The 98,913-nt window shown below is 66.4% G+C and carries 92 protein-coding genes (1 of these 92 cut by a window edge); 55 read left to right on the top strand and 37 right to left on the bottom strand.

Annotated elements, in window-relative coordinates; genetic code table 11:
• Together D6M19_RS18775 and D6M19_RS18770 are read left to right on the top strand one after the other, a co-directional pair.
• Nucleotides 1-240: DUF7157 domain-containing protein (locus D6M19_RS18775; protein ID WP_456093865.1), on the top strand; the 240-nt coding region annotated here is incomplete at its 5' end.
• A 193-nt stretch (nucleotides 241-433) separates the two neighbouring features.
• Nucleotides 434-1,975, top strand: coding sequence for an alkaline phosphatase D family protein (locus tag D6M19_RS18770; protein ID WP_123026760.1), 1,542 nt, complete (start codon nucleotides 434-436; stop codon nucleotides 1,973-1,975).
• 3 nt (nucleotides 1,976-1,978) lie between these two features.
• On the opposite strand, the gene D6M19_RS18765 is transcribed toward D6M19_RS18770, so the two are convergent.
• Nucleotides 1,979-2,668: a M15 family metallopeptidase gene (locus tag D6M19_RS18765; protein WP_234834930.1), complete on the bottom strand. Its 690-nt coding sequence runs from the start codon at nucleotides 2,666-2,668 to the stop codon at nucleotides 1,979-1,981.
• A gap of 455 nt (nucleotides 2,669-3,123) precedes the next feature.
• On the opposite strand from D6M19_RS18765, the gene D6M19_RS18760 reads away from it, so the two are divergent.
• Nucleotides 3,124-4,362 (top strand): sensor domain-containing diguanylate cyclase, encoded by a 1,239-nt coding sequence (locus D6M19_RS18760; protein WP_164478573.1) that lies wholly within the window; start codon nucleotides 3,124-3,126, stop codon nucleotides 4,360-4,362.
• Nucleotides 4,363-4,377: 15 nt separating this feature from the next.
• Here the strand turns inward: D6M19_RS18760 and D6M19_RS18755 are convergent, their stop codons facing one another.
• On the bottom strand, nucleotides 4,378-4,764 hold the full coding sequence (locus D6M19_RS18755) for a DUF2237 family protein (RefSeq protein WP_123026756.1): 387 nt from the start codon (nucleotides 4,762-4,764) through the stop codon (nucleotides 4,378-4,380).
• A 36-nt stretch (nucleotides 4,765-4,800) separates the two neighbouring features.
• Here D6M19_RS18755 and D6M19_RS18750 point away from each other — a divergent pair, with 36 nt between their 5' ends.
• A complete protein-coding gene (locus tag D6M19_RS18750; RefSeq protein WP_123026755.1) occupies nucleotides 4,801-6,156 on the top strand; it encodes an alpha/beta hydrolase domain-containing protein in 1,356 nt (451 codons plus the stop codon).
• A 27-nt stretch (nucleotides 6,157-6,183) separates the two neighbouring features.
• Here D6M19_RS18750 and D6M19_RS18745 read toward each other — a convergent pair whose 3' ends face one another.
• The gene (locus tag D6M19_RS18745; protein WP_123026753.1) at nucleotides 6,184-6,663 is read right to left on the bottom strand and encodes a hypothetical protein; all 480 of its coding nucleotides are present in this window, start codon (nucleotides 6,661-6,663) and stop codon (nucleotides 6,184-6,186) included.
• A 193-nt stretch (nucleotides 6,664-6,856) separates the two neighbouring features.
• Here D6M19_RS18745 and D6M19_RS18740 point away from each other — a divergent pair, with 193 nt between their 5' ends.
• The 4 genes from D6M19_RS18740 (at nucleotide 6,857) to D6M19_RS18730 (ending at nucleotide 12,264) form a co-directional block, all read left to right on the top strand.
• On the top strand, nucleotides 6,857-8,437 hold the full coding sequence (locus D6M19_RS18740; RefSeq protein WP_123026752.1) for a serine/threonine-protein kinase: 1,581 nt from the start codon (nucleotides 6,857-6,859) through the stop codon (nucleotides 8,435-8,437).
• A gap of 191 nt (nucleotides 8,438-8,628) precedes the next feature.
• The gene (locus D6M19_RS34295) at nucleotides 8,629-8,784 is read left to right on the top strand and encodes a hypothetical protein (RefSeq protein ID WP_164478572.1); all 156 of its coding nucleotides are present in this window, start codon (nucleotides 8,629-8,631) and stop codon (nucleotides 8,782-8,784) included.
• Nucleotides 8,785-8,879: 95 nt separating this feature from the next.
• Nucleotides 8,880-10,694: a serine/threonine protein kinase StpK7 gene (gene stpK7, locus D6M19_RS18735; RefSeq protein WP_123026750.1), complete on the top strand. Its 1,815-nt coding sequence runs from the start codon at nucleotides 8,880-8,882 to the stop codon at nucleotides 10,692-10,694.
• A 241-nt stretch (nucleotides 10,695-10,935) separates the two neighbouring features.
• Nucleotides 10,936-12,264 carry a DEAD/DEAH box helicase gene (locus tag D6M19_RS18730; protein WP_123026749.1) on the top strand — a complete coding sequence of 443 codons (1,329 nt, stop codon included), beginning with the start codon at nucleotides 10,936-10,938 and terminating at the stop codon, nucleotides 12,262-12,264.
• Here D6M19_RS18730 and D6M19_RS18725 read toward each other — a convergent pair.
• Nucleotides 12,256-12,720, bottom strand: a complete 465-nt coding sequence (locus D6M19_RS18725; protein WP_123026747.1) for a DUF5994 family protein — start codon at nucleotides 12,718-12,720, stop codon at nucleotides 12,256-12,258. The genes D6M19_RS18730 and D6M19_RS18725 overlap by 9 nt on opposite strands.
• Nucleotides 12,721-13,098: 378 nt before the next feature.
• Between D6M19_RS18725 and D6M19_RS18720 the strand changes: the two genes are divergently transcribed.
• Complete coding sequence (locus tag D6M19_RS18720) at nucleotides 13,099-14,277, top strand: glycosyltransferase (RefSeq protein ID WP_407665369.1); 1,179 nt, start codon at nucleotides 13,099-13,101, stop codon at nucleotides 14,275-14,277.
• Here D6M19_RS18720 and D6M19_RS18715 read toward each other — a convergent pair.
• Nucleotides 14,249-15,433, bottom strand: a complete 1,185-nt coding sequence (locus tag D6M19_RS18715) for a N(5)-(carboxyethyl)ornithine synthase (RefSeq protein WP_123026745.1) — start codon at nucleotides 15,431-15,433, stop codon at nucleotides 14,249-14,251. The genes D6M19_RS18720 and D6M19_RS18715 overlap by 29 nt on opposite strands.
• Entirely contained in the window at nucleotides 15,417-15,554 is a 138-nt protein-coding gene (locus D6M19_RS34290) for a hypothetical protein (protein ID WP_164478571.1), read from the bottom strand. Before D6M19_RS34290 ends, D6M19_RS18715 begins: the two co-directional genes overlap by 17 nt.
• A 230-nt stretch (nucleotides 15,555-15,784) precedes the next feature.
• On the opposite strand from D6M19_RS34290, the gene D6M19_RS18705 reads away from it, so the two are divergent.
• The gene (locus tag D6M19_RS18705) at nucleotides 15,785-17,008 is read left to right on the top strand and encodes a fatty acid desaturase family protein (RefSeq protein ID WP_123026743.1); all 1,224 of its coding nucleotides are present in this window, start codon (nucleotides 15,785-15,787) and stop codon (nucleotides 17,006-17,008) included.
• 76 nt (nucleotides 17,009-17,084) lie between these two features.
• On the top strand, nucleotides 17,085-17,243 hold the full coding sequence (locus tag D6M19_RS34285) for a DUF6307 family protein (protein ID WP_164478570.1): 159 nt from the start codon (nucleotides 17,085-17,087) through the stop codon (nucleotides 17,241-17,243).
• Between the two features lie 25 nt (nucleotides 17,244-17,268).
• Here the strand turns inward: D6M19_RS34285 and D6M19_RS18700 are convergent, their stop codons facing one another.
• The gene (locus D6M19_RS18700; RefSeq protein ID WP_123026771.1) at nucleotides 17,269-18,075 is read right to left on the bottom strand and encodes an aminoglycoside phosphotransferase family protein; all 807 of its coding nucleotides are present in this window, start codon (nucleotides 18,073-18,075) and stop codon (nucleotides 17,269-17,271) included.
• A gap of 55 nt (nucleotides 18,076-18,130) precedes the next feature.
• Between D6M19_RS18700 and D6M19_RS18695 the strand changes: the two genes are divergently transcribed.
• The 4 genes from D6M19_RS18695 (at nucleotide 18,131) to D6M19_RS18680 (ending at nucleotide 22,692) form a co-directional block, all read left to right on the top strand.
• Nucleotides 18,131-18,781, top strand: coding sequence for a rhomboid-like protein (locus tag D6M19_RS18695; protein WP_123026742.1), 651 nt, complete (start codon nucleotides 18,131-18,133; stop codon nucleotides 18,779-18,781).
• On the top strand, nucleotides 18,778-19,395 hold the full coding sequence (locus tag D6M19_RS18690; RefSeq protein WP_123026741.1) for a cysteine hydrolase family protein: 618 nt from the start codon (nucleotides 18,778-18,780) through the stop codon (nucleotides 19,393-19,395). Before D6M19_RS18695 ends, D6M19_RS18690 begins: the two co-directional genes overlap by 4 nt.
• On the top strand, nucleotides 19,392-20,663 hold the full coding sequence (locus tag D6M19_RS18685; RefSeq protein WP_123026740.1) for a threonine/serine exporter family protein: 1,272 nt from the start codon (nucleotides 19,392-19,394) through the stop codon (nucleotides 20,661-20,663). The genes D6M19_RS18690 and D6M19_RS18685 overlap by 4 nt, the downstream gene beginning before the upstream one ends.
• Nucleotides 20,664-20,766: 103 nt before the next feature.
• A complete protein-coding gene (locus tag D6M19_RS18680; protein ID WP_206428567.1) occupies nucleotides 20,767-22,692 on the top strand; it encodes a universal stress protein in 1,926 nt (641 codons plus the stop codon).
• On the opposite strand, the gene D6M19_RS18675 is transcribed toward D6M19_RS18680, so the two are convergent.
• Nucleotides 22,634-25,381: a molybdopterin-dependent oxidoreductase gene (locus D6M19_RS18675; protein ID WP_123026738.1), complete on the bottom strand. Its 2,748-nt coding sequence runs from the start codon at nucleotides 25,379-25,381 to the stop codon at nucleotides 22,634-22,636. The two genes, D6M19_RS18680 and D6M19_RS18675, sit on opposite strands and share 59 nt — an antisense overlap.
• Complete coding sequence (locus D6M19_RS18670) at nucleotides 25,378-26,211, bottom strand: FAD binding domain-containing protein (RefSeq protein WP_123026737.1); 834 nt, start codon at nucleotides 26,209-26,211, stop codon at nucleotides 25,378-25,380. Before D6M19_RS18670 ends, D6M19_RS18675 begins: the two co-directional genes overlap by 4 nt.
• Nucleotides 26,212-26,293: 82 nt before the next feature.
• On the opposite strand from D6M19_RS18670, the gene D6M19_RS18665 reads away from it, so the two are divergent.
• On the top strand, nucleotides 26,294-27,676 hold the full coding sequence (locus D6M19_RS18665) for a guanine deaminase (protein WP_123026736.1): 1,383 nt from the start codon (nucleotides 26,294-26,296) through the stop codon (nucleotides 27,674-27,676).
• On the opposite strand, the gene pucL is transcribed toward D6M19_RS18665, so the two are convergent.
• The 4 genes from pucL to D6M19_RS18645 form a co-directional block, all read right to left on the bottom strand.
• Nucleotides 27,655-28,554, bottom strand: coding sequence for a factor-independent urate hydroxylase (gene pucL, locus D6M19_RS18660; protein WP_123026735.1), 900 nt, complete (start codon nucleotides 28,552-28,554; stop codon nucleotides 27,655-27,657). The genes D6M19_RS18665 and pucL overlap by 22 nt on opposite strands.
• 2 nt (nucleotides 28,555-28,556) lie before the next feature.
• A complete protein-coding gene (gene uraH / locus D6M19_RS18655) occupies nucleotides 28,557-28,880 on the bottom strand; it encodes a hydroxyisourate hydrolase (protein WP_123026733.1) in 324 nt (107 codons plus the stop codon).
• 88 nt (nucleotides 28,881-28,968) lie between these two features.
• The gene (uraD, locus tag D6M19_RS18650; RefSeq protein WP_123026732.1) at nucleotides 28,969-29,478 is read right to left on the bottom strand and encodes a 2-oxo-4-hydroxy-4-carboxy-5-ureidoimidazoline decarboxylase; all 510 of its coding nucleotides are present in this window, start codon (nucleotides 29,476-29,478) and stop codon (nucleotides 28,969-28,971) included.
• 9 nt (nucleotides 29,479-29,487) lie between these two features.
• Nucleotides 29,488-31,395 (bottom strand): PbuX/PucJ/PucK family nucleobase permease, encoded by a 1,908-nt coding sequence (locus D6M19_RS18645; protein WP_123026730.1) that lies wholly within the window; start codon nucleotides 31,393-31,395, stop codon nucleotides 29,488-29,490.
• Nucleotides 31,396-31,736: 341 nt separating this feature from the next.
• On the opposite strand from D6M19_RS18645, the gene D6M19_RS18640 reads away from it, so the two are divergent.
• The 7 genes from D6M19_RS18640 to fadD1 all read left to right on the top strand — a co-directional run bounded on the left by D6M19_RS18640 (nucleotide 31,737) and on the right by fadD1 (nucleotide 38,082).
• Nucleotides 31,737-32,864 (top strand): acyl-CoA dehydrogenase family protein, encoded by a 1,128-nt coding sequence (locus tag D6M19_RS18640; RefSeq protein ID WP_123026729.1) that lies wholly within the window; start codon nucleotides 31,737-31,739, stop codon nucleotides 32,862-32,864.
• Between the two features lie 4 nt (nucleotides 32,865-32,868).
• Nucleotides 32,869-33,888 (top strand): acyl-CoA dehydrogenase family protein, encoded by a 1,020-nt coding sequence (locus D6M19_RS18635; RefSeq protein WP_123026728.1) that lies wholly within the window; start codon nucleotides 32,869-32,871, stop codon nucleotides 33,886-33,888.
• Nucleotides 33,885-34,388 carry a MaoC family dehydratase gene (locus D6M19_RS18630; protein WP_123026727.1) on the top strand — a complete coding sequence of 168 codons (504 nt, stop codon included), beginning with the start codon at nucleotides 33,885-33,887 and terminating at the stop codon, nucleotides 34,386-34,388. Before D6M19_RS18635 ends, D6M19_RS18630 begins: the two co-directional genes overlap by 4 nt.
• A 101-nt stretch (nucleotides 34,389-34,489) precedes the next feature.
• Complete coding sequence (locus D6M19_RS18625) at nucleotides 34,490-34,906, top strand: hotdog family protein (RefSeq protein WP_234834929.1); 417 nt, start codon at nucleotides 34,490-34,492, stop codon at nucleotides 34,904-34,906.
• Nucleotides 34,903-36,108: a thiolase family protein gene (locus D6M19_RS18620; RefSeq protein ID WP_123026725.1), complete on the top strand. Its 1,206-nt coding sequence runs from the start codon at nucleotides 34,903-34,905 to the stop codon at nucleotides 36,106-36,108. Before D6M19_RS18625 ends, D6M19_RS18620 begins: the two co-directional genes overlap by 4 nt.
• Nucleotides 36,105-36,515: a Zn-ribbon domain-containing OB-fold protein gene (locus D6M19_RS18615; RefSeq protein ID WP_123026724.1), complete on the top strand. Its 411-nt coding sequence runs from the start codon at nucleotides 36,105-36,107 to the stop codon at nucleotides 36,513-36,515. Before D6M19_RS18620 ends, D6M19_RS18615 begins: the two co-directional genes overlap by 4 nt.
• Nucleotides 36,508-38,082 carry a fatty-acid--CoA ligase FadD1 gene (gene fadD1, locus D6M19_RS18610; protein ID WP_123026723.1) on the top strand — a complete coding sequence of 525 codons (1,575 nt, stop codon included), beginning with the start codon at nucleotides 36,508-36,510 and terminating at the stop codon, nucleotides 38,080-38,082. The genes D6M19_RS18615 and fadD1 overlap by 8 nt, the downstream gene beginning before the upstream one ends.
• On the opposite strand, the gene D6M19_RS18605 is transcribed toward fadD1, so the two are convergent.
• Nucleotides 38,067-38,306 (bottom strand): hypothetical protein, encoded by a 240-nt coding sequence (locus tag D6M19_RS18605; protein ID WP_164478569.1) that lies wholly within the window; start codon nucleotides 38,304-38,306, stop codon nucleotides 38,067-38,069. The two genes, fadD1 and D6M19_RS18605, sit on opposite strands and share 16 nt — an antisense overlap.
• A 187-nt stretch (nucleotides 38,307-38,493) precedes the next feature.
• The gene (locus tag D6M19_RS18600; protein ID WP_123026770.1) at nucleotides 38,494-39,750 is read right to left on the bottom strand and encodes a cytochrome P450; all 1,257 of its coding nucleotides are present in this window, start codon (nucleotides 39,748-39,750) and stop codon (nucleotides 38,494-38,496) included.
• A 64-nt stretch (nucleotides 39,751-39,814) separates the two neighbouring features.
• Here D6M19_RS18600 and D6M19_RS18595 point away from each other — a divergent pair, with 64 nt between their 5' ends.
• Together D6M19_RS18595 and D6M19_RS18590 are read left to right on the top strand one after the other, a co-directional pair.
• Nucleotides 39,815-40,756 carry an alpha/beta hydrolase gene (locus D6M19_RS18595; RefSeq protein WP_123026721.1) on the top strand — a complete coding sequence of 314 codons (942 nt, stop codon included), beginning with the start codon at nucleotides 39,815-39,817 and terminating at the stop codon, nucleotides 40,754-40,756.
• Entirely contained in the window at nucleotides 40,705-42,342 is a 1,638-nt protein-coding gene (locus D6M19_RS18590; RefSeq protein WP_123026720.1) for a flavin-containing monooxygenase, read from the top strand. The genes D6M19_RS18595 and D6M19_RS18590 overlap by 52 nt, the downstream gene beginning before the upstream one ends.
• Nucleotides 42,343-42,386: 44 nt before the next feature.
• Here D6M19_RS18590 and D6M19_RS18585 read toward each other — a convergent pair whose 3' ends face one another.
• The 11 genes from D6M19_RS18585 to D6M19_RS18535 all read right to left on the bottom strand — a co-directional run bounded on the left by D6M19_RS18585 (nucleotide 42,387) and on the right by D6M19_RS18535 (nucleotide 55,181).
• A complete protein-coding gene (locus D6M19_RS18585) occupies nucleotides 42,387-43,928 on the bottom strand; it encodes an MFS transporter (protein WP_234834928.1) in 1,542 nt (513 codons plus the stop codon).
• 116 nt (nucleotides 43,929-44,044) lie between these two features.
• Nucleotides 44,045-44,989: an alpha/beta fold hydrolase gene (locus tag D6M19_RS18580; protein WP_234834927.1), complete on the bottom strand. Its 945-nt coding sequence runs from the start codon at nucleotides 44,987-44,989 to the stop codon at nucleotides 44,045-44,047.
• A gap of 233 nt (nucleotides 44,990-45,222) precedes the next feature.
• Nucleotides 45,223-46,332, bottom strand: coding sequence for an ABC transporter ATP-binding protein (locus tag D6M19_RS18575; protein WP_123026718.1), 1,110 nt, complete (start codon nucleotides 46,330-46,332; stop codon nucleotides 45,223-45,225).
• A gap of 2 nt (nucleotides 46,333-46,334) precedes the next feature.
• Nucleotides 46,335-47,243, bottom strand: coding sequence for a carbohydrate ABC transporter permease (locus D6M19_RS18570; protein WP_123026717.1), 909 nt, complete (start codon nucleotides 47,241-47,243; stop codon nucleotides 46,335-46,337).
• Nucleotides 47,240-48,130 (bottom strand): carbohydrate ABC transporter permease, encoded by an 891-nt coding sequence (locus D6M19_RS18565; protein ID WP_123026716.1) that lies wholly within the window; start codon nucleotides 48,128-48,130, stop codon nucleotides 47,240-47,242. The genes D6M19_RS18570 and D6M19_RS18565 overlap by 4 nt, the downstream gene beginning before the upstream one ends.
• A 4-nt stretch (nucleotides 48,131-48,134) precedes the next feature.
• Nucleotides 48,135-49,418: an ABC transporter substrate-binding protein gene (locus D6M19_RS18560; protein ID WP_123026715.1), complete on the bottom strand. Its 1,284-nt coding sequence runs from the start codon at nucleotides 49,416-49,418 to the stop codon at nucleotides 48,135-48,137.
• Between the two features lie 11 nt (nucleotides 49,419-49,429).
• Nucleotides 49,430-50,782 carry an alpha-glucosidase/alpha-galactosidase gene (gene melA / locus D6M19_RS18555; RefSeq protein WP_123026714.1) on the bottom strand — a complete coding sequence of 451 codons (1,353 nt, stop codon included), beginning with the start codon at nucleotides 50,780-50,782 and terminating at the stop codon, nucleotides 49,430-49,432.
• Nucleotides 50,779-51,738, bottom strand: a complete 960-nt coding sequence (locus D6M19_RS18550) for a DMT family transporter (RefSeq protein ID WP_123026713.1) — start codon at nucleotides 51,736-51,738, stop codon at nucleotides 50,779-50,781. The genes melA and D6M19_RS18550 overlap by 4 nt, the downstream gene beginning before the upstream one ends.
• Before the next feature lie 7 nt (nucleotides 51,739-51,745).
• Entirely contained in the window at nucleotides 51,746-52,723 is a 978-nt protein-coding gene (locus D6M19_RS18545) for an N-acetylglucosamine kinase (RefSeq protein ID WP_123026712.1), read from the bottom strand.
• 2 nt (nucleotides 52,724-52,725) lie between these two features.
• Nucleotides 52,726-53,859 (bottom strand): SIS domain-containing protein, encoded by a 1,134-nt coding sequence (locus tag D6M19_RS18540; protein ID WP_123026711.1) that lies wholly within the window; start codon nucleotides 53,857-53,859, stop codon nucleotides 52,726-52,728.
• Nucleotides 53,856-55,181: a D-tagatose-bisphosphate aldolase, class II, non-catalytic subunit gene (locus D6M19_RS18535; protein ID WP_123026710.1), complete on the bottom strand. Its 1,326-nt coding sequence runs from the start codon at nucleotides 55,179-55,181 to the stop codon at nucleotides 53,856-53,858. Before D6M19_RS18535 ends, D6M19_RS18540 begins: the two co-directional genes overlap by 4 nt.
• A 97-nt stretch (nucleotides 55,182-55,278) precedes the next feature.
• Here D6M19_RS18535 and D6M19_RS18530 point away from each other — a divergent pair, with 97 nt between their 5' ends.
• The 15 genes from D6M19_RS18530 (at nucleotide 55,279) to D6M19_RS18460 (ending at nucleotide 70,329) form a co-directional block, all read left to right on the top strand.
• A complete protein-coding gene (locus D6M19_RS18530) occupies nucleotides 55,279-56,064 on the top strand; it encodes a DeoR/GlpR family DNA-binding transcription regulator (RefSeq protein WP_123026709.1) in 786 nt (261 codons plus the stop codon).
• Nucleotides 56,065-56,250: 186 nt separating this feature from the next.
• Nucleotides 56,251-57,393 (top strand): FAD-dependent oxidoreductase, encoded by a 1,143-nt coding sequence (locus D6M19_RS18525; protein WP_123026708.1) that lies wholly within the window; start codon nucleotides 56,251-56,253, stop codon nucleotides 57,391-57,393.
• 27 nt (nucleotides 57,394-57,420) lie between these two features.
• Nucleotides 57,421-58,302, top strand: coding sequence for a fumarylacetoacetate hydrolase family protein (locus D6M19_RS18520; RefSeq protein ID WP_123026707.1), 882 nt, complete (start codon nucleotides 57,421-57,423; stop codon nucleotides 58,300-58,302).
• A complete protein-coding gene (locus tag D6M19_RS18515; RefSeq protein ID WP_123026706.1) occupies nucleotides 58,299-58,982 on the top strand; it encodes a GntR family transcriptional regulator in 684 nt (227 codons plus the stop codon). Before D6M19_RS18520 ends, D6M19_RS18515 begins: the two co-directional genes overlap by 4 nt.
• A 24-nt stretch (nucleotides 58,983-59,006) precedes the next feature.
• Nucleotides 59,007-59,393 carry a RidA family protein gene (locus tag D6M19_RS18510; protein ID WP_123026705.1) on the top strand — a complete coding sequence of 129 codons (387 nt, stop codon included), beginning with the start codon at nucleotides 59,007-59,009 and terminating at the stop codon, nucleotides 59,391-59,393.
• A complete protein-coding gene (locus D6M19_RS18505) occupies nucleotides 59,393-60,274 on the top strand; it encodes an alpha/beta fold hydrolase (RefSeq protein ID WP_123026704.1) in 882 nt (293 codons plus the stop codon). The genes D6M19_RS18510 and D6M19_RS18505 overlap by 1 nt, the downstream gene beginning before the upstream one ends.
• A complete protein-coding gene (locus tag D6M19_RS18500; RefSeq protein WP_123026703.1) occupies nucleotides 60,271-61,707 on the top strand; it encodes a metal-dependent hydrolase family protein in 1,437 nt (478 codons plus the stop codon). Before D6M19_RS18505 ends, D6M19_RS18500 begins: the two co-directional genes overlap by 4 nt.
• The gene (locus D6M19_RS18495; protein WP_123026702.1) at nucleotides 61,707-63,332 is read left to right on the top strand and encodes a sugar ABC transporter ATP-binding protein; all 1,626 of its coding nucleotides are present in this window, start codon (nucleotides 61,707-61,709) and stop codon (nucleotides 63,330-63,332) included. The genes D6M19_RS18500 and D6M19_RS18495 overlap by 1 nt, the downstream gene beginning before the upstream one ends.
• On the top strand, nucleotides 63,329-64,396 hold the full coding sequence (locus D6M19_RS18490; protein WP_164478568.1) for an ABC transporter permease: 1,068 nt from the start codon (nucleotides 63,329-63,331) through the stop codon (nucleotides 64,394-64,396). The genes D6M19_RS18495 and D6M19_RS18490 overlap by 4 nt, the downstream gene beginning before the upstream one ends.
• A complete protein-coding gene (locus tag D6M19_RS18485) occupies nucleotides 64,393-65,400 on the top strand; it encodes a sugar ABC transporter substrate-binding protein (protein ID WP_123026700.1) in 1,008 nt (335 codons plus the stop codon). Before D6M19_RS18490 ends, D6M19_RS18485 begins: the two co-directional genes overlap by 4 nt.
• Before the next feature lie 40 nt (nucleotides 65,401-65,440).
• Entirely contained in the window at nucleotides 65,441-66,745 is a 1,305-nt protein-coding gene (locus D6M19_RS18480; RefSeq protein WP_123026699.1) for an aromatic ring-hydroxylating oxygenase subunit alpha, read from the top strand.
• Complete coding sequence (locus D6M19_RS18475) at nucleotides 66,742-67,278, top strand: aromatic-ring-hydroxylating dioxygenase subunit beta (protein WP_123026698.1); 537 nt, start codon at nucleotides 66,742-66,744, stop codon at nucleotides 67,276-67,278. Before D6M19_RS18480 ends, D6M19_RS18475 begins: the two co-directional genes overlap by 4 nt.
• Nucleotides 67,279-67,398: 120 nt before the next feature.
• Nucleotides 67,399-68,271: a pyridoxamine 5'-phosphate oxidase family protein gene (locus D6M19_RS18470; protein WP_123026697.1), complete on the top strand. Its 873-nt coding sequence runs from the start codon at nucleotides 67,399-67,401 to the stop codon at nucleotides 68,269-68,271.
• A gap of 82 nt (nucleotides 68,272-68,353) precedes the next feature.
• The gene (locus tag D6M19_RS18465; protein WP_123026696.1) at nucleotides 68,354-68,920 is read left to right on the top strand and encodes a dihydrofolate reductase family protein; all 567 of its coding nucleotides are present in this window, start codon (nucleotides 68,354-68,356) and stop codon (nucleotides 68,918-68,920) included.
• A 116-nt stretch (nucleotides 68,921-69,036) separates the two neighbouring features.
• The gene (locus D6M19_RS18460; protein WP_123026695.1) at nucleotides 69,037-70,329 is read left to right on the top strand and encodes a DUF4407 domain-containing protein; all 1,293 of its coding nucleotides are present in this window, start codon (nucleotides 69,037-69,039) and stop codon (nucleotides 70,327-70,329) included.
• A gap of 5 nt (nucleotides 70,330-70,334) precedes the next feature.
• Here the strand turns inward: D6M19_RS18460 and D6M19_RS18455 are convergent, their stop codons facing one another.
• Both D6M19_RS18455 and D6M19_RS18450 read right to left on the bottom strand, forming a co-directional pair.
• The gene (locus tag D6M19_RS18455) at nucleotides 70,335-70,898 is read right to left on the bottom strand and encodes a TenA family protein (RefSeq protein WP_123026694.1); all 564 of its coding nucleotides are present in this window, start codon (nucleotides 70,896-70,898) and stop codon (nucleotides 70,335-70,337) included.
• A gap of 154 nt (nucleotides 70,899-71,052) precedes the next feature.
• Nucleotides 71,053-72,729, bottom strand: coding sequence for a DUF7937 domain-containing protein (locus D6M19_RS18450; RefSeq protein WP_123026693.1), 1,677 nt, complete (start codon nucleotides 72,727-72,729; stop codon nucleotides 71,053-71,055).
• A 180-nt stretch (nucleotides 72,730-72,909) separates the two neighbouring features.
• Between D6M19_RS18450 and D6M19_RS18445 the strand changes: the two genes are divergently transcribed.
• From D6M19_RS18445 to D6M19_RS18420, 6 genes are all read left to right on the top strand, one after another.
• A complete protein-coding gene (locus D6M19_RS18445) occupies nucleotides 72,910-74,679 on the top strand; it encodes a DUF7159 family protein (RefSeq protein ID WP_164478567.1) in 1,770 nt (589 codons plus the stop codon).
• A 3-nt stretch (nucleotides 74,680-74,682) separates the two neighbouring features.
• A complete protein-coding gene (locus D6M19_RS18440) occupies nucleotides 74,683-76,203 on the top strand; it encodes a serine hydrolase domain-containing protein (protein WP_123026692.1) in 1,521 nt (506 codons plus the stop codon).
• 105 nt (nucleotides 76,204-76,308) lie between these two features.
• Nucleotides 76,309-76,767: a cyclic nucleotide-binding domain-containing protein gene (locus D6M19_RS18435; protein ID WP_123026691.1), complete on the top strand. Its 459-nt coding sequence runs from the start codon at nucleotides 76,309-76,311 to the stop codon at nucleotides 76,765-76,767.
• 583 nt (nucleotides 76,768-77,350) lie between these two features.
• Nucleotides 77,351-78,472 (top strand): glycosyltransferase, encoded by a 1,122-nt coding sequence (locus D6M19_RS18430; RefSeq protein ID WP_234834926.1) that lies wholly within the window; start codon nucleotides 77,351-77,353, stop codon nucleotides 78,470-78,472.
• An 11-nt stretch (nucleotides 78,473-78,483) separates the two neighbouring features.
• Nucleotides 78,484-79,506 carry a glycosyltransferase gene (locus D6M19_RS18425; protein ID WP_123026690.1) on the top strand — a complete coding sequence of 341 codons (1,023 nt, stop codon included), beginning with the start codon at nucleotides 78,484-78,486 and terminating at the stop codon, nucleotides 79,504-79,506.
• On the top strand, nucleotides 79,503-80,981 hold the full coding sequence (locus D6M19_RS18420; RefSeq protein WP_123026689.1) for a glycoside hydrolase family 130 protein: 1,479 nt from the start codon (nucleotides 79,503-79,505) through the stop codon (nucleotides 80,979-80,981). Before D6M19_RS18425 ends, D6M19_RS18420 begins: the two co-directional genes overlap by 4 nt.
• Nucleotides 80,982-80,991: 10 nt before the next feature.
• On the opposite strand, the gene D6M19_RS18415 is transcribed toward D6M19_RS18420, so the two are convergent.
• A complete protein-coding gene (locus D6M19_RS18415) occupies nucleotides 80,992-81,651 on the bottom strand; it encodes a GntR family transcriptional regulator (protein ID WP_123026688.1) in 660 nt (219 codons plus the stop codon).
• Between the two features lie 152 nt (nucleotides 81,652-81,803).
• Here D6M19_RS18415 and D6M19_RS18410 point away from each other — a divergent pair, with 152 nt between their 5' ends.
• Genes D6M19_RS18410 through D6M19_RS18400 form a run of 3 tightly spaced genes read left to right on the top strand, consistent with a single transcriptional unit; the run spans nucleotide 81,804 to nucleotide 84,757 of the window.
• The gene (locus D6M19_RS18410) at nucleotides 81,804-82,568 is read left to right on the top strand and encodes an HpcH/HpaI aldolase family protein (RefSeq protein ID WP_234834925.1); all 765 of its coding nucleotides are present in this window, start codon (nucleotides 81,804-81,806) and stop codon (nucleotides 82,566-82,568) included.
• The gene (locus D6M19_RS18405; RefSeq protein WP_123026686.1) at nucleotides 82,565-83,905 is read left to right on the top strand and encodes an MFS transporter; all 1,341 of its coding nucleotides are present in this window, start codon (nucleotides 82,565-82,567) and stop codon (nucleotides 83,903-83,905) included. The genes D6M19_RS18410 and D6M19_RS18405 overlap by 4 nt, the downstream gene beginning before the upstream one ends.
• 15 nt (nucleotides 83,906-83,920) lie before the next feature.
• On the top strand, nucleotides 83,921-84,757 hold the full coding sequence (locus D6M19_RS18400; protein ID WP_123026685.1) for a carbon-nitrogen hydrolase family protein: 837 nt from the start codon (nucleotides 83,921-83,923) through the stop codon (nucleotides 84,755-84,757).
• Nucleotides 84,758-84,817: 60 nt separating this feature from the next.
• Here D6M19_RS18400 and D6M19_RS18395 read toward each other — a convergent pair whose 3' ends face one another.
• Nucleotides 84,818-85,828, bottom strand: a complete 1,011-nt coding sequence (locus D6M19_RS18395) for an AraC family transcriptional regulator (protein WP_123026684.1) — start codon at nucleotides 85,826-85,828, stop codon at nucleotides 84,818-84,820.
• Between the two features lie 83 nt (nucleotides 85,829-85,911).
• On the opposite strand from D6M19_RS18395, the gene D6M19_RS18390 reads away from it, so the two are divergent.
• Genes D6M19_RS18390 through D6M19_RS18380 form a run of 3 tightly spaced genes read left to right on the top strand, consistent with a single transcriptional unit; the run spans nucleotide 85,912 to nucleotide 89,128 of the window.
• The gene (locus D6M19_RS18390) at nucleotides 85,912-87,387 is read left to right on the top strand and encodes a flavin-containing monooxygenase (RefSeq protein ID WP_123026683.1); all 1,476 of its coding nucleotides are present in this window, start codon (nucleotides 85,912-85,914) and stop codon (nucleotides 87,385-87,387) included.
• Nucleotides 87,384-88,295 (top strand): alpha/beta hydrolase, encoded by a 912-nt coding sequence (locus D6M19_RS18385; RefSeq protein ID WP_206428565.1) that lies wholly within the window; start codon nucleotides 87,384-87,386, stop codon nucleotides 88,293-88,295. The genes D6M19_RS18390 and D6M19_RS18385 overlap by 4 nt, the downstream gene beginning before the upstream one ends.
• Nucleotides 88,292-89,128: an SDR family NAD(P)-dependent oxidoreductase gene (locus tag D6M19_RS18380; protein ID WP_123026682.1), complete on the top strand. Its 837-nt coding sequence runs from the start codon at nucleotides 88,292-88,294 to the stop codon at nucleotides 89,126-89,128. Before D6M19_RS18385 ends, D6M19_RS18380 begins: the two co-directional genes overlap by 4 nt.
• A gap of 3 nt (nucleotides 89,129-89,131) precedes the next feature.
• Here the strand turns inward: D6M19_RS18380 and D6M19_RS18375 are convergent, their stop codons facing one another.
• From D6M19_RS18375 to D6M19_RS18365, 3 genes are all read right to left on the bottom strand, one after another.
• Nucleotides 89,132-89,812, bottom strand: coding sequence for an antibiotic biosynthesis monooxygenase (locus D6M19_RS18375; protein ID WP_123026681.1), 681 nt, complete (start codon nucleotides 89,810-89,812; stop codon nucleotides 89,132-89,134).
• A gap of 369 nt (nucleotides 89,813-90,181) precedes the next feature.
• Complete coding sequence (locus tag D6M19_RS18370) at nucleotides 90,182-91,552, bottom strand: alpha/beta hydrolase-fold protein (protein WP_123026680.1); 1,371 nt, start codon at nucleotides 91,550-91,552, stop codon at nucleotides 90,182-90,184.
• A gap of 522 nt (nucleotides 91,553-92,074) precedes the next feature.
• Nucleotides 92,075-92,551, bottom strand: a complete 477-nt coding sequence (locus D6M19_RS18365; protein WP_123026679.1) for a winged helix-turn-helix transcriptional regulator — start codon at nucleotides 92,549-92,551, stop codon at nucleotides 92,075-92,077.
• 103 nt (nucleotides 92,552-92,654) lie between these two features.
• Between D6M19_RS18365 and D6M19_RS18360 the strand changes: the two genes are divergently transcribed.
• Both D6M19_RS18360 and D6M19_RS18355 read left to right on the top strand, forming a co-directional pair.
• Complete coding sequence (locus D6M19_RS18360) at nucleotides 92,655-93,188, top strand: carbonic anhydrase (RefSeq protein ID WP_123026678.1); 534 nt, start codon at nucleotides 92,655-92,657, stop codon at nucleotides 93,186-93,188.
• The gene (locus D6M19_RS18355) at nucleotides 93,185-94,099 is read left to right on the top strand and encodes an NmrA family NAD(P)-binding protein (protein WP_123026677.1); all 915 of its coding nucleotides are present in this window, start codon (nucleotides 93,185-93,187) and stop codon (nucleotides 94,097-94,099) included. The genes D6M19_RS18360 and D6M19_RS18355 overlap by 4 nt, the downstream gene beginning before the upstream one ends.
• Before the next feature lie 41 nt (nucleotides 94,100-94,140).
• On the opposite strand, the gene thiC is transcribed toward D6M19_RS18355, so the two are convergent.
• From thiC to D6M19_RS18335, 4 genes are read right to left on the bottom strand one after another with little or no spacing between them, the layout of a single operon-like run.
• Nucleotides 94,141-95,724 (bottom strand): phosphomethylpyrimidine synthase ThiC, encoded by a 1,584-nt coding sequence (gene thiC, locus D6M19_RS18350; protein WP_123026676.1) that lies wholly within the window; start codon nucleotides 95,722-95,724, stop codon nucleotides 94,141-94,143.
• 43 nt (nucleotides 95,725-95,767) lie between these two features.
• Nucleotides 95,768-97,156 carry an NAD(P)(+) transhydrogenase (Re/Si-specific) subunit beta gene (locus D6M19_RS18345; protein WP_123026675.1) on the bottom strand — a complete coding sequence of 463 codons (1,389 nt, stop codon included), beginning with the start codon at nucleotides 97,154-97,156 and terminating at the stop codon, nucleotides 95,768-95,770.
• Nucleotides 97,149-97,466: an NAD(P) transhydrogenase subunit alpha part 2 gene (locus D6M19_RS18340; protein WP_123026674.1), complete on the bottom strand. Its 318-nt coding sequence runs from the start codon at nucleotides 97,464-97,466 to the stop codon at nucleotides 97,149-97,151. Before D6M19_RS18340 ends, D6M19_RS18345 begins: the two co-directional genes overlap by 8 nt.
• Complete coding sequence (locus D6M19_RS18335; RefSeq protein WP_123026673.1) at nucleotides 97,463-98,557, bottom strand: Re/Si-specific NAD(P)(+) transhydrogenase subunit alpha; 1,095 nt, start codon at nucleotides 98,555-98,557, stop codon at nucleotides 97,463-97,465. Before D6M19_RS18335 ends, D6M19_RS18340 begins: the two co-directional genes overlap by 4 nt.
• A gap of 283 nt (nucleotides 98,558-98,840) precedes the next feature.
• Here D6M19_RS18335 and D6M19_RS18330 point away from each other — a divergent pair, with 283 nt between their 5' ends.
• A protein-coding gene (locus D6M19_RS18330; protein WP_123026672.1) for a 2-dehydropantoate 2-reductase crosses the window boundary here: on the top strand, nucleotides 98,841-98,913 show its 5' end (the start). Its footprint extends 926 nt past the window's final position; the window shows 73 of its 999 coding nt (coding positions 1-73); it begins with the start codon at nucleotides 98,841-98,843; its stop codon lies off the right edge, out of view.

Genomic DNA, 98,913 nt, shown 5'->3' with positions numbered 1-98,913 from the left:
ATGGTGGCCGCCCCGCCGGCGCCGGCAGCGGTTCCGGATGCCGCTCCGCCCGCCGCGCTGCCGCCCGCGCCCGCATATGTGCCGCAGCCCCCTGCCTACACGCCCCCTCCGGCATATGTTCCGCCGCAGCCGCAGGTCCCCGCCGTGCAGCCGGAGCCGCGGCTACGCGACAAGATCATCGAGCGCATCCCGATCATCAACAGGTTCCACGACCCGCAGCCGATGTACCCGACCGGCTAGCACCGCGAGCGACCTGGGAGCACGGCGACACGCAGGGAAACCACGTACAAAGGTGGTCTTTCGCGCTCGAGTCGATCTGTAGATGACGCGGAAAGCCAACGTAGGAAGCCTGTTTGCGTAACGTCATCGAACTGGCGGGGCACCGTACCCCTGGCCGTCACTGTCCCGAAAGGCGACTTGACGACACTCGGCCGTGTCTGTGTCGCCAACCCGCCGCACGGTGCTCAAGGGCGCGATTGCCCTTGCGGTGCTGCCCGTCGCGGGATTCACCACCGAGCGTCGTCGCAGCCCGGTCCTTGCCGACCCGTTCACCCTTGGCGTTGCGTCGGGCGAGCCTACGGCCGACGGCGTGGTGATCTGGACTCGGCTTGCACCATCGCCATTGGCCGACGACGGCCTTGGTGGCATGCCGGCTGGCGCCGTCGACGTGGAATGGGAAGTCGCCACCGACGACCGCTTCATCCGCGTGGCCCAGCGTGGAATTGCCACGGCAGCACCGGAGTTGGCGCACAGCGTGCACGTCGAGCTGACAGGTCTGCGATCCGGCGCGCACTATTTCTATCGGTTTCGCGCCGCAGGCCATGTCTCGCCGACGGGTCGGACACGCACCGCGCAGGCACCGGGGTCGCTGGCGCCGATGACAATATGTTTCGCGTCGTGTTCGAACTATGAACAGGGTTGGTTCACCGCATACCGCCGGCTAGCAGACGACCACCCGGATCTTGTTGTGCACCTTGGCGACTACCAGTACGAGTACGCGGCGGGTGGCGGCGGCGGCCCGCGTCGACATGTCGGGCCGGAAACGGTGACGCTTGCCAACTACCGGCAGCGGTACGCCCAGTACAAGACCGACCCGGATCTGCAGGCGGCGCACGCGGCCGCGCCGTGGCTGGTGGTGTTCGACGACCACGAGGTGGCCGACAACTGGGCGGGCGACGCGCCGTCGGTACCCCAGCCCGGGTTCCTGGATCGACGGGCTGCAGCGTTGCGGGCCTATTACGAGAACATGCCGCTGCGCCGGTCTGCGATGCCCGTCGGCATCGACATGCGGCTCTATCGACGCGTGCACTGGGGCGACCTGGCCACGATCCACATGCTCGACACCCGCCAGTACCGCGACGACCAAGCCTGCGGCGACGAGATCCGGACCGACTGCACCGAGCGACTCGATCCGGCTCGCACACTGACCGGTATCGAGCAGGAACGCTGGCTGCTCAACGGGTTTCAGCAGTCGCGAGCACGGTGGGATGTGCTGGGGCAACAGGTGTTCTTCTCGCAGGTGGACCTGACGCCGGGCCAGGGTCGCGGGGTCAACCCCGACGCATGGGACGGCTACACCGCGAACCGCGACCGGATCGTCGCAGGCATCGTCGACTCACCGGTTCGCAACGCCGTCGTTCTGACCGGCGACGTCCATTCGCACTGGGCGGCCGAGGTGCACGAGAAGGCCGACGACCCGTCGTCACCGGTAGTGGCGACCGAATTGGTGACGACTTCGATCAGCTCGGGTGGCGACGGTTCCGACGGGCGCGACGAGACGTCTGCGGTGCTCGCCGAGAACCCGCACATCCGCTACTTCAACGGCCGCCGCGGTTACGTCCGGATGCGCGTCGCCTCCGACGAGTTGCGAGCCGACTTCAGGGTGGTGCCCTATGTCTCCCGGCCCGGCGCGCCGGTCCGCACAGGGGCGTCGTTCGTCGTCGGCGACGGTGAGCCTGCATTGCATTCGATGTGAGCGCTAGCGGCGCTCGAAATGTTGATAGTCCTTGGGGTTTCGCCAGTTGCCACCCCAGCGCCAGCCGCGGTCGGTGAAGGCTCGCACGGCAGGGTCACCCGCGTGCAGGATTCCCGGGTCGGTGCGACGGCGGTCGAGGTACGGCCCGGCCGTCTTCGGCTGGATGTCGCCTCGGCTGTCGATGAACGGATTGATCAGCGGGTTGATGTCGACCGCCCGGCCGTAGGCATGCAGGGCCCACGCGCGACCGGAGGGCAGCAGCCGGCAGTTGAACGCCGAGGTGTTGTTGTCCTCCATCGACAGCTCGTCCTCGGCGCCGGGGTAGCGGGCGACCGCCTGCATCTTCGCGATCGGATAGCCCATTCGGTGCAGTTGGGAGAAGATCGCGATGATGTCGTCGACCACGTCCTGGTGCACGACGAGCTCGCCGCGGTGCGTCTGCCCGTCAAAGCCGACGTAGTCCACCTCGACCCGACGCAGCAGTTGCGGACCGACAGGGCAGCCGGGCCGCCACGTCGCGCCGAGTTCGGCCGCAGTGACCCGGTGAACGGCCGCAGGCATCGGTGCCGGCGACGTGCTCGTCGGCGGGGGAGGTGGCAAGGTCGGCGACCGTGTCGTCGTGGTGGGCGACGAGGTCGGTTCTGCCTGCTGCGGTGCGGCCGGAGGGTGGCACTGCAACAGGGTGGCACTCATGGTGGTCAGCACCACCATGTTGGCGATTCGCCGATAATCCCTGATGGCCCAACGATAACGGGCGCCAAAACCAGGCGGTTGAGGCACGGTCAGCGGCCGCGAGCGCTGCAGCGAATCTTTGCCACGCCTTCCCACGACTGCAGGACGTGTGCTACCTGCGGCCCAGGTTGGTGGACTCGTCGCGGCAATCAGTAGATCGCGCAAACGTGCGCCGCGTTGCTGAAGTGGTACAGAAAGAACTTGCAGCAGCGTCAATTCTGGCTAGGCCGGCGGTTGCGCTGGATTCCAGCTAATCGCATTGCCGACGTGCGTCACGGATGCGCCGCCGAAAGCCGGGTGCAACACCGTCTTCCGGGCCTATGCTCAACTGCATCCGAGCAAATGTTTCCGCACAGGGTGCGCAAGAACGGCTATCGCAGGGAGGAAGGCTGGAGAGCCAGCAGATCGACCACCGGATGACCGGAGAGTGGTTCCGCCGATTGGTAGAGCATGCCCCAGACGCCATCCTGGTGGTGGCAAACGAGCGCCTCCGCTACCTGAATGCCATTGCGGTGCAATGGATGGGCGCGCAGTTTAGCGACGAGTTGATCGGACGTCACATCACTGGAGTTCTCGCACCGGACGCGATACCGCAGATGCGGTCGGCCAACGCCGTGCTGCGGGAGATCGGTGAGGCGTCCGATCCCTACGAAACGCAGCTGCTGCGTAGCGATGGAGCGATCCTGACCGTCGAGGCGGTGTCGGTGCTGACGCTATGGGGCGGCGAGCCGGCCCACCAGATCGTCCTGCGCGACGGCGGCGCCCTCGTGGCGACGCGACGCTTCGACGCCATCCTGGCGTCGCTCGATGAAGGCGTGATCGTGGTGCGGCTCGACGGCCGAATCAAGCTCATCAATGCGGCGGCGATCCGGATCTACGGCCTCGGGGCAGATGCGACTGTCGGTGACTTCGCAAGGGAGGCCGCGGCGGTGGCCGTCTACGACGCGCGCGGTAACCCGGTAGCGCCCCAACTGCGTCCAGGGGTGCGCTTCGAAGGCAAGGTGGTCGAGTGCTCCGGGCAGGTGTACGGCGTCGACATGCCCACCGGCGAGCGCAAGTGGCTGCGCACCGGCGTGCGGTTACTCGATTCCGGCGACCCCGATTCGGATGTGCTGGTCTCGTTCTCCGACATCACCGCGGAGCGTGAGGATTTCGATCGCCTTGTCTACCAAGCCAATCACGATCCGTTGACGGGACTGCCCAATCGCGCGTTCGTGTTGCGCAAGATCAGTGAGGCGTTGGCGTCCCCCGATTGCGGGCAGTTGCGTGCCGTGTTGTTCATTGACGTCGACGACCTCAAGACCACCAACGACACGCTGGGCCACGACGCAGGCGACGAACTGCTGAATGCAGCGGCGACGCGTTTGCGTCAGGCCGTCGGTTTGACGGATGTCGTGGGGCGGCACGGCGGCGACGAGTTCGTACTCCTCATCTACGGCGATGCCACCCGCGCTGAGCTCGACCATCTGGTGAGCCGGCTACGGGCCCGGCTCGCGGCGCCCGTCGCCATCGTCGATACGTCCGTGTCGATCCGCGCGAGCGTTGGCATCGTCGAGGTGGAGCGCGACGACGGCCGAAGCGCGGAGGCGATTCTGCGCGACGCGGACCGCGCGATGTACGAGGCGAAGCGGGCAGGCCGCGGTCAAGGCCGCTGACGCGCCACCTCGCGCTCAGAGGTCGCTCGGGTCGTCCGGCACGTCCACGGCGTGCTCGGCGAGGGCCTCCAGCGGCACCACGTCGAGGGTGCGCTCGTGTGTGGACGCCATCACCACCGGTGCGGCGCGGCCGTCCTCGTAGGCCCTCAGCCAGTTCGCGGCGGTGACGCACCAGCGGTCGCCGGGCACCAGGCCGGGGAAGCGGTATTCCGGACGCGGCGTCGACAGGTCGTTGCCGATCAGGCCCTGGTGTTCGAGGAACTCGGCGGTCATCACCGCGCAGATGGTGTGCAGGCCGACGTCCTCGGGTCCAGAAGAGCAGCAGCCGTCGCGATAGAAGCCTGTGAGCGGGTCGGTGCCGCACGGCTCCATCGGTGTTCCCAGCACGTTCAGATCCGGCATCGGCTCAGTATCGCCTGATGACTAGTGTCGTGTCTCATGCCAACCGTCACGCCTGTCGCAGGCAAGCCCAATTTGCTCATCGGCGGCTACCACCTCGCTGACCTCGGCTACGCCGCGAGCGAGTTCTTCATCTCCGGGACAGCGTCGCCCTATGCGGGTGAAGGCGCCGCCGGTGAGGCGGAGTACACGACCCGGATCGTTGCGCTGACGCCGATCGACGAATCGGCATTCAACGGCACCGTCCTCGTCGAGTGGCTCAACGTGAGCGGCGGGATCGACACGCCCGCCGTCTGGATGATGGCGCACCGCGAGATTGCCCGCGCGAGTTATGCGTACGTGGTGGTCTCGGCGCAGAAGGTCGGCGTCGACGGAGGGGTAACCATCACCGGCATGGACATGTCGCTGAAAAAGCAAGATCCGCAACGGTATTCGAGTCTCAACCATCCCGGTGACGCATACGCCTACGACATCTTCAGCCAGGCGGGCAAACTGGTGCGGGATGCGAAGGCCGATATCCTCGGTCGGCTCGAGCCCGAACGCTTTGTCGCGGTGGGGGAATCGCAGTCGGCGATGTTCCTGACGACGTACATCAATACGGTGGACCGGATCGCGGGCGAGTACGACGGCTTCCTGGTCCACTCCCGCTTCGGCGTCGCGGCACCGCTGGACGGTGTGTCCGCGTTGGAGTCTCTGCAAGAGGGCACGTCGGATCCCGCGCCGTTCCGGTCTGATCTGCGTGTTCCGGTGATGAACGTCATCACCGAGACCGACCTCGTCGGTGCAGTGCTGGCGGGCTACTACCGGTCCAGGCAGCCCGACAACGAGCGGCTGCGGACGTGGGAGATCCCGGGCACCGCGCACGCCGACGCCTACACCATCGCGGTCGGCTTCATCGACAACGGTTCTGCGCCCATCGACCAACTCGCCGCGGCGTATGCCCCGACCCAGATGCTGATGGGTCAGGACATGGGCTACTACATCAACTTCGCCCCTGCGCATCATTACGTCCTGCAGGCGGCGATTGCCGGCCTCGACAACTGGGTCCGCACCGGCACCGCGCCGCCGAGCGCGCCCCGCATCGAGATCGGCGAAGGGGATCCACCGCCGCTGCTCCTGGACGCGAACGGGATCGCCAAGGGCGGCGTTCGCACGCCGTGGGTCGACGTGCCGATCGCCCGGACTTCGGGGGTCGCCGAGAGCGACAACGTCCTGGCGCACCTGTTCGGTTCGGGGGAGCCGTTCGACGAAGCGACGCGCGACCGGCTGTATCCCGGCGGCAAGGGCGAATACCTCGAACGCTTCACGGAGTCCCTCGACGCGACGATCCGCGCGGGGTACCTGGTGCGGGCGGACCGGTCGGAGATCCTCGAGCTCGCCGCCGCGACGTATTAGCTCGCCGCCGCGACGTATTGGGACGTACTAGACGGTGAACTTGACGGCGCGCATGCCGTCACGCCGCGCCGCCTCGGTGAACTCCTCGAGGCTCGGCATCCTGTTGTCGCGGAACTGCAGCCCCATCATGCGCTGCGCCTTCTTCGCTCCGTAGGACTCTGCGACACGGTGGGCCAGGTCGGCGACGGTCGCGGGGTCGCGGATGAGTTCGCCGCGCATGGTGGTCTTCTTCCCGTCCCAGAGCACCTCGGCGTTGGCGCCGTCGCGGAAATTGGCCGTCCAGCCTGCGCTGGCCAGCGCGTAGAGGGTGCCGTCGACCTGGTGTGCACTGACCGGAACCGAATACTTGCGCCCGCTCTTGCGGCCTGTGAAATTGAGCACCATCATCTGCCGCCGAAGGCTGCCGCCCAACGGCGTACCCAGCAGGAACTTCACGGCGGGGTTGACGGCTCTCAGGAGCCCCTCAGGCGGGTGCGAGATGCTGACCGCAGGCGACTGATCTGTCATGGCGCTACGGTATGACCTCACGGGCGCGTGGTGTGCCGAACCGCCGAACACGCTGCACCACAGCTAACTTCGATGACGAAGTAATTTGTCATGGCGGGTAGAACGTTAAGCGGGCGTGCGAAACGGGAACATATCCATAGCCGCACATCGAACCGTGGCGCCATCGCATGTCGGGAAACGGGAAGGATTGTGAATGACCTCCGCGCAGGGCGGCTCGCGGCTGGGCACGCGATTCGGACCGTATGAGCTGCAGGCGCTGATCGGTGTCGGCGGCATGGGCGAGGTGTACCGCGCGTACGACACCGTCAAGGAACGCATGGTCGCGGTGAAGCTGCTGCGCGCGGAGATGGCTGCGGACAAGAGCTACCAGGCGCGATTCCGGCGCGAATCGCGGATGGCCGCGCGGTTGCAGGAACCGCACGTCATCCCGGTGCACGACTTCGGCGACATCGACGGCACGCTGTACATCGACATGCGGCTGGTCGAGGGCGCGAGCCTGAAGGACGAGCTGCAGGCGAACGGCCCGCTGGAGCCGCGGCGAGCGGTGTCGATCATCGCGCAGGTGGCAGCGGCGCTGGACGCCGCGCACGCCGACGGGCTGGTGCACCGCGACATCAAGCCGGAGAACGTGCTGCTGACGCCGGACGACTTCGCATATCTCGTCGACTTCGGGATCGCGCACGGTGAAGGCGATGCGAGCGTCACGTCGACAGGCTTGATCATCGGGTCGTGTGCGTACATGGCCGCGGAGCGGTTTGCGGGCGGCCGCGTCGGCCCGGCGGCCGACATCTATTCGTTGACGTGTCTGCTGTATGAATGCCTCACCGGCAGGGCGCCTTTCGACACCGGCGGCGATTTGCGACAGCTGATGAGCGCGCACATGTTCTCGCCGCCACCACGACCGAGCATCATGCGACGCGGTATCTCGCGGTCATTCGACGACGTCATCGCCCGAGGTCTGGCGAAGAAGCCATCGGACAGGTACGCGACGGCCGGGGCGCTGGCCAAGGCGGCCAACGCGGCCGTGGGTGCGGTGGAGGTACCGCGGCCGCCGCTTCCTGTGCCGAACCCGCCGACGAACACGAGGCAGTTCTCGGCGATCTACGAGAATCCGTCGGGCACCGGGTTCACGCCCTATCCGGCGCAGCTGCCGCCTTCTGCGCCGCCGAGGCCGCCCGCCCCCCGGCGGAGGCGTTTCGGCAGGACACAGGTGGCGCTGGCGGCCGCGGTGATCGTGCTGTTCGGGGTGGCCGCTGTGCTGGCGTCGCTGTTGATCTCCAGCGGCGACGACAGCGGCGCGACCCAGCCGACCACGCTGGCGGTGCCGCCGTCGGCGACCACGACGACCGAGACGGTCACCACGACGTCCGGGTCGCCGACCCCCACGTCGAGCACGACGCCGACCCCCACGTCGAGCACGACGCCGACGACGAGCGCGGCGGCCCTGGCCGGGATGACGGGGACAGACGGCCAGGGCTTCGTCGGCCACACGACCCGCTGCGACCCGGGCAGTTCGCTTGTCACGGCGATCCAGACGGCACAGTCCATGGCGGTGGTGTGCGAGACGTCCTCGGGGACGTATCAGTACCGGGGTGAGCGGTTGCGCGACGGGGCGAACATTCAGCTCGACAACGCCACGCCCGCCGGCGGCGGGTTCAACGTCACCAATCCGGCCGATGGCGCCCGTTACGAGGTGCGGCCCGACCGCCTCCGGATCCTCAGCAATGGCGGGGTCGATTCCGACGAGCCGGCGCTGCAGTACGGGTCGCGGTGAGCCGCCGCGAACTTGCGGTCGTCAGGTGCCCGCCTCACGGCGACAAAGTCGCCCGCGGTTAGCCCGTCTCAATTCGACCGACTTTGTCGCCAAGAGCCGGGCACTCATCTGCTCAACTCCGTGGGATAGGACGGGTAACCGCGCCGAGATCGGACTGTTTAGCTCCGCCGAGATCGGGCGACCCTCGCGCCATGGGACAACCCAACGATCCACCGGCCACGCCGAAGGACGCGTCCAAGGCGACCGAGGAGCAGCGGGAGCTGCAGGAGGACCTCGACCACCAGAACGACGATCCGGACGCTCCGGGCGGCCATCAGACCCGAGAACAGGTCGCCGACGAGACCTGATCGGTGCCTTGACACACGCGCAGACAATCTCGGCAAACGTGGTGTAGCTTCAAGCAACACATCAGCGCGGGTTCGCGTGCCGAGGAGTAAACGCGGTGGATGCGACACCATTCGGGCAATATCAGCTCCAGGAGCTGATCGGCCGGGGCGGAATGGGCGAGGTCTACAGGGCCTTCGACACCAGGACCGACCGGATCGTCGCGCTCAAAGTACTGCCGTCACACCTGGCCCGCGACGCTGTCTTCCAGCAGCGATTCCGGCGTGAATCGCAGGCCGCAGCGGGTATCAACGAACCGCATGTGGTGCCGATCCACGGCTTCGGCGAGATCGACGAGAAGCTCTACTTGGATATGCGGCTGATCGACGGCCGCAACCTCGGGGCCATGTTGGGCGAGGACGACGACAAAAAGCCGCTCAAACCCGCGCTGGCGGTGTCGATCATCGACCAGGTCGCTGCGGCTCTCGACGCCGCGCACGAACTCGGCCTCATCCACCGCGACGTCAAGCCTTCCAACATCCTGGTCACCAAGAACGACTTCGCCTACCTGATCGACTTCGGCCTGGCGCGCACCGCGGGCCAGCAAGGCTTGACCACCGCGGGCAGCACGCTTGGCACGATGGCCTACATGTCGCCCGAGCGGTTCGAGGGCGGCGAGGTCGATCCTCGCTCGGACGTCTACGCGCTGACCTGCGTCCTCTACGAGTGCCTGACCGGCCAGCGGCCGTACCCCGTGGACAGCCTCGAGCAGCAGATCGCCAAGCACATCAGCGCGCCGGTGCCGAAACCCTCTGCCATCAACGCCAGGTTGGCGGCATTCGACGAGGTCATCGCCAAGGGCATGTCGAAGAAGCCGGGTCGGCGCTATCAGACCGCGGGTGAGATGGCCGCCGCAGCGCGCAAGGCGCTGAGCGTGCCGGTGCGAACAACCGGCTCCGGCAGGCATTCGGCGAGCCGGGTCAACCAGAAGCCGCCTCGCAGTGGAGTGTCCGCGAAGACCCTCGCCATCTTGGGTGCCGCGGTCCTGCTGGGTGTGGCGCTGGTGTTCGGGGCGTGGCAGCTGTGGGGCGGCCGTGACGGCGGTGGCCGATCCGCGGAGCCGCCGTCGACGTCGGCGACGCCGCAGCCATCCGACGACGGGCTGGTGCCTGCGATCGCGGCGACACTCCCTGCCGAAATCAGGGACTCGGGCCGGCTGACGATCGGCGTCAACGTCCCCTATGCGCCAAACGAATTCAAGAACTCGGCAGGCGACATCGTCGGTTTCGACGTCGACCTGATCAACGCGGTGGCCAAGACGCTTGGACTCCTTCCCGAGTATCGGGAGTTCCTGTTCGAGGACATCATTCCGACGGTGCAGCGCGGGGAGATCAATGTCGGGATGTCGTCGTTCACCGACACGCTCGAGCGTCAGGAGCAGGTCGACTTCGTCACCTATTTCGAAGCGGGGACGTTGTGGGCGCAGCGCACCGGGTCGGGCGTCGACCCGAACGCGGCGTGCGGGCTGCGGGTCGGCATGACGCCCGGCTCGACCCATGAAACCGTCGAGATTCCCGCCAAGAGCGATCAGTGTGTCGCGGCCGGGTTGCCGCCGGTGCAGGCCGTCACCTACGCCAGGCAGGACGAACTGACCTCGGCTCTGATCAACGGCGAGATCGACGCGATGTCGGCGGACTCCCCGGTTACCGGGTTCGCCATCAAGGGCAGCGGTGGCGCGCTGGAACCCGCTGGCGAGCAGTTCGACACCGCGCCCTACGGCTGGCCGGTGCAAAAGGATTCGGGGCTGGCCGAATCGCTGAGGCAGGCACTCGAGCACGTCATGTCGACCGGCGAGTACAAGGCGATCGCCACCAAATGGGGTGTGGACAAAGGCATGATCGCCAAACCGGTCATCAACGGCGCGATCAGCTAGACGCGACGTACGACGGCGCCTGATTTCGCCGACTGGTTGCCACCCTGTACTCTTAGAGGCAACGTTGGCGCTCAACGAAGCTTGCCAACAGCGTCGTGGATCACTTCCCAATCGTGCACACAGCACAAGGTTTTCTCACGGCGATCGATATTGCCCACCGGCAATCTCGCCAGACTTGTGCTCGCTCGTGCCGATCAATCGCGCAAGCGAAGTGCAACCCAATGCCTGAAAGGCACTCGCAATTACTACTCAACAATCCTTTGCTGATCTCTGCGTCGACGACAAGCTGATCCAGTCGCTGGCCGCGCGCGGAATCCTCACCCCTTTCCCGATTCAGGAGAAGACGCTTCCCGATACGCTCGCCGGTCGAGATGTGCTGGGCCGCGGCAAGACCGGCAGCGGCAAGACGCTTGCATTCTCCATCCCGCTGGTCACTCGGCTTGCAGCCATGCAGCGGCGTGGTCGGCCAACCGCGCTGGTGCTCGCGCCCACTCGTGAGTTGGCGACCCAGATCGCCGCGACCCTTCAACCGCTGGCATCCGCCCATCAGCTCAAGGTCACCACCATCTTCGGCGGCGTTCCGCAGAACCGTCAGGTGTCGGCACTGCGTTCCGGCGTCGACATCGTCGTGGCCTGCCCGGGCCGGCTCGAAGACCTGATGCGGCAGCGCGTCATCAACCTCGACTCCATACAGGTCACCGTTGTCGACGAGGCCGATCACATGGCTGACCTCGGCTTCTTGCCCGGCGTGACCCGGATCCTTGCGGCCACACCCGCGGGCGGGCAGCGCATGATGTTCTCCGCGACGCTGGACAACGGCGTCGACAAGCTCGTCAAGCGGTTCCTGCACAACCCGGTGACGCACTCCATCGACGAGGCGCACTCTCCGGTGCCGGAAATGACTCACCACGTGTTCCACGTGACGGGCGTTGCGGCCAAGAAGGAACTGGTGCAGCAGCTCGCCTCCGGTACCGGACGGCGGATCCTGTTCATGCGCACCAAACATCAGGCCCGCAAGCTGGCCAAGCAGCTCACCGAATCCGGGGTGCCATCAGTTGACTTGCACGGCAACCTTTCTCAGAACGCACGCGATCGCAACCTGGCCGCGTTCAGCACTGGCGAAGCGCGTGTGCTTGTGGCCACCGACATCGCCGCGCGCGGTGTGCATGTCGACGACGTCGAACTCGTCGTGCACGTTGACCCTCCGGTCGAGCACAAGGCCTATCTGCACCGGTCCGGCCGGACGGCACGGGCCGGAAATTCGGGCGATGTGGTCACCGTCGTGCTGCCTGAGCAGCGCAGGGACCTGAACGCACTGATGCGCAAGGCGGGGATCAACGTCCGCCCGCAAGAGGTCGTCGCGAATTCGGCCCCGGTGACCGCGCTGGTCGGCGAGGTCGCTCCGTTCAAGGCTCCTCCGCGTCGTCCGAACCCGCCCGCGAACGCTACTGCCGCGAATACATCCGGCGGCCCGCGTCGCAGGCGCGCTTCAGGTAATGCGGGTAATGGCGGCGCTGCGCGCGGTCAGCATCGCAACTCCGCAGGCCGTCGGCGCAGCGTTTCACGCTGAGCCGGACGCCGACCTCGCAAACATCGGGTGCTCGGCGCGGGCGGCGAGGACGATGTCCTCTGCCGTCCTGAACGCGTCGGTGTCCCGGTGGACCGAGAAGACTGCCAGCCCGGCGGCGCGTCGCAGCAACATGACGGCGAGCGCTGTGCTGGTCTGGCACGGCACCACCAGGAGTCGCGCGCAGGCACGAATGCCGGTCACGGTCATCACGCGTTGCGGGCGGGTGTTGCGGCTGCGAACGGCGGCATTACCGCGGTAGTTGAGCGAGTCGAGATCGGGCACACCCTCCAAGGGTGACCAGTTGACGCCGATATCGATGACTTGGCCCAGTCGACTTTCCAGCGCCTCGATCAGCTCGGGAAGTTCCTTGGCGACCGACGATGTGTACGGCCACCAGCCACCGTCCAGCGCGCCGCCCAGTTCGGATACCAGCGTGAGCCGCGTGCGGCCGGACATTTGCCGCCGATTGTGTTCGTGCGCAGAGGTTTTCGTACTCGAGCCAGCGCGATCCATGGGCGATTCCCTCACTTCGAGCTGGGCCCGACGCGCGAATGCGTGCGGTTGGTGCACTATCGACGGTACACCTGCGGGTATACCGAGCGCGCGCCGTCTGACCCGTCACGGCGGGGGGCGTGCTCACTTCGACGGTGAAATATGCGCTGGCGCAAGCAAAAACGCGACACGAGGACCCGCAGGCGGCGTTCCGATGCCCCGGGTGTACCGTTGAATAGGTTGGAAACCCAGCCAGTCCGGAATGCATCAGCTGGCATCCGCTGATTTGCCGAGCAACCGCTCATGTCGGACACGCCGGTAACAACCGTCATCGGAGTTACCTTGAGCGCTCCGCGCCTGCTTCCATCGCTGGTTCCCCCTGTTCGAGTGCAGTACGCGTCTCGCCGCGCAGATATAGGCATCCTCACTCCGTATCCGCCCACCCTTGGCGGGCTGGCGACGTCCAGCGCTGCCCTTTCCGAAGCGTTGAGAGCGCACGACACCGACGTCCACGTGATCCGCGTGGCCGACGGGTTGCCGTCGTCTCAGGCTGACGTGGTCGCAGAGCTGGTCAACGACTCGGCGACGTCGGTCGCGGGGTGTATCGACCTGCTGAACCGGGGCAACGTCGCGATCATCCAGTATGACTACGGCGTGTACGGAGGTATCGACGGGAACGACGTGGTGGACGTCATCCGCGGGCTGCGCGTTCCGTCGATCGTGGTCGTGCATACCGTACTGAAAACACCGACGCCACATCAACATTCGGTCCTTGCCTGGATCGCGGGCGCGGCCGATCAAGTGGTCGTCATGTCCGAGGTTGCCAAGCAGCGGCTGTGTGAAATCTATGGCGTCGATCGGCGCAAGGTCACGACGATCACGCACGGGGCGGTCGTCCCGAACGAACCCGCGGTGAAGCGCCCGAGCAGACCAACTATCTTGACGTGGGGACTACTGCGGCCGGGGAAGGGCATCGAGCGCGTGATAGAGGCGATGAGTTCGCTTCATCACCTGCCGGGCCGGCCCCGATACATGGTCGTCGGCCCGACGCACCCGGATGTGCTCGCCGAAGAAGGCGAGGCGTACCGCGACGCCCTGGTGGAGCAAGTTCGTCGGGCCGGAACGGCGCATTCGGTGGTCTTCGACGCTCGCTATTTCAACGGGGCGATGCTGACTGCGCTCATCCAGTCTGCGGCTGTCGTCGCTCTGCCCTACGACTCCGCCGACCAGGTCAGCTCTAGCGCGCTGGCGGACGCCATCGCGGCGGGCAGGCCCACCGTGGCCACCGCTTTCCCGCACGCCGTCGAAGTCCTCCGTAACGGCGCAGGCACGTTCGTCGACCACAGCGATCCCGACGCATTGGTGACGGCGCTGCGGGACATACTGACGCAGCCACGCCTCGCCGGCTCGATGGCCGCCGAGGCCCGCGGGTTGGCGCCAGACATGGCTTGGCCGGTGGTGGCGGGTGAGTATCTACGTGTGGCGCAACGGCTTATCGCCGAGCGGCCGGCTGCGACATGACCTCGTGCGGATAGGCATCGTCGCGGTGTTGAAACGACAGGATGCTCGGATTGAGCACGACGCCATCGCGGATCTCGATTGCCCTGGCGATAGTCGGGGTCGCGTTCCACGCCGAGGGCCCGGCGAGGATGGTGTCGATGTGCGGTAGCAACGCCTCGCTGATCTCCCACGTCGCCGAGTTCCACAGATACGACGGGCTGTGGTCCACCGCGTAATAGTGGATACCGCCCGCCATCTCGACCATCGGCTCTGTGAACGAGGTCGGTCGCGCCCAGTCGAATCCCATACCGGTGTCACATGAGACGTCGATGATCAGGCTTCCAGGGGTGAAGGACGCCAGGTCGTCCTCGGTGACGAAGATCAGTGGTGCGTCGGGGTCCTGAAGTACACAGTTGACGACGATGTCGTTGTCGGCGAGGAAACGGGCCACCGGGATGACACCGTCGTCCGGGGTGTCCGCCCAGGTCCGCTCCGGCGTTTCGTCGTCGCGCCCCATCTGAACGATCTGGGTCGAATGGATCGGCGAACCTACGGCGGCCACCTCCCGATTGGTCAGCACGCGCACGTCGTCGACGCCGTGCGCGTTCAGCGCGGTGACCGCACCGCGAGCGGTGGCGCCGAAACCGATGACGGCCGCGCGCAGCCGTCGGCCGTAGCTTCCGGTGATCCCGATCAGTTGCATGGCGTGCAGCACGGAGCAGTAGCCCGCGAGCTCGTTGTTCTTGTGGAAGACGTGCAGGCCGAAACCACCGTCGCCCTGCCAGTGATTCATCGCCTCGAAGGCGATCAACGTGAGCCGTCGATCTATGGCGATCTGCGTGAGCGCCGAATCCTGGACGCAATGTGGCCAGCCGAGGACGATCTGTCCCGTTTTGAATTCCGCCAGGTCCTCGGCCTGCACCTTGGGTAACAGAACGACGTCGCATTCGGCGATTAGTTGTTCTCTGGTGCCGATTCCACCGACGAGTCGAGCCAGTTCGCCATCCGTCGCGCCGAAATCCGAGCCGTACCCGTGCTCGAGGAATACCCGCGCCAGGATCCGGGGATCGATCCTGCTGAGATGCGCAGGGTGAATGGGCAGCCTGCGCTCGTTCGGCTTACGCGAACGAGCGAGGACCCCAAGCGAAAGCTGTTGCTCGTCAGCGCTTCTTGTCATGAAACAGAGCCTGGGCGGCAGAATCCTTGGCCGCTGACTTCTCGTTCTTGGCGGCGCGCTTCTCTTTCAGTGATTTTCCGGACTTCTTGGACATGGCTTGTCGAGGAGACTTATCAGACATCGCTCGCCCCTTGATCGTGGGGGCCTGGGTGGTCCCGATTCGTTTGACCTTACCCCTTCGGTTTGCCCGGCAGCCGCCGGCGAACACCACGTTGCCGCCGAGCGTGATGGCCCGTAAGCTGGGGATACGCCGACGCGCTGCCGTCCTCTTTCGATTTCGGCCGGTGATCCGCAATAACTTGGGTTGTCACAACAGCCCCTCCCCAGCCGGACCGGATCGACAGGACATCCATGGCCATCGCCGACATCGCTGCCTACGCGCATCTGACTGAATCCGACATCGAGGCCCTCGGGAACGAACTCGACGCCATTCGGTGCGACATCGAGGAGTCGCTCGGTGAGCGGGACGCCGCCTACATCCGGCGCACCATCAGGTTCCAAAGGACGCTCGAGGTCGCGTCGCGACTGCTCATCGGCTGCAGCCGGTCACGAGTCGGCTGGGCCTTGGGAACCATGTCGCTGGCCTTTGCCAAATGCGTCGAGAACATGGAAATCGGCCACAACGTCAGCCACGGCCAATGGGATTGGATGAACGATCCCGAAATTCACTCCGCCACGTGGGAGTGGGACATGGTGGCCGTTTCGTCGCAGTGGCGGTATTCCCACAATTACCGCCACCACGTGTTCAGCAACGTGGTCGGCGTGGACGACGATCTCGGATTTGGCGTGATACGGGTGACCCGCGACGAGCCGTGGCGGCTCGAGCATCTGTTCCAGCCTATTCGGAACCTGTTGCTGGCGAGTATTTTCGAGTGGGGGATTGCACTTCACGGCATTCATTCCGAGCGGGACCGGCTGAGCCCCGATGCAGCCAAGGTCGGTCAAGCGAGGCTGAAACTGACCAAGAAGATTGCCCGCCAGACCGTCAAGGACTACGTGGTCTTCCCGGCGCTGAGCTTGTCCCGGTGGCGCAGAACGCTTGGGGCCAACGCGGTGGCCAACCTTGTGCGTAACCTCTGGACATACGTGGTCATCTTCTGTGGGCACTTTCCCGACGGCGCGGAGAAATTCAGCGCAGACGTGCTCGACAATGAAACCCGAGGCGACTGGTATCTGCGGCAGATGCTTGGCGCCGCGAACTTCAAAGCCGGTCCGCTGCTGGCATTTTCAACCGGCAACTTGTGCTATCAGATCGAGCACCACCTGTTCCCCGACCTGCCGAGTAACCGCTACGCGCAGATCGCGGTGCGGGTTCGGGCGTTGTGCGACAAGTACGACCTGCCCTATACGACCGGTCCTCTTGTGCGCCAGTATTTCCTGACCCTGCGCACCATCCACAAGCTGGCACTTCCCGACCGCTTCCTGACGGCCACCGCCGACGACGCGCCAGAGACCGCGTCTGAGCGGATGTTCGTCGCCAAACCCACGTCAGCAGCAGGTGACCCGATGACCGGGCTCGGCACGGCGTTGCGGGCTCGGGCCCGCCGCGGCAAGCGGGCGCGCGAATCCCGATGACGCGCAACGGCGTATTGTCAAAGGTATCGGGCAGCTCGGTTGCGAGCGGACATGTCTGACTAAGAAGGAAAACGTGATGGCTTCGCCAACAACCCTCCGCACCCCCTATGACGTTCGCGTCGACATAGTCAAAGACGCCATCAAGGCACATTCCAAGCTCGATGGCGACGCCGCGAACGAGTTGGCAGTGCACGTGCTGCAGGCGCTGAATTCGATTCCCGAAAAGGTGCGCTGAGCCCGACGGCCACCGCCCACGTCACTCATTGCTGGACGGCCTTGGCAACGGCGACGTAGGTCGTGAGGTTCGCCGGGTCCCGCGTTGCCTGCAGGACGACTCGGACCACAGCCCACGCGCGCGCACGGTCCTCGTCGAACCCTGAGGCGTCGACAAGACGGTGAAAGCGCCTTCGCACGGCGTCTCTGACGTCACCGGCCACATCGTCCCAGCGGTGCCACAGCATCGGGGCGAGTTCGTAGTGCGGGTCACCGTTGACCGGCGCGGGTGCGATCGCCAGCCAGGGCTCGCGGTCGGCCGCGAGTGCGGTTGCGTAGTGGAGATTGCCGTGCAGCACGACCGTGGCCGGTTCGGTGCTCAGGTCCCTTCCGAGCGCGATCGCCTGCTCGACCAGACGGTGCGGGATCGGCGCGCTGCGGGGAAGCGATTGCAATCGGCGCGTCCAGCCGTCGAGTTCGCTCACCAGCGAGCGTAATTGGGGCATCGCGGGTACGTGCAGGCGTCCGTAGAGCCCGGCGACGACGTCGCATGCGTCGACGTCGCGTACGCTGCGCAGGGTCGCGGAATGCAGCCGTTCGAGAAGAAGGGCGCGGTGTGGTGGATCGGCGCTCAGCAGCCGGACGGCACCTTCGCCGCCCCACCGCCGGAGCACGAGGTGCTCGTGTTCGGATTCCGCGTCGGAACCGCCGATCTTGAGGATGGCAGGCGCTCCGTCGGGGGTGCGCACCGGCTGGATGATCGAGCCGTGCCCTTCGATGACATCGCCGTCGAGCCGAAGGTCCCACTGGTCGAGCTGCCGCTGGAGCGCGCCGTCGATCGGTCTTGCGGTCACGGCGCCCACGTTATGACGGACACGGTCACGACAACCGGGCGCTAGGTTTGACGGGGTGGACGACGCGAAGCTGGACGGCACGGTTCGGGCGGTAGCCAGCGCCCCGCTCACCTTCGGCTGGCTGCTGGTCCTGTTCGTCACGACGCGGGTTCAGCGGTCGGCCGGACGGCGGGGGGCGAAGCGAATCCAGCGCAGGCATTCGACCAACCTGCGCAGGCTGAGCAGCGAACCGTCGCGGGTGCTTGCGGCCAGCCTGTTCTGGCTCGACGGCCGCATGTGGTGGCCGTACGTGCCGATGTTCGTCGGGGTCGTCGCCCCTGCCGAGCGTCGGTTGCGTTGGTGGCGTTGGCTTCTCGTCGGATCGGCGGCGCATGCCGTCGGCACCTTCGCGGGCCAGGGCTTTCTGAGGTGGTCGTTGAAGAAGGGCGAGGCGCCGAGGCGACTGACCAACGCACGCGACGTCGGGGTGAGCTACTTCGTCCTCGGGGTGGCGGGCGCGTTGTCGGGATATGTCCGGCCGCGGTGGCGCGCCGGAAGTCAGGCGACGGCCGTCGCCGCGTTGACCGCCAATGCGGCCCTGCGGCCGACCTTCACCGAGGTGGGCCACCTGACGTCGCTCCTGGTCGGGCTGGCAGCGGTCCCGCTGGCGCCCGACCGTGACCGATTGCCCTACCCGGACGTCGCGCCCGGCAAGATGGGCCCATGACGTTCGCGCCGGGCATCACGGGACTGCTGGTGATCGACCCCTACAACGACTTCATCTCCGAGGGCGGCAAGGTGTGGGACCGGCTGAAGGGGGTCGCCGAGGCCAACGGTTGCATACCCCACATGGAGCAGGTGCTCGATGCCGCGCGGGTGGCCGATATCCGGGTGTTCTATGCGCTGCACCGCCGCTACCGGCCCGGCGACTACGAGACGTGGAAGTACGTCGCGCCGATTCAGAAGGCCGCGTGGGATCGCAGGACGTTCGAGTTCGGCACCTGGGGCGGCGAGCTGCGCGACGAGTTCAAGCCGCAACCGGGCGACATTGTTTCCCAAGAGCATTGGTGTTCAAGCGGATTCGCGAACACCGATCTGGATCTGCTGCTGAAGAAGCACGGGATCGGAGAGCTCATCGTCATCGGCCTGATCGCGCACACCTGTGTCGAGGCGACGGTCCGGTACGGTGCCGAGCTCGGCTACCAGGTCACGGTCGTGAAGGACGCGACGACGAGCTACTCCGACGACCACATGCACGCCGCGCTGGAGGTCAACCTGCCGAACTATGCTGCCGTCGTGTCCACGGACGAGGTCGTTGAAGCGATCCGCGCGGGGCGATGAAAAGCCGGGCGCAGCGGTTCCTGCAGTCGATTCGCAAGGAGATCCCCGAAGCGGTTCAGGCGCGCGACCACGACGATGTCGAGGTCGCCGCGATGCTGCGCGAGCTGGGGATCGCGCTGATCGAGTGCGAGCAGCCAGTGCAGCTCGTCCGGGCGCGGCTGCTGGCGATCGCCAAGCAGTACACGCACGAGACCGTCCGCGTGGTGGTGCTGCCGACCGCGCTGGTGGTGCAGGTCGGCAACATCGCCTATGAGGTCGAGACGGTCGTCAGCCCGACGACGCAGCTGAACCTAGCGGGCCGCATCGACGCGATCGCCGAGCTGGCCGAGGTCGGTGCCATCACCCCGGCCGACGCGGCGCGCGAGGCCGCCGTCGCGCGCACCATGAAGCCGCGATTCGGGCCCGTCACGACGGTGATCGGCTACGTCATCACCACACTCGGCTTCGGCATGGTCATCAACCCGACGTGGGCGTCGCTGTGGGGTTACGCGTTTCTCGGCGCGGTGGTCGGCGCCATCGTCATCCTCGGTCGGCCGTTTCCCACGCTCAACGCGGTGCTTCCGACGCTGGCGGCGATGGTGGTCACCATGCTGGCGACGTGGTTTGTCGCCGACGCCGCCAACGACGGGTTGCTGCGGGTGATCAGCCCGCCGCTGGTGGCCATCCTGCCCGGCCTCGCGTTGACGATCGCCTCGATGGAGCTGGCCAGCGCACAGATCATCAGCGGGGCCAGCCGGCTGATTTACGGTGTGACACAACTGATGTTGCTCGTGTTCGGGGTCGGGCTGGGCATCCATGTCGCGGGCCGGGTCGCGCCGCAGGCGCCGTCGCCGCAGATGGGCGGATGGTCGCTGTACGTCGCCGTCGTGGTGATCGCGATCGGGCTGTACATCTATCTGTCGGCGCCGACGAGGTCGCTGCTGTGGCTGATGCTGGCGGTCGGTGTTGCACTGGTGGGGCAGAAGGTGGGCGGCCTTTTCATGTCGCCGACGCACTCCGGTGCCGTCGGCGCGTTCCTGGTGGTGCCGTTCGCGACGCTCGGGGCGCAGATCAAGACGTCACCGCCTGCGATCGTGATGATGCTTGCGGCGTTCTGGGCGCTGGTCCCCGGCTCGCTGAGCTTCCAGTCGCTCGGCGAAGCCGTCCAAAGTGGGGGCGACGATGTCGCCACGCTCGGCACCAGCGTCGCCGCGATCTTCTCCATCGCCCTCGGCACGCTTGTCGGCTGGAGCGTCGTCGAGACGATCAGGACCCGCCTGCGGCGCTGACTTCCTGAGCGTTTGCTGTACGGGAATAAATTCAATCTGGGCTCAGTTTCAGCGACGCGTGCGCCAAGGACCCCTCGCCGGACGCTATCCGGCGGTTGCTGCCATGGTCACACTCGCCCTGATTCCCTATCTCGCGCTGTCGGCGGCGATCGACCCGCTGGCCCCGATCATCACCGCAGACCTGCACATGAGCGCCCAGGCGATGACGCTGGCGTCGGGTCTTGGCAACGCGGCCTACGCCGTCGGCACGGTCCTTGCCGTCCAGTTCGCCCAGCACCTCCCGCAGCGCAGGATGCTGCTCGGGTATGCGGTGCTCCTCGTGGCGGGTTCGGTGCTCGCCGCCGCCGCGCTGAACGCGGGCATGTACATCGGCGGGCACGTGCTGCAGGGGCTGTCGACGAGCATGCTGTTGATCGCCGCGGCGCCGCCGCTGACGATCGGGTTCCCGAGGGACAAACTGCGCAATACCGCGGTGATCATGAACATGTGCGTCTTCGGTGCGGTGGCGCTCGGCCCGTTCATCGGGGGCGCGCAGGCCGAGGCGCATGAGTGGCGACCGCTGTTCTGGATCATCGCCGCGATTGCGATGCTGGCTCTTGTCATGGCGGCGTTGACATTTGACGACGCGCCACCCGCTGATCCCGACGCCCCGCGCGACCTGTTGGCCATCGCATTGGCGACGGTCGGGTGCACGGCCGCGTTCGTCGGCGCGGCGCAACTCACCACGCACGCGTTGCGCGACCCGGCGGCCAGCGTGCCGATGTTCGGCGGCCTGGCGCTGATCGTGGTGTTGATCGTCTACCAGTTCAGGGCCAAGCGGCCCCTGCTGACGGTCCGCACGATGTTGACGAGCGCGATCCCGGTCGCCGGGGTCGGCGTCGCGCTGTTCGCCGCCGCGGCGTCGGTCGCGGCGACGGCGCTGACCGCCAACGTGTTGTTGGAGAGCTTCAGCCCTGTCCAGGTCGGGCTGATCTATCTGCCCGAGCTCGGCGGGGCCGTCGTGATGGCGGTCGTGTTCGGGTTCGTCATCTCCCGCAAGGCGATGCATTACCTGCCGCTGGTCGGCATGGCGCTGCTGGCTGCGGGAATCCTGGTGTTCTCCTACGCGCTTCCGGCGAACCAGTCGCTGGCAATGGTCGGCTCGGCGTTGACGGGGCTGGCGTTGGGCGCGGCGGTGGCGCCCGCGTTGTTCGTCGCGGGCTTCTCATTGCAGTCGGCCAGCCTGCAGCGGGTGTTCGCGATCATCGAGCTGTTGCGGGCGGTGGCGGCGTTCATGGTGGCACCCATCCTTGCGCATGTCGCCGATGCACTGCCCGGCGATCTGGCGGCAGGCACGGGCACCACGTTGTGGATCGGTTTCGGGCTGGCGATCGGCGGTGCCGTCTTCGGGGTGGCGATCTACGTGCTGAGCGGGGCGCGACCGCAGAAGCCGGACCTGGACGAGTTTCTCGACGGCGAATCGCCCGCGTGGTATTCGCCGCCGTTGTTGGCCCGCATCCGGTCCGGCCTGCCGTCACCGGTTCCCGGGATCGATCATCGTGAACGTGTGACGGCTGCGGTTCCTCGGCGCCTGCCGACGTCGGTCGGTCCTGTGCTGTTCGCCTACGACGGGTCCGAACTGGCTGCGTGCGCGATCGAACAGGCCGCCTCCCAGCTGCCGCCGGGACGGTGTGCGTTGGTGGTGTGCGTGTGGCAGCCGGCCCACGTCGGGTTCACCCCGGTGGAGAAGAGGCACTTCGACGCCGACCAGGCCACCGAGGTGCGGCGGGCCGCCGAGAGCACAGCGGCACACGGCGCTTCGCTCGCCGCGAGAGCCGGGTTCGACGCGGACGCCGTGGCCGTGGAGGCGGCGCCGACGTGGAAAGGCATCCTGGCGGCCGCCGAAGAGAGCAACGCGAGCCTGATCGTGCTTGGGCCGCACCGCCGCAGCGGGCTGGTCGGGCACCTGCAGGGCAGCGTCGCGGCGGCCGTCATGGCGCACTCGACGATCCCGGTGATGGCCATTCCCGAGCAGCCATGCCGTCGGTGATCTCCCGCCACACTCGCGCGGGCGTCATCGGTAGCCGCCGGATGCGCGCGCCGCACGCGCGGGCGATCGCGTTGGCCAGCGCGGGCGCCACCGGGTTGTACGGGGACTCGCTCATCGACTTGGCGCCAAGGGGGCCCAATTCGTCGTACGTGTCGGCGAAATAGACGTCGGTCACCGGGAGATCCGCGAGCTGGGGGATGTGATACTCGCGCAACGTGCGGGTCAGCACTGCGCCGTCGGCGCCGATTGCCATCTCCTCGAACAGTGCCGAGCCGATCGCCTGTGCCACTCCACCCTCGACCTGTCCCCGGCACTGCTGGGGGTTCATCACCACGCCCGCGTCGGCGGCGTGTGCCGACTGCAGGATGACCACCTCACCGGTCTCGGTGTTCACCGCGACCCGGAAGGCCTGCACGTTGAAGGCCACCGACCGGGGCGTGCCGTCGTGCCTTCCGTGACCGACCAACGGCGTTGGCAGATAGCCGAATTCGATCAACTCGTCGCCGCACTGCACGCCGTGTGGCCCCAATGCGCATTCGGCCGGTGAGCAACCCGACAGGTCCGACGCCGCCTGTATCAGCGCACCGCGCAGATCGCGGCACGCCAGCTGCACGGCCCGGCCGGCCACCACCGTGCCCGCCGAGCCGAACGCACCGGTGTCGTGCTCGGCGGCATCGGTGTCGGACTGGCGGATGACCACGCGGTCGACGTCGGTGTTCAACTCGGTCGAGACGATCTGGCTGTGCACGGTCGTTGTTCCGTTGCCGAACTCGGCGGTTCCGATCGACAGCGCGTATATCCCTTCCCTGTCGACGGATATCGCCGCGTCGGCGAAGTGACCACGCGGCGGAATGGTGGCGATCATCGCGATCGCCATCCCCTCACCGACCCGCCACTCGTCGCCTGCAGGCGGATCGGAGCCGTTGCCACGGGCAAGCGCGGTCTCGGCGAGATCGAGGCATTGGTCGAGCCCGTAGCTGCCGAACTCCAGGTCATCCTCGGCCACATGGGAATCCACGAACGGGTCGCCCGGTACGACGACGTTGCGGCGGCGCAGTTCGAACGGGTCGATGTCCAACCGCTGCGCGAGGTCGTCCAGCGCCGACTCGACCGCGAAGATGACCTGGCCGAGCCCGTACCCGCGAAATGCGCCGGACGGCAGGTTGTTCGTGTAAGCCGCCCGCGCGTCGACGCGCTTGTTCGGGCATCGGTAGACCGAAACGGACTCGCCGCAGCCGTGGAACATCACGCCGGGACTGTGGTTTCCGTACGCGCCTGCATCCATCAGCACGTCGACGCCCAGCGCCGTCAGCACACCGTCGGGTCCCGCGGCGACGGTCACGTCGACCCGGAACGGGTGGCGGCACGGGGCGACGGTGAACTCGTCGCTGCGGCTGAACTCGAAGCGCACCGGCATGCCGAGCCGCAACACCGCCAACGCGACAAGATCCTCGACGAGCATCTCCTGCTTGGCGCCGAATCCGCCGCCCACCCGTCCGGTGAACACGTGGACTTCGTCGCGGGCGAGCCCGAACACGTGACACAGCTCCTTGCGGACCAGAAACGGCACCTGGGAGCTGGTCCGAATCACCAACCGCCCGTGATCGTCTCGCCAACCCGTGCATCCATGGGTCTCCAGGTGCGCGTGCTGGACGCGTTGGGTGTGGAACCGGCCGGTGACGACCTCGCCACCGGCCGCGCGTGCTGCGGCGAGGCCCTCGGCGATGTCGCCGACCCCGCCGTGGAGTTCAGCGACGATGTTGCGTGCCGGATCGCCGATGCGCGCCTGGGTGCCCTTGTCGCGGTGCAGAAGCGGCGCGCCAGGGGCCGTCGCCGCTTCGGGATCGAACACGGCGGGTAGCTCCTCATAGGTGACCACGATTGCCCGGCAGGCCTTTTCGGCAGTTGCCAGGCTGTCGGCGACGACGGCGGCGACGCGTTGACCGACGAACCGCACGGTGTCGTCAAGGACGACGGTGTCGTCGGGGTCGTCGTTGCGGTCCTCGTGGCGCGCGGTCGAGAAAGCCACCTGCGGACTGTCGCGGTGGGTGAGCACCAGGTGCACGCCGGGAATCGCCTCGGCCGCATATGTATCGATCGCGGCGATGCGCGCATGCGCCACCGGGCTGGGCAGCACCGCCATGTGCAGCAGGCCTGCGGGCGCGCAGTCCATCGTGTAGGGCTCCGTGCCGGTCACCACCCGGACACCGGCGGGCGCGCCGATCGAGCGGCCCGCGGCCGCACCGTTGGCCTTCTCGGTGTTGACGGTGCCCGCCAGCGCATCGACGATCGCGCGGTAGCCTGTGCACCGGCACAGGTTTCCCTTCAGCTGCTGGGGCAGGTCAGCCAACTCCGCGTCGCCGAACGACGACGCCGTCGTCACCATTCCGGCCGTGCAGAACCCACACTGAAATCCCGCCGCCTCGACGAAGCGGCGTTGAACGGGGTGAAGATCGTCGGGGGTGCCCAACCCCGCCACAGTCGTCACCGCGCACCCGGCGGCGCGGTGGGCGGGGAAGATGCACGAGTGCACGGCGGCGCCGTCGACCAATACCGAGCACGCTCCGCAGTCGCCGGCATCGCAACCCTTCTTGACCTCGAAGTGGCCGTGTTCGCGCAGGTATGTGCGCAGGCACTGACCCGGACGCGGATCGGACCGCACCTCGACCCCGTTGACGGTGAAGGTCATGCCATCTCGGAGCGGATCTGTTGGGCGAGCACGAGACTCACGCCGCGACGCCAGTCTGGATCGCCGTGGGCATCACGGGTCCAGGCGTCGTCGGGGATGGTGGCGTGCGCCGCGGCCACCTCCGACGGGTCGGGAATCGCCCCGAAGGTGAACACGTACGGCCGTACGGTGGCCGCGGTGAACGACAGTACGAAGCGGCCGCCGTCGTCGTCGGTGTCGCGGCGGCCGATCACCACGATGCCGGATCGCCCCAGCGGTGACGGAGCAAGTTTGCGGTAACCGGTGCGGGCCCGTAATGCGCTGGCCGGCAGGAAGATCGAGCGCAGAATGTCACCTGGTTGCAGCACGTTGGTTGCCGAGCCGGTGACGAACTCGGTGATCGGGCTTGTGTAGCGGGTGCCGTCGGCGCGCCACACCGCAAGGTCCCCGTCGAGTGCGGAGGCCAGCGAGATCATCGAGCCCGCGGGGAACGAAAGGCAGATGTTGCCGCCGATGGTAGCGGTCCGCCATATCTTGGGTGACGCCAGCAGGGCGGTACAGCACTGATGGAACAGCGGGGCCGCGGTCCAATCAGGGCGGACGGCGGGCAGGCTCTGTGACAGCCCGGAGACCTCGGCGAGTGTGCAGGTGGCGGCGAATTCGATTCCGTTGTCGCTCAGAGTCATCGGCTGCCAACCGAGGCGGGTGATATCGACAAGGCGACGTATCTGTGGCTGCGGTTCGGAGAACAGCCAAGTCCCGCCCGCGAGGATCGCATCACCGTGGCCGAGCGGCCACAGCTCGTCACGGCGCGTCGGCGTGCTGAGTACCTCGACGGTGTTGAGGTCCATCAAGAGAGGTTAATCGCGCGGGCGACCCTCTGCAGATCGGCGCCGAGATGCGAGGCGCCGCCGTTGCGGCGAGAATCGGTAGATGAAGGCCTATCGCGGACACCTGATGCATGTCCGCGGTGCCCCCATGCTGTCCGACGCGCGTGAGCACCTGGTGAGCGAACCCGACGGGGTGCTTGTCGTCGACGACTCGGGGCGGATCGTCTACAGCGGCGAGTACCGGCGAATGCCCACGCCCGACGCCGAGGTCGTCGATCACAGGCCGGGCTTCCTGGTTCCGGGCTTCGTCGACACGCACATTCACTTCCCGCAGACCTACTGCACCGACTCGTACGGTGGCGGGCAGCTATTGGATTGGTTGGAGCGCTGCATCTTTCCCGCCGAGAGCAAGCTCGCAGACCCGGAATACGCGCAGGTCGCCGCGCGCAACTTCGGTGCCCGCCGCATCGATGTCGGGACCACCACCGCGCTGGTGTTCGGATCGGCCTTCCCCCACGCGCAGGACGCGTTGTTCGCCGAATCGATTTCGCTCGGGCTGCGCACGATCTCGGGCCGGGGCATCCAGACGGTCGGCCCGGAGTCGGCGGCGGCGCTGATCACCGACGAGGCGACGGCGATCGCGTTGACCGGGGAGGAGATCTCGCGGTGGCATGCAGCCGACACGGGTGACTCATCGACGGCGCTGGTGCACGCGGCGGTGGTACCGCGGTTCGCGCTGTCGGTGACGGCGCAGACGTTGGGTGCGCTGGGTGAGATCTACGACGGCGTGCGTGATGCCGGCGTGTACTTTCACAGTCATCTGTCGGAGAACGTCGCCGAAATCGACGCTGTGCGTTCGATTTACAATGTCGAACACTACCTGGACACCTACGACGGCAAGTTCGGCGCGGGTTCGGCACAGGCGGGTAAGACACTGCTTGGCCGGCGCAGCGTGCTTGCCCACGCGGTGCACTGCGAGAGCGCGGAGCTGGCCCGAATGGCCGACACAGAGACGTCGATCTCACACTGCCCGACGTCGCAGCTGTTCCTCGGCTCGGGAACGATGCCGTGGCGAAGGACGACCACCAGTGGGGTGACGGTGGCGATGGGTACCGATGTGTCGGCCGGTGATGAGTGGCTGATCCCGCGGGTGCTCAACGACTCGTTCAAGGTGCACATGTCGGAGCCGGGTGATGCCGCGGTTTCGCTGTCGGCGGCCGAGTTGTTGTTCAGCGCAACGCTGGCGGGCGCGCGGGCGCTGGATCTGGAGGAGCGTATCGGCAACCTGGACGTGGGCAAGGAGGCTGACTTCCTTGTGCTGGATCCGCAACGCCAGCCGCTGCTGCCGCAGATGCTGGCGCAGATCGACGTGGAGGACTCCGACCGGTTGCTGTTCTCGCTGCTGATGGGGATGCGCGAGCAGGCGATCACCCGGGTGTACGTGCAGGGCCGAGAAGTCTGCGCTCAGGCCAGCCAGCCCTGCTGAAGGTCCCAGGCGGGCCCCGGTGCGGGCGCGTCGTCGCGGGTGACGGTCGCCTGGATCAGCCCGTAGGGGCGGTCGTCGGCGTGAAAGACCTCCTTGTTGTTCTCCAGCCCGAAGGGCGATAGGTCGTAGACGAAGTGGTGTTTGTTCGGCGCCGACAGCCGCACCTCGGCGATCTGCGGGTAGGCGGTGAGCACCGCCTTGCCCATCTCGTAAAGGGTCTGCTGCAGGGCCAGCGACTGCACCACGGCGAACTGTTTGACCAGGTGTTGCTTTATTCCCCCATACACGGTGTTCCAGTCGACATCGGTTGTCGTGAAACGCCATTGGGCGATCAGTGAGGTCGCCATGACGCGGTCGTGGGTCGGCTCGAGGATGGTGTATTTGTCCTCGAGAAAGCCGGCGAACTCCGAACCGGTGGACTTGAGGATGATGAGATCCTTCAGCCCGCCGACCACCCATTCGCCGTCGCCGTCCACGGTGACGGCCGCGGTGCGCACTTCCTGGCCCTTTCGGATCCACGTGTAGTTGTGCTCGTTTCCGTCGACGACGGCGCGCTCCCATGCGTATTCGTCGATCTCGATGCGGGCGGCCTCGACGGGACCGACGTCGCCGACGAAATGGCGGGCCAGGGCGAGGCCGTAGTCTTCGATGGACAGCAGGCCCTTTTCCTTGGCATACGCGTAGGCGGTCTGCTTCTGGGTGTCGGTTGGCAGCACGTCGGCCTGATCGCCGGTCAGGTGCGCAGCGCTGAAATCGCCTCGTAGACAGGTGGATACATTGATGTCGTGGATCTCGTGGCGGGGAGCGTCGCGGTAGATCCGCACCACCCGGTTCTCGGCCTTGCCGTACTGGTTCTTGCCCAGGATGATCTCCGACATCGTCAGCTCCCTCGATAGGTTGAGTACGCGTACGGCGACAGCAGCAGCGGGACGTGATACTTCGCTGCCGCGTCGGTGATTTCGAAGGTGATGGCGACCTCTGGGTAGAAGCCGGTGACGCCTTGTGCGGTGAAATAGGCCGCGGTGTCGAAGATCAGCCGGTACACGCCCTCGGGTGCGCCGGTGTGGAGGTCGCCGACCCGGCCGTCGTCGTCGGTCATCGCGACGGCGACGGTTTCACCGCCTGCGTCGGTCAAGGTCACCGGCACGCCGGCGGCGGGCCGCCCAGTCGTCGCGTCCAACACATGAGTACTCAGGTGCGTCATCGCCGCGCCCCATTCGCTCCGCGAGCGTGCGTGTCTGCACACGACACGCCGCCCAAAATTGGCATTCTGCGCACGCTCGCGGGGCGAATCACGCGGTCTCCTTCGATAGCAGCCGCTGCAGGCGCAAGCGGTTGATCTTGGCCAGCTCGCTGCGCATGACGCGGCGTTCGGTTTCCGCGTCGTTGGCGAGCCGGTCGGTGAGGATGGCCAGAAGTTCCTCGGCGGTACGCCCACTGGCGCAGACCAGGTACACGTAGCCGAACATGTCCTCGTATTCGCGGTTCTTCGCGGCCAGCTCGGCGCGCACGTCGTCGCCGGCCGTCGCCACCGATGCCTGTTCGCGGGCCGAGGTCGGGTTGTCGACCCGCCCGCCGATGCGGGGGTGACCGTCGAGCGCGGCGTCGATCTCCGCGTCGGGCAGCTCGGCGAGCACGCGGTCGGCGCGGTCGAGCAGCGCGTCGACGTCGCGGAACGGCGCGGCCGCCAGCACGCGTCGGGCCCAGATCGTCGACGAGCAGACCTCGAAGAGAAGATGCATCCGTTGGCGGTCGGTCAGGCGGTTGAAGCCGTCGAGGCCGAGCGCCGCATGAGCAGGCATGCGCAGAAGCTACGCCGACAGCTCGTCGAGGCGGCCGAACCGGGCCGCGGCGATCGGATTGGCGTCGGCGACGAGATCCTCGAACCGGTAGTTGGCGATCTTGGCGATCTCGATGAGCGCGAACGCCTTCTCTGCGCCTGGCGAGTTGTCCATCCGGGACCAGCCGTTGCGAAGCACCCGGTCGAAGTGGCTGGTTTCGCGGGCGCAGATCACCAGCGGGAAGCCGAAGTGCTCGCGGTAGGCGCTGGCGAGGCCGACGACGTCGTTGTGGTCCTCCTCGTCGAGGTGCGAGAGCACGACGTGGTCGACGGCCAGCGCCTGGCCGGTCTCGTCTTCGGCGCCGAGGTCGGGGAAGGCGTTGATGAGCTCGAGCTGCTGCTCGGAGGAACCCGTGAGCACCGCGTCCTGGAAAGCCTCACGAAGCGCGTTGGTGTCGGCGTACGGGCGTTGTTCGTAGGCCCGATCGACGGCCCACGGCACGTTCTGCACGACGTCTCCGAAGACCTCGGTGAAGCGCTCCTTGGTCATGGCGTTGACTTCGTCGAGGGTGATGGTGCCGCCGCCGGCCACCCGGGGACCGCGCGTGCCGATGTGGAAGAACACGATGTTGAGCAGGATCGCGGCCACCGCGCCGATGCTGATGCCGCTGCCGAAGAGCAGGTCGATGCCTGCGGGCATGGCCTTGGCGACGTCGGGATAGCTGGTCACCCACAGGGCCAACGCAAGGCTGGTGGTGACGATGATGAGGTTGCGGTGGTCGGTGAAGTCGACCTTGCCGAGGGTCTGGATGCCGACGACGGCGACGGTCGCGAAGAGGGTGAGGGCGGCGCCGCCGAGCACGGGGTTGGGGATCGACGAGACGATCGCGGCGACCTTGGGCAGGAAGCCGAGCACGATCATGATGACCCCTGCAGCGGCGACGACCCAACGACTCTTCACCCCGGTGAGGCGGACGAGGCCGACGTTCTCGGAGAACGCGGTGTAGGGGAACGAGTTGAAGATGCCGCCGATCATGGTGGCCAGTCCGTCGGCGCGCAGTACGTTGCCGATGTCGGAGGCCTTGATGCGCTTGCCGACGATCTCGCCGGTGGCGTATGTGCTGCCGGTGGATTCGACAGCGGTGATGAGCAGCACGATGATCATCGTGAGGCAGGCGACGAAGTCGAACTTGGGCATGCCGAACAGGAACGGCTGGGTGAAGCCGATCGCCGACGCCGTGCCGACCTTCTCGAAGTTCATGTCGCCCAACGCAAATGCCACCGCGCAACCGATGATGAGGCCGAGCAGGACGGCGATGGTGGCCAGGAAGCCGCGGAACACTCGCTGGATGGCGACGATGATCGCGATGGTGCCGAGCGCGTAGAGGAACCAACGCACGTTGGTGGGGTCGACCTCGCCGGTGTGCGGGTTGGTGACGGCGTCGTGTGCCCCGACGGGCACCAGGCACAGGCCGATGATGGTGATCAGCGTGCCGGTGACGACGGGCGGGAAGAAGCGAAGCAGCTTGATGAAGATCGGCGCGATGAGGAATGTGAAGATGCCTGCGACGATGACGGCGCCGTAGACGTAAAGCAGGCTGGGTGCGCCGCCGCCGTGGGCCAGTCCGATGGCGATGATGGGCGAGACGCCTGCGAAGGTCACGCCTTGGAGGAGTGGGAGTCGCACGCCGACTTTCCAGAAGCCCACCGCCTGGATGATCGAGGCGATGCCGCACGTGAAGAGGTCGGCGGTGATGAGCTTGACCAGGTCTTCGCCTGGCAGGTCGATGGCGCCGGCGATGAGGATCGGCACCAGAACGGCGCCGGCATAGAACGCGACCACGTGCTGGAAGCCGTAGGTTGCCAGCTTGGGGAGGGGCAGCACCTCGTCGACCGGGTGCACCCGCTTCTTCGGGGCGGTACTCGTTGACGCCGTCATTGACCAAGGATCGGGCAGGTTCTCCGATCTCGCATGTCGAGGCAGGCGAGCCGTCGATGCGCGACCGTCGAACAGTCGCCGGCCCCGCACCGGCGGGACGTTCTTCACGCCTAACGCCGCCGCGACATGGCCGGCACTCTAAGCGCCCGCCTCTGAGCGAAAGTTTCGCTCGACTCGTCGACCTTTCAGTACCAGCGAAAAATTCGCTGTTAGGCGGGCTCCCCGTCACATGGTCTGCGCCACCGGCGACATGGCATGGCTCATCACAAGGGCTCGACGAGCCGCGTTGACGTCACCCGTTCGCTCGCTGTCGTGGACGACTTCTCGATAGTGTCGCCTGCGTGGACTTCGAGCTCGACGACGAGCAGCGGGCATGGGTTGGCGAGGTGCGGCAGTTCCTCGCAGAGAACGTCACCCCGGCGCTGAAGGCCGAGATGGCCGAGCACGGACTCGAGTACCAGGGCGGCGAGCTGACGGCCTTCCGCCGCAAGATCGGCGAGAAGGGCTGGTTCGGGCTGAACTGGCCGACGGAGTACGGCGGCCTCGGCCTCACCCCGACGCACCAGCACCTGCTGATGAGCGAGTTCGAGTATGCCGGTGTGCCGGGCCCCGACCTCACGGTGACTTCGATCGCGCCGATGATCATGCGGCACGGCACCGAGCAGAACAAGAAAGAGTTTCTGCCCGGAATCGCAAGGGGCGAGATCGTGTTTGCGCTCGGCTATTCCGAGCCCAACGCCGGGACGGACCTGGCCAGCCTGCGTACCCGCGCGGTCCGCGACGGCGACGAGTGGGTGATCAGCGGGTCGAAGATCTGGAACAGCGGGGCCCAGCGGTCGACGCACGAATGGCTTTGCGTGCGAACCGATCCCGACGCACCGCGGCACCGCGGCATCTCGGTCATCGCGGTGCCGGTGGATAGCCAAGGTATCGAGATCCACCCGCTGATCGCATGGTCGGGATACCGCACCAACGAGACGTTCTTCAACGACGTGCGCGTGCCGGTGACGAACCTGATCGGTGAAGTCAACGCCGGGTGGACCTACATCACCGGCGCGCTGGACCTCGAGCGCGGCGCGTTGACCAACGCGGGCGACCTGCGGCGCGCGCTCGACGACCTGATCGCGATGGCGGGCTCGCCTGACCCGGTGTTCCGCAGGCGCCTCGCGCAGGCCGAGGCCGACGTCGAGGTCGCCAAGCTGATGGGCTACGAGGCGGCGTCTCTGCTCGACAGCGGTCGCATTCCCAGCATCGAGGTCAGCGTCGAGAAAATCTTCACCAGCGAGCTGCGGCAGCGGATCGCTGACCTGGCGATCGACCTGCTGGGGCCGGACGGGCTTCGCATCGGGAACTTCTTCGAGCGGCTGTACCGGGTGTCTCCGCTGATGCGGTTCGGCGGCGGCACCAACGAAGTGCTGCGCGACGTCATCGCCCAGCGCGGCCACAAGATGCCGTCGTACGGTCGGTGACGCCTTGCGAGTGATTCCCTCTCAAGACGAACGCGATCTGGCCGCGATGTGCCGCGGAGTGCTGGCCGCCGAACTCGAGCCGGACGCGCAGTGGAAGACGCTGGCCGAGGCGGGCGTGCTCGGGTTGGTCATCGACGGCAGCCTGGGCGACGTGGGCGTCTTCTGCGTCGAAGCGGGAAGAGCGTTGTGTCCCAGAGTCGTTCAGAGCACGGTGTACGCGGCGATGGCCGTCGACTTTCTCGGTGTCGGGTCGGGTTGGTTGCCTCGACTGACCTCCGGCGAGGTGCGTGGCAGCTGTGCGCTGTTCAATCCGCGCGACGCGTCCGACGTGACGCCGCGGTTGCGGGGGCGACGTGACGGTGACCGCTGGCTGCTGAATGGCGTCGCGGAGTTCGTCGCCGATGCGGATGTCGCCGACGTGATCGTCACGACCGCCGACGCGGGCGTCGTCGCCGTCGACACCAAGACATCCGGTGTCACCATCGAACCCGTGCCGATGATGGGCGGGTTCGCGGCGTCCACGGTCCGGTTCGACGAAGTGGTGGTCGACGAGCCGATGCCCGCCGTTGACGAACAGCTGCGCCGAGTCGCGAATGCGATTGTGGCACTTGACTGTCTGGACCTGGTCGGCGTCGGCGAGGCGGTGATCGATCGCACCGTCGACTACACCAGGATGCGCGAGCAGTTCGGCAGGCCCATCGCGTCGTTCCAGGCCGCGCAGCACCTGGTGGCCGACATGCATATCGCCTTGGCGGCGGCTCGGCTCGCCGCGCAGTCGGCGGTGTTCTGGATCGGACGGGGCCGTGCCGCAACGCGGGAGACAGCCGTCGCACGGATGCGCGCCGCCGAGGTCAAGAAGATCACCCTGGACGCGCATCAATTGCACGGCGGCATGGGCTACGTCGTCGACACCGGCCTGTACAAGTTCTCCGAGCGTGCTCGCATCTTGTCCACGCTCGGCGGTGGCGCCGACGTCGCAGCGAAATGGCTTGAGGGCGAGATGGACTGGAAGGCCAATCGATGACGGCCGACAGCCTCGTCGACCCGGAGTCCGCCGCGACGATCGGTCAGGTCGTCGCTGTCGCTACCGGCGAGGTATACCGACGGGACTGGCAGCGCTGGGCCGCCGCCGTCGGCGACCACAACCCGCTGTGGTTCGACCCCGTATATGCGCGAGGGCACGGGTACCGCGACATCGTGTGCCCGCCGCTGTATCTGCAGTACGCGATCCTCGGGGTGGCGGCGTTGGGAGGCCTGCGGCCCGACGGATCGTCGGGTGCGGTGACGGGCAGCATGGCGTTCCCGCGCGCCCCGCGACGGATGGCTGGCGGCGAAAGCACGGTGTTTCACCTGCCCGCGTATCACGGCGATGAGGTCGAGATGACGCGCACCGTCGACTCGATCGTCGAAAAGGACGGCCGCTCAGGCAGATTCGTGCTGGTGACCTGGCGAGCCGAGTACCGCAACCAGCACCGCGAGCTTCTCGCCGAGGCGACGACGTCGATGATCGCCAGGCCCGCATGACTCACCACATGCCCGCGAGCCACATACCCGCGAACAGACGCAAAAGTACCCCTGAGGAGGGGGAAACGGGTACTTTTGCGTCTGCTCGCGAGGGAACGCAGGTGTACTTCGAGGACGTCGACACGGGCGACGCGATCCCCGCGCTGACGGTCGCCGTCGACGAGACGCAGATGTTCTTCTTCAGCGCCGCCACTTACAACGGGCATCGCATCCACTACGACAAGGAATGGGCACGCGACCGTGAAGGCTACGACAACGTGCTCGTGCAGGGCCCGCTGCAGGCGGCGCTGCTGTCGCGGGCGCTCACCGATTGGATCGGCGGCGACGGGCGGCTGGTGGCGTTCTCGGTGCAGAACCGCGCGATCGCGCTGCCCGGCCAGGAGCTGACGTTTGGCGGCGTCGTCACAGCGAAGCGGCCGGACGGCCTCGTCGACGTCGACGTCTTCTGCAAACGTGGCGACGACGTGCTGATGCCTGGCACCGCGACCGTCGCACTGCCGCGGCGGGGTGAGGCATGACGGGCCTGCGCGGCGAGGCGGCCATCGTCGGGATCGCGGAACTGCCCGCCGAGAAGCGGCAGAGCGGGCCGCCGTCGTTCACGCTCGATCAATACGCCCGGCTGGCGAAGATGGTGATCGAGGACGCCGGAGTGAATCCCACTGTGGTCAACGGCCTTTCGACACATGGCATCGCCGAGTCGAACATGTTCGCACCCGCGACGCTGTCGGAATATCTCGGCCTGCCTCTGGACTTCGGCGACCGCGTCGACCTCGGCGGTGCGACCGCGGCAGGCATGGTGTGGCGGGCCGCCGCGGCCGTCGAGCTGGGTCAGTGCGACGCGGTCCTCGTCGTCATGCCCGGCTCGACCGAGATTCCGCGGTCGGAGGCCAAGCCAGGGCGGCAGCTCAGCTGGTACGGCGCGTCGAGCAACAACTACGGCTCGCCGCAGGCCGAGTTCGAGATCCCGTACGGCAACGTCGGGCAGAACGGCCCCTACGCGCAGATCGCTGCGCGGTACGCGCACGAATTCGGCTACGACGCAGCGGCGTTGGCACGTATCGCGGTTCATCAGCGCGAGAACGCCTGCGCCCATCCCGGCGCGGTGTTCCACGGCAAGCCGATCACCGTCGGCGACGTGCTGAACAGCCCGGTGATCGCCGACCCGATCCACATGCTCGAGACGGTCATGCGGGTGCAGGGCGGCGCGGGCGTGCTGATCGCAAACGCCGACGTGGCACACAGTGCTCGTCATCGCCCGGTGTGGATCAAGGGGTTCGGCGAGCATATCCGGTTCAAGACGCCGACATATGCCGACGACCTCATCCACACGCCGATCGCCCGCGCGGCGGAACGGGCGTTCGCGATGGCGGGAGTGCAGCGTGCAGACGTCGACATGGCGTCGATCTACGACTGCTACACGATCACCGTGCTGATGACGCTCGAGGACGCGGGCTTCTGCGGCAAGGGCGATGGCATGAAGTGGCTGACGGAGCACGACCTGACCTTCCGCGGCGACTTCCCGGTCAACACGGCAGGCGGGCAGCTGTCGTACGGGCAGGCAGGCATGGCGGGCGGCATGCACCATGTCGTCGACGGTGCGCGCCAGGTGATGGGCCGCTCGGGCGATGCGCAGGTGCGCGACTGCAACACGGCCTTCGTCACGGGCAACGGCGGCATCATGAGCGAGCAGGTCGCGCTGATCCTGGCCGGTGACCGATGAGCGTTCCGCTACCTGAGCCGACGCCGGTGTCGCAGCCGTTCTGGGATGCGTTGCGCGAGCACCGAATTCTCATCCAGTACTCACCGTCGACAAAGCAATACGTGTTCTACCCGCGGACGCTCGCCCCTGGCACGCTGGCCGACGACCTGGAGTGGCGGGAGATCGACGGCACGGGCTCGCTCTACACCTACACGGTCGCGCGCAGGCCGACCGGCCCGCCGTGGGCGGAGAAGCTGCCGCAGCTGCTGGCCGTCGTCGAATGGGACGCCGGCCCGAGGGTCAGCACCGAACTCGTCGACGTCGAACCCGACGACATCCGTATCGGGATGCGGGTGACGCCGGTGTTCTGCGACGTGCCCGACGCGGGAATCACGCTGTTGCGCTACCGGCCGGACAACGATGTTTGAGACGCTGCAGCAGCTGTTGCGGTCGCGGATGGACGACGACGGCATCGCGATGATGCACGAGGATCGAACCTGGACCTGGCGTGAGCATCTTGGCGAAGCGGCGGCCGAGGCCTCGGCGCTGATCGCGATCGCGGACCCGACGTGTCCGATGCATGTCGGCGCGCTGCTGGGCAATACGCCCACGATGCTGCGTTCGATGGCGGCGGCCGCGCTCGGCGGGTACGTGCTGTGCGGCATCAACACCACGCGGCGCGGCGACGGACTTGCTGCCGACATCAAGCGGTCGGACTGCCAGCTGGTGCTCATCGACGCCGAGCACATGCCGCTGCTCGACGGTCTCGACCTCGGCGGGGCAACGGTGCTCGACGTCGACGGCCCCGTGTACCGCGACGCGATCGCCGAGGCGAAACCGCTTGAGCCGCACAGCGAGGCAGCCGGTGCGGATCCGGTCGTCATGCTGTTCACGTCGGGCACCAGCGGTGACCCGAAGGCGGTGCGGTTCGCCCACGCGATGGCGGTGCTGTGCGGCGCAAGCCTGGCCGAACGGTTCGAGCTCACCGCCGACGATGTGTGCTACTTGTCGATGCCGCTGTTCCACTCGAACGGGGTGGCGGCGGGCTGGGCGGTCGCGCTCGCATGCGGGGCGACGATGGTGCCCGCGAAGTTCTCGCCGTCGCGGTTCCTGCCCGACGTCCGCCGCTATGGGGCGACATACATGAACTACGTCGGCAAGCCCCTGGCGCTGGTGTTGGGCACACCCGAGAAGCCAGACGACGCCGACAACACGCTGCGGTCGGCGTTCGGCAACGAGGCCACCGAGCGCGACGTCGACGAGTTCGCGCGGCGATTCGGCTGCAAGGTCGTCGACAGCTTCGGCTCGAGCGAGTTCGCCGTCGTCGTCATGCGCGAAGACGGCTGTCCGCCGGGGTCCATCGGCAAGGGATATCCGGGGGTCAGCGTGTACCACGCCGACACCGTGACCGAATGTGCGCCAGCGGTTTTCGACGAGCACGGCGCGCTGGCCAACTTCGACGAGGCGGTCGGTGAGCTGGTCAACACCTACGGGGTCGGCGGTTTCACGGGCTACTATAACGACCCCGCCGCCACCGAGGAGCGGATGCGGCACGGCATGTACTGGTCGGGCGATCTGGCCTACCGCGACGCCGACGGCTGGATCTACCTCGCCGGTCGCACCGCCGACTGGATGAGGGTCGACGGGGAGAACCTCGCCGCGGGCCCGATCGAACGGGTCCTGCAGCGGCTGCCCGAGATCAACCACGTGGCCGTCTACGCCGTCCCGGACGAGCGCGTCGGCGACCAGGTGATGGCGGCCGTCGTCGTCAACTCGGGAGCCTCCCTGTCGCCCGAGCGGTTCGAGGAATTCCTCGCATCGCAACCCGACCTGTCGCCGAAGGCCTGGCCGAGATACGTTCGCGTCAACGACGCACTGCCGCAGACGGCGACCAACAAGATCCTCAAGCGCACGCTGATCCAGGAAGGCGTTACGGCCGGCGATGGCGTGTTGTGGGAGCGGCAGCCACGGGAGCGGGGCTACAGGAAGCGGTGAACGGCCTGGTAGGCGTGGCGCTGGATCGTCGGATCGGCGAAGTCGGCGACGATACCGGCCTGGTCGACGAGCGGCCCCGTCAACGTCTTGGCGGCGCTTGCGTAGAACTTGCCGCTGTCGAGCTCATCTGTCACCGAGGCGTGGACCAGTCGACGAGCGCCCGTATCGACCGGATGAGCGAGGCCGAGCCTTGGCAGTACGTACGGCATGAGGATCCGATTCATCAAAGGCGTCAGAATTGTGCCCATGTCTCTGAAGACGTCGGTGCCAGCCGTGTTTCCCGGGCTCACAGTGACGAGCCGCAGCTGCGGGTTGCGACGCGCGAGCTCCGACATCCACAGCGCGCCGAAATATTTGACTTGCCGCGGCGTGTTGCGTACGAAACGGCACCCTCGCCGAAGGGCGGCGCATTCACCGGTATTCGACCTGCCAGTGCTTGATCCCGTTGATGAAGCTCGACCGCAGCCGCTCCGGCGCGGAGACGGGCGTGAGGTGGGGGATGTGGTCGGCGATCGCGTTGAACATCAGGTCGATGGTCATCCTGGCGAGGTTGGCGCCGACACAGTAGTGCGCGCCCGTGCCACCAAACCCCAGGTGCGGGTTGGGATCCCGCATGATGTCGAATGTGTAGGGGTCGTCGAAGACGTCCTCGTCGAAGTTCGCCGACCGGTAGAACAACACCAGCCGCTGCCCCTTCTTGATCGCTACGCCGCCGAGCTCTGTATCGACCAGCGCCGTCCGCTGGAACGCCGTGATCGGCGACGCCCAGCGGATGATCTCGTCGGCGGCGGTCTTCGGTCGCTGCGCCTTGAACAACTCCCACTGCTCGGGGTTGTCGGTGAACGCCATCATTCCCTGGGTGATCGAGTTGCGGGTCGTCTCGTTGCCCGCCACCGTCAGCGTCACGACGAACATGCCGAACTCGGCCTCGGTCAGCTGCCCGTCTGCTTCGGAGTCGATCAGCGTGCTGACGATGTCTTCGCCGGGCTCCTCGGCCTTTCGCTGCGCTAATTGCATTGCGTACCAGATCAACTCGCCCGTTGCACCCAGTGAGTCGAATTCCGCGAACTCGGGGTCGTCGCCACCGATCATCTGGTTCGTCCATTCGAAGAGCTTGTTGCGGTCTTCCAGCGGAACACCGAGAAGCCCGGCGATGGCCTGCAGCGGCAGTTCGCGCGCGACCTGAAGGACGAAGTCGCCGGAGTCCTTGGCGGCGGCTTCAGCGGCGACGCGCTGTGCCCGCTCGTCGAGCTCGGCGCGAAGCCGGTCGACGGCGCGGGGCGTGAACCCGCGGGAGATGATCTTGCGTAGTCGGGCGTGTTCGGGGTCGTCCATCATCAGCATGGACAGCTTGGAGGCCTTGATCTGTCCCTCGACGTCCACCGACGGCTTGAAGTGGGGGACAACGGTCTTGGCCGCCGACGAGAACACGTCGCTGCGCAGCGACACCTCGCGGACGTCACGGTGCCTGCTGACCACCCAGAACCCACCGTCGCCGAACCCGCCGACATCGGCCGGCTGCTCGTTCCACCAGATCGGCGCAACCCGGCGGACCTCGGCGAGTTCCTCCGTCGGCAACCGGTGCGCGTAGATCTCGGGATCGGTGAAGTCGAAGCCGGGCGGCAGGTTGGGCGGGGCTTCGCGCAGGTGAGGAACGGATGGGCTCATGCGGAACTCCTCGGGTGGACCTTTTCGTGATGGTAGCCAGCGTTCGTGCATTACGGTGCCGATCATGGACGACGGCGTGCAGGAGTTCATGCGCTCCATGGACGACGCACGTACACCGGTCGAGACGATGACGCCGCAGCAGGCGCGGGCCGCGATCGCCGGTCGGCGGATTCCCGTCGCGAACCTCGACGATGTGGCGAGCGCCGAGGACCTCCTCATCCCCGGCCCCGCTGGCGACCTGGCCGTGCGGATCTACCGACCGCACGGCGACAGTCAGCCGCGCCCGGCGGTGGTGTTCGCGCACGGCGGCGGGTTCGTGCTCTGCGACCTCGACTCACACGACGGCTTCTGCCGGGCGATGTCGCGGTTCACCGAGACGGTCGTTGTGTCGGTGGACTACCGGTTGGCGCCGGAGCATCGGGCGCCCGCGGCCGTCGAGGATGTGTTCGCCGCGTGGTGTTGGGCGATCGAGCAGGCCGACGAACTCGGCGTCGACCCGTCGCGGGTGCTGATCGCGGGCGACAGCGCGGGCGGCAACCTCGCCGCCGTGACCGCCCTGATATGCCGCGAACGCAGTGCGCGGATGCCTGCCGGGCAACTGCTGATCTATCCGGTCATCGAGCCGTTCTTCGACACCGAGAGCTATCGCAAGTACTCGACGGGATATGTCAACACCCGCGATGCGATGCAGTATTACTGGCGGCAATACCTCGACGACAAGATGCCCTCGCCGGAGTATCTGGTGGCACCGGCCCGAGCCGAATCGCACGAGGGCCTGCCGCCCGCGATCGTGGTGACCGCCGGGTTCGACGTGCTGCACAGCGAGGGCGTGGCGTACGCGCAACGGCTCCGGCTCGCGAATGTGCCTGTGGTGCATCGTGATTACCCGGGCTTGTTTCACGGGTTCATGACAATCATGCCGTTCTCGGCCGGTGCTGCGGGCCGAGAATTGCTATGGGCCGATATGCGGGGGCTGCTCGCGACGGCGGTGGAGGTGTCAGCGTGAGTACGGACGCGATCGTGATCGGCGCGGGCTTCGCCGGGCTGTACGCCGTGCATCGCTGTCTGTCGGAGGGCATGTCTGTAACGGGTATCGAGGCGGCACCGAGCGTCGGCGGCACCTGGTACTGGAACCGCTATCCCGGCGCGCGCTGCGACGTCGAAAGTGTCGACTACTCATACTCTTTCGACGAAGACCTGCAGAACGAGTGGACGTGGACGGAGCGTTTTGCGGCGCAACCCGAGATCCTTGCGTATCTCGACCACGTCGCCGACCGGTACGACCTGCGGCGGCACTACCTCTTCGACACCGAGGTCGTCGGTGCCCGTTTCGATGCGGGCGAGTGGGTGGTGCAGACATCGACGGGCGAGACACACCGCGCCCGGTTTCTGTTGTGCGCGACGGGCTGCCTTTCGGCAGTGAACCGGCCCGACATTCCCGGCCTCGACGATTTCGCGGGGGAGGTGTATTTCACCGCGGCGTGGCCCCGCGGCGATCCAGATTTGCGCGGCAAGAAGATCGGCGTTATCGGCACGGGCTCGTCGGGCATCCAGGTGACGCCGATCCTCGCCGAGCAGGCCCAGTCGCTGGTGGTGTTCCAGCGGTCGCCGAACTACACGATCCCGATGCCGAACCACCCGTGGTCGGGCGAGGACGTCGCGCGCATCAAACGGGAGTATCCGGACCGCAGGCAGCGCTCGGCGTACGCACCCGCAGGCACACCGCACGGCACGTATCACAAGAACGCGCTCGACACGGATCCCGAGGAACGGGACGAGGCGATGTGGCTGCGCTGGCGCGACGGCGGCGTGCTGTTCAGCAAGACGTTCCCCGACCAGACGTCGGTGCTCGAGGCCAACGACATCGCGCGCCAGTTCGCCGAGGACCGCGTCCGCGAGATCGTCGACGACCCGGCCGTCGCCGAGGACCTGATCCCCACCGACCATCCGATCGGGACGAAGCGCATCTGCACCGACGCGGGCTACTACGCGACGTTCAACCGCGACAATGTGTTGCTGGTGAACCTGCGCCGCGAGCCGATCGAGGCGATCTCGCCAGACGGTGTGCGAACGGGCGAGGCCAACTACGAGTGCGATGTGCTGGTGTTCGCGACCGGCTTCGACGCGCTGACGGGCGCGATGACGCGGATCGACCCGACAGGCCAGGACGGGCAGCGGCTGTCGGAGATCTGGGCCGACGGCCCGGTCACCTTCCTGGGGGTAATGGTGCCGCGGCTGCCGAACCTGTTCAACTTCAGCGGGCCGGGCAGCCCCTCGGTGCTGGCGAACATGGTGCTGCATGCGGAGGTACAGGTGGACTGGGCCGTCGGGCTGATGGTCGAGTCGAGAAATCAAGGGATCACCGAGGTGGAGCCGCGCCGCGACGCCGCGCGGGCGTGGACGGCGCACGTGGCCGAGGCCGCGGAGCGCACGCTGTTCCCGAGGGCCGAGTCGTCGTGGTACCTGGGCTCCAACATCGACGGTAAGAAGCGCGTGTTCATGCCCTACATCGGCGGGTTCGGCAATTATCGCAGATCGTTGGACGATATTGCGGCCCAAGGCTATCCGGGATTGGTGCTCACGACGCGATGACGGTGCAACGACAGCGCGCCCGAGGGGCGAACACGGTACGGCATCTAGGGCTGCACCGCCCTGGCGTCGGCGCCCGGTTTGATCAGCCAAAGAGCCAGGATGATCGCCGCGATCGGGCCGACGGCCATAATCAGGCTCAACGTGTGAATCGCGTCGACCGCGTTGTGCGGCGCCTGCTCGACCACCAGCCGCGCCTGCTCCGGGTTGACCAGATGCGCTCCTCGGCCGCCGTGCACGGTCAGCAGGGCCTCGCGTGTTTCGGCGCGGGTGAGCCCGGACCCGGAGAGGTCGTGGACGCTGTCGGTGAGGAAGAGGTTGATCCCGACAAGCGCGAAGAGCGCAGGCCCGAGGGAGTAGCCGCCCTCGTTGACGGCGCTCTTGACGGCCGAGATGGCGCCGCCGAGCTCAGCGGGCGCGCTGCTCATCATGATCGTGGCCTGGGGTGTCGTGACGAGTGCGCCGCCGACCACGATGAGCGCCGTGGTGATGAACACCACCGGTCGAGACGTGTGCAGGTCGAACGACCTCAGCACCAGCAGGCCGGCGAGCATGACGGCGAGCCCGCCGACCAGCACCGTGCGGGCGCCGAACCGATTCGCGACAGGGCCGACGGAGAACGCCGCCAGCGCAGCCATCCCGGTGGCGGGAATCAACAGCAGACCCATCAGCTCGGGTGATTCCTTGCGGATGGTGACGAGATAGAAGGCCAGCAGGACCATCGACCCGCCGAGCACGATGTTGAACACCACCCCGGCGGTCACGGCCGCGTTGAACCGGCTCGAGCGGAAGACCCGCATGTCCAGTGCCGGAGCCGGGGTGCGGAGTTCCTGCATCACGAACGCGGCTGCGGCCACCAAGCCGACCGTGATGGATACCAGGCCGACGAGGTCGATGCCCGTCTCCATTCGCGAGGTACCGAAGATGATTCCCAACAGCGCGACAGCGAACAGCGCCAGTCCTACGAGGTCGAGGCGCCGGCTGGCGCGCACCGTTTCTGGCACGAATCGCCACGTGATGACCAAGCCAATGGCAGCGACGACCGGTACGGCGAAAAAGCATGCGCGCCAACCGATGGCGTGAGCCAGCGCGCCGCCGAGCGCGGGCAGCGGGGTTGCGACGGCGTATCCCACGCCGAAGTAGGCCGCGATTGCCGCGGCCCGCCGACCCGGCGGGAACACCGCGTTGGTGATCGCCAGCGACAGTCCGACCAGGAACGCCAGCGCCACCCCGGCACCTGCGCGGGCCACGATCAACACCGCCACGTTCGGCGCGGCGGCGGCCAGTGCACTGAACGCGACCGCGCCTGCCAACCCGATCAAGTACATGCGTCGCATGCCGTAGAGGTCGCCGAGAGCGCCCGCGCTGAGCACGGCGGCCGCAAGCGTCAAAGTGGCCAGGCTGGCCACGAATGTCGAGGTGGCACCCGAGATCTGCAGACCCTTCGAGACGACCTGCAGGTTGGCCGACAGGATGGTCGGGTCGCCGATCGAGATCGCATAGCCGAGGCCCATGGCGATGACCGTCATCACGGCCGCCAGGCCCGAGACGTATTGATGGTCCCTATCGGCAGGAGCATCCGTCGGCACGCGGTGGATGCTACGGGTCGTCGCGGGCCCGCTCAGCGAAATGCTGCGGTCATACACCGACTACATTCGCTTGGTTACTGGGCCAAAGGCGCCTGCCTCCGTCGTCGGCGGTGAAGTCATCGCGCTACAAGAGGTCGTACCATCTCGGCGACCGCTTGGTTGAACTCGTCTGGTTCGTCCACGAAGGGTTCATGCCCGGACTCGTCGAACCAGAGAACCTTTTTAGAGGTTGCGCTGAGCGCATCGAAATACGCCATGCTCGTCTCGGGTGGCACCCAGTGATCGTGTCGGCCGAGGAAGAAGAAGACAGGCACGCGCAACTCGGGAGCGTCCTGCAGGAGATTGAGGGAGCTCACCTCGTCCCACATCGCGGTCATCGAGAAGCGGAAGCCGCGGACCTGACGAGGCAGATCGAGAAGGGTCGACTCGGTGCCGCCGAGCGCGATCCGTCCGAATCGCCATAAGGCTCTCGGACCCAATTGTCCGTCGACGCGCTGCACCCAGGTCCGCTCCTTGAACACGCTGGACGCGGGATACGGCGGCGGGCCGATGGTGCGCAGGGCTTTAAGGGCTGTGCGGTTGTTGCGACGTTGCGCCTCGGCGAGCGCGTAGGCGTAGGAAGCCGACTCCGCGGCCGGCCAATCGCCGATCTGGCCCGTGCCGACGTAGGCGGCGACCCGTTGCGGGTAACGGGCGGCATACAGCACGCCGAGCGCGGACCCCCACGAATGTCCGTGGAGCACGACCTGCTCCTGGCCGACGCGGGCGCAGACCATGTCGACCAGCTCATCGAGGTCGGCGATGAATTGGTCGACTGTCATCGACGATTCAGAAAGCGACCGATCGAAAGATTTCCCCGCGCCGCGTTGGTCCCAGTAGACGACGGTGAATCGCTTCTCCAGATCGGAATTGAAGTGACGCAACAGACGGGTCTCGCTGAAACCCGGCCCGCCGTGCAGATGGATGAGCGGTGGGTTGGCGAGATTCTCGCCGCGGATCATCACCCATTGGTCGACGCCACCGAGGCGACAGTAACCGACTTCAGCGACACTTCCTGGCACGATCTCGCCCGCGGGCGTTCGAAACGAAGGTGTACGACGCGGGCGCCTCATGCATGCTTTCCAACGGTTTTATGTTCTCGAACCCACCCTTGCTCGGGTGGCTGGCAGGGAGTAGGGACCAATGGCCCGAGCTTGAGTGTCCAAAGTGCCGCGTTGGGCGAGTGTGCGGTTTCAATGTTGTGAGCGAAATATTCGCTCGGAGGCGGGCAGAACGATGCGCCGGCAGCGGCGTGTCAGAGTGCGATTCGCTCGCGGCTGGTTCGGACATCCCCGGTATCGGCATCGAAAAAGTACGTCCGCTCCTGCGGCATCTCGAGGCCGATTCGGGTGCCGGAGTCGAAGTCGGTGCCCGCGGGCGCCTGGATGATCACCCGCGCCTCCTTCGGCGCGGTAGCCGAGTCGTCATCGTGCACGTCGACCAGCGCGGTCACCAGGACGTGGCTGCCAAGCGGTTCGACGAAGTCGACGCGGGCGGGCACCATCCCCTCGGCGTAACTGCCGTGCAGCCGCAGGTGCTCGGGGCGCACCCCCACGGTCACCGGCCCGTCCGCTGACGGAACCGCCGTCAGGACGGCGTCGCCGACGTGCAGGACCCCGGAGCGGACCTCGGCCGGAAGCAGGTTCATCGGCGGACTGCCCATGAACGCGGCGACGAACGTGTTGGCAGGCCGGTTGTAGATGTCGTCGGTGGTGCCGATCTGTTGCACTTCGCCGCCCGCCATCACGCACAGCCGGTCGCCGAGCGTCATCGCTTCGACCTGGTCGTGGGTGACGTAGATCGACGTGACCGGTAGTTCGCGGTGCAGACGCTTGAGGTCGCCGCGGACCTGGTTGCGAAGTTTCGCGTCGAGGTTCGACAGCGGCTCGTCGAGCAGGAACGCCTGTGGCTTGCGCACCAGCGCGCGACCCATGGCGACCCGCTGGCGTTGGCCGCCCGACAGCTGGCCCGGCTTGCGGTCGAGGAGCTGGTCGATCTCCAACAGTGCAGCCGTCTCGCGCACCCGCCGATCGACCTCGGCGCGCGGCGTCCGTCGCTGCCGAAGGCCGTATGCCAGGTTGCGGTAGACCGACATGTGCGGGTAGAGCGCATAGTTCTGGAACACCATCGCGATGTCGCGGTCGCCGGGGGCCAGGTTGTTGACCACCGTGCCGCCGATCCTGATCTCGCCCGAGGACGGCTTGTCGAGCCCGGCCAACAGGCGAAGGGCGGTGCTCTTCCCGCACCCCGACGGGCCGACGAGGATGAGGAACTCGCCGTCCGCCACGGTCAGGTTGAGGCGGTTCAGCGCGACCACGCCACCCGGGTAACGCCGCGTGACGTCACGAAACTCGACTTCTGCCATGCTCAGCCTTTCAGTCCGGTGCTCGCGACCGATTGCACGAAGTAGCGCTGCGCTCCGATGAAAACCAGCAGCATCGGCAGCAGGCTCATCACGTTGGCCGCCATCAGCAGCGGCCACTTCACCCGGTGCGCCCCCTGGAAGTAGCTGAGCCCCAACGGGATCGTCATCTGGTCCTGCGACGTGATGACGATCAGCGGCCACAGGAAATCGTTCCAGGACGTCAGCACGGTTAGCGCGGCCAACGTCGACAGCGCGGGCAACGACAACGGCAGGATGATCTTGAACAGCACGCCGAGACGCGACGTCCCGTCGACCCTTGCGGCCTCCTCGAGTTCGACGGGAACGGTCTGGAAGAACTGGCGCAGGAAGAAGATGCCGAACGCCGTCGCCAGGTTCGGCAGCATCAGCGCGCCGATGTGGTCGATGCCCAGGCCCTCCCAGATGTTGTCGCCGAACCACTTGACGATGAGGAACACCGGGATCATCGTCACCTGGAACGGCACCATCAGCGTCGCCATCAGGGTGACGAAAAGCGCTCCGCGGCCGAGGAATCGGACCCGCGCGAACGCGTAGCCGGCAAGGCTGCAGACGATCAGGTTGCTTACGAGAACCACCAGCGTCACCAACGCGCTATTGACGAAGAAGTGTCCGAACGGCGCCGACGCCCACGCGTCGGCGTAGTTCTCGAAGCGCGGCGAATCGGGAATCAGCACCGGCGGAAAGCGGTTCGCCTCGCCTTCGGTCTCCAGCGACGTGATGAGCATCCACAGCAGCGGCACGATCAGGATGAACGTCAACGGGATCAGAACCAGGTGCCAGGGGCTGAACGGCAGCCACCGCCGAGACGTCGGATCAGGCGACTCGGTATCCGGCGCCACCGTTGATACGGGCGGCATCGCAGTGGTCGTCATGAGGTTGCCTGCCTGCGGGCGAGCCGGAACTGTAGGGCGGTGACGACCAGGATGACGACGAACAACGCGTACGCCATCGCCGCGGCGTACCCTGCGTCGAATTGCACGAACGCGCGGTCCCACAGGTAGTAGACGATGACGGTGGTGGCGCGCAGCGGCCCGCCGCGTGTGGTCACGTAGACCTCGTCGAACAGCTGCAGTGCGTTGATGGTCAGCCACACGACCATGAACAGGTTCGCGGGCCCGAGCAGCGGCACGGTGATGGTGCGGAACCGGGTGAACGCGGACGCCCCGTCGATCGCGGCCGCCTCGTGTAGTTCCGGCGGAACACCTTGCAGCGCAGCTAGATACACGATCACCGAGAAGCCCGTCCAGCCCCAGATCGTCATCGCGACGATCACGTACAGCGCCTGTGATGGTGACGCGAGGAACGGCTGCGACGGTGCGCCCACCGCGTTCAGTGCCGCGTTGACCAGGCCGTAGTCACGGTCGGTCAGCCACAGGAAGATGATGCCCTGCGAGATCGTCGACACTGCCATCGTGATGTAGGCGGCCGTGCGATAGACCGAGATGAAACGCACCGAGCGGTTCAACGCGACGGCGATGAACAAGCCGACGATCATCGTGCCCGGCACGAACAGCGCCGTGTAGACGATGGTGTGCTTGATCGCCTCCAGGAAGACCGGATCGTCGGCCAGCTTGCGGTAGTTGTCGAAGCCGACCCACGGCGTCTCGTCGCTGAGCAGGTCGGACTTCTGGAATGACAACTGCAGCGACATCAGCACCGGCAGCAGGCCGAAGATCCCGATCAGGATGGCCGCCGGACTGACCAGCGCCCATCCCGACACGGTGTCTGTGCGGCTCAGCCGCGCAAGCAGTGCAGGCATCTCCCTACTTCTCGGCCAGCTTCTCGTCGGCGGCCTTGGCTGCGCCGTCAAGGGCGGCCTTCGGCTGATCCTTGCCGAGCATGACAGACACGATCGCCTGCCCGAGCGCTTCCGACATCGCCGGATACTGCTCGACCTGCGGCCTGACGGTGTGGACGTTCTTCAGGTTCTCGACGAATTCGGCTGTGCCTGGGACGTTCTTGTTGAGCTCGTCGAGCACGGTCTTGTCGTCGCCGACCGAGGTGCGGATGGGCAGGTCGCCGGTCTGCAGCGAGAACGCCTTCACCTGTTCGGGCGCCGACAACCACTTCACGAAGTCGATGGCCGCCTGCTTGCGCTTGTCGCCGTTGTCGAACACCACCCAGTTGTCGGGTCCGGCGATGGTCTGATGCCCGCCGCTCGAACCGGGGTAGGTGGGCATCACCTGGACGCCGTAGGAGATGTCGGATAGCTGGCTGAGATCCCACGGTCCGGTGACCAGCATCGCGACCTTGCCGCTGTTCATCAGCTTCGGGCCGTTCTCGTTGGTGGTGTCGAGGTAGAGCGACTTGTCGTCGACGGCCATCTGCTGCAGCGTCGTCAGCGCCTTGACGCCTGCATCGGAGTTGAAGTCGGCCTTGGTGTTGTCGGAGTTCAGGATGTTGCCGCCGGCCTCCCAGAGCATCGGAAGCCAGTGCCAGACAGTGTCTTCGCTGCCATCGGCGGGGATCAGCCAGCCGTACTGGCCCTTGGCGGGATCGGTCAGCTTCTTGGCCGCGGCGCGGAAGTCGTCCCACGTCCAGTTCGGCGTCGGCGGCTCGACACCGGCGTCGGCGAACAGCTTCTTGTTGTAGACGATCGCGAGGTTGTCCACCAGTGCAGGCACGCCGATGACCTTGTCGTCGACGGTCGCGGCCTTGCGTTCCGCCTCGTAGAAGTCGTCCCACTTCCAGTCGGGCTTCGCCACCTCCTCGGTCATGTCGACGAGCGAAGAGATCTTGGCGATGTTCGGTGCCCATGACCCGAACATGTAGGCGACGTCGGGTGCGCTGTTGCCGCGGACAGCGGTCAGAACCTTCTGCAGCACAAGGTCGTTGGAGGAGTACAACTCGGACACCTTGACGTCCGGATGATCCTTGTTGTACTGGGCGACCAGGCCTTTGAAGGCCTCGCCCTCGGTGTCCTGGTAGCCGTGCCACACCTGGATCTCGGTGGGGCCGGATGGCTCGTTGCCGCCCCCGCCACCGCACGCGGCGAGGACGAGTGCAAGGACGGCGATCAGTGCGATCCACAACCTACGTCTAATCACGGTGACACTCCTTAGTTGGCGATATCTCGGGCGAGGATTGGAGCCGCCCCGGCGGCGACATCAGGCCGGGTACGCAGTTCCTTTGGAATAAGGTCGCCGTGCGCGGAGGTCAATTCGTCGCACAGTTCTGCGATCTGATCGACGGTCAGCGTCGCTGCGGTGTTCGGGTCGACCATGGCCGCCGCACGCACCAGCCGGGGATCGCCGTCGACCGCGGCGCGAACGGCCAGGTCAACGGGCCCGAGGAAATTCCGGTTGAGCGCCGCGCACTGCGGCGGCAGGTCGCCGACCTTCATGGGGTGTGCGCCAAGGGAGTCCAACAGCGTCGGCACTTCGACGGCCAACCCGTCGGGCAGGTTGGTGATCAGCCCGTCGTTGATCACGTTGGCGGAGATGACCCGCGGCGTGCCGGTCTCGAACGAGTGGATCACCTGCGGCGCGTATTCCGTGGAACTCGTATCGATCGTCAGCGACTGCGTGTCCGCTAATTCCGCTCGCACCCTGCGATATTCGGCGATGTTGGCTTCGCTGATGGAGACGTACTCGCCGACGTTGATGCGCAGCCGTTCGATCTCGTCGGGGCGATGCAGGTACCAACCGACGTACTCGCTGCTGTGCTCGCTCGTTTCGGTCGGGTAGTAACCCAGCCGCCGGTACATGTCGACCCGTACCCGCCTGCGTAGTTCCGGGTCGGCGGCAATGCGCTGGTCCAGCAGCGGGTAGAGGTTCTCGCCGCCGCGCTCCCACCGCAACACCCATGCCTGGTGGTTCACGCCTGCCGACCAGTAGGACACCTCGTCGTAGGGCACGTCGATGAGCTCACACAGGCCGACCATCGTCCAGTAGACGGAGTGGCACAGACCCAACACCTTCAGTTGTGGCGCGACGCGATGGAGGAACGTGACGTTCATGGCCATCGGGTTGGTGTAGTTCAGCAGCCACGCGTCGGGGCACACCGCTGCCATGTCGCGGGCGATACCCGCCAGGACCGGGAAGGTCCTCAGGCCGCGGAAGATTCCGCCGACGCCGATGGTGTCGGCGATGGTCTGGTTCAGGCCGTAGCGCGCCGGGATCTCGAAGTCGCGCACCGTGGCCTCGTGCATACCGACCGCGATGACGTTGATGACGTAGTTCGCGCCGTCCAGTGCGCGTCTGCGGTCGCTTGTCGCGACCACCTCCGGCGCAGCGCCTGCGGCGTGCGCGGTGGCCCTTGCGATGGCCTCGGCCGTCTGCAGCCGTTCATCGTCGATGTCGTGCAGCACCACCCGAACCGAGCCCAGCTCGGGGAACGACAGGATGTCGCCGAGCAGCTCGCGGGTGAACTCGACGCTGCCCGCGCCGATGATGACGATGGTGGGTTTCACTGCACCGCCCGACGTTTCGAGCTCGCCGGTGCATCGGCCACGACCGCTTCGGTGAGGGCCTCGCCGCGCTTCTCGTCGCTGTAGACCATCAACGTCGAGCCGACGAGAGCCAGCACGATACCGATCGCGCCGTAGGGGGTGGGCAGCGTCTGGTAGGCGATCAGCGAGATGATCACGGTGAGCGCAGGCGCCAGCGCGTTCGTCGTTGGCGCCACGATGGAGGCCTTGCCTCGGGCGAGGGCCATCACGAGGAACAGGGCGCCGACCGCGTTGAGCACCTGGGTGACTGCCGTCAATGCCGGTGCCTGCCAGGGGAAGTCGGTCGGAAGGCCGCCGACCATGATCAGCGCGACGGGGATCAGAAGCAGCCCGCTGATCGTCATCCATCCGAATGTGGTGGCTTCGTTGACGCCGATGGTCGCGGTCTTGCGCATGAAGTAGGCCTGTACGCCCCATGCCACGCAGATCAGGATCGCCAGCAGCAGCCACGGACCCTTCGATTCTTCGGTTTCGCCACCGGTGATGGTGAACAACACGATGGCCGCCAAGGCCATGACGAGGCCGACGACTGCCAGCGGCTTGAGCCGTTCGCGCAGGAGCACCATCGCCATCAGGACGGTGATCGCGGGGGAGATCGAGATGATCGGGAAGATGAGGTACGCCGGACCCATCGTCAGCGCCTGGAAAAGGATGAGCTGGCCGCCTGCGCCGGTCAGCCCGATCAGCAGCCCGTAGATCGTTGCGGCCGGGCGGCGGTCCCAGCGTTGGCCGCGCAGGATGACGGCGGCAGGGATGAGCATCGTCAGCGCCCAGATGCTGTAGATCATCTCGTCGGGGTATTCGTACTTCGTGGCGGGTAGGGCGGAGAACGCGCCCCAGACGCCCCAGAACAGGATGAGCAGGGCGGCGTAGAAGATCCAGCTACGGGTCCGCGTTGTAGTCGGTGTATCGGTCATCGTGACTTCACCTCGTCGAGTCGTTGTCGGAGAGTTGTTGCACGGCATCCGGAGTCAACGGATGTCCGCTGTGCTTGGCGGCGTACAAAGCGGCGCCCACCGCCGGGTCGAGCCTCGGACGTTGCAGGTCGTACTTGGCTTGAGCGCCATGCAGAGCGGCGACGAACAGCTTGAGAAAGCCCTCGTCGGAGAACATTCCGCCCGAGTAGGACACCGGGACGGTTTCGTCGTTGGTGAATCCGACCAGAGTCCGGGTGGTTTCGATCAATGTGACGAGCTCGTCGGCCGCCGCGGACAGGATGCGCTTCGACATGTCGTCGCCGGCGCGGGCGGCCTCGGTGACCGTCGTGGCCAGCGCGGCGATCTTGCTGCGATTGCCCTTCCAGGTGTCGATCACCAGGCTGACGACGTCGAGGTCTCCGCCGACCTCGAGGCGGTCCTTCATGAGTTGGTGCAGCGGGCCGGGCGGCATCCTGCCGTCGCTCATCCGGGAGAACGCGTTGAGCCCTTGGGCGGCAATCCAATATGCCGAGCCCTCGTCGCCGAAGAGCTCACCCCAGCCGCCGACCCGGTGGCCGACGCCCTGGCGCTCTCCGTAGGTCATCGACCCGGTCCCGCTGATGACGTTGATGCCGTCCTCGCCTGCGAGTGAGCCGGCCCAGCCGCACACCATGTCGTTGTTGCAGCTGTACCGGTCATGGCCGAGCACGCCTCGCGGGACGGCGTTGAGCGCCTCGATGTCGCCGCTGGCCTCGCCGTAGCCGGGGAGTCCGAAGAACGCGGCGTCGATATCGGAGGTCGCGATTCCAGCCTGGGTGCAGATGTCCGTAACGCCCTGTGCGAGCGACTTTTCAACGACGTCGAAGCCGTCGTTGAAGTAATAGGACGTCGGCGCGGCGGCGCGGGCGATGACACTGCCCGCGTCGTCGATGAGCGCGAGCGCCGTCTTCGAGCCCCCGCCGTCGACCCCGAGATACCGGGCCATGTCTACCCTCCGTTCCCTGTCATCGGATAGATGGTGACGCCTTGCACGACGCGGTTGACCTCACCGGACGGGAAGGGATTGTCGGGCGTCTTGCCGTGTTCCAGCGCGGTGAACAGCGCCAGATACTGGGCGAAAACCAGATACGGCAGCGCGACAAGGGTGTCGTCGAGACCCTCGAGCCCCGGCAGCGTCACAGCGGGTCCGTGCGTCTCGGGAATCGGCGCGGTGCTGATCACCGTGACGGCGTCCTGGCCCAACTGCGCGCGGATCTCGGTGATGATGTCGAGGTCGTAGCGACGGGTGTAGGGATCGGTGGAGACGTAGACGACGGCAAGCGTGTCGCCGTCGAGCGCGGACTTCGGTCCGTGCCGGAAGCCCAGCGGCGAGTCGAAGTAGGTGACCACCTCACCGGCGGTCAGTTCAAGCATCTTCAGCGCCGATTCGTGTGCGAGTCCCTCGAGAGGTCCGCTGCCCAGGTACACGAACCGTTGCTTCTTGGTCTTGGCAAGCGTCCGGATGTCGGGCTGCAGACCCGCGACGTGCTCGGCCGCGCGGGCGAGCGCTTCACCGTCGTCCGCGGTGGCGGGCCCGAGTAGTCGCAGACATGTCAACAGCATCGAGGTGAGGCTCGACGTCATGGCGAAGCCGGTGTCGTTGGTGCGATCCGGCATGTAGACGACGCAGGAGTTGGCGCGGCCGCTGTGCGCGCGGCTCAGTTGGCCGTCGCGATCGCAGGTCAGGATCAGATGCCAGACGTCGTCGACGAGTTCGTCGGCCAGCGCCGTGGTGGCGAGGCTTTCGGGGCTGTTGCCCGACCGGCCGAACGACACCAGCAGCGTGGGGGTGTGGCGCTCGAGGAAGTCGAGAGGGCCGGCGACGATGCTCGTCGTCGCGATGGCTTCGACCCGCCGCCCGAGATGGCGACGAAGGGCGGGCGCCGCGATCTCGCCGAGGAACGCCGAACTGCCTGCCCCGGTCAGGACGATCCGGATGTCGGGGCGGGCGATTACGTCGCGCAGGAACGCGGTCACCGCCTCGTCGTCGCGAGCCGCGACCTCACGCCAGACGTCGGGCTGCTGTCCGATCTCGAGAATCGTTGCGCCGCCGTCTTGCTGGGCGGGCGTGGAGATGGTCATTCGGCTGCTCCTGTGAAGGCGAGGGCATCGGCGGTGGTGCTACGACAGGCGCGGGAGTAGGGGCGCATCGCGTCGCGAATTCGATCGAGGACGAGGGACTGCGCGACGGGCTCGAGCTCACCGGCGCGTATCCGGTCGTACTGATAGGGCAGGAACTGGCTGATCAGCGGCATCGGGATGCCCGTGCGGTCGAGGTTCGCCAGCAGGTCCCGGCGCGCAGCGTCGACCTCGGCGTCGGCCCAGTAGTAGCGGAGCCGGTCGCTGTAGCTGTAACGGCGGGCCGTGCGTTGGGTGATCGGGTCGCCTTCGTAGTAGCTCCGCCAGTGTTCGGGGTTGGCCAGCATCCTGCGTTCGACGACCTCGATCAGGTTTGACCGGGAGGGCCGCGGGATCAGCTCCGCCTCGATCAGTGCCAGCGCGAACAGCGCTTCGCGCATCGCAAATGTCAACGCGGGCCCGACCTTGAGGACAGCCCAATGGTCTTCCACGAGTTCCCGCAGCTGCGCAGGCCGCTGGTAGTCGGTCGAATGCGCTTCGAAGACCAGGTGGTCCTCGTTGTCGAGAACGCGCCGCAACTCGACGGTCGCGCTTCGCTCGTAGTCGATGACGTGTAGGTGGTCGAACTCGACGCCGGGCTGCACGACGAGGGCCATGACGCGCGGCCAGACGTGTTGCAGCGCAGCCTCTTCGAAGGCGGTCCGATGCGCGGCGATCGTCTTTCGCGCCCGGTCGGCAGGCGTCGGGGTGAGGTGGTCGAGCGTCTCATGCGCTCCGCCGGGCACCGGCACCTCGGTGCCGATGACGTACATCGGTCCATCGGTGCCGCCGCGGTGTGCCGCGTCTTCGGCGACCCGCATCAGGCGGGCGGCCCGACCTGCGACGACTTCGTCGTCGAGGACCGTCGGGTCGTCGGCGCAGGACATGCTGCAGTCCAGATGGATCTTGGTGTAGCCGGCGTCGACGTAGGCGACGATCAGCGCCTCGGCCTTGGCCATTGCCGCACTTGCGAATTCGCGTCGCCAGCGATTTGGGCCGAGGTGGTCGCCACCGAGGACGACGCGGTTTCGCGCAAACGCGAGCCGGTCGGCGAGGCCGAGCACGAGATCCCGGAACTCCGCTGGACGTAGACCGGTGTACCCGCCGAACTGGTCGACCTGGTTCGACGTCGCCTCGATCAGGACGTAGCTGCCGTCGTCGGCGGCCTGCGCGATGGCCGCCTCCACCACGGTGGGGTGGGCCGAGCAGACGGAGTAGACGCCGACGGGCTCACCGGCCTTGTGGCGATTGATCGTGTCCGCCAGCCAGCCGGACGTTTGCAACATCCACCGATCATGAGAAGCTCGCTCATAGTGCGCAACGGATAGCCGCCAAGCGATCACTAAAACTGATCGTTTGCACTGATTACGAGGAGTCGCCGTCATGTCGATCAGGCGCACCGACCGGATGCGTGAGGTGCTGTCGCTCCTGCGCGAGCGCGGCGAGGTCGACTCCCAGGTGCTGCGCAAAGAACTGAGGGTGTCGGCGGCGACGCTGCGTCGCGACCTCAGCGAACTCGAGGAGCAGGGACTGCTGGTGCGCACGCACGGCGGGGCCAGGGCGCTCGATCCCAGTGGCAGTGAGATCCCGGTGCGGCTTCGCGATCATCGAATGGTCGCCATCAAGCGGCGGATCGCGCAGCACGCCGCTGCGCTGATACCCGCGGGTCCGCAGGCGGTCGCCTTGACAGGCGGGGTCACCACGGGCGAGGTGGCCCGATCGCTCAAGGGCCGCCCGCAGATGACGATCGTGACGAACTCGCTGACGATCGCGGCCGACTGCGCCGTCGACGCGCACATGAAGGTGATTGCGACCGGCGGGTTGGTGCGGGCGAATTCCCTTGAGGCAGTGGGCCCGATGTCCGAGCACGCCTTCCAGGTCATCACCGTCGGCACCGCGGTTCTCGGTGCGGATGGGATGTCGGCCGAGGTCGGCGCCACCACGTACGACGAGGCTGAAGCCCGCACCGCGATCGCCATGGCCGCCAACGCGCAACGAGTCGTCGTCGCCGTCGACGGTTCGAAGATTGGCAAGGTCACGCTCGCAAAGATGGTGTCGCTGAGCGAGATCGACCACCTGGTCACCGACACGACCGCCGATCCCCGACAGCTGGAGCACATCGCCGCGGCGGGCGTGCAGGTCCACGTGGTCGAGGTGGGCGACGACTGATCGTCGTCTTCACCCTTAGATCGCGGTGATCATGGCGGCCACCGGTCACCGCCGTGCTGCGCAGCCAGTCAACAAGAACGTAACAACAGTTCTATTGCAGCCTTCAACAGCGGGGAATAGCATCATTCGGATCCAGGGTCCTGAATCCTGGATCCGAGATCCGAACTCGCCTCCCGGCAGGAGATCATGCGAAGAACTGCAGAAATCGCGGGCGCCGGCCTGTCGGGATTGCTTCTGGCGACCAGGCTGGCTCAACTCGGATGGACGGTTCGCCTGCACGAACGCAACGCAGATCTGCGCATGTTCGGGGCCGGGATCTGGATCTGGGAAAGCGGACTGCGCGCTCTTGAGGTCGTCGGTGCTTACGACCGGGCGACCGCCCGGGCTCGGACAATCGCGGAATGGCGGATAGCCGACCGCAATGGCCGCACCTTGATGTCCCGGCCAACCACCCCCAGCGACCGCCTGCTGCTGCCGCCGCGGGCTGACCTCTACGAAGCGCTGATCACCCAGGCCGGGTACTTCGGCGTCGACATCCAGACGTCCTCGACGGCGGTCAGCATCACCCCTGATGGCGTCATGCAGATGCTGGACGGAACCGAACACAAAGCCGACCTCGTCGTGGCCGCCGACGGAACGTATTCGCGGCTGCGCGAATCGATTCTGGCGACCGGATGGGTGGACTACGGCGTGGAGGCGGGCATCCGCATGCTGATCGACCGCAATGACGGCGATCCCGAAGACACCATCATCGAGTATTGGCATGGCCGACGCCGGCTCCTCTACAACCCGTGCACCGACGGCCAGGACTACATCTTCCTCAGCGCCCCGGTTGATGATGAACGTGCCAGCACAATGCCCGTCGACCGTGACCTGTGGAGCACCGCGTTCCCGATCGCCGCCAACCTCGTCGAACGATTCGCCGAAGCCAGCCGCTGGGATCGGTTGGTCAACGTGCGTTGCCGGCACTGGTCCAAAGGCCACGCCGCGGTGATCGGCGACGCCGCCCACGCCATGCCGCCGAATCTTGGGCAGGCGGCGAACACCGCGTTCATCAACGCCATGGCTTTAGCCATGATCCTCGAAGGCGAATCCGACATTCCCACCGCACTTCTCCGCTGGGAGAAGGAATGTCGAGGACTCTCCGACCACGTGCAGTGGTGGTCGTACCTGTACGGATTCGTCCTCGCCAAGGTGCCGGAGCGACTCGACCCTGTGCGCGCACGCATGCTGCGGTCGGTATCGGGCACACGAGCCTTCCAGAACGCCCTGAACAAGGGCGCACGCACGGTACCCGCCGGCGCGCGCTTAGACCCCGTTCGTACGTGAACTCCCCAGACATCAGGAGGCCCGCAGGTGAAGTACGCGTCGTTTCTCGGTCCGACCGGCATCGTCGCCGGCGTGGTGCGCGACGGCGCTGTTCTCCCGCTCAGCGGCGGCGATTCGGTCGACTGGGCCGGGCAGCCGACCGGTCTGCTCGAGCACATCGCCAGTGGCGCCGACGCCGTCACAACGGGGGAGGAAGTCCCGCTGGATTCAGTGAAGCTCGTCGCACCGATACCGGTACCCCGCCGCAACATCATCTGCATCGGCCAGAACTACGTGGCGCACTCGGTCGAATTCGACGCTTCGGGTTTCAATGCCACTGCAGGACGGGGGATTCCAGATCGACCGGTGGTCTTCACCAAGGCGCCGACGACGGTCATCGGTCCCAACGACGTGATCCCGGCCCATGATGAGTTGACCCAATCGCTGGACTACGAAGCCGAACTCGCCGTCATCATCGGCAATACTGGCAAGAACATCTCCCGCGACGACGCGATGTCACACGTGTGGGGCTACACCATCGTCAACGACGTCACCGCCCGCGACATCCAGCACGCCCACCGGCAGTGGTTTCTCGGCAAGTCGAAGGACGGTCTGTGCCCGATGGGGCCTTACGCGGTGACCGCCGACGAGATCGACTACCGCGACGTTCTCATCGAAACCCGCATCAACGGCGAACTACGACAGAGCGCCAAGACGGTCGACCTGATCTTCGACATACCGGAACTGATCGCCACCATCAGTGCAGGCATGACGCTGCTACCCGGCGACATCATCGCCACCGGCACTCCGCCGGGGGTCGGCATCGGGTTTGACCCGCCGCGCTTCCTGCGCGCCGGGGACGTCATCGAGATGTCCATCTCCGGGTTGGGCACTCTCGTGAACACCGTTGGGGCGGGAGGAGATCAATGACAACAAGAACCGAGGGGCTCGCCGGGGGAATGGACGCGATCGCACCGATATCGCGCAGCACCGTGCGCGACGCCGTCCGCGACGCGCTACGCGATCTCATCATCAGCGGCGGTGTGGACACCGATGTTCCGTTGCGCCAGGATGAGCTCGCCGCACGTCTCAATGTCAGTCGGACACCGCTGCGTGAGGCGCTGCACGGGCTGGCCAGTGAAGGTCTTGTGACCATCGATCCCCGCCGCGGCGCCGTGGTGACCAAGCCCACCGTGAAGCAGCTGTTGGATCTTTATGAGATCCGCGAGCAGCTCGAGGTGTATGCGGGACGGAAGGTCGTCGCACTCGCCGACACCACCCATATCGGCGAGATCGCCGCCATCAACGACCGGATGGCCGCAGTGGATGACCCCGTCGCGTGGGCGCAACTGAACCAGCAGTTCCATGCGGCCATCTATGCCCCGTGCGCCAACGTGGAGTTGGTCGCCCTGATCGGCACGCTCGCCGCACGCGCCAAGTTCTACGTACGAATCCTGGTTTCGAGCAGACCGCCCGCGTTGGATGCCGTCCACGGGCATCAGGAAATGCTCGATGCCCTACGGGCCGGGGATGCTGACGCGATGGAGGCTGCGATCCGACGCCACCTTCGCTCGACCGTTGAGCACGTCGCCCCGACGCTTCCGGAATAACCACGAAATGGGAGAGGAGACAGCATGAGCGTACGTTATATGCCGACGGTAGAGGGACTTTCGCTGTTTGGCGACTACTCGCCGGTCGCGGTCGCCGGCGGTGTGGTTGCCATCGCCGGTCAGTTCGGTACGGACGGCACGTCTCCCGAGGAACAGGTTCGAGGCGCGTTCGCCAACGTCGGTAAGGCGCTCGCCGCCGCGGGTCTTGGCTTTGAAGACGTCATCAAGTTCACCACCTTCGTGGTGGGTCGAGAAACCATCCCGCCGTTCATGTCCGAACGCAAGAAGGTGTTCGCCGAGATCTATCCAGCCGGTGTGTACCCACCCAACACCCTGCTGGTGGTCGCCGGCTTGGTACACGAGGAGTTCGTCGTCGAGATCGAAGCCCTGGCGCAACCCAGGGACGCGTGATGACCGCCGACAAGCGCGCAATCCCCTTCAACTACGGACGCGACCACGTCATCTCCTACCCCGTGACCGCTTCCGGCATCCGAACAAGAGTGGTCGAATCGCTCGACGGGACAACGCCATTGGTTTTTCTTCACGGCGTCGGTTCGCGTGCGGACCGGTTCATTCCGGCGATACCGGGGCTCGTGGCGGCCGGCTACCACGTGTACGCGATCGACTTCCCTGGTCACGGCTTCGCCGACAAGGTCGCCGGTATCGACTACCGGCCGAGGGGTTTCGCCGAGTTCATCGGCGCGGTGCTGGATGAGCTGCAGCTAGAGGAGGTGATTGTCGCGGGGACATCGCTCGGCGGTCATGTAGCGGCCCGGCTCGCATGCGATCGCCCCGATCTCGTCGCGGGGCTCGTGTTGATCGGAACCACGGGGATCGCGGAGCTCCCTGAAGTGAACATGGTCGCGCCAGAAGGCGTCGCCGACGGCAGCGTCTCAGCGGTGCGAAAGAAGTTCGGGTTCTTGGTATCCGATCCGGCAATGGTCACCGACGCCTGGGTGCGTGAGGAGTCGATGATCAACTCGTCGGCGGGCGCGCGCGACGCGTTACTGACCGCTGCGGGTTACCTCAACTCCGAAGCCAATACCGATCTTCAGGGCGATCGGCTGATGCGAGAACGTCCCGAGTTACCCGTGCTGATCGTGTGGGGCGAGGACGACCGGTGGACGCCGCTGCCAATGGGACGTGCCGCACACGAGCTGCTGAAGGGTTCTGTCCTGCAGGTCATGCCCGGCTGTGGGCACGCTCCGTACTTCGAAGATCCCGACACCTTCGTCGGTGTCGTGTCCGACTTCTACGTCGACGCTCTGCGTCGTACAGGAGGTGTTCGATGACCGACAACTGGCTACTGATCGATAACGGCACCGTCGTCGACGGCGATGCCAACCCGCCGATGCCGGGCTGCGCCGTTCTGGTGCACAACGCCCGCATCGTCAAACTCGGTGCCGTCGACCGCGAAGCCGACATTCCCCGTGGCGCGCAGTTGACGGTGATCGACGCCGGCGGCAAGACAGTGATGCCAGGGCTGATCGACGTGCACTGCCACATGACCTACGGGTTGGCGCGCACCGAGGAAGAAATCAGCATCTACACACCACCGGAACTGCGCACGCTGATCGCCGCCGCGAACGTGGAGAAGGTGCTGGCCGCGGGTGTGACCAGCATTTCGCAGCCTGGCGGAAGCTATTTCATCGGTGTAGGCCTGCGAGAAGGCATCAAACAGGGCCTCGTGCACGGGCCCAGGATGACCAGTGCAGGAAGGTATCTCACCACTAGCAACGGCCTCACCGACTGGTTCCCGGACGCGACCGGCAACCCCGAGTCGAGCATCGGCAAGCTGACCAACACCGCGGCTGAGATGGTCGACGAGATTCGCCGCCAGGTCAAGGCCGGTGTCGACCTCATCAAGCTCGCCGACAGCCCGTACGGCGACTATCAGGCTTTCACCAACGACGAGATGAAGGTGTGCGCCGACCTCGCGCACCAGTTGGGCAAGAGGATCACCATCCACGCGCGGGGATCCGCCGAGGTGGCCGCCGCCGTGGCCGCCGGATTCGACCACATCATGCACGGCAACCACATGAACGACGAGACCATCGCCAAGCTTGCGGCCTCACAGATACCGCTGGCGCCAACGCAGCTGTTCATGCATCACATTGTCGAATTCGCCGATATCTCGGGACATCGGCAGTCGATCGTGGACGCCACCGCCCGGATGAACGAGGCGACCATGGACAGCCTGCACCGCGCATACGCCGCAGGGGTGAAGTTCGCGATGGGCACCGACACCGGGTTCGCCACCGTGCCCTACGGCCAGTTTCACGCGCGGGAACTCGAGATACTCATGCTCTACACCGGGATGTCGGCGCTGGAAGCCATTCAAGCCGGCACGAAACACGGTGCGGCGGTGGTGAATCTGCCCGATGACGTCGGAGTCCTCGCCGAGGGCAAGCTCGCCGACATCATTGTCGTCGATGGCGACCCGCTGGCCGACATCAGGGTGCTGTACACACCGGGAAAGGTCACCCACGTCATCCTCAACGGTTCCGTGCAGACCTTCCCCGAGGACATCCGGACGCGGTTCATCCGTAACAACTATCTACCCCACGAGTACGGCTGGGAACTGCTCACCTACGAACGCGTCTTCGAGGGCGGCGAACTGCCGAAGACGCAGCTGGACTGGCCGCGTGAGATGCGCACCGACATGGTCAACGATCTGCGCAAGTACGAGAAGGTCGGCGCCAGCGTCAACGGAGCGGCCGAGTAATGACCAAGTCGGCCGCCCCTGACACCGACACCGGTGCGCCGGTCACCGGGGCAGACCCGCGTGTGCATTTCGGAGTCCGGGGCGCCACCCACGACTACTCGGGGGTGGTGGTGCTGCGGAATGTGGACTTCGACATCAGCGGCGGCAACATCCACGCGCTGGTCGGCGAAAACGGTTCGGGCAAGTCGACTTTGATCAAAGTGCTGAGCGGTGTCGCGAAACCCACGAGCGGCACGATCGTCCTCGACGGGCAGGCCGTGTCATGGGCGACGCCTCAGTCTGCCCAGGCCGCGGGAATCGCGGTCGTCCACCAGAACTACAACCTCTTCCCCGACATGTCCGTCGAGCACAATCTGCTCGCCGGAGCCGTCCGACCGCCGCGCAGTGCCCGCACGCTTGGCGCGGTGGACCACAGCCGCTGGCGCGAGCACGTGCGGCGGCTACTCGACCGTCTCGGTGTGGACCTGGATCCGCGTTCGCTCGTCGGCTCGCTCGGCGCGGCACAGCGCAAGTTCGTCGAGATTGCCAGGGCCATGCTGCTCGAACCCCGGTTCCTCATCCTCGACGAACCGACCGCCGCGCTTGAACCGGCTGCTGCACAACAGGTCCTGAACCTCATGCGGACACTTCGCGGCCAGGGTTTGGGTTTGGCGTTCGTGTCGCACCGCCTCGATGAAGTCGTGCAGACGGCCGACCAGGTGACGGTGCTTCGCGACGGGGCACGTGTCGAGCACAGACCCCTTGCCGCTACGAGCGCGCGACAGCTGGCCACCATGATGATCGGCGACCGGGCCGTGGCGCAGTCGAGACGTCCGACCGCCAAACGCGATGACGTGCTGATGCGGCTGCGGGGGCTGCGAGTCGTCGACGGCGTCGACGGCATCGATCTCGATGTGCACGCAGGCGAGATCGTCGCCGTCACGGGGCTACTGGGATCGGGGGCAGCCACCGTGGTCGCGATGGTCGGCGGCGACGTGCCGCTGAGCGGACACTGCGAGATCGCGGGCAGCCCAGCGTCGATCCGCTCCGTCCGGGACGCACAGAAACTGGGCATCGGCCTGATCCCAGAGGACCGCAAGGCTCGTGGTCTCGTCATCGCGCAGTCTTGTGCGTTCAATATCTCTCTGGCGTCCTTCGGCCGGGTGGCGCGGGCGGGCTTTTTGTTGTCGCGGCGGCGGCTCATCCGTCGCGCGCAGGATTACCGCGATCAACTCGACATCAAGTGGGCCGGACCCCATGCATCCGCCGCCACGCTCTCCGGTGGCAACCAGCAGAAGGTCATGCTCGCCAAGCTGCTGGCGTCCAACGTCCGCGTCATGGCCGTCGAGGAGCCGACGCAGGGCGTGGACATCGGTGGCCGGGCTCAAATCCATGACCTGCTACGCGAATTCGTCGCCAACGGCAACGCAGTCATCGTCTACTCGACCGACCTCGCCGAAGCGCTTGCCCTTGCCGATCGCGTCGGCGTGTTCCGTCATGGCGCACTCGCCCACATGCTTCCGACGGCGGAGCTGACCGAACATCAGCTGGCTGCTCTGGTGGTCGGCGACCGAATGGGCGACGACGGATCCACGCCGGGGTCACGAGTGCACCCCGTGTCCGTCAGCCATGGAGGTGAATCGTGAGCACCACGACCGACCGTCCACGTCGAACGGCGGGGGAGATGCTCGACACCGCGTTCGTGCCTGGAGTGCTCCTAGTGCTCGTCGCCTACCTCGGGGTCACCGACGACGCGTTCCTGACCCGCATGAACCTGACCAATGTCCTTACACAGGCGTCGATCCTGGCGATAGTGTCGTTCGCCGCGACGTTCGTCATCATGGCCGGACAGCTCGACCTGTCGATGGGAACCGCCTCGGCCCTGATCAGTGTGCTTGGCGCGATGGCGATGGTGCACACCGGATCGGCGCTGCAGGGAATCGCTGTTTGTCTTGCCGCAGGAGTGGTGCTCGGGCTGCTCAACGGGGTGATCGTCACGTTTCTGGAAGTCCCATCGTTCATCGCCACCCTCGGCACGATGATCATCTGCGGGGCGATCGGTCTCGCACTCACCAACGGGGGTGTCATCACCGGCCTCCCCGATGGCTTCCGGTCCTTGTCGACGTTACGTGTCGCAGGCCTGCCGCTGCTGGTGTGGATGACGGCGGTGGTGTTCCTGATCCTGTGGTGGCTGCAGCGCCAGACTGTGTTCGGGTATCAGGTTCTTGCGGTGGGCGGAAACGCCGAAGCGGCTCGCTTGTCGGGCATTTCGATTCCGCGAATCACCATGTTGGTGTTCCTCATCACGGGCGTGGCCTCTGCGCTTGCGGGGATGGCGTTGCTGATCAGGGTCCAGTCCGGGCAGCCCAACGCCAATGCCACCCTCGCGCTGGAGGCGATCGCCGCGGTCGTGGTCGGCGGCACCAGCCTCAACGGCGGACGCGGATCTATTGTGCGCACGCTTTGGGGCGTGCTCCTGATCGCGGTGTTGCGCAACGGGCTCGATATCAGCGGCATCAGCGAGGACTACAAGAACGTCGTCGTCGGCGTCGTGCTGATTGCGGCGGCGTCCGTCGACTTCCTTCGCCGTCGATTCGTGCGGTCCAGAAGGGAGTCGGCGACCGTCGAACCCGGCGGGATCGAAACCGATGCGACAGATGATCAACAGCTGGTAAGTGGATCCGCCGCCAACCGAGGAGAAGCACGATGACACCTGCAAGAATCGCCAGGGCCGCAACGGCATTGGCCTCCGCCGTTCTATTGACGGTAGCCTGCTCCCACGACTCCGGTTCGAGCGACTCGGGCGGAGCGGCGGGTGTCGACTCCGAGTTGAAGCTCGCGATGAACGTGTACTCGCGGACACTGCCCTATTTCCAGGACATGATTCGCGGGGTGCAGGACGTCGCACACGAAGACGGCCACACCAAGGTCGACGTGACCTACGGTGACACCAATCCGCAGCTGCAGTACAACCAGCTGGAGAACGCCCTCAGCACGTCGCCCAACGGGCTGCTCATCGTGCCGGTGAATCCGTCCGCACTGATTCCGGTCATCCAGAAGGCCGCCAGCAACGGCGTGTCCGTCGTCACGATGGCCAATGATATCGACGAGGCGGGCCACTCATCGCAGCTGGCTCACGTCGGACAGGAGTATGTCGAATTGGGTAGGCAGAAGGCCCAATACATCGTCGACGCGCTCGGCGGGCGCGGCACTGTCGGCTATGTCCACGGCATCCGCGGGCTCACGTTCAGCGAGCGTCAGGCGGAAGGCGCGAAGGAGGTCTTCACAGCCAACCCCGGCATCACACTCATTGACGGGCCGTACGCCGGGCAGTTCAGCTCCGATGCCGGCCTCACCGCGACCGAAAACGTACTGACCGCCCATCCCGACGTCAACGCCCTTTACTTCGACAACGACGACATCGCCCTCGGCGGGATCCTGGCCGTCCAGCAGCGCGGAAGGCCGATGGACAGCATCGTCATCATCGGAACCGACGGCGGCGCCCCTGCGCTCGAGGCCGTCGGCGCCAAGACCATGGATATGACGATCAGTCTGTGCGGCTATGCCACCGGTCGCCAGGGTGCCCAGGTGTTGATCAACTATCTACGAGAGAACAAGAAGCCGGCCGAGCGATTCGTCGAGGTCGACTCGCTGACCATCACCAGTGCCAATCTCACCGACGCCCAAGCGAAAATCAAGGACGGCAAGTGCTGAGCCGTCGCTGAGCGCGCCAGCACTCGAGGAGGAGCTGCCGATGACGTCAACTGAGCAGCGGACCAATGACTTTCGCCGACTGCGTCGTAGAAACATTTTCGACCCGCAGGTCTATGACGAAGAACTGCGACACGTCTTCGGGGAGTCCTGGTTGTTCGTCGGGCACGAATCCGAGATCCCCGACGTCGGCGACTTCGTTGTCAGGCCGATGGGTGACGACGAGGTGATCGTGTGCCGATCCAAGGGCGGCGACGTTCGGGTGATGTTGAACTCCTGCGCCCACCGCGGCACTCAGTTGTGCCGAACTGACAGCGGTTCGGCAACGAACTTCCGCTGCATGTACCACGGCTGGGTGTACGACACTGACGGGAATCTCCGCGGAATCCGCAACAGGAGGCTGTTCCCGCCCGAGGTCGACGTCTCCCGACACGGCCTTTCCACCGCGCGGGTCGCCTCGTATCTGGGCCTGGTGTTCGCGACCTGGAGTGCAGACGTGCCCGAATTCTCCGAGTGGCTCGGCGATATGGCGTTCTACCTGGACGCGATGCTGGGTCGATGCTCCGCCGGTTGGGAGGCGGTCGGCGAACCGCTGCGATGGCGGACACGGTGCAATTGGAAGCTGTCGGTGGAGAATTTCGCGCTGGACAGCCTGCATTTGGATACCCTGCACGCCAACCCGATCAAGTTGGGCGTCTTCGGAACCGGCGACGCGAACCCGACTTCCTACACCGTCGTCACCGCTGGCGGCCACGGCGTTACCGCGACCAAGGTGCCGAGCACGGGTGAGCCGGTCTATCCGGGCTATCCGCCTGCGCTGGTGGAGGATTTCGGGAGGCACGGCAGTCCCGCCCAGCAATGGTTCGCGAGCAACAACGTCGTCTGCAAGGGAAACCTGTTCCCGAACTTCAGTTTCATCGAGCTCGTCCACGACACCACAGGCGATCCCGATGCGCCGCCCGTCGCGGCTTTTATGCTGAGGATGGCGCAACCGGTGGGGCCCACCGAGACCAACATCTGGATGTGGATCCTGGTGCCCCGGGACGCGGAGCCGCGGTGGAAGCGGTTGTCGCAGGAGTCGTTGGTCCGAACCCTCGGTGTCAGTGGCACTTTCGAGCCCGATGATCTCGCGAACGCCGTCTCGGTCTCCACAGTGAACGTCGGCACCCGCGCGGGTGAGAACGACTTCTTGTTCCTCGGCGGTGCGCATGTGCAACCGCAGGCCGAGGTCGAGGGATTCCGGCTGCCCGGCCGGGTACATGTCGCGCCGCTGAACACCGAAGTGCTGCAACGAGCCTTCCTTCGGGAATGGGCGCATCGCGTCCCGGCCATGGCGGGTGAACGATGACCGTCATCGGCGCGGACCTCGCGCTTGCCGAGTTGCTGCGGCTGGCCCGGGTCGAGGCGGCGTACAGAAGAGAGGCCGCGCAGCTCGACGCCAGCCAGCTGGCGGACTGGTTCGAATGGCTGCACGACGACTTCCGCTACGAGGTGCCGATTCCCGTCACGTCGGGCCGCGCCGGGCGGCCGCGATACTCCGAACAGGGGTTGCTGGCCGTGGAGTCCAAGCCGACGATCGCGTTGTGGATCGATCGGCTCTCCGACGAGCTTGTGGGGTCGGCCTACGCGGAGAATCCGCCGGTGCGGACACGACGGTTCATCTCCAATGTGCGCGTCGAAGAAGCGGAGGACATGGGCGCACTTCGGGTGTCCAGCAATATCTTGCTGAGCTGGAATCAGCGTGGCGAGCCGCCGATGTTCGTCACCGCCGAACGGTGCGACATGCTCGTCGGGGACGGCGACAAGCTCATGCTGCATACCCGCCGGGTGCTGTTGGATAGCGACGTCGTGCACATCAGCCACCTACGGGTGATTTTCTAAGGGCCGTCGCCAACGGGCCTCATGGGTTTCGCCGTCTTTGCAGCGCACGGCGGTGACCTTCGCGGAATGAACGACGAACCCCCCGTGTTACACCGGTTAAACGCGGTTTAGGGGTTAGTGATGTCGAGTCAGCAGATCCATACCAACGCCGTCGGTTTTCACAGTGGCGAGCTTGCCGTGCAGCGGCGGGCCGGAGTCGAGGCGCAAGCCGCGCGGCTGCGGCCGATGATGGCCCCGGGCGAGCTTCGCGGGGGTGCCCCTGCATTTGTGGCGCACGCGTCGTTCGCCGCAATCGGCGCGCGGGATCGCGACGGCCGCTTGTGGACGTCCCCGCTGATCGGACCGCCTGGATTCATGGCGGTGACGACGCCGACGCGACTGTCACTGCGCAACTTGTTGCCCGTCGGTGACCCGCTGCACGATCTTCCCGAAGGCCAGCCGGTTGGAATAGTCTTGATAGACTTCGCCTCCAAGCGACGCGTCCGCATCAACGGAACGTTGGCCGCAACCGATGGCGGTGGGCTTGCGGTGGATGTCGTCCAGGCGTACGGCAACTGTCCGCAGTACATTCACCCTCGGCGGATCAGTGCCGAAAGCGACGCTACCGCAACCGCTTCCGATATCGAGCAGAGCTCTTCCCTCGGTGCCGACGACATCGCGCTGATCCATTCGGCGGATACCTTCTTCTTGGGCACCACTCATCCCGAGCGCGGAAACGACGCGTCGCATCGCGGAGGCCCGACAGGATTCGTGCACGCCGACCACAACACCGTCGAGTGGCCGGACTATCCCGGCAACAACATGTTCAACAGTTTCGGCAATCTCGAGATCGATCCGACCGCCGCGCTGCTGTTCGTCGACTTCGAGAGCGGGCGCACACTGCAGATGTCGGGCAGGGCGGTCGTCGATTGGGAGAAGTCGGCCGGGCACGGCGACACAGGCCGCTGGGTGCGCTTCACCGCCGAATCTGTCGTCAGTAGCCGTCGGCCGTAGATCGTGTCCTGCAGGAGCCGCGATGAGTTCTGCTGCCTCCGGCGGTCGTACTGTCGAACCCCTTGGGCGAGGAGGACCTCCGGTGCGCAGCGTGACCTATTCGTTGAGCGTCTCACTTGACGGCTACATCGTCGGGCCGGACGGCGACTTCGACTGGGGGGCGCCCGACGAGGAGGTCTTTCGCTTCGCCACCGACGAAGTGCGGGGGGTCGACGTTCACCTGTTGGGACGACGACTCTACGAGACGATGCTGTACTGGGAGACCGCCGAGTCGGATCCATCGCTCGACGACCTGGAGCGTGAGTTCGCCGTGATCTGGAAGGCGCTCCCCAAGGTGGTGTTCTCCACCACGCTGTCGGCGGTGCAGGGCACGAACACCCGCCTGGCTTCGGGCGGGCTGGCAGACGAGATCGAGCGGTTGCGAGCCGAGCCGGGGGAGGGTGACATCGCAATCGGTGGCGCGACCCTCGCCGCTGAGGCAGCCGCGTTGGACCTGATCGACGAGTACCGCGCCAGGGTCTGCCCGGTGCTCCTTGGCGGTGGTATTCCGTACTTTCCCCAGCACGAGCGCAGGGTGGATCTCGAACTCGTCGACACCCGCATCTTCAGCTCGAAAATCGTCTACCACCGCTACCGGGTGGCGCGCTAAACGTCGCACCGGTCTCACAATGTGCGGTGGCGGACGCCCGTGTGAGACGATGTTCGCATCCACGCCGGCGTGACTGATCCGCCGCGTCCCCACGTAACCCAAGTTGTGGAGTTCCGATGTCTGCCAAACCTTTCAGTGCCGTTGTGTCGTGGCCACGCGCCCTGGCGTATGCGATCGCCGCGGTCGTCATGGGTGTCGTCGTCGGTGAGCTCGCGGCCATGCTGATCTTCGCGGGTTCCAGCGACCGCCGCCTCGACGAGCAGGCCGCGCGCAACGCGGATGCCACACCCGCCGTCGTCGCCGCGTCCTCGGATCTGGAGCGGACGCGACAGGCGCGCACCGCTCTGGATTCCGCGGTCTTGGACGCGAGTCGTCAGCGCGACGAGGCGCTCGTCGTCGCCCGCTGCGAGGTGAACCCGTCGCCTGCCTGCCCGCAGACCCACATCACCGGCGTGCCCGGCGCCGGACCCGAGCACCGCACGGCCGACGAGTTTCTCGCGGACACACAGGGGCAGCTCGACAAGGCGGTCGTCGAGCGGCATCGCCTTGCTCCGTCACTCGACGCCGCTGTTGCCGATGCCTCACAGCAGCTCGCGCAGGCGCGCGACGCCGCGGTCGCGAGCGCAGACCGTGGGTTCGGGGCGCGGTGGTTGGCGATGAACGCGCACACCCTCGCCAGCCCGGCCGCGACCGTGCTGCGCGCGCTGCTGTCCGGCTTGTTCGTGCTGCTGTTCCTGTTCCCGTTGCTCCTGCGGCTGTCGCGGGCGAAGACGACCGAGGACCGCCGCACAGCAGCACGGACGGTGCGCGAACGGGCGGACCTGGAGGCCGACACCGCGATTGCGGTGAAGAAGGCCGAGGTGCGCGCGGCCATCGAGACGATGCGGGCCGAGCAGGAGCTGGCCAGTGCACGCCTGGAGATCGAGGCGCAGAACGAGATCGATCGGGAGGAGCAGCGCCGTCGCGTCGCCGCAGCGATCGAGGCGCCGACGCAGGTGTCGTCGCAACGGGTCACCGAGGTCGTTGCCGAGTTGGAGGCCGATCCGTCGGCTGGAGAATCGTCGGCTGAATCGGACCACCTGCCCGCGTTGACCGAACCCGCGGCGGCCGAGAAGCGCTCGCTGATCCCGGCGCTGCCGGACGTCGCAGGGGCAGCCGTGCGATGGGTACGTCCGTTTGTGCCGCCGATCGTCGCGAGCGCCATCGATACGACGACGAGGCCGCTGCGCGGTGCGCGTCAGGTCTTCGAGGAGACGGAGGAGATCCACTTCAGCCTTCGGCGCAGCCACCGGGTGAGTGTGACCGCAGAGGAGACGGCTGAGCCCGCCGAGCAGTGGATCGATGCGACGCCCACGGCGCAGGTTCCCGCCAGCGGAGGGCGCCGTCGGCTTCCGCCCGCGGAGTCGTAGTCCCGTCAGCCGACGTTCAGCGCCATGTCCCAGAAGGCGACCTCGAGCGCCAGCACGTCGCCGACGAGCTCCTCGTGCTCGTCCGGCGTGGCCAGCTCGCCGAGCGCGGCAACATAGGCCGCGAACTCCGGCGTGGACCAGTGCTCCACGAACTCGCCGAACGGGGTGGAGTCTGACGCGGCTGAGGTCCACGCGAGCAGGTACACCTGTTCGATCACCCATAGCGCGGTTACCGCGGCCACGTACGGTGCGGCATCCAGTCGCTGCAGGAGTTCGCGGTACGCGAGCGTCGCTCCCAGCGGCTGGGATTCCAGCTGCAGCCGGCGGCGAGTCGCCTGGTCTTCGAACCAGTCGAGCTCGGTAACCAGCGCGCCGCAGCCGCCGGCGAGCACCGCTTGCGCCCGCCGCGGCGCGCGAGCCAGCAGGCGTGCCTGGAAGGTCAGCAGGTCTGCGACGAACAACGCGTCCTGCACCAACCATCGGTCGAATGCGGAAGCGGTGATTGTGCCGTCGCGCACCGCGTCGAGAAACGGGTGCCGGGTCGCGGCGTTCCACAGCGAGTCATGCACGCGTCAAGGCTAGTTACATCGGTCGGGCGGGCGTGGCCGCGGCCGTCGAGGACTTTCGTAGGTGCCCGCCTCACACCGACATTGTCGCCCGTGGTTAGGCGTCCTACCCTTGTGCGACAAAGTCGCCCGAAGGCGGGCAAAAACGCTCCGTGTCTCAAGCGTCGTCCGGCGGCGTCGGCAGAGCAATCGTCGGCTCGGATGCCCGTTCGCGACGCAGGATGCGAAGCCCGGCGGTAGGCGCGGCGATTTCCTCTGTCGGCGGAGCCGGGAGCACCGCCGTCGAATCCTCCCTCAGCCGAACAATTCTCGGCACTGCGGCGGGTTGCGGAGGCCGCGCGAGTGTCGGTGGGGCGGAGATCGGCGGCGCGGAAATCGATGGCTCAGGCGTGGGAACGGGGGCCGCGACCCGGGCGTCGTGGCGGCGGACCAGGTAGCCCGCCAGCGGCCCGGTGAACAACATCGCGATCAACACGGCGAGGCTCAGTAAGCAGACGGTCACGTCGAACGTGCTGGTGATCTGCTGGGCCAGGTTGTTGCCGTAGACGGCGGTGGGCGAGGGCTCGGCGTAACGCGGTGCGAGCGCGACCCCGATGGCCAGGTTCGCGACCGTGAAGACGAACAGCAGCCCGCTGAACGCCGAGATGACGGGCAGAGCGACCTCGCCCCTGACGAGTTGGCGGTGCAGCCACCGCGCGATCAATCCGGTGATCAGGTTGAACACCGTCATTGCGACGGTGTCGTACAGGGCGCTGGGGAGATCCAGTGTCCAGGCGATCAGATAGTCGACGACGCGCAGCGCGGCCGCGGCGAACGCCCAGAACGCGATGAGCGTCAGGCATTTCTCGGCGGCTGAGCGGTAGGCCCCCAATGTCGGCGGCTTGACCAGGAAGATCGCGTAGAGCGTCGTCGGCGCGACGATCGCCGCCGCGGCCGCCCAGAACAGGTAACCCTCGTAGCCGACGGCGGCCGTCGAGGTGTTCTGCGCGATGCCGTGGAAGGCGTCGACGTCGCGGCCGATGGGAAGGACCCAGATCAGCGTGGCCGCCAGCGCTCCCGAGGCGCCGATTGCAGCGGTGGCCAGCCGCGCGGCGGCGGTCCTCTCGGTGAGCCAGCGCGACGCGATGACCAACGCGATCATCGCCTCCGCGCCGTAGAGCAGCGTGGTGACGATGACGGCGACGTCCGAGCCGCTGAAGGCGTCGTTGGTGAGGAACAGATAGCGCAGCCGCCAGTACACGTTGAAGGCGACGGCCAGCGTCGCGAGCGCGATCGATAGCGCACCCAGCATCCGCGCGGCGGCATACCAGCTCCGAAAGCCGTTGTCCTGGATAGTGATACTGGTGATCGGCGGCTGCGAAGCCAGCAGCGCGCCCGCCAGGCCCACCAGCAGGCCGGGCCCGACCCCCGGCGGCGCGAGGCCGGTTCCGCCGCCGCGCCACGTCTCGAGCAGCTGGTACCCGACGAACGCGATTGCCACGGCCATGTAGGCGACGCCCAGCAGCAGCCGAATCCGGCTTGTGCGTCGGACATTCTGTTCGGCGGCGGCGAGCCGGAACGGGCCGACGTGCGGCGCCAGCGCGGCGAGCATGGCAAGCAGCGTGACGGCGGCGATGACGGCGAACAGCGAGCCGTCGGTGCCGGGAACGCCAAGGCCGAAGTCGAGGTTCCACGGCAGAAGTAGCGCGAGAATCAGCAGCGCGACCGCGACCCCGTCGCGCACAAGGTTGGCGCGCGCGGGCACGTAGCCGACCCGGGGCGACCGGCCGATGACGGCCGCAGCCGCGGTCGCGACCACGGCGGTGTCGTCCGCGTGGTAACGCTGGTCGCTCAAGTGACGATTCCTTTCATGGGTGGCTGTTCGAGGGGTGCCGCCACCCCAGCGTGGTCATTTTTGCTTCCGTGCACAAGCAACAGGGCGTCGAACCGGCCGCCGAGAGACGCCAAATCTGTGCGGTAGCTTTGGAACCTCGCGAGAGGCCGCGAGTGGCCGCGAGAGGCAAGGAGAGGACCTGTGGACGTAGCCCTCGGGGTGGCGGTCACAGGTCGGGTGGCGCGCCTGGCCATGATCGGTTCGCCCGCCTCGGGCGGTCAGGTTCTCGACCAGTACGCGCTCGACCTTGCCGACGACGCGACGTCCGACCTTGCCGAGACCATTGTCGGCACCTATCGCGCGGTGGCCGAGTCGGGCAATCGGGTAGCGGCGACACGGCTCTGCCTGCCCGACGCGTCCCAGGCCGAGACCTTGCGCCAGACCGTGTCGAACGCAGGCGTGCAGAACGTCGAAGTGGTGGCGGAGACCGAGGCGGTCGCGGCCCTGGCCCGCAGTGTCGGCGCCGATGCCGCGTTACTGCTGGCCGATGACGACACCGTCGCGCTGACGGTGGTCGGCGAGGACGAGGAGTCGACGTCGGTGCTGGCGTCGGTGCCCATCGGCTCGGCCGGTGTGGCCGCGGCGTGCGCCGTCGTGCTGCAGCAGCTGCCTGTGGAGGCCACCACCCGGGTCATGTTGGTCGGGCAACGCGTGGACCTCGATTCGGTTGCGGCCGAGCTCAGTTCGACGACACCGGTGGAGGTGCCGCCGGATCCGGGCTTCGCGATCGCCCGAGGTGCCGCGCAGACGGCCGCCGATCCAGGGTTCGCCGCGGCGGGCGCGGCGACGCAGATGGCGCCGGCCGCCGACGCGACGCAGATGGCCCCGGCCGCCGCCGAGGCGACGCAGATGGCGCCGGCCGCCGATGCGACGCAGATGGCTCCGGCCTCCGATGGGGTAGTTGGGCCGCTGCTGGCGTACTCGCAGGAAGAGCCGGACTACGAGATGTCCGCCGAATCGCTCGAGGAGTTCGTTCCGGAGCAGGAGGACGAAGCGGCATACACCGCGGTGATCGCGCCGCCACCGCCGAGGACACTGCTGATGGGCAGCGCGATGGCGTTCGTGGTGATGAGTTTCACGACGCTGGCCGTCGCGGTCGCGGTCAACATCCGGCCGGTCGCCGACGCAGAAGCGCAGCCGGTACCGGCCATCCAGTCGGAGACGGTGCCGGGGCGTTACCTGCCTGTGGTGCCGCACGAGCCCGATCCGGTGGCGTTGCCGATCGCGGTCGTGTCGCCGCAGCCTGCGGCTCCGGCCGTGCCGCGGGTCAGGACCAACCAGGTACCGGCGCCTGCCAACGTGCCTGCGCCACCGGCGGTGCAGCCCGGGCAGGTGCCTGCGGTCCCGATCCCTGAAGTGCCGCCGGTCCCGATTCCCCCGACGGTTTTCCCGCCGTGGAACCCGTTCCCCATGCCGACGTTCCCGTGGCCGACGATCACCCCGACGTCGCCGACGACCACGACGACGAGCCCCACGACAACAACGACGAGCCCGACCACCACGACGACCACCACGACTACGACAACCACAACTACGACGTCGTCCTCGACGACCACGACGACGACCACCTCGGCACCGCCGCCGGTCATCCTGGCCCCGCAGCCTAAGCCCCAGCCGCCGCCAGAGCCCGAATACAAGCCGCCCGCACTCGCGCCCGAGCCGGCTCCGGTAGCACCGGCTCCCGCCCCGGTGGCACCCGTGGCGCCAGCCCCGGCTCCTGCGCCCGCACCTGCTCCGGTGGCGCCAGCACCAGCGCTGGCGCCCGCTCCCGTAGCGCCTGCCCCCGCGCCCGCTCCTGCGATAGCTCCTGCTCCCGTGCTACCGGAGGCGCCGTCGAGTGGGAGCGGATCATCCAGCGGCGGTGGCGGTGCCGTGGAAGCACCCGCGACAACGCCGGTGTTGTCGCCGTAATCGATGTTCGGCAAGCAGTGCGCGCGGACGGCCATCGCGGCCGGGGTGCTCACGATCGCGGCGGCGTGCTCGCCCGGCGACTCGGCGCAGACCGCGGAGACCCACAGCTCGCAGGCGGCGCCTGCTCCCGTCGCACCCGCACCCGCGACGACGTTGCCGCCCGTTGCGCCTTCCCCGTATGACTTCGGCACCGTCTCCAAGCTGATCGACGATGCCATCGCGGCCAATGAGCTGCCCGGCGCCGTGGTGCTGATCGGGCACGGCGGCAAGGTTGTCTTCCGCCGGGCGTACGGCGAACGCAAGCTCGCGGGGGAGCCGGGCCTGAACGGATTGCCCGCACCCGCGGAGCCGATGACCGAGGACACGATCTTCGACTTGGCGTCGCTGACGAAGCCGTTCGCGACGGCGCCTGCCGTCATGCAGCTGTACGAACAGGGGAAGGTTCAGTTCGACGACCCGGTGCAGAAGTATCTGCCGGACTTCAACACGGTCGGCGATCCTGTGCGTGCAGCGGTGACCGTGCGCATGTTGCTCACCCACACGTCGGGCCTGCCGGGCGACGTCGAGCTCAAGGATCCGTGGGGGTTGGCACAGGTCGACAGGGAAGAAGGCTTTCGGCGTGCGGTGACGACGCCATTGGAGTCGACGCCCGGCGCGGCGTTCCGCTACTCCGACATCAACTTCATTCTGCTTGGCGAGATCGTCGAGAAGCTCACCGGCGAACCGGAAGACGAGTATGTGCAGCGGAAAGTCTTTGGGCCGCTTGGCATGACGGAGACGCGCTATCTCCCCGCGGCCAAGGCGTGCGGTCCGCACACGATGAGGGGAGCGGCGATCGCTTTGGCGCCTGCAGCGGACGTGCCTGCCGATTGCGCAGCGGGCACATGGAACACGAGCCTGTTGTCGCGCATCGCGCCGACGTCGCGGGACGAAGAGGGCCGAGCGGAGCCGGACAAGAATCCCGATATCGATCACCTGCTCCGTGGCACGGTGAACGACACGACGGCGCGGCGGATGGGCGGGGTGGCCGGGCATGCCGGTGTGTTTTCGACGGCACACGATGTCGGCATCTATGCCCAAGCCCTGCTTGACCGGCTGGCGGGCCGGCCGAGCCCGTTCCCCCTGCAGCAGCAGACCGTGCAGTTGATGACGAGCCCGCAGCAGCCGGGACACAGCGACGGACAGATCGAAGCGGCCAACCTGGCCGAGCGGGATGCCATCGCGACGAAACCGAACACCGCAGACCCGCTGCTGGCTCCGCACTATCCGGCGATCAAGGGACAGAACCTGCGCGGCTTCGGCTGGGATATTGACACGGGCCAGTCGGAGCCGCGAGGCAGACTCTTTCCCATCGGTAGCTTTGGCCACACGGGTTTCACGGGCACCAGCGTGTGGATCGACCCGGGTTCGGACTCATATGTGGTGCTTCTGACGAATTCCATCCATACGCGAGGCAGTCCACCGGCCTCGAAGCTGCGGGGAGACGTCGCGACGGCCGCAGCGCAGGCCCTCGGGGTGTCTTAACGCCGCGTCACGAGCTCCGGTGGTTTTGCGGTTTGGGCTGATGGGACGTTGTTTTTCGCTACGCTCCCGTTGTCAGACCACACTGCGGATCGGGGAAAGGCCACTATGAGCGAACGTCAGATCGCGCGTGAGAAGGCTGCCGCCATCACCAAACAAGAAGAAGAGGACGCCAGCCAGTTGCGGGAGTTCGACGACTTCGCCAAGTTCTCCGACGCCGACCTCAAGCGTGTCGTTCAGGCATCGCATCGCACCTCGACGTCGGGGCCGTGGCCCCTCATCCGGGAGCAGACGGTGTCGGACGCGTGCTACATCCTGCTCAGCGGAGAGGCGGCGGTGTACGTCGGCCACGACAAGATCGCCACCGTGAAGGCGGGTGAGGTGATCGGCGAATCCGCGCTCAAACGCGGCAAATTGCGCGGTGCGACCGTCACGACCACCGGCCGCGCCGAGGTGCTGCACATCGACCGCGATGACCTACACCGGTTGCTCGATGATGTACCCGCTCTGCGCGATGTCATCGATGCAACCATCGCTCGACGCGTCCCTGGTGGCGGCGAGGGCTGATTGAGCCGGCGTCGGAAACGGCGGGGGCTGATTTTGGCCGGGCCGGGCCGGGCCGGAGCGCCAGGGGGTCGTCCACCTGGACGCCGGATAGCGGCTGGGATTGCCCGGCTCACGGCGACTTTTTGTCGCCGAAACCAACAGTGGGCTAACCAATATCGACATTGTCGCCCGAAGGCGGTCCGCTCAGAATCACTCATTCCCGCGCGTCGGAGCCCGCGAGCGTCCGCAGCCTCGCGTCGGAAGCCCAGCGGTCTGTGCGACAAATTTCTGCAAAGGACTGTCGCGTGATAGCCCGTGAAGTCGAGCGAACTTCAATATTTGCAAATGCTTTTCGCCTGCGACGTCCCGCCGCTGCATCGTCCCGACGCTGCCACGGCAAGCCGCTGGGTGTATTGTGGGGGTGTTGGTAACCCAGCCAGTCCGGAACGCATTCGCCGTCTTCCGCTTATTGCCGAGCAACCGCTCAAACCGGACATGCAGGTAACAACCGTCACCCGGGATTACCTTGACCGCTCCAACCTTCTCTCCGTCCATTTCTTCTCCCTATACGTCGATCCTCGATCCTGTTGAGGCGCAACGCTTTTTGCGACCACTGAGTGTCGGCGTCCTGAGCACCTATGCGCCGACGCATTGCGGCCTGGCGACATTCACCGCTGCCCTGTGTGACGCCATCTGCGCGGATGGCACCGAGGTCAGTGTGGTACGCGTGGCCGACGGTGGGCGTTCAACGCGCGACCGGGTGGTCGGTGAGCTGGTCAAAGGCTCGGCGAGATCGATCGCAGCGACCTGCGAGCTGCTGAACCAACATGACGTCGCCGTCATCCAGCACGAGTACGGAATCTATGGCGGTGTCGACGGAGACGACGTGGTGGATGTCATCGAGGGGCTGCGGGTGCCGTCGATCGTCGTCGCCCACACGGTCCTCAAACACCCGACGCCACACCAGCGTTCGGTGCTGGAGTCGATCGCGGCGATGGCGGATCGGGTAGTCGTCATGTCCGAGGCCGCCAGGCGTCGGTTGTGTGACGGATTCGACGTCGACAGCCGAAAAGTCATCACGATCCCGCATGGCGCGGCCCTCCCGAGTGGCCCTGCACAGAAGCGCCCGAGTAGACCCACCCTGTTGACGTGGGGTTTGCTGGGACCCGGGAAGGGTGTCGAGCGGGTGATCGACTCGATGACTTCGTTGAAAGACCTGCCAGGCCGGCCAAACTATCTGGTCGCCGGTCAGACGCACCCGAAGGTCCTTGCCGACGATGGTGAGGCGTATCGCGATGCCCGAAAGGACCAGGCGCGCCGCCGCGGAGTCGCCGATTCGGTGAACTTCGACTCCCGCTACTGGAGCGTGTCCAAGTTGCCTGCCCTCATTCAGTCCGCCTCGGTCGTCGTCCTGCCCTATGACTCCACCGACCAGGTCACCTCTGGTGTTCTGGTCGACGCGATCGCGTGTGGCAGGCCCGTGGTGGCCACCGCGTTTCCGCACGCCGTCGAGCTCCTCAGTACCGGGGCGGGCATCGTCGTCGACCACGACGATCCCGATGCCATGGCGCTTGCCCTGCGGCAGGTGTTGACGCAGCCGCGTCTGGCAGGCTCCATGGCCGGGGAGGCCCGCCGGTTGGCGCCGGAGATGGCCTGGTCGGTGGTGGCGGGTGCCTATCTGAATCTGGCGGACCGACTGCTCACCGAGCGAAGGGCATTGGTATGACAGCCGCCCCCATGACGGCCTCGACGCCGACTGCCAACTTCGACCATCTGCTGCAGCTGACGGACCGTCGCGGCACCTTCGAGCATGCGTGCTTCACCGAGCCCCGGCCCGAGGACGGGTACTGCACCGACGACATGGCCCGCGTTCTCGTCGTGGCTGCCAGAGAACCCGGCGCCGAAGGCCCGGTGAAGGGTCTCGCCGGGCTCGCGGTGCGATTCTTGAACGAGGCCCAGGCATATAGCGGTGCATGTCGTAATCGGATGGACCGCATCGGCCGCTGGACCGACGAGCCGACCACCGACGACCATTGGGGCAGATGCCTCTGGGGGCTCGGTACGGCAGCCGCCCACAGCGAAGTGGGCATCATTCAGAAGTTGTCGGTGATCCAGTTCGAGCGCGCCGCGCAGACGCGGTCGAAGGCGCCGCGCGCGATGGCCTACGCCGCACTGGGAGCCGCCGAACTTCTCGTCGTCAACCCCGAGCACGAGGCGGCCCGAAAGCTCATCACCGACTACAAGGTTTCGCTCGCCGAGCCTAGCGGCGACAGCTCGTGGCCGTGGCCCGAGCCGCGACTGGCCTACGCGAACGCGGTGCTTCCCGAGGCGATGATCGCCACGGGAGTTGCGTTGGACGACATGGCATTGCAGCAACGTGGCCTGGAACTGTTGGGCTGGCTGCTCGACTACGAATCGGCTGACGGTCATTTGTCCCCCACCCCGGTGGCGGGCAGAGGGCCCGACGATGTCAGGCCCGGTTTCGATCAGCAGCCGATCGAGGTGGCGGCCATGGCCGATGCGTGTGCGCGTGCAGCAGCCGTCGACCCGGCTGCAACCTGGCCCGACGGTGTCGCCGCCGCTGCGGCATGGTTCCAGGGCGTCAACGATGCGGGACAGGTCATGTGGGACCCGGAGACGGGTGGCGGGTTCGACGGACTTCACATCGACGGGGTGAACCAGAACCAGGGTGCGGAGTCGACCCTGGCTGTGATCTCGACGATGCAGCATGTGCACCGCTTCGCCGTTGTGCCACAGTGACTTCGGTGCGGGCCGGACTCGTCACACGAAGTCCGCAACGGCTCGCCGCCGACTCTTCGAGGGTCATCACCCGGCTTTTCGTTCCCGGGCATGAAGGCTTCGAACACCAGGACACCCGGGCGGGAGCCGTGCTGGAACGCATTCTTGCCCTTGATGAGCAAGACGTGCAGTGGGCGTTGGACGATGTCGTCATGCGCTTCAACGGACGGCATCGAGATCTGGCGGGCACCTTCCACCGGCATGCGGGTGAGCTCGCTGATCGCCTGGATACTGACATCAAGCGGTCGCAGTCACGAATGTTGTTGCTGGGCGCCACATTCACCAGTGAATACGCCATCGAGGCGGCGGCATTGTGCAATCCGAGCATCGTCGCCGATCCGGATCAAGTGGGCGTGGCCGCGGGCAGCCTGCGATTCGTGATGAGCGTGCGGGGTATCGGCGAAGGGCACCTATCATCGATCGGGTTTCGGTCGGGCGTGGTGGACGCCGAGGGCGGCGTTATCGTCGACGCTCCGAGTCGATACGCGACCGTCGGATCGGTCGGGTCGACATTGCTCGACGCCGCCGTGTTCCGCAGCGAGCTCGCGCGGCTTCGCGACGAGGGCGAGGCTGCCGACTACGTTCTGGATGCACTCGGCGACAGATTCACCAAAGCCGACCTCGACGAACAACTCGACGCGCTGCAGAGGCATCGGAGTACCCGCGGACGCGCGCGGGAGACGATTTCGCTGATTCGGGCCATCGGCGCAAGGTTCTACGCCGTCGAATTCGCTGACGACATACCGCTTTCCGAGCGGGTCCTGTACCCGGCGACAGACGCCGAGGCGGCAGGCATGGAGGACGCCCGCTTCGTCCGCTTTGTCGACGACGATGGGTCGGTCAGGTACTACGCCACCTATACGGCCTACAGCGGAACCCACATCAGACAGCAGCTGCTGGAGACGACGGATTTCCGGTCGTTCACGTCGGCGCCGATGGCCGGGACGGCCGCGGCCAACAAGGGCCTTGCGCTGTTTCCGCGTCGTATCGGCGGACGCTTTGCTGCCATGTCGAGGGCGGACCGCGAATCGAATTCGGTTGCCTATGCCGACGATCCGTTCGTCTGGCCGGACTCCGCGCCGTGTCAGCAGCCCACGCAGGCCTGGGAGGCGGTGCAGCTCGGCAATTGCGGGCCGCCCATCGAAACCGATGCCGGATGGCTGGTGCTCACCCACGGCGTCGGCCCGATGCGCACCTACCGGATCGGGGCCATCCTGTTGGATCTCGAGGAGCCGACCCGCATCATCGGTCAACTGCGGCGGCCGCTGCTGAGCCCTGCCCCCGATGAGCAGAACGGCTACGTCCCCAACGTCGTCTACTCCTGCGGTGGGTTGGTGCACGGCGAGACGTTGGTGATTCCCTACGGGATCGGTGACGCCGCCATCGGCCTCGCGACCGTGCCGCTTCGTGAGTTGCTCGCCGAGCTCGTCGGCTGATTGCACCAGCTCAGCCCAGCGCAGCGGTGATCTCCGGGATGGGCCGCAGGTGTTCTTCGAGCAGCGCTGCCACACCGTCGACGTCGTTGTTCGCCAGTGCGGCGATGATGGCGCGGTGCTGACGATCGATCTCGGGCACACGTTGCGGTCGAATCTGTAAGGCGCGCACCGCGACCCGCTGTTGCCGAGATCGCAGGGCGTCATAGAGTTCAGTGAGGATCGAGTTGCCGTTAGCGTCGACGATCGACCGGTGAAAGGCGCGGTCCAGCCGGGCCACTGTGAACCAGTCCTGTGCCCGTCCCGCCTCTTCCATCTGACTGGCCAATTCGTCGAGTTGGCTCGGCGCACCGGCGTTCGCAAGGCACAGCGTTCTTGCGGCGTGGCCCTCGATCAGCCGGCGTGAGGCATACACCTCTTCGAGTTCGCGTGCCGTGACGCTACGAACCTGGGCTCCGCGACGAGGCAGCAGGTCGATGAACCTCTCGGAGTTCAGGCGGTGGAAAGCCTCTCGCACCGGCGTCCGCGAGGTGCCGACGAGTTCGGAGATCCAGGCCTCGTCGAGGAAACGGCCCGCAGGCAGCGCGCCCTTGATGATCTCGTCGCGCACCCACTCGTAAACCCGGTCGCGAGCCGACTGTGGGGCATCAGAGCCGTCGACGGCGACCGTCATCTCCGCTCCCTTCGTTGCACTCAGGGTACTGGACACTTCAGGCATATCTTATGTATACAAGAAATGTACGAATTGTGCCTGTCAGCCCACGCTGGTTTTGGCCATCGACGTCGCCAGCGGTGTACCTGCCCTTTCAAGCAGAGGAGAAAACCGTGGAAGCCAATCGTCGTTACGCCATATGGCTGTCCGGACCCAACGTCGCCGCCGCAGAGATCGCCCGCCAGGTCGGCTACGGCGCCGCTGTTCTCGACATCGAGCACGGCACCTTTGACCTCGCCGACCTTGAGCGCTTCATCCCATTCGCCAAGGCCATCGGCCTTGAGGTCATCGCCAAGGTGCTGGGTCCCGAACGTGGCCCCATCCAGCAGGCCCTCGACTTCGGCGCCGACGTCGTCGCCATCCCGCACGTGGAGAACGCCCGGCACGCCGCGGTCGTCACCGGCTTCGCCAAGTTCCCGCCGCGCGGTGACCGTAGCTTCGCGGGTGGTCGGACGGCCGCCTACGGCGGTTTCACCGACGAATGGGTGGCCGCGCAGGACAGCCGGACGCGCTGCTACCCGATGATCGAGGACGCCGGCGCCATCGACGAGATCGAAGAGATCCTGGCGCTGGACACCGTCGACGGCGTCTTCGTCGGGCCATCGGATCTGTCCCTGCGACGGGACCGCGGGGCATACTCGCGCACGGAAGGCGACTTCGCCGACCTGGCCCGCATCGCCACGGCCGCTCGCAACGCCGGCAAGCCGTGGCTGTTGCCGGCGTGGAGTGCCGAGGAGAAGCGGTTCGCCGTCGAACACGGAGCCGACCAGATGGCGGTCGTGATGGAACACGGCGCCCTCCTGGCCGGCCTCACCGCGGCCCACGCCGAGATCAGCGATCTCGACAGTCGCGGCGCGCTGACCGGGAGCAGCGCATGAACAACGTTGAGACGCAACACACGACTGACACCTCGGCTCAGTTGACCGCGCCGAGGGGCCGCACTCGCTGGTTCATCGGCGGCCTGCTCGGCGCCGGGATGTTCGTCAACTACATCGACCGGGTGAATTTGTCGGTGGCGACCCCGGCCATCATGGACGACTTCGGCCTCAGCGCCGCGCAGATGGGCGTCCTCGCGTCGGCCTTCTTGTGGACCTACGCGATGTTGCAGATGCCGATCGGCACCATCATCGACAAGATCGGTGTGCCCTGGGTGAACCGCGTCGGCGTCTTCCTCTGGGCCGTCGCATCGTTTCTGTCGGCAGCCGCAGGCGGACTGGGTTTGATGATCGTCGCCCGACTGCTCCTCGGCGTCGGCGAGGCGCCGACCGTGCCCGCCGGTTGGAAGGCCATCGGCCAGTGGTTCCCCAAGCAGGAACGCGGCACGGCCACGGCCATTTTCGACGGCTGCGCCAAGATCTCCAACGTCATCGGCATTCCCATCATGGCGTTCCTGGTGTCCACGTTCAGCTGGCACGCCGCGTTCCTTTTCACCGGCGCGCTGAGCTTGCTTTACCTCGTGGCGTGGTGGCTGCTTTACCGCACGCCGTCGGCCGCGGTTGCCGACGGCCGGATGTCGGAAGAGGAGCATGCGTACGTCAAGGCCGGCGATGCGGAGAATGAGGACAACCTTTCCGAGGGCTCGCTGCGCGGCGTCGGTCACCTGCTCCGCCGTCGAAAGACCTGGGGCCTGGCCCTCGGGTATGCGTCCTACACGTACGCCTACTACGTGCTGCTGACCTGGCTGCCCGGCTACCTCCAGAAGGAGTTCGGCGTCAACCTCCTGCAGGGTGGGCTCTACTCGATGATCCCGTGGCTGGTCGCCGTGATCGCACAGTTCCTCATCGCAGGTCTGCTGATGGATCGGTGGGTGGCTCGCACGGGCCAGGTCACCAAGGTGCGTCGCATCGTTCTGGTGGTCAGCATGCTCGCGGCGCTAGCGGTCACCGGTGCGGCCTACGTCGACACCATCGGGGCCGCGATCGTGTTCATCTCGATCGGCGCTGCCGGACTTGCCGTTTCGGTGCCCGCGGGCTCCAGCATCGTCTCGCTGATCGCACCCGAGGGCCTCACAGGAACGCTCGGCGGCATCGTCAACTTCGTCGCCAACCTGATCGGCATCGCTGCACCTATCGTCACCGGGATGGTCGTCGATCGCACCGGATCGTTCGCAGGCGCGTTCATCGTCACCGGCGTGGTGCTTCTTGCCGGAATAGTCTGCTATACCGTGGTTCTCGGACGGATGGACCGCATGGCCCCGCCGCCCGTCCCCGCCTGACCCTGAGGAGAAATCATGGTCGTCTGCTCTGTCGCCCAGTTCGCGCCCGGCGACGACAAATCGGTCAACCTATCCACGATCGGGCGGCTGGTCGCGCAGGCCGCCGCCCAGGGCAGTGCCCTCGTGGTGTTTCCGGAGTACTCCATGTTCACCGTTCCGGTCATGGACGAACGCTTCCTGGAGTCGGCCGAGCACGTCGACGGCCAGTTCGTCGCGCAGCTCAAGGAGCTCGCGAGGGCGCATGCCATCGCGATCGTGTGCGGTATCAACGAGGCCACCGACGAGGGCAGCCGTATCCACAACACGCTGCTGGCCGTCGACACTCATGGCGAGGTCGTCGCCGCCTATCGCAAGTTGCACCTGTATGACGCCTTCGGATACACCGAGTCGAGCCTGGTCAGTCCCGGCCCGGTCGAGCCGCCGCAGACGTTCACGGTCGAGGGCCTGCGATTCGGTATGCAGACGTGTTACGACCTGCGCTTCCCGGAGGTGACGCGCCGTCTGGTGGATGCCGGAGTGGACGCGGTGCTGATGCCGGCCGAGTGGGTGCCCGGACCGCTGAAGGAAGACCACTGGACGACGCTGCTGCGGGCCCGCGCGATCGAGAACACCGTCTATCTGGCCGCCGCCGACCAGTGTGGGCGTTCGGGTGCAGGCAACAGCATGATCGTGGACCCGATGGGCGTCGTTCTTGCGTCCCTCGGTGAGGAGGACGGGCTCGCCACCGCGACACTCGATCCGTCCCGGATCGCGCGCGTGCGCGAGAAGAACCCGGCGATCCGGTTGCGGCGCTTCAGCGTTGTGGAGACCTCGGCGCAGCAGCGCTCCGACGCGGTGACCGAATTCGCCTAGTGCCCTGGGCTTCTCATCTAACTCGGCGGCTGCGTAACCCACTGACGTCGACCGCGGTACTCAGGGCGCCGAACGGCTGGCCCGGTATTGCCGCGGCGTCTGGCCGAACCAGCGACGACACGAGCGGTTCAGCGCGCTCTGTTCGGAATAGCCGAGCAGCCCGGCGATCTGCTGCAGATGCAGTCCCGGCACCGCGAGGTAACGCGCCGCATGCGCTCGGCGCTCACCGTCGATGATGTCGTGACAGCGCACGCCCTCGACGGCAAGGTGTCGCTGCAGGGTCCGCGGATGCAGCGCGAGCTGGTCGGCGATGGCCTCGGCGCTGCATTGGCCGGTGGGCAGCAGCCGCCTGGTCAGTTCGGTCACGCGTTCGGACAACGCGGCAGTGCTGGGCAGGTAGGTGGATTCCAGGTACTTCGTCGCGATGCGTCGGGTCTCGGGATCGGCGGCGTCGATGGCCTTGTCGGCAATGTGCGCGGCCAGCTCGAATCCGCTCCAGGTCTGATTGAAGCGCACCGGGCAGCCCAGTTCCGCACGGTAGGCGTCCTGCGGTCCGTGCTGGCTGTGCATGAACGAGACCATTCGCGGCCGGGCGTGCGGACCGCCGAGGAGCCGAAGAATGCGCGCGGCGATACCCATGCTGAGCTCGTAGCTCTGCGTCGGGTACGGAACGCCGGGCTCGGTCACGTCATACGTGCACCGCACGTCGGCGTGTGCCGATGCCCGATTGACCGTCATCGACAGCGCGGGGGAGTGCACGTACAGGTAGCGCGCGATCGCCTCGAAGCCGCCCAGCACGGTGTTGGCGTTGCGGGCGATCACCGCGATGGGCCCGAGGATGTCCAGCCCCTGAAATCTGGAGAGGCGCAACCCGAAATCGGGACACCCGAGGTCCTCGGCGCTGGCCTCCAGCAGGCGGGCGAACGCGTCGACGGCGACGAAGCCGTCTGCCTGCTGTTCGGCGTCGGCGGGGATGGAAAAGCGCGCCAGTAACGATTGCGGGTCGCCGCCCAGTTCGCGCACCAGATCGCCGTAACCGCGCAGGGCCGGGGTGCGCAGCAGACTGCCCATGACACATCACCTGTCGGGAAATGATAAAAAGCTGTCGGAAAATGTCAAGACCTGCGGTGTCGCCGACGGCCATTCTGCTAGTCATGAACGCACAGCATTTCGACATCCTGATCATCGGCGCCGGGCTGTCGGGCATCGGGACGGCCGCTCAGTTGACCGCCGAGTTCCCGCACAAGACGCTGGCAGTGCTTGAGCGCCGCGAGCGCCTCGGCGGCACCTGGGACCTGTTCCGCTACCCGGGCATCCGCTCCGACTCGGACATGCTCACCTTCGGCTACAAGTTCCGGCCGTGGCAGCAGCTCAAGGTGCTGGCCGACGGGCCGTCGATCCGCCAGTACATCGCCGACACCGCCGTCGAGTACGGCGTCGACGAGAAGATCCAGTACGGGCTGACGATCACCCGTGCGGACTGGTCGAGCGCCGAGAGTCGCTGGACGGTGACCGCGGTGCACGAGGCGACGGGCGAGACGCGCCACTACACGTGTGGCTACCTCGTCAGCTGCACGGGCTACTACAACTACGACGCGGGCTATCTGCCGACGTTCCCCGGCGTCGAGCGGTTCGCGGGCCGCTGCGTGCATCCCCAGCACTGGCCCGAGGACCTCGACTACACCGGCAAGAAGGTCGTCGTGATCGGCAGCGGAGCGACGGCAGTCACCCTGATCCCCGCGATGGCGGGCGACGCGGCGCACGTGACCATGCTGCAGCGCTCGCCGTCGTACGTGTTCTCGCTGCCGGCGTTCGACAAGATCTCACAGGCGCTGGGCCGTTTCCTGTCCGAGGAGACGGTGTACAAGCTCGGGCGCAAGCGCAACATCGTGGTCCAGCGTTCGATGTACAAGGCGTGCAAGCGCTTTCCGAAGACGATGCGCCGATTCCTGCTGTCGCAGGTGCGCCGTCGCGTCGGCGCGTCGGTCGACATGAGCCACTTCACCCCGAACTACATGCCATGGGACGAGCGACTCTGCGCGGTGCCCGACGGCGACCTGTTCGACGTCCTGGCCTCCGGAGAGGCGTCGGTCGTCACCGACCAGATCGAAACCTTCACCGAGACAGGCATTCTGCTGAAATCGGGCCGCGAGCTGGAGGCGGACATCATCGTCACAGCGACCGGCCTGAACCTGCAGATGCTCGGCGGCATGGCGCTGTCGGTCGACGGCGAGACGCGCGATCTGTCCGACGCGATGACGTACAAAGGGGTGCTGCTGCAGGATCTGCCCAACATGGCCTTCATGTTCGGCTACACCAACGCGCCGTGGACGCTGAAGTCCGACATGGCCGGTGAGTATCTGTGCCGGCTGATGCGACACATGGACGACAACGGGTTCGGCGTGGCGACGCCCCGCGACGTCGAGGGCTGCGCGACGGCTGAGGGCATGCTGGACCAACTGCAGTCCGGCTACGTGCAGCGCGGCAAGGACGTCATGCCGCGCCAGGGTGCCAAGCTGCCGTGGCAGGTGCTGATGCACTACGAGAAGGACTCGCGGCTGCTGCTCGACGACCCCGTCGATGACGGCGTGCTGTCGTTCGACGCGACGCGGGTGGAGGCCTTGGCGTGAGCATCCATCCAGCCGTGGTCCGCGTCGCGCTGCGCGCCTGCCGACCACTATTGGCTTCCCGTCGGGTGACGGTCGGCGGCAAGCGCAGAATGTACGACCTCTTCACGCGGGTCGCTCGGGTGCCAACGGGTACCGGCTACGACGGCATCACCATCGCGGGTGTGCCGGTTGAGGGGGTGCGACCGGCGGGGGTGGACCCCGCCGGCGCGACGCTGCTCTACCTGCACGGCGGTGCGTATGCACTGGGGAGTGCCAAGGGCTATCGCGGCGTGGTGGCGCGGCTGGCCGACGCGGCAGGGATGACGGCGCTGGTGCCCGACTACTCGCGGTCGCCGGAGGCCCGCTACCCGGTTGCGCTCGAGGAGATGGTCGGCGTCTATCAGTCCTTGATTGCGTGTGGGGTCGGGCCGGAACGCCTTGTCATCGTGGGCGATTCGGCGGGCGGAGGACTGGCGTTGTCACTGGCCATGGCTCTTCGGGATCGCGGGATTCCTAGCCCGGCGGCGGTCGGCTTGATCTGCCCGTGGGCCGACCTCGCCATCGACATCGACGGTGGGCGGCCGAAGACTCGTGATCCGCTGATCAATCCGTCGATGGCCGCCGAGTGGGTGCCCAGGTACGTCGGCGAGCAATGCCCGCGGCAGCCAGGCATCTCGCCGGCGCACGGCGACATGGCGGGGCTGCCGCCGATCGTGCTGCATTCGGCAGGCGACGATCCGCTGTGCATCGATGCGGACAGGATCGAGAAGGCCGCCGCCGAAGCGGGGGCCGTCGAACACCGCAGGTTCGACGACCTGTGGCACGACTTTCATCTGCAGGCAGGCGTTCTCGCCGAGGCCGACGAGGCGATCAACGACATGGGCGCGCGGCTGCGCACCCTGATGACCGAAAAGGCGGCAGTGAAATGAGTTCGTTCGAGGGCAAGGTCGCGGTCATCACCGGCGCGGGTTCGGGTATCGGCAGGGCGCTGGCGCTCGATCTCGCGGCGCGGGGCGCAAAGCTGGCGCTCTCCGACATCGACGCCGATGGCCTCGCGGAGATGGTGCGTGCGGTGGAAGTGCTTGGGGCGCAGGTGAAGGCCGACCGTCTGAACGTCGCCGAACGCCAAGAAGTGCTGGCCTACGCCGACGACGTCGTCGCGCACTTCGGCACGGTGCACCAGGTGTACAACAACGCGGGCATCGCCCATAACGGCAACGTCGAGGATTCCGATTTCAAGGACTTCGAACGGATCATGGACGTCGACTTCTGGGGTGTGGTGAACGGCACGAAAGCGTTTCTGCCGCATGTGATCGCGTCAGGAGACGGGCACATCGTGAACATATCGAGCCTTTTCGGCCTGATCGCGGTGCCGGGGCAAAGTGCCTACAACGCAGCGAAGTTCGCGGTCCGCGGCTTCACCGAGGCGTTGCGGCAGGAGATGCTTGTGGCGGGGCATCCGGTGAAGGTGACGTGTGTGCATCCCGGCGGCATCAAGACCGCGGTCGCGCGCAATGCGACCGTCTGCGACAGCGAGGATGCGCAGACGTTCGCGGAGTTCTTCGACAAGTACCTGGCGCTACATTCGCCGGAGATGGCCGCGGCGACCATCGTCGACGGTGTCCGCGATGGCCGTGCGCGGGTGGTGATCGGCTGGGAGGCCAAAGCCCTCGACGTGCTGTCGCGGCTCTCGGGGTCGGGGTATCAGCGGGTGATGGCCACCGCGGTTCGGCGGTTCTTCCCGTGGGCCAACAAACGCTGACCGTCAGGCCATCTCGGGCACACGCAGGTGCGCGAGTGCCAACTCGAAGTCGCACTGGTCGAGTACCTCTGCGTTTGCTTCCCGGCTGCCCATCGCTTTGATCCTGTCCAGCTGGTCCTTGTTCTGCTCCATGGCTTCGGCGTTGTCGAAGGTCGCCGCGGCCACTCCGCGACCGGAGGCCCGGTCGACGAGCAGGCTGGCACTACAGAATCCGTCCAGTTCCTCGAGCGCGGGCAGGATGGTCGCGTTATAGAACTCGATGCCTCCGTCGAGTTGATCCGGATCGACCTTGACCCAGGTGGCTCGAACACAGGCGCCCTCGCCCGCGCGATGCTCGCGGTGCATGGCACCGATCTCCCATTCCTCGATTTGGGCGCCACCACCACCGAATAGCTCCGCGGCCCGGTCACGAATCGGCCGGAGGGACTCCGCGCTCGCGCGCATTGCCTCCTCGGACTCCCAGGAGCTGGTGGCAATGCAGCGGCCAGACGTCCGGTCGACCAACAAGGACAGGCCGACGCACCCGTCGATGGCCTCGAGCGCGGGCATCACCTTATCGCGCATGTGCGTAATACCGGCGTCGATTGATTCGGGCTGCGCCTGGATTGTGGTGCTTCGTGCATACGTGATCTGCCTCCGTTGTATGTGGGGCAGCGTCTCGACGGCGCCGCCGGACCATTTCATCGTCCTCCCACGGGCAAGGCGTGGCAATGGGTGGCGGCTGTCAGCCTGATGCAATTTCTGATTCGCTGAAACCCGCTGCGCACCGGAACAATACGTCCTTCACAATCGAGCGAAGCTAATCAGTTTTGCGGCCAGGTGGTGGTGGCGGCGACCGCCGAACCCGAGTTGAATTCACGTGCAAGAACCGCGCATGAAGCTGGGCATGCCGCTGGCCAGGATCGAGGCGTGGAGGCCCTCTCGGTCATGTTTGTCGCCGTCGGCACCCGTGTGCCGTCGTTGGCCGCGAAATCTTGCCCCCAATGCATCTGACGGACGCGCGGACCAAATGGAGACGACAGGTGAAACGTTCCCGCCTTCGGCGGCATGTACCTAATCGCCGCCATCGGACGCACTCCCGGACGCAGAACTGCTGGCGTTGCGCAGCCGGGCGATGATGCCGTCGAGGTCGCGGATGAACATGTCGGGCCGGAAGACGTGGCCGCCCGGCTCCTCATGCGCTTCATGTGGGATGCCGGCGGCGCTGAGGCGTTCGCGGAACTCCCGCTGGCCGGCAAGCACCTGGGTCTCCTGCACGCTGTCGAACCAGTTGACCGGGTCCGGACTGGTGCCCGCGACGAGGAAGATCCGCTTGTTGCGGTAGCTGTCGATGCGCTCGACCGGGTTGTCGGCGCTGACCCTGGCCTCGTCCCACGGCACACCGTAGACCGTGGCGCCGCCCAGTTCCACAACGGCCGAGCTCAGGTTTGCCCAATGCACGACGAGGCCGCCGTCCTGGCGCAGACTCGCCGGGCCGGAGTGGCTACTCACCGAGGCGAAGTGGCCGTAATACTTGGCTGCGTACTTCAGCGCACCGAACCCACCCATGGAGAACCCGGACACCGCACGGCCGTCGTACTCGGCGTACGTTCGGAAATTCGCCTCAACCCACGGGATCAGCTGGGCGATGTGGAACGTCTCCCAGTTCCGCGGGCCGACGAACGAGCCGACCGGGTTGGAGTACCAGCCCGCCTGCCCGCCGTCGGGCATCACGACGATGATCGGCTTTCCGGCGGTCCAACCGCGGATGCCCAGAAAGTCGAACTGGCGGAAGTCCGCGGCACCGCCGTGGAACATGTAGAGGACGGGATAGCGGAGTCCGCTGGTGCGGTAGTCGTCGGGAAGCAAGACATTGACACCGGGGTTCCAGCCGATCGCGTCGGTTTGGAACCGGTAGTACCACAGGCGAGGGTCGTTCTCGTTGCGGTCCACGATCCGCAGCCCGAATCCGTCGCCGCGCCCGACGAAGATGACCAGCACCTGTCCGACGTTGATGGAGTTGGGATTGGGGATGCCGTTGACGGAGGCGATCAGCGGATAAAGCGAGGCGTCACCATAGAAGCGCAGCGCCAATGCCGACAGTGTGTCCCCCGCGACAACCGTGAATCTCGCGATATCTGGGATGATCAGCCGTTGCCCCGCCGTGATGACGTTGGGATCGGCGATCCCGCTGGCGGTGGCGATCAGCCGATACAGCTCCGCGTCACCGTAGAAGCGTTGTGCCAAACCGGCCAGCGTGTCCCCCGCGACAACGGTGTATCTCGTGAAGTCGGGGACGATCAGCCGCTGCCCCACATTGATGACGTTGGGATCGGCGATCCCGCTGGCGGTGGCGATCAGCCGATAGAGCTCCGCGTCACCATAGAAGCGCAGCGCCAGTGCCGACAGCGTTTCCCCCGCGACGACAGTATGTGTTCTGACCATTTGAACCCCTCCTTCAGTTGCAACTAGCTCTGGTACCACAGCCGTAGACCGATGGTTGTCGGCGTGTTTGAACTGATAGGGCGGTGACTGTGGCACCTTTCGTAGTTTCGTGAGGACTGCCGAAAGTAATGATGCGGCAACCGCTGTAACCGCGGACTGAGATTTACAGGTGGGAGCGGAGGAACATCAGAACATCGTCTGCGGCGGCGCGCGCATACCCGGGTTCGCGCAGCTTCACCGCTAGACCGGGACCCACTGGCCGACTCGGGCGCGCTGGGCGATTGCTCCGCCGACGAGGACCTGCTCGAGTCCGTCGGCGAAGGTCGGATGGTCCTGGGTCTCAGGCGCTTTTCTGCGTTCGATGGCTGTGTAGACCGAGCGAGCGCACGGTGATGAGCGCGTCGATGAGCCGCCAGATGGGTGAGGCTGCGTGACGATGGGGCCAGGGACGCCGTCGCGACTGGCCTGGTTTTCAAGCCTCGTCAACAGACGGCGATGTCCTTGTCGGTGGGGGCGCTTCCGCTAGCGCGATCGTGACACCTGGATCGCGATGTCGCCCGTGCGGGCCGGTGTCTTGCCGCGGCCCGCGGTGACGTGAACGGTGACGGGCCGTCCCGTCTTCGCGTCGAGGAAGGAAAGCGGTGGGCGTCCGTCCTGTAGATGCTTGTCGCCCCATTGCACCAGCGACATGAATACCGGTAGGAGCTCCTCGCCCGCCTCGGTCAGGCGATACTCGTCGCGGGCACGGTGGCCGGGCTCGCGGTAGGGGACACGGGCGACGATCCCCGCCGCCTCCAGCTGCTTGAGCGAACGCGACACCGCGGGCGCCGAACTCTCGGTTCTTGTGACGAAGTCGTCGAAACGCACGGTGCCGAAGAACAATTCGCGAACTGTCTGAAACGCGATCTTGGTGCTCAGCACCTCGAGCACGCGCGTCATCGAGCAGGCGTCGCCGATGCACCACTGTGACCGGTCGCGCAAGGCGGGCTCGAACTCCATGGTCGACTCCATTCTGAATAACGCTTGCATTAGTCAGCTTAGCATGATTGCATGCAGATGACTAACGAAATCGTTAGTCAGATGCTGAGCCGGAAGGACCGACATGACCGTGGTCGACGCCCTCGCCGAACGCAACGACGACTTCGCCCGAACTCGCTTCGTTCCTGGCCTGCCGATGCTTCCTCGGCTGCGGACGCTCGTGCTGTGCTGCGTCGACCCGCGCGTCGATCCCGCGCACGTGCTCGGGCTGGAAACCGGCGACGCCGCCGTCATCCGCAACGTGGGCGGTCGCGTCACTCCCGACGTACTCGCCGAACTTGCCTTGCTGGCAAGGCTAGCCAGCTCCCTGGTCGGCTCTGCCGCTCCCGTCATCGACCTGATCGTCATGCAGCACAGCGACTGTGGCATCACGCGCCTGCAAGATCCGCCAGCCATGCTGGCCGCCTACTTCCACGTCGACCCCACGGCCCTTGCCGACAGGCATGTCGCCGACCCGCGCGCGGCCGTCGCATCCGACATCGCCGTCCTGCAGAGCGTTCCGCAACTCGCCGCCTGGTTCCGGGTCACCGGCGTCGTCTACGACGTCGACACCGGCCGCATCGACATCGTCCAGTCCGACGTGAAGGAACCAGCATGAGCACCGACGACCTCTACCTCATCACCGCGGCCACCGGAAAGACCGGTGCCAACGCCGTGCGAATCCTGCGCCAGGACGGCCAGCGGGTGCGGGCGCTCGTCCACACCCACGATGCCCGCGCCGAGGCGCTCGCGGAGCTGGGCGCCGAGCTCGTCACTGGCGACCTGCTCGACTTCGCTTCGGTGAGTTCGGCATTGGCTGGCGTCACCGCAGCCTACTTCTGCTACCCCATCGTCCCGGGGCTCCTGGATGCCACCGCCATCTTCGCCCAGGCGGCCACCGAGTCCGGCGTGACGGCCGTGCTCAACATGTCCCAGATCAGCGCTCGACGAGACGCGAAAAGCCATGCCGCGCAAAATCACTGGCTCGGCGAGCGGCTGTTGGATCGCTCGGCATTCGCCACTACGCACCTGCGACCCACGTTCTTCGCCGAATGGCTGGCCTGGCAGTGGTCGCGCGAGGATGATATCGGAGTGTTCCGGCTGCCGTTCGCCGACGGTCGGCACGCCCCCATCGCGGCGGTCGACCAGGCCCGCGTGATCGCCGCCATCCTGCGCAATCCCACACCTCACGACCGGCAGGTCTATCCGCTCTACGGCCCGACCGAACTCGATTATGACGGCATCGCCGCGAAAGTCGCGGCCGTGCTCGGCTTCCCGGTCCTCTACGAACCCGTCGACTTCGACACGTTCGCCGACGTGCTCCGCCTGGAAGGCCACGACGACTACTTTGTTCAGCACATCACCAACGTGGCGCAGGACTACCGCGACGGCATCTTCGCCGGATCCAACAACCTCGTCGAGGTGATCACCGGAACTCCAGCGCTGACCGTGGAGCAGTTCGCCGCAGCAAACCGCGACGCCTTCACGTCCGCCGGTCAGGCACCGGCTTGGGCAAAGGTGCGTGCGTAGCCATCCCACCCGACCCGAGCTTAGCGGGCAGCCCAGGGATGTCAGTCGAGCGGCAGATAGACGCGGTTGCCGTGTTCGGCGAATTCCCGGGACTTCTCGGCCATGCCGTCGCGGACTTCGTGGCTGATGCGCATCGAGCAGAACTTGGGCCCGCACATCGAGCAGAAGTGGGCCGTCTTGGCGGGCTCGGCGGGCAGCGTTTCGTCGTGGAACTGCCGCGCGGTGTCCGGGTCGAGTGACAGCGCGAACTGGTCGTGCCACCGGAACTCGAAGCGCGCCTTCGACAATGCGTTGTCGCGCTCCTGCGCGCGCGGGTGCCCCTTGGCAAGATCGGCCGCGTGGGCGGCGATCTTGTAGGCGATCACGCCGTCTTTGACGTCCTTGCGGTCGGGTAGACCGAGGTGCTCCTTGGGCGTGACGTAGCAGAGCATCGCGGTGCCGGCCTGGGCGATGATGGCCGCGCCGATGGCGCTGGTGATGTGGTCATAGGCCGGGGCGATGTCGGTGGCCAGCGGGCCGAGCGTGTAGAACGGCGCCTCCTCGCACAGCTGCTCTTCCAGCCGCACGTTCTCCACGATCTTGTGCATCGGGATGTGACCCGGGCCTTCGATCATCACTTGCACACCAGCCGATTTCGCGATCTTGGTCAGCTCTCCAAGCGTGCGCAGCTCGGCGAACTGCGCCTCGTCGTTGGCGTCGGCGATCGACCCGGGCCGAAGCCCGTCGCCCAGCGAGAACGTCACGTCGTAGCGCGCCAGGATCTCACAGAGCTCGGCGAAGTGGGTGTAGAGGAAGGACTCCCGGTGATGGGCCAGGCACCAGGCCGCCATGATCGATCCCCCGCGTGAAACGATGCCGGTGACCCGCTTGACCGTGAGCGGGATATAGCGCAGCAGCACCCCGGCGTGCACCGTCATGTAATCCACACCCTGTTCGGCTTGCTCGATCACGGTGTCGCGGTACACCTCCCAGCTCAGCGCGGTGGGGTCGCCGTTGACCTTCTCCATCGCCTGATAGATCGGCACTGTGCCGACCGGCACCGGCGAGTTGCGCAGGATCCACTCCCGGGTCAGGTGAATGTCGCGGCCGGTCGAGAGGTCCATGACGGTGTCGGCGCCCCAGCGGGTGGCCCACACCATCTTGTCGACCTCTTCGGCGATCGACGACGTGACCGCGGAATTGCCGATGTTGGCATTGATTTTCACCGCGAAAGCCTTGCCGATGATCATCGGCTCACTCTCGGGATGGTTGTGGTTGGCGGGGATGACCGCGCGGCCGCGGGCCACCTCATCGCGGACCAGCTTGGGCCGCACGCACTCACGGGCAGCGATAAATGCCATCTCGGGCGTGACTTCACCGGCGCGGGCACGCTGAAGCTGGGTGCCGCGATCGCGCCTGACCGCTGACCGTGGCGGCAGACCCGCGGAAAGATCGATCATCGCGTCGGTTTCGGTGTATGGGCCCGAGGTGTCATAGAGGTCCAGGTGCTCACCATTGGACAGGTTCACCCGCCGAAACGGCACCCGTCCGCCCTGCACATCCGCGAGGTCCCGGTAGATCTTGGTGCTGCCCGCAATCGGGCCCGTGGTCACGGACGCGCCAAGACCGGCTGGCAGATCGGTCATGAAGTCATCTCCCTACCCCTACCGCTACGCCTGCGCACTCCATTCACAGGGCTTTCAGTTCCTGGCTGATGTCGGCGACCGACGACTTTGCGTCACCGAAGAGCATTGCGGTCTTCGGGTCGAAGTACAGGTCGTTGTCGATGCCGGCGAATCCGGCGCTCATCGAGCGCTTGAGCACGATGACCGACCTCGCCTGGTCCACGTTGAGGATCGGCATCCCGTAGATCGGCGATGCGGGGTTCGAGCGGGCCGCCGGGTTCGTGACATCGTTGGCACCGATGACCAGCGCCACGTCGGCGCGGCTGAACTCGCCGTTGATCTCGTCCATTTCCTTGAGCTGCTCGTACGGGACGTCGGCCTCGGCGAGGAGCACGTTCATGTGGCCCGGCATCCGGCCCGCAACCGGATGGATGGCATGTCTGACCTCCACGCCTCGTTCCTCGAGCAGGCCGGCCATCTCGCGCACCGCGTGCTGCGCCTGGGACACGGCCATGCCGTAGCCGGGGACGATGACCACCTGGCTCGCGTACCCCATCTGCATCGCCGCGTCGGCCGCACTGGTCTGCCGTACGGTCTGGTCCACGGGACCGCCGGCCGGGCCTGCGGCCGAGCTGGTCCCGCCGAATCCGCCGGCAACAATGGCCGGGATCGACCGGTTCATGGCCTTGGCCATCAGGTTGGTCAGGATCGTGCCCGAGGCGCCGACGATCATCCCTGCGACGATCATCGCGGTGTTGTCCAGCGCGAGCCCGGTCGCCGCGGCGGACAGTCCGGTCAGCGCGTTGAGCAGCGAGATAACGACCGGCATGTCCGCGCCGCCGATCGGTAGCACGACCATTACGCCGAGCACCGCTGCCGAGAGTAGGACACCGATGATCATCAACTCGGATCGTTGGCCAAGACCGATCGCGACGGCACAACCGATGGAGACGAGCAGTAGTGCCGCGTTGAGCGGTTGCTGTGCCCGGCCGAGCGTGATCGGCCTGCCCGGCAACACCTCCTGCAGCTTGCCGAAGGCGATCAGCGATCCCCAGAAGGACACCGAACCGACGATTGCGGCGAAAATCGAAGTGACCGTGACATATCCGGCCACCGTCGCGAAGCCGTGGCTGTCCCGGAACTCCACCCACGCCACCAGGGCCACCGCACCGCCGCCGACGCCGTTGAACAGCGCCACCAGTTGGGGCATCGCGGTCATCTTGACCTGCCTTGCCGACGGCACGCCGATGACCGTCCCCAACGCGAGACCGAGCGCGATCAACAGCCAATTGCTCGTCCCCGGCTTCAGCAGGGTCGCCACGATCGCAATCGCCATGCCGACGCCGGCGATTATGTTGCCACGCACCGCTGTTCGTGGACCAGTCAGGCCCATCAGGCCGTAGATGAACAGGGCGAACGCAACAATGTAGAGAATCGAGATGAGCTCATTCATGAACGGCCGCCGTCCTTCCCGATTCGGAAGCCGGCTTCTTCTTGAACATGCCGAGCATTCGGTCTGTGACAAGGAACCCGCCTACCACGTTGATGGCGCCGAAGGCGATCGCGATCACCAGCAACGTCCGCTCGAACACCCCGGACGCGGAGCGGCCGAGTAGCACGAGGCCGGCGAGCAGGACGATGCCGTGGATGGCGTTGGTCCCGGACATCAGCGGGGTGTGCAGGGTGTTGGGCACCTTGGAGATCACGGAGAAGCCGATGTAGCCGGCCAACACCAAGATCGCCAGGTTGGACAGGAGTGTCATCGGGCCTCCGTCAACTGGTCGCTGGTCGCGGTCACGCAGCACGCGGAAAGGATCTCGTCGGAGAGGTCCGGCACGATCTCGCCGTCGGCCAGCATGTGTTCGAGCAGCGCTGCGACGTTGCGCGCGTAGAGCTCGCTGGCGTGCTCCGGCATCGTCGCAGGCAGGTTCAACGGCGAGGCGATGGTGACGGCGTGCCGAACAACGGTCTCCCCGGCCACGGTGAGCTCGCAGTTGCCACCCGCTTCACCGGCGAGGTCGACAACCACGCTGCCCGGCCGCATTCGGTGTACCGCCTCGGCGGTGACGAGTCGAGGTGCCGGGCGGCCCGGAACGAGGGCCGTGGTGATCACGACGTCGAAACCCGAGATCGCCTCTGTGAGTCGCAGTTGCTGCTCGGCCTGCTCCTCGGTGGTCAGCGTGCGGGCGTAGCCGCCATCGCCTGCGGCCTGAACACCGAGCTCCAGCCACTGGGCGCCCAGCGACCGAACCTGTTCGGCGACCTCGGGCCGAACGTCGAACCCGGTCGTGCGGGCGCCCAGCCGCTTGGCGGTGGCCAGCGCCTGAAGCCCGGCAACGCCCACGCCGAGTACCAGTACCGCGGATGGCTTCACCGTTCCGGCGGCCGTGGTGAGCATGGGGAAGAAGCGCGTCGAGCATTCGGCAGCGCATAGCACCGCCTTGTAGCCGGCCACATTGGCTTGAGAGGACAGCGCGTCCATGGTCTGCGCCCGAGAGATCCGTGGCACCGCTTCCATGGCGAAGCCGGTGACGCCCGCAATGCGGAGTCGGTCAGCGACGTCGGGGCGAGTGCGTGGTGCCAGGAATCCGGCCACGATGGATCCGGGCTTCATGAACGTGATTTCGTCGTCGGTCGGTGGGTTCACCTTCACCACGACGTCGGCAGGCCAGGGATCACCGACGGTGGCTCCGGCCTCTTCGTAGTGCGCGTCGGGGATGAGCGCCCCGGCCCCGGCCCCGGCCTCGATTATGACGGAAAGGCCTGCGCCGCAAAGTCGTTCGACGATCTTGGGAACCAGCGCAACGCGTCGTTCGCCCGGGGCGGTTTCCCGGGGCACTCCGATAAGCGTCATAGTCCTCTTCCTGGCTGTGGCCGGGCAGAACGCTCCTGGCGGTTCACGTCGATGTGGTGCTGCGGCGATGCCAAGGCCGGGGGCAGAGCCACGCTAGCATATCGCATACAGTATCCACCAGAGCCTGGTCGGCATCAAGACGGCGGGGGCGTGCGATCTCGGCGAGTATTCAAGGCGGGCACTCGATCTGTACGCATTTCCCGTTGGGCCGCCAAGCGTCCCCCAATTGGGTGATAGACACCGCATCGACGAGTGCATACAGTATGCGATCAAGGAGGTAGTCGTGAAGATCGCAGTCGTGGGTGCCGGAGCAATCGGCGCCTATTGGGGAGCCGCACTACATCGCGGAGGCGCCG

Source organism: Mycolicibacterium stellerae, from assembly GCF_003719305.1.
Classification (GTDB): Bacteria; Actinomycetota; Actinomycetes; order Mycobacteriales; family Mycobacteriaceae; genus Mycobacterium; species Mycobacterium stellerae.
This window is presented reverse-complemented; position numbering and strand designations above follow the sequence as displayed.

Bases quoted from the DNA above. Each gene is read 5' to 3' on its own strand.
- pucL (WP_123026735.1), bottom strand. From the start codon at position 28,554: ATGTCGGAGATCATCCTGGGCAAGAACCAGTACGGCAAGGCCGAGAAC.
- D6M19_RS18415 (WP_123026688.1), bottom strand. From the start codon at position 81,651: ATGACGGTCGCCGTCGACGGCTCTGATGCCCCACAGTCGGCTCGCGAC.
- D6M19_RS18475 (WP_123026698.1), top strand. From the start codon at position 66,742: ATGACCGTCATCGGCGCGGACCTCGCGCTTGCCGAGTTGCTGCGGCTG.
- D6M19_RS18740 (WP_123026752.1), top strand. From the start codon at position 6,857: ATGACCTCCGCGCAGGGCGGCTCGCGGCTGGGCACGCGATTCGGACCG.
- D6M19_RS18425 (WP_123026690.1), top strand. From the start codon at position 78,484: ATGACGGCCTCGACGCCGACTGCCAACTTCGACCATCTGCTGCAGCTG.
- D6M19_RS18675 (WP_123026738.1), bottom strand. From the start codon at position 25,381: ATGACCTTCACCGTCAACGGGGTCGAGGTGCGGTCCGATCCGCGTCCG.
- D6M19_RS18460 (WP_123026695.1), top strand. From the start codon at position 69,037: ATGTCTGCCAAACCTTTCAGTGCCGTTGTGTCGTGGCCACGCGCCCTG.
- D6M19_RS18665 (WP_123026736.1), top strand. From the start codon at position 26,294: ATGAAGGCCTATCGCGGACACCTGATGCATGTCCGCGGTGCCCCCATG.
- D6M19_RS18545 (WP_123026712.1), bottom strand. From the start codon at position 52,723: ATGGCCCGGTATCTCGGGGTCGACGGCGGGGGCTCGAAGACGGCGCTC.
- D6M19_RS18550 (WP_123026713.1), bottom strand. From the start codon at position 51,738: ATGACCGATACACCGACTACAACGCGGACCCGTAGCTGGATCTTCTAC.
- D6M19_RS18375 (WP_123026681.1), bottom strand. From the start codon at position 89,812: ATGAAATGGTCCGGCGGCGCCGTCGAGACGCTGCCCCACATACAACGG.
- D6M19_RS18725 (WP_123026747.1), bottom strand. From the start codon at position 12,720: ATGTCCGGCCGCACGCGGCTCACGCTGGTATCCGAACTGGGCGGCGCG.
- D6M19_RS18400 (WP_123026685.1), top strand. From the start codon at position 83,921: ATGGTCGTCTGCTCTGTCGCCCAGTTCGCGCCCGGCGACGACAAATCG.
- D6M19_RS18575 (WP_123026718.1), bottom strand. From the start codon at position 46,332: ATGGCAGAAGTCGAGTTTCGTGACGTCACGCGGCGTTACCCGGGTGGC.
- D6M19_RS18355 (WP_123026677.1), top strand. From the start codon at position 93,185: ATGAGCACCGACGACCTCTACCTCATCACCGCGGCCACCGGAAAGACC.
- D6M19_RS18530 (WP_123026709.1), top strand. From the start codon at position 55,279: ATGTCGATCAGGCGCACCGACCGGATGCGTGAGGTGCTGTCGCTCCTG.
- D6M19_RS18590 (WP_123026720.1), top strand. From the start codon at position 40,705: ATGGGCCGATATGCGGGGGCTGCTCGCGACGGCGGTGGAGGTGTCAGC.
- D6M19_RS18605 (WP_164478569.1), bottom strand. From the start codon at position 38,306: ATGAATCGGATCCTCATGCCGTACGTACTGCCAAGGCTCGGCCTCGCT.
- D6M19_RS18470 (WP_123026697.1), top strand. From the start codon at position 67,399: ATGTCGAGTCAGCAGATCCATACCAACGCCGTCGGTTTTCACAGTGGC.
- D6M19_RS18645 (WP_123026730.1), bottom strand. From the start codon at position 31,395: ATGACGGCGTCAACGAGTACCGCCCCGAAGAAGCGGGTGCACCCGGTC.
- D6M19_RS18755 (WP_123026756.1), bottom strand. From the start codon at position 4,764: ATGCCGGATCTGAACGTGCTGGGAACACCGATGGAGCCGTGCGGCACC.
- D6M19_RS18505 (WP_123026704.1), top strand. From the start codon at position 59,393: ATGACCGCCGACAAGCGCGCAATCCCCTTCAACTACGGACGCGACCAC.
- D6M19_RS18765 (WP_234834930.1), bottom strand. From the start codon at position 2,668: ATGAGTGCCACCCTGTTGCAGTGCCACCCTCCGGCCGCACCGCAGCAG.
- D6M19_RS18365 (WP_123026679.1), bottom strand. From the start codon at position 92,551: ATGGAGTTCGAGCCCGCCTTGCGCGACCGGTCACAGTGGTGCATCGGC.
- D6M19_RS18440 (WP_123026692.1), top strand. From the start codon at position 74,683: ATGTTCGGCAAGCAGTGCGCGCGGACGGCCATCGCGGCCGGGGTGCTC.
- D6M19_RS18345 (WP_123026675.1), bottom strand. From the start codon at position 97,156: ATGAATGAGCTCATCTCGATTCTCTACATTGTTGCGTTCGCCCTGTTC.
- D6M19_RS18515 (WP_123026706.1), top strand. From the start codon at position 58,299: ATGACAACAAGAACCGAGGGGCTCGCCGGGGGAATGGACGCGATCGCA.
- D6M19_RS18525 (WP_123026708.1), top strand. From the start codon at position 56,251: ATGCGAAGAACTGCAGAAATCGCGGGCGCCGGCCTGTCGGGATTGCTT.
- D6M19_RS34285 (WP_164478570.1), top strand. From the start codon at position 17,085: ATGGCTTCGCCAACAACCCTCCGCACCCCCTATGACGTTCGCGTCGAC.
- D6M19_RS18370 (WP_123026680.1), bottom strand. From the start codon at position 91,552: ATGGTCAGAACACATACTGTCGTCGCGGGGGAAACGCTGTCGGCACTG.
- D6M19_RS18380 (WP_123026682.1), top strand. From the start codon at position 88,292: ATGAGTTCGTTCGAGGGCAAGGTCGCGGTCATCACCGGCGCGGGTTCG.
- D6M19_RS18435 (WP_123026691.1), top strand. From the start codon at position 76,309: ATGAGCGAACGTCAGATCGCGCGTGAGAAGGCTGCCGCCATCACCAAA.
- D6M19_RS18570 (WP_123026717.1), bottom strand. From the start codon at position 47,243: ATGACGACCACTGCGATGCCGCCCGTATCAACGGTGGCGCCGGATACC.
- D6M19_RS18395 (WP_123026684.1), bottom strand. From the start codon at position 85,828: ATGGGCAGTCTGCTGCGCACCCCGGCCCTGCGCGGTTACGGCGATCTG.
- fadD1 (WP_123026723.1), top strand. From the start codon at position 36,508: ATGTTTGAGACGCTGCAGCAGCTGTTGCGGTCGCGGATGGACGACGAC.
- D6M19_RS18390 (WP_123026683.1), top strand. From the start codon at position 85,912: ATGAACGCACAGCATTTCGACATCCTGATCATCGGCGCCGGGCTGTCG.
- D6M19_RS18480 (WP_123026699.1), top strand. From the start codon at position 65,441: ATGACGTCAACTGAGCAGCGGACCAATGACTTTCGCCGACTGCGTCGT.
- D6M19_RS18630 (WP_123026727.1), top strand. From the start codon at position 33,885: ATGACGGCCGACAGCCTCGTCGACCCGGAGTCCGCCGCGACGATCGGT.
- D6M19_RS18535 (WP_123026710.1), bottom strand. From the start codon at position 55,181: ATGTTGCAAACGTCCGGCTGGCTGGCGGACACGATCAATCGCCACAAG.
- D6M19_RS18680 (WP_206428567.1), top strand. From the start codon at position 20,767: ATGGTCACACTCGCCCTGATTCCCTATCTCGCGCTGTCGGCGGCGATC.
- D6M19_RS18620 (WP_123026725.1), top strand. From the start codon at position 34,903: ATGACGGGCCTGCGCGGCGAGGCGGCCATCGTCGGGATCGCGGAACTG.
- D6M19_RS18335 (WP_123026673.1), bottom strand. From the start codon at position 98,557: ATGACGCTTATCGGAGTGCCCCGGGAAACCGCCCCGGGCGAACGACGC.
- uraH (WP_123026733.1), bottom strand. From the start codon at position 28,880: ATGACGCACCTGAGTACTCATGTGTTGGACGCGACGACTGGGCGGCCC.
- D6M19_RS18405 (WP_123026686.1), top strand. From the start codon at position 82,565: ATGAACAACGTTGAGACGCAACACACGACTGACACCTCGGCTCAGTTG.
- D6M19_RS18615 (WP_123026724.1), top strand. From the start codon at position 36,105: ATGAGCGTTCCGCTACCTGAGCCGACGCCGGTGTCGCAGCCGTTCTGG.
- D6M19_RS18540 (WP_123026711.1), bottom strand. From the start codon at position 53,859: ATGACCATCTCCACGCCCGCCCAGCAAGACGGCGGCGCAACGATTCTC.
- D6M19_RS18565 (WP_123026716.1), bottom strand. From the start codon at position 48,130: ATGCCTGCACTGCTTGCGCGGCTGAGCCGCACAGACACCGTGTCGGGA.
- D6M19_RS18485 (WP_123026700.1), top strand. From the start codon at position 64,393: ATGACACCTGCAAGAATCGCCAGGGCCGCAACGGCATTGGCCTCCGCC.
- D6M19_RS34295 (WP_164478572.1), top strand. From the start codon at position 8,629: ATGGGACAACCCAACGATCCACCGGCCACGCCGAAGGACGCGTCCAAG.
- D6M19_RS18685 (WP_123026740.1), top strand. From the start codon at position 19,392: ATGAAAAGCCGGGCGCAGCGGTTCCTGCAGTCGATTCGCAAGGAGATC.
- thiC (WP_123026676.1), bottom strand. From the start codon at position 95,724: ATGACCGATCTGCCAGCCGGTCTTGGCGCGTCCGTGACCACGGGCCCG.
- D6M19_RS18500 (WP_123026703.1), top strand. From the start codon at position 60,271: ATGACCGACAACTGGCTACTGATCGATAACGGCACCGTCGTCGACGGC.
- D6M19_RS18750 (WP_123026755.1), top strand. From the start codon at position 4,801: ATGCCAACCGTCACGCCTGTCGCAGGCAAGCCCAATTTGCTCATCGGC.
- uraD (WP_123026732.1), bottom strand. From the start codon at position 29,478: ATGCCTGCTCATGCGGCGCTCGGCCTCGACGGCTTCAACCGCCTGACC.
- D6M19_RS34290 (WP_164478571.1), bottom strand. From the start codon at position 15,554: ATGTCTGATAAGTCTCCTCGACAAGCCATGTCCAAGAAGTCCGGAAAA.
- D6M19_RS18760 (WP_164478573.1), top strand. From the start codon at position 3,124: ATGACCGGAGAGTGGTTCCGCCGATTGGTAGAGCATGCCCCAGACGCC.
- D6M19_RS18745 (WP_123026753.1), bottom strand. From the start codon at position 6,663: ATGACAGATCAGTCGCCTGCGGTCAGCATCTCGCACCCGCCTGAGGGG.
- D6M19_RS18670 (WP_123026737.1), bottom strand. From the start codon at position 26,211: ATGGACCTCAACACCGTCGAGGTACTCAGCACGCCGACGCGCCGTGAC.
- D6M19_RS18705 (WP_123026743.1), top strand. From the start codon at position 15,785: ATGGCCATCGCCGACATCGCTGCCTACGCGCATCTGACTGAATCCGAC.
- D6M19_RS18510 (WP_123026705.1), top strand. From the start codon at position 59,007: ATGAGCGTACGTTATATGCCGACGGTAGAGGGACTTTCGCTGTTTGGC.
- D6M19_RS18595 (WP_123026721.1), top strand. From the start codon at position 39,815: ATGGACGACGGCGTGCAGGAGTTCATGCGCTCCATGGACGACGCACGT.
- D6M19_RS18600 (WP_123026770.1), bottom strand. From the start codon at position 39,750: ATGAGCCCATCCGTTCCTCACCTGCGCGAAGCCCCGCCCAACCTGCCG.
- D6M19_RS18340 (WP_123026674.1), bottom strand. From the start codon at position 97,466: ATGACACTCCTGTCCAACCTGGCGATCTTGGTGTTGGCCGGCTACATC.
- D6M19_RS18495 (WP_123026702.1), top strand. From the start codon at position 61,707: ATGACCAAGTCGGCCGCCCCTGACACCGACACCGGTGCGCCGGTCACC.
- D6M19_RS18715 (WP_123026745.1), bottom strand. From the start codon at position 15,433: ATGACAAGAAGCGCTGACGAGCAACAGCTTTCGCTTGGGGTCCTCGCT.
- D6M19_RS18690 (WP_123026741.1), top strand. From the start codon at position 18,778: ATGACGTTCGCGCCGGGCATCACGGGACTGCTGGTGATCGACCCCTAC.
- D6M19_RS18360 (WP_123026678.1), top strand. From the start codon at position 92,655: ATGACCGTGGTCGACGCCCTCGCCGAACGCAACGACGACTTCGCCCGA.